Origin of the sequence: Streptomyces sp. NPDC000594 (assembly GCF_040299965.1) — a bacterium.
Lineage (GTDB): Bacteria > Actinomycetota > Actinomycetes > Streptomycetales > Streptomycetaceae > Streptomyces.
On the sequence record NZ_JBEPCY010000003.1, the window covers coordinates 400684 to 516026 of the forward strand.

Sequence of the window (115343 nt, forward strand, 5' to 3'; positions counted from 1 at the left end):
GGTACCGGCGGGAGGGGTCCCGGAAGCTCAGCGGGGGAAACGGGGAAGAGCTGAGGCTCCCGGGAGTCATGGGGCCGGGGGGTCCGGGGGGCGGGGCAGGGGATCAGACGCGGGCCGTGGTGGCGGGGGTATCCGGCGGGGTCGCACAGCCGCACCGCTGGTGCCGGTCGCCGGAGTGCACCCCGGTGAACGCCGCCGGACGCGCCGCGCTCAGCGGGGAGACGGCCATCTCCGACCGGGTGCGCCGGCCCTCCTCGGACTCGGCGTCGTACACCGCCTTCCCGTTCACCAGGGTCAGCCGGACCGCCGTGTCGCTCAGCTCCCGTACCGGGATTCGCAGCACATCCCGGTCCAGGACCACCAGATCGGCGGCGCGGCCCGGGAGCAGTGCCCCGGCACGGCGGTCCAGCCGCAGCAGATGGGCGGAGCCGAGGGTGTGCATCCGCAGCGCGGAGGCCCGTACCAGCCCCTCCAGCTCGGGATGGAGCGCGCCTTGGCGGGCGGCGGCGCCCTCACGGTCGACGGCGGTGCGGATCTGGTTCCAGACCCCGAGCGGGTCCACCGGCCAGTCCGAACCACCGGCCAGGACGGCCCCGTTCCGCTCCAGCGCGCGGGCCGGGTAGAGCCGGCGGTGGCGCTTCTCGCCGATGTACGGGAGCAGGGATTCCATCGTCCAGATGTCCCGCATCGCCCACTGGAGCTGCATACAGGCGACCACCCCGAGCCGGCCGAAGCGCGGCAGGTCGTCGGGGTGGACCAGCTGGAGATGGGCGATGGCGTGCCGGGCGGGGCCGGGGCCGTTGGCGCGGCGGGCGGCCTCGTACCCGTCGAGCGCGGTCCGTACCGCGCGGTCCCCGACGGCATGGGCGTGGAGCTGGAAGCCGTGCCGGTCGAGCAGGGTCGCCAGCCGTCCGAACTCGGTGGCGGTGGCGAAGAGATCGCCCCGGTTCTCCGTGGGGCGGCCGTCGGCGTCCCGGTACGGTTCGAGGAGGGCGGCGCTCTGCGCGGGGTGCTCGATCACCCCGTCGAGGAAGACCTTGGCGGTGTGCAGCCGGAGACCGGGGACGTCGCCGTACTTCTCGCGCACCTCCCGGAGCCAGCTCAGCGCCTTCGAGGCGTCCTTCACCTCGTCGGGGTCGAGCCGGAGCGCGGCGGAGATCCGCTGCGGCAGCCGGTCCGAGCCGGCGAGGTCGGCATAGGTCTTCACCTCCCAGTCGGTGCAGGCGGCGTCGAGGAAGGCGGTGATCCCCTGGGCGGCGGCCTGGCGGAAGGTCCGGCCGCAGGCGTCGTGCAGCTCCTTCCCGCCGGGCCCCGGGAGCAGCCGGGTGACCAGATACAGGGCGTCGTCCTTGAGGACCCCGGTGGGCTCCCCGCCGGGTCCCCGGACGATGGAGCCGCCCGCCGGGTCGGGGGTGTCCCGGGTGATCCCCGCCAGTTCCAGCGCGCGCCGGTTGACCCAGGCGACATGGCCGTCCGCGCCGATCAGCGCGACCGGGCGGCGGGTGGGCAGGGCGTCCAGCAGCCGGTGGTGGGCGGTGGTCCCGGTGGGCAGCAGTCCGACGGGGTTCCAGTCGACCACCTCCAGCCAGCCGTCGGGCTCCTCGCCGGAGGTCTCGTCCAGGAAGCCGCGCAGGCTCTGTTGAAGGGTCTCGACGGTGAACGAGCCGTGCTCCAGGCTCGGTTTGAGGGAGCGGACGGCCGCGCCGAGGGGGTGGGCGTGGGCGTCCACGATCCCGCTCATCACGGTGGCCCCACCGGCGTCGATCACCTCGGTGTCCCGGCCCGCGTGGCGGCGGACCACGGCCGACGATCCGGTCGCCAGCACCCTGCCGTCCCGGCCGACGGCGATGGCGTCCCGGGGGCGGGCGCGGCGCTCGCCGGTGAGGACCCGGGCGTTGTGCACGACCAGCGCGGCCGAGTCGCGCCGGTCCCGGGACCCGGCGACGGCGGCGCCGGCGAGCGTGGCGGCGGCGCCCACGGTCCCGGCGGTGAGCAGCATCCGCCGGCGGGTGACATCGGGTGGGGTCATGTCCCGCATCCTGTGTGGTTAATTCCTTAACCACCAGCGGTTTTTGACCACGGAAAGCGGTGTACGGGGGTGCCGGGGCGACGGATTCCGCAGCCGGGCGCCCGGGGTCGGACCGTTCGCCGGCCCGCCGGTCCCGGTCCGTCCGTTCGCCGATCCGCCGCGTCTCCCCGGGGCCGGTCCCGATCGCCTCCGGTACGCGCCATGCTCCGGCGGCCGGGCCCGCGCTGTCCAGACCCCGTGCGCCCGGCCCCGTACACCCATCGGTCCGGACAGGCCTTCACACGGCCCCGGGCCACGGCTTCCGTAGGCTGAGTCCGTGCCCCGCGTGACCATCGCCCATGTCGCCCGAGCCGCCGAGGTCTCCACCGCCACCGTCTCCCACGCCCTCAACGGCACCGGACGGCTGGGCGACTCGACCCGGCGGCGGGTCCGTGCCACCGCCGAGGCGCTGGGGTACGGGGGACGCGCCGCCTTCCCCCGTACCCTCGGGCTCGCCGTCACCACCTATGGCACCGAGCCGTGGAACTTCGCCGATGTGCCGTACTTCGCGCAGGCCATCGGCGCGGCGACGGCGGCGGCGCATGCGCGCGGCTATGCCCTCACCGCGCTGCCGTCGGCGCCCGCCGCCTCCGTATGGGCGGCCGTACCGCTCGCGGGGGTGCTGCTGATGGACAGCCCGGCGGACGACCCCGTCGTCGCGCTGCTGCGGGAACGGGGGGTGCCGCTCGCCTTCGACGGGCTGCCCGGGGCGCCCCGGCCCGGGGACATCCGGGTCGACAACGACCACCGCGCCACCACCCGTACCGTCCTCGGCCATCTCGCGGCGCGGGGGGCCACCAGGATCGCCCTGATGAGCGGCGCCGGTGACGACCACTACACCCGCAGCTGCCTGGCGGCGTACGACGCGTGGTGCGACGAGCACGGCCGTGCGCGGCGGCATCTGCGCCTCGGGTACGCCGACCCGGAGGGGCACTGTTTCGACGCGCCGCTCTCCGCCGCCGACCGGCCGGACGCGATCTTCGGGATCTACGACCCCTGCGGCCATCGCACCCTGGCGTCGGCGGCCCGGGTCGGGCTCCGGGTCCCCGGGGATCTGCTCCTCGTCTGCGCCAGTGAGGACCCGGCGTACGGGAGCACCGTGCCGCCGGTCTCCACGGTCTCCCTGGACCCCCGGCGCACGGCGGGCCTCGCGATCGACGCGCTGGTGGACGCGATCGAGTGCGGTGGGCCGGTACGGGAGCGTCCGCCGCTCACCGTCCCGTCCCGGCTCCATCCACGGGCCTCCTCGGCCGGTCTCCGCTCCCGCCCGGCCCCGGGGTGAGCGGGCCGGTGTTCAGGGGCGGGCGGGACCGTAGGCGTCATCCACGACCTGGAGGAAGCCGCCCGAGGACTCCACCCGGCGGGCGACCTCGTTGTACTCCTGCGGCAGCGGGGAGATCATCGACCGCCAGGGGGTGAGCACCGCCCCCGCGCGCTGCTCACGGACATGGACGAGGGCCTGGCGCAGCCCCAGCCGGATGTCCGGCGGGCCGAGTCCGTCGCGGTCCTCGATGACCGCGACGACATGCCAGCCCAGGGAGTCGATGTAGTCGGCGCAGGCCCGCCGGGGCGCGGAGAGGTCGGCGCCCGGGGCACCGCAGAGATAGACGACCACACGGAAGCGTTCGGTCCGGGCGGCCGGGCGGCCGGGTCCGTCGTCACCGACGGCCACACAACCGGCGGCGGCGTCCGCGAGGTTCCGCCTGCGCCGGCGGTCGCCGTCCGTGCGTACGGTCGGCGACGGCCCAGAGGTTCTCTCAGTACGGGACATATGCCCATCGTGACCACTTCATGACGGACCGTGAAGTGATGGGGCGTAGGCACCGGCCGGATGACGGACCCCCGACTCCTACGCTCCGTAGGAGTCATGCGATCAAGGGCGCCTCCGCGCCGGGGGATCGGGGCACCCCCGCGCCCGGCGGGGCTCCCGCGCACGGCGAGGGTCACGCACCCGGCGAGGGTCACGCACCCGGCGGGGATCATGCGATCAGGGGCACTCCGATCAGCTCGCTCAGATGCCGCACCCGCGCCGTCGACACCTTCGCCAGCCGGGCCGCGATGACCCCGGGGAGGGCCTGGTGCCGCACCCACTCCGGGGCGTCCAGCGCCACCTCGGTGAGGGTGCGTTCGGCCGCGTCGTAGAGCCCGGCGCCGACCTGGGCGAGGGCCACGTCCAGCCGGTAGCGGTTGCGCGCCACCTTGGACATGCCGGTCGGGAGGGTCCGCATGTCGGGGTGGCCGGCGAGCTTCAGCGCGCGCCCGTAGTTCTTCAGGGCCACATGGATGCCGACCGCCTCGGTCTTCGCCGCGGTGGGGCCGAAGGTCGTCCCGTACAGCTTCTCGTCGCTGCCGAGGCGGGCCGCCGCCGCATGGGCCTGGGAGATGTAGTCGTCGGCCGCGCTGCCGTCCTCCCGGCGGGCCGCCGCCACCGCCGCCGAGATCATCAGCCGTCCGTAGGCGAGCAGCCGGGGCCGGGAGGAGCGGCTGAAGCTCGGCTCGATGGCCAGCGCGGCCCGCTCGGCGACACCGACCGCGCGGGTGAGCTTGGCGCCCCGCAGATGGACCCAGGAGAGGGTGGAGTCGAGGAGCGCCCCCATCACGGGGTCGTCCGCCTCCCGGGCCAGCAGCTTCGCCGAGGTGATCGCGCTGAGCGCCAGGTCGCGCTGGCCGAAGCCATTGGCGCAGGAGGCCGCGACCCGGTAGGTGCTCGCCAGGATCAGTCCGACCCGGCGGCGTTCGGCGCCGCTGCTGCTCGCGTACCGCACCTGCCCCTCCAGCAGTACCTTCGCCGCCAGCTCGCTCATCCGGGCGGTGTCGCTGGCCCAGTAGGCGGCCCAGGCGAGATCGCGGGCGCGGGCCAGATCGTCCGCGCCGCTGGGGTCGTCGATCCCCTCCCACTCGCCGAGGGCGCTCTCATGGACCGCGTCGGAGAGCCGGCGCAGAGCGGCGCGGTCGCTCTGGCCCATGCCCCGGCGGGGCGCCTGCTGGCCGAGGAGGACGGCGACATCGGTATTGAGCGCGGCGGCGAGCTTGAGCAGGGACCCGATGGAGAGTTCGCCGCGATCCTGTTCGGCCTTCTGGATGGTCGCGTACGACAGGCCGGACGCCTCGGAGAGCCCCTGTTGTGTCAGATCGGAACCCCTGAGGTGTTTGATGCGCTCACCGTTGGTCAGGTTGGCCCACAGGTTGCTCACGTTCACCTCGGCGGGTCGTCTCGGGTGGGGAGTTCGGGTCTGCCCCACCGATGGTAGGCCGCCCCGGGACCACTCATGACCGACAAGTCCCGCTATCTGCCGCCCTGTTGACGCGTGTGCCCACTGGCGGAAGGGGACACGCCGTCACGCTTCACCCCCATGAAGGATTCCGTGGGGAATCCCTGAGGGCTTCCGGGGGAACGGCCGCCGCCCGGTGGGGACATGCGGCGGCACGACCGCCTCCGGGTGGGACGGTACGGGGGCGCGCCGCCGTGTGATGCCCACGGGGGCGGGGGGTTTCTGGAAGGCTCGGGGTCCGGAGGCCTGACGGCCCGGAAATTCGGGTCCGGCGGCCGGGAGGTTCGGCGGCTCGGAACCCGGAGGCCCGGGAGTCCGGGGAGTCCGGGCGGCTCGGGGGCCACCGGGGCCGGGGCCCGGTCCCGTACAGCCTCACATCATCATCCACAGGCTGTGGATATCTTTTCCCTCCAGCACGCTAGAACGACCGCTCTAGCCCCGTGCTACAGTCGGCCCCACGCTCTAAATAGAGCGCTCGTTCTACCGTACTGATGGCCTCAACCACGCCCCACCGCCCGGAGGTTCACGATGTCCCGCCCCGCGCCCCTCACCCTCATCGGTCTCGGCCCCATGGGACAGGCCATGGGCCATGCCCTGTTGGCGAAGGGCCACCCGCTGACCGTCTGGAACCGCACCCCGTCCCGGGCCGACGCCCTGGTCGAGCGGGGGGCGGTCCGCGCCGACGACATCCGTGCCGCGCTCGGCGCCCATGAGCTGGTGGTGCTGAGCCTGACCGACTACGACGCCATGTACGCGCTGCTGGAACCCGTCGCGGACGCCCTCGCCGGGCGGGTGGTCGTCAACCTCAGTTCGGACACCCCCGAGAGGACCCGCGAGGGCGCCGCCTGGGTCGCCCGGCACGGCGGCACCCTGATCGCGGGCGGGGTCACCGTGCCCCCGACCGGCATCGGCGAGCCCGGCTCCTCGACCTTCTACAGCGGTCCGTACGAGGTGTTCGAACGCCACCGGGAGACCCTGGAGACGCTGACGCGGACCGACTACCGGGGCGAGGACCCGGGGCTCGCGGCGCTGATGTACCAGCTCGGCATGATGATGTTCTGGACCTCGATGCTGAGCTTCTGGCAGGCCCTCGCCCTCGCCGACGCCCATGGCCTCACGGCGGCGGATGTCCTTCCGCACGCCGAGGACACCATGAACGCGATGCCCGGCTTCCTCTCCTTCTACGCGGGCCGGATCGACGCGGGCGAGCACGGCGGCGCGGTGGACCGGCTGGCCATGGGCACCGCGAGCGTGGAGCACGTCCGGCACACCATGGCCGACGCGGGCGTCGACACCGAGCTGCCCGACGCGGTGGTGGCGCTCTTCCGGCGGGGCATGGCGGCGGGCCACGGCGCGGACAGCTTCTCCAGCCTGGTGGAGCTGCTCAAGCGCCCGGCGGGTACGGGCGCCTGAGCCCCGCTCGGATCACCCGTACCCGGTGGCGCGGGCGCCCGAGCGGGGTCCGGCCGTCAGCTCCCGGAAGGGTCCGCCGGGCAGCTGGTGTCGCGGGCGGGGCGCTCGCCCGTGGTCAGGAAGCGGGTGACGGTCCGGTCCGCGCAGTCGTTGCCCAGATTGAGGTAGACCCCGTGACCGCCCTGGTCGACGGAGACCAGCCGGGCGCGCTGTCCCAGCGCCTCCCGCATCCGTACCCCGCCGATATGCGGTGTCGCCGGGTCCCGCAGGCTCTGGACCAGCAGGATGTTGGAGGGTCCCGCCGAGGTGATCCGGGTGGGCGGCTCCACCGGGGCGTCCTTCCAGAACGCGCAGGGGGAGATGTTCGCGGGCATCCCGGCGGTCAGCGGATAGCGGGCCCGGTCGGCGGCGACGGCCCGTTCGTACCGGGCGACATCGCCGGGCCAGCGGACATCGTTGCAGATCACCCCCAGGGTGACGGCGGCGTCATGGTCGGGCAGCGGCTCCGCGAGGGCCGGTGGCAGCACCGGCCGCGCCCCGGGGTCGCCGGCCTGCCGGATCAGCCGGGCGAGACCGGGGAAGGCGCTGTCGTGGTAGAGAGCCGAATGCAGGGCCTGCCGCAGGGTGTTGCCGTCGAGCGGGACACCCGGGGTGGTCGTCTCCCGGGGCTCGCGGTCCAGCCGTTCGGCGAGGGCCAGGAAGAGCGGGCGCACCTGGTCGGGCCGCTGGGCCAGCCGCAGCCCCTCCGCCGCACGGGCCGGATCGGCCGCCCAGGCGGCGAAGTCCGGGAAGCGCTCCTCGACGGCGCGGGCCGTGTTGGTCATCCAGACCCGCGAGACCTTGGCGGCATCGGGGTCCCCGCTGCTGTCCAGCACCCAGCGGTCGGTGCGGTGCGGGTACTTCTGCGCGTACACCGCGCCCACGTACGAGCCATAGGAGTTGCCCCAGGCGGAGAGCTTCTCCGCACCGAGGGCCCGGCGGAACCGTTCGATGTCCCGTACCTCGTTGGCCGTGGTGAGACCGCGCAGCCGGGCGCCGCCGTTGCGCTGACACGCCTCGGCCTGGCGGCGGGCGCGCTCCACGTTCTCGCCGATCCCCCCGCCGGGGGCGGGCCAGTACCGCAGCGACATCAGCCGCAGATCCTCCGGGCCGAGCCCACAGCCCACCGTGGAACTGCGGCCGACCCCCCGGGGGTCCAGGGAGACCAGCTCGTACATCCCCCGGGTCTCCTGCCGCAGCGCCTCCCCCCTCTGTGCCAGCCGCCGCACCCCCGAGCCGCCGGGGCCGCCCGCGAGCACCAGCAGGGTGCCCCGGCGGGCCTCGGGGCCCTCGGCACGCAGCCGGGAGACCCCCACGGTGACCTTCTCCCCGTGCGGATCCGTGTAGTCGAGCGGCACCTCCAGCTCGGCGCACTCCTGGTCGGCCGGCCCGCCCGGGTGGGCGCAGGGTGTCCAGGAGAGTGCCGGACGGTCCCGGGCCGCCGCCGGTGGCGCGGCCGGGCCGGTGTCCGCACGGGCGAACGAGCCCTCGAAACCGGCGAGTAAGGCGGCGAGCGCCACCGCTGTGATCTTGGTTGTGGTCATGACCCCAGCCTGCCGGGGGCCGGGGTGCCCGCACATCCGGGAAGCCGGTGGAGAAAGGTGGGGGCAGCACCCGGGTTTTCCCCTCGGGGTCGGGGTACGGGGCGCGGGCGTGCGGGAGGCCCGGTCCCGGACGCGCCGGAAACCGGGCCCCTCGCCGATCGGAAGGGTGTACCCCTGGGACTTCTAGATCAAGTCCCTGTTGTTGTCCGGGTGGTAGACCGCGAGCGCCCAGATGATGAAGACATCGATGGCGATCATGATCAGTGCCCAGACCGGCAGATACGGCAGGAACAGGAACTGCGCGATCAGGCTGATCGACGCGAAGAAGATGCCCGTGTACCGCGCCCAGGGCATGTTCTTGAGGATCCCGTAACCCGTGATCACCAGGCAGATGCCGATGATCAGATGGATCCAGCCCCAGCCGGTGAGGTTGATCCGGTAGACATAGTTGCCCACCCGGCCGTACACATTGTCCTCACCGATCGCGGCGATGCCCTGGAGGATCGCGAGCACCCCGTTGCAGAGCAGCAGGATTCCCGCGAAGATCACGCCGCCCACGGCCCAGTCGCTGTCCCGTTCCCGGGGCGGGGGAGCGCCGGGGGTGTGCTTGGGGGGCGGAGTCCCGGCCGACGGCTGTGATGCGTGGCTCATGGGACCTCCCTTCCTTGGCCCCGTACGCACGGCGCGGACGGGGATTCGAGCCTCAGCCCGGCGGCGGCCGCCCGCCATCCGGATTAGCCCGTTCGGGTGAGGCCGGGGTTTCCTCGGCGGCCGGGTCCGCCGCCAGGAAATCCACGATCGCGAGGACGAAGACAAAGGTCAGAGCGGTGCCGACGACCACCCAGGCGGTCGGGTGGCTCCACAGCAGATAGACCAGGACGGCGACGGCCAGCAGCGCCCACACCACCCAGCGCCGATAGCGGCGCAGCCAGGGGCCGACGGGGCCGGTCCGCAGCCCCGCATGGCCGGCGGCGGTGCGGACCGCCCCGATCCCGGTGTGCCAGAGGCGGCGGACCAGGACGGCGTGCCGGCCGGGGCCGGAGAGCCAGGCGGCCAGGGCGACGACGATCCCGAGGGCGATCACCATCCGTACCGCGTCCCGCAGAAAGCGGACCAGCGCGTCGTAGACGGAGGCGGCGGCGGGCTGGGAGATCCCGGCGGGCAGCCGGTCGAGATAGACGGCCCGGAAGGCGGAGAGGACCCCGCCGAGCACCAGCAGGGCGAAGGCGACGCCGAGCGCGGCGGCCACCAGGGCCCTGCGGCGGCGTACGGCGAGCAGGACACCCGCCACGACGAGGACCAGCGCCAGGACGGGGAGCCAGACCCCGGCGAGCTGGAGCAGCCGGAACCAGGTCTTCACCTTTCCGATCTCGTCCGACCGCAGCACGGTGAAATCGGTGTGGACCTCCGGGATCCGCCCGGCGGCGGTCAGACCGTCGGCGACCAGCCGCTGTTTGACCTGGTCGATGACGGGGGCGAGATCGATCTCGACGGTGTTCCCGGTGAGCTTGACCGCGCCGCCGCCGCTGCCGGTGAGGGCCTTGTCCACGGCGTCGTGGGCGACGCGGTTGGCGTTGGTCCAGAAGGTCCGGAAACGGTCGGACGAGACCACGTCCAGGGCCTTGTCGTGGACGAAGCCGCGCACCGCGCTCTCCAGGGTGCCGCCGAGGGCGCCGAGCGCCTGGGTGAGCCGGGGGCGGTCCTCGGGGGCGACGCCCTCCAGGAGGGAGGCGACGTCGATGTGGTCCATGACCGCGTCGGTGATCCGGTTCGCGGCGGCGGCGCGGACATCGGGGTCGGAGGCGAGGGGGGCGACGGTGGCGACATAGCGGTCGGTGTCGCCGACCTCCTCGGCGGCCCAGGAGGCGACGGCGCCGAGCGGGGCGAGGACACAGCCGAGGACGATGAGCAGCGCGGAGAAGAAGGCCCGGACCCGGTGATGGGCCGGCCGCGCGGGCCGCGCCTCCAGCGCGGCGACCCGCGCCCGGAGCAGCTCCAGCTCATCGCCGGGACCACCGGGGCCGCCGGGTGCGCCAGGTGCGCCGGGGCTCCCGGGTGCTCCGGACCCCCCGGGTGCTCGGGGTGCTCCGGGATGGGGGTACGGACCATCGCCGGGGCCGTTCCCGTCCGCCGCGTCCGAGGCCATCGCGTTTCCTCCCGTACCCCCGTGGCCCCCTGTCCAGGGAACGCGGCCCCACCCGCCCCGGCGACCCACACGACCCCGAACGAGTGGCCCCCGCCCGAACGGCCCACCCCCCGGGCCTCTTCGACCGCCCCGGGATCCCCGGGACACCCGGGACACCCGTCCCCCGGACCGGGAACCCTCCGCCCGGACGCCGGACCCGGCACAGCGGCGACCGGGGACCGCGCCGGGACCGGTCGTACCGGGGCAGTCCCTCGGGCGGGACCCGGAGGGCCGGAACCGGTACGTGGGCCGTGCCCCCACCACCGGCCACCGGGCGCCGGAGGCGAAGGGCCGGGGCACCCGCCGGGAGCCGACCGGCGCGGACGGCACCGGCAGGCACAGGACCCGGAGGGCCGGACCCACTCAGCCGCCCGAGGCCGACCCCTCACGCACCCGGAACCGGTCCACGGAGCCGGACACCGGGCACCGGCCCCGGGCGACGGGGGCCGAGGGCCGCGTCCACGCCGGGAAGACCCCGGGAACATGCCGGGAGCGCGGCGGACCAGGCACCAGCCTGGCGGGGGTCACGGGCACCCGGAACCGGTACGTGGGGCCGTGCCCCACCACAGACCACCGGGCGCCGGGGGCGGAGGGCACCGGCCGGGCGGGCGACCCCACCCGCACCCGGGCCCGTGCGCGGAGCCATGGACCGGGCGCCGGCCGAGGCGGGGTGGGCTCACCCGGACGGGTCGGTCGTGGGGCGGGGGCGGGGGTGGGGCCGTTGCATAGGGGCATGCGCAGAAATGGACCGGCCACCACCGCACCGCCCCGGTCCACCCGGCCCGTGCTCCCGTCCGCCCGTGCGGGACCCGGGCCCCGTCGGCGGGCCGGCGGCGCGGCCACCCGGCCGGGGAAGTGCCCGGCGGACCGGGCCGGACCGGAGAGCGGGGCCCGGCCGGGCAGACCTCCCGGGTGCGAGGAAGCGCCATGGGACCGAGGACAGGGGACCCTGTGGCTCCCCGGCCCCCGGGCCCGTGCGACACCACCGCCCCTGTCCCTGGGCACACCACCCGGACCCCGGGACCCAGCAGTGGGGGCACCTTCCGCGCCCTCAGGCACAGGAGTGAGCGCACCTCCCGGGTGCGCGGAAGCGGCACCGGACGGAGGACAGGGCCTTCTGCGGCTCCCCGGCGCCCCGGCCCGCGTGGGCCCGGTGGCTCCCCCGGGCCCAGGAGTACCACCCACGCCCCCCGGCGCAGCGGGAGGCGGCACGCGCCGCACGGCGCGACCCGGGTGCGGGTGCCGGTGAGCGCGCCGCACGGCGGACCCGTCTCCGTGCCCGCCGCCGGGACGCCCGCGCTGCGGGACATCCTCCGCAGCCGGGGCTATCTGCGCCTGCTCGCCCTCTCCGTCCTCCTCGGCGTCCCGATCGCCCTCGCCTGCTTCCTCTTCGTCAGCCTCCAGCACGCCTTCCAGCACGGGATCTGGCACAGCCTCCCCGAGGCCCTCGGCCACGACCGGGCCCCCTGGTGGTGGCCGCTGCCCGCGCTGCTGCTCGCGGGGTTGCTGATGGCGCCGATCGTCACCCGGGTGCCCGGCGGCGGCGGGCACCATCCGGTCCACGGGCTCGGCGGTACCCCCCTCGGCCCACGGGAGCTGCCCGGCGTGGTCGCCGCCGCGCTCACCACACTCCCGCTGGGCGTGGTCCTCGGCCCCGAGGCCCCGCTCATGGCCCTCGGCAGCGGCCTGGCGCTGCTCGCCGTACGGAAGTCGCGGCGCGCCGCCGACCCCAAGTCCGCGATGGTGATCGCCACCACCGGTTCGACCGCCGCGATCTCCACCATCCTCGGCGGACCGCTGGTCGCCGCCGTGATGGTGGTGGAGGCGGCGGGCCTCGCCGGCCCCCAACTGGTCGTCCTGCTGCTGCCGTGCCTGCTGGCCAGCGGGGTGGGCGCGCTGGTGTTCACCGGCTTCGGCCAGTGGACCGGGCTCACCATCGGGGCGCTGGAGCTGCCCTCCGTACCCCCGGACACCAACCCCGACGCCGGGGACTTCCTCTGGGGCGTGCCGCTCGCCGTGCTGATCGGGGTGGTCATCACGACGGCGCACCGGATCGGCTTCCTCAGCGAGGCGTGGACCGCCCGCCGCACCGCCGTCCGCACGGTCGCGGCGGCCGGTGCCGTGGGGCTGCTGTTGATGGCGTACGCGCTGATCACCGGCCGTTCCCCGGAGGAGGCGGCGCTCTCCGGCCAGGCGACCCTCGGCGCGCTCGCCGCCGATCCGCACGACTGGTCGGTCGCCGCGCTGCTGGTGCTGGTGGTCTGCAAGGCGCTGGCGTGGGGCATCTGTCTGGGCGCGCTGCGCGGCGGGCCGATCTTCCCCGCCGTGCTGCTGGGCGCGGCGCTCGGGGTGGCCTGCGCGGGGCTCCCGGGCCTGGGCGCGGCCCCCGCCCTCGCGCTGGGGATCGCCACCGCGTCGGCCGTGGTCACCCGGCTGCCGGTGACCAGCGCGGTGCTGGCCGTCCTGCTCCTCGGGGCGGACGCCGGGAACCAGATGCCGCTGATCGCCGTGTGCTCGGTGGTCGGCTTTGTCACCGCCCAACTGCTGGAGCGCGGCCCCGAGCCGCAGACCGCCCCCGCCCCCGGCCGTTAATCCCTCGCGCTCCGACCGCCCCGAGGTGATCATGTCGGCGTCCGTACGGCCCCTACCCGTACCCCCGTACAGATACGGGCCGTACCCCCGTACAGCGAGGAGCACCGTCGATGCCCCACCCGTCCCACGACTCCGCCCCTCCCGAGGTCATGCGGGGCGGTGTCCATGAGGTCCTGCGCGTCGGCGCGGTCGTCCGGCGGCCCACCGGCCCCTGGTCGCCGCTGGTCCACGGGCTCCTCCGGCATCTGCGGGAGCGCGGGTTCACCGCCGCCCCCGCCGTGCACGGCACCGACGACGACGGCCGGACGGAGATCCTGGACTTCCTCCCGGGCAGCGCGGGCACCGACCCCACCGTGCCCGCCGTGCGTTCCCCGGTGGCGCTGGAGAGCGCCGCCGCCCTGCTGCGGGCATACCACGACAGCACCCTGGGGTACGCGGAGGGCGTCCGCGAGGGCTGGATGCTGCCCGCGCGCGAGCCCGCCGAGGTCATCTGTCACGGCGACTTCGCCCCGTACAACTGCGTCCTGGACGGCGACCGGGTGGTGGGCGTCTTCGACTTCGACACCGCGCACCCCGCGCCCCGGCTGTGGGACATCGCGTACGCGGTCTACCGCTGGGCGCCGATGACCGCCCCGGGCAGCGGCGACGCCTGGGGGACCACCGCCGAACAGGCCGTACGGGTACGGGACTTCTGCGCGGCGTACGGGCTGCCGGCCGGGGAGCGGGCCCTGCTGATCGACACCGTGACCGCCCGGCTGCGGGAGCTGGTCGCCTTCATGCGGGAGCGGGCCGCCGCCGGGGACGCCGCCTTCGCCCGCCATCTCGCCGAGGGCCACCATGAGCAGTACCTCGGCGACGCCCGCTATCTGGAGCGGGTGCGCGGGGAGTTCGAACGCGTACTGTGCCCGGGGGACGGCGGCTGACCGGACCTCCGGGACGGGCACCGGGGCCGGGACCGGGACCTGGTCCCCGGGCCGGATCCACCGGCCGTACGGGCCCGTGCCGCCGGGCCGCCGGGGCGCGCATGAGCCACCGGCCGCCGGGGCATACCCCCCGAAAGCCGAAGGAGCCACCACCCGTGCCGATGATCCGCCGACTGCGGCGCGCGATGCGCCGTGCCCACCGACGACCGACCGTCGACCTGAGCCACCCGGCCCGTTCCCCGCTCGGTGGCTCGGTCGTCAACTGTGTGGTGTACGAGGACGGGCGGCGGCGCCCCGGCGACGACGACGCGCGGGAGGCCCTGCGCCGGGTCCGCAAGGAGGGCCGGGGCTTCGTCTGGATCGGGCTGCACGAGCCGGCCGAGGCCGAGTTCGCCGTACTCGCCGAGTTGTTCGGGCTGCATCCGCTGGCCGTGGAGGACGCCGTCCAGGCCCATCAGCGCCCCAAGACCCAGCGGTACGAGCTGCGCGGGGAGATCGGCGGGGCCCGTGCGGATGTGCTCTTCACCGTCCTCAAGACCTGCCGTTACGTCGGCCATGAGGACATCGCGAGCGAGATCGTGGACACCGGTGAGCTGATGGTCTTCACCGGTCCGGACTTCGTGATCACCGTACGGCACGGCCGGCACGGCTCCCTGGGCCCGCTGCGGGAGTCCCTGGAGAGCCGCCCCGAGCAGCTGGCCAAGGGCCCGGCGGCGGTGCTGCACGCCATCGCCGACCGGGTCGTGGACGACTATCTCGCGGTCGCCGACGCGGTGGAGCACGATGTGGACGCGGCCGAGACGGCGGTCTTCAGCGACAACCCCCGACGGGCCGACGCGAGCCGGATCTATCTGCTCAAGCGGGAGTTGCTGGAGCTGAAGCGGGCGGTGGGGCCGCTGGAGGCGCCGCTGCGCGCGCTCGCGGCCTCCCCGCTGCCGCCCGTGGGCCACCGGATCCGCCCGTACTTCCGCGATGTCGCCGACCATGTCGCCCGGCTGAACGAGCAGATCGGTACGTACGACGCGCTGCTGGACTCGATCCTCCAGGCGCATCTGGCACAGGTGACCGTCGCCCAGAACGAGGACATGCGCAGGATCACGGCCTGGGCGGCGATCATCGCCGTGCCGACCATGGTCTGCGGGGTGTACGGGATGAACTTCGACCATATGCCGGAGCTGCGCTGGACCTATGGCTATCCGCTGGTCATCGGGGTGATGGTGACGGCGTGTCTGGTGATCCACCGGAGCTTCCGGCGGAACGGCTGGCTCTGACGCACCCACCGGGGGAGGCGGTCAGGCGGTCAGGCGGTCAGAGGAGCGCGACCGCCAGCCCCAGGGTCAGCAGGGCGAGCACACAGCCGTAGAGCGCGAGGGTGAGGGAGCGGGCCTCGTCGGACGGGTCGGTACGGCCCGCGCTGGAGAGCCGCAGGGCGGCGACGGCGAGCAGGGCGAGGGTGAGGGCGCAGAGGGCGGCGACACCGGGCAACGGGGCGTCGGCGAGCAGGGATTCGATCACCTCGCGAACGTCTCATGGGTGCCCGGGGCCCGCACCCGGGCATACGCCGACCGGGCCCGGCGGGGCCCCTGTGGGGGCGTGGGCCGGGGCGCGCGGAAGGGAGCGGAAAGGGGGCGTGCGAGGGGCGCAGAAGGAGGAATCCTTTTTGCGCCGAGGGCAAGAGAGGGGGTCGAGAGTCGGCCAATTGTTCGGCCGCCGCGCCCGCCCGTCGCACCCCGGCCGAAGAGCCCGACTCCCTCCGCTTACCGTCCCGGCGCCCCGGCGGAAAACGTCCGGATCCTTGCGGACCACGGTATCCACGCGCCGGAATCGGTACGGTGCCTGCGGCGACGGGACCCCGAACGTCAGGCCGAAGGCGACTTCCGGTGCTCCCCGACGCCCCGTCACCCGTACCAGCACACGCTCCGGAACACGCACAGACACCCGCACCAACAAACGTCTTATTCACCTGTTCAGGTGAAAGTGCCCCCATCTGATGGGACTCCGTCCTACCGTGCAGATGTGGTGGGATTTGAGCAGTTGAGCGTACTGGGCATCGTCGCGGTCCTGGGCTCACCGGGGCCGGTGACAAGCAGTGGTCCGGGTGAGCCGGAGCCACCGCCGGACCGGGCCCCTTCGGTGTCGGCCCCGCCCGTGCCGGGTGCGATACCGACGGCCACGCCCCGGGCCGGAGAGCCGTTCCCGAGGACCGTCTCGGCCGGGGTCTCCGTTCCCGGTCTGGTCTGCGGCTGCGCCTCGGCGACGATCGGCGGGCCGCCCCGGCCGTCGGTGGCGGTGACGGTGTCGATGCGGATCCGGGTGGGGCTCCCCGGGCACTGCCCGTCCTGGACCACATGCACCTGCCCCACACCGACCCCCACACCCCCCTCACCAACGCCACCGACTCCCACACCCCCCTCGCCGACGCCACCGTCCCCGACCCCGCCGTCGCCGACGCCCCCCTCGCCCTCGCCGCCGTCCCCTTCTCCGCCGTCACCTTCTCCGCCCCGGCCGTCGCCGACCCCGCCCTCGCCGTCGCCGCCCGCACCCGGCCCGTCGTCGGCACCGGTGCCGCGACCGCCCGCACCCCCGTCCCCGCCCCGGGCCGCTCCCCCGGCGCCGCCGGCTCCCGTCACCACACCGGCGCGGCCGACCCGGAGCCGGGCGGCCGAGGCACCCCCGGCCCCGGCGCCTTCGGTGAGCCCGCCGCCCCGCTTCCGTGTCGCACAGGCCGAGCGGCCGATGGCTCCCCCGGAGAGCGAGGGCTTCCCGATGGTCTTCCGGGTGCTGGTGATCACCGTCCCCGCCGTGGTCGCCGCCGTGGTGCTGCGACCCCGCCGCCGCGCCTGAGCGCTCCCCCGTATCGATCGCGTCAGCCGCATCGACCGATCGCATCGACCGCACCGACCGCATCAACCCCATGGACACCTCTGTGGGCCACCTAGGGAGATCACCATGTCCGAGTGGCTGGTCCTGGCCATCGCGATGGCCGCCGCCTGCGCGGTCGTCCTCGCCGTCACCCTGCTGCGCACCCGCCGCCAGGAGGCCCTCGCCGCCGGGGACCCGGATCTGCAACGGGACGACGAGGCCGCGACCCCCGATGTGCTGGAGTACATGACGATGATGGTCGGCGTGGTGTACGCCATCGTCCTCGGACTGGCCATCGCCGGGGTCTGGGAGGCCCGGGGCTCGGCCCAGGCCGATGTCCAGCGCGAGGCGCAGGCCCTCCATGAGATCTCCCGGCGGGCCGAGGTGCTGCCCCGCGACGCACGGGCGGAGCTGCGCGAGGACATCGACGCCTATGTCTCCCATGTGGTGCGCACCGAGTGGCCCCACATGATCAAGCACCGGGAGCTGACCCAGCGGGGCGACGAACTGCTGACGGAGGTACGGGAGGACATCGCCCTGCGCACCCCGGCGAACGAGCTGGAGGCCCAGACGTACCAGCCCATGATGGAGCGGGTGGCCATCGTCCAGGACGCCCGGACCACCCGGGAGCAGAACGCCGCCTCCACCCTGCCCGGGGTGGTCTGGTTCGGCCTGATCATCGGGGCGGTGGTGACGGTGGGCCTGATCTTCACCATGCGGATGGGGCGCACCTATCGGGAGTTGCTGGTCGCGGGGGTCTTCAGTGCGCTGATCGCCTTTCTGCTCTTCCTGGTGTGGGACTTCGACGCGCCGTTCGGGCGGACACCGGGGACCAGTACGGCCGAGTCTTTCGAACAGCTGTTCCCCGGCTCCACCTGAGCCCCCTGTGACCCCCTGAGCCTCCGGACCTCCTCCCCGCCGGACCCCACCCCCTCGGCCCCGCCCTCCGCGATCACCGGAGTGCGGGGCCTCCGTCTGCCCGCACCCGCTCCCACCTGGGCTTTCACCCCGCGATCCGGGGGTGGAATAGCCAGAACGCCTCTCCCGTTGTAGGGTTTGTTCAACATTCAACCAATGGACTCCATCCCATGGACTTCGAGAGGTGAGCCTCATGCAGTTCGGCATCTTCACCGTCGGCGACGTCACCACCGACCCGACCAACGGGCGCACGCCGAGCGAGCACGAGCGGATCAAGGCGACTCTGGCCATCGCGCAGAAGGCCGAGGAGGTCGGACTGGACGTCTTCGCGACCGGTGAGCACCACAACCCGCCGTTCGTGCCCTCGTCCCCGACCACCCTGCTCGGCTATATAGCGGCCCGGACCGAGAACCTGATCCTGTCCACCTCCACCACCCTGATCACCACCAACGACCCGGTGAAGATCGCTGAGGACTACGCCTACCTCCAGCACATCGCCGACGGCCGGGTGGACCTGATGATGGGCCGGGGCAACACCGGACCGGTCTATCCGTGGTTCGGCCAGGACATCCGCCAGGGCATCCCGCTGGCGATCGAGAACTACGCCCTGCTGCACAAGCTGTGGCGGGAGGACGTGGTCGACTGGGAGGGCAAGTTCCGTACCGCGCTCCAGTCGTTCACCTCGACGCCGCGCCCGCTCGACGGCGTCCCGCCGTTCGTCTGGCACGGCTCGATCCGCTCGCCCGAGATCGCGGAGCAGGCCGCGTACTACGGGGACGGGTTCTTCCACAACAACATCTTCTGGCCCATGTCCCACACCAAGAAGATGGTCGAGCTGTACCGGAAGCGGTACGCCCACTACGGCCACGGCACCCCCGAGCAGGCCATCGTGGGTCTCGGCGGCCATGTGTTCATGCGCCGCAACTCGCAGGACGCGGTACGGGAGTTCCGTCCGTACTTCGACAACGCGCCGGTCTACGGCCACGGCCCGTCGCTGGAGGACTTCAGCGCCCAGACGCCGCTGACCGTGGGCACCCCGGAGCAGGTGATCGAACGGACGCTGACCTTCCGTGAGGCGATCGGCGACTACCAGCGCCAGCTGTTCCTGGTCGACCACGCGGGGCTGCCGCTGAAGACCGTGCTGGAGCAGATCGAACTCCTCGGCGAGGAGGTCGTCCCGGTGCTGCGCAAGGAGTTCGAGAGCCTGCGGCCCGCCGGGGTCCCGGCGACCGCTCCGCTCCACCCGGCCGTCGCCGCCCGCACGGCCGGTGCCCTCACCACCCCGGCCACCCCGAAGGAGGCATGACGATGACCGCGCTGAAGCTGGTGGTGGTCTCGGCGGGGCTGAGCGTCCCCTCGTCCAGCCGGCTGCTGGCCGACCGGCTGACCGAGTCCGTACGGACCGCGCTCACCGGGCGCGACCCGGCCACCGAGGTCGAGGTCCGGGTGGTCGAACTGCGCGAACTGGCCGTGCCGATCGCCAACCACCTGGTCACCGGCTTCCCCTCGCCGGAACTCGGCGAGGCGCTCGACGCGGTCACCGAGGCCGACGGGCTGATCGCGGTCACCCCGGTCTTCGCCGCCTCGTACAGCGGGCTGTTCAAGTCCTTCTTCGACCTGGTCGACCCGGACGCGCTCACCGGCAAGCCGGTGCTCGTCGGGGCGACCGGCGGCACCGCCCGGCACTCGCTGGTGCTGGAGCACGCGCTGCGCCCGCTCTTCGCCTATCTGCGGGCCGTGGTGGCGCCGACGGCGGTGTACGCGGCCTCGGAGGACTGGGGCGGCACGGGCGATCCGCTCACCGACACCCTGCCGACCCGGATCGACCGGGCGGGGCGCCAGCTGGCCGGGCTGATGGAAAGCTCGGAGCGCGCGCCGGTGGACGCGGTACCGGTCCTGGCCTTCCCCTCCTGAGCGGACGGGCCGGGCGGGGCCGGTGGCCAAGTGCCCGGCGGGCCGGGGAAGTCGGTCCGCTCCCGTGACCGCGATGGCCTGTGGACAACCGAACCCTGTGGATATCGGGCCCTCCGCTTTCTCGCGGAGGGCCCGCCGCAGGTCATAGGGGGGTGCGGTGGCAGGAACCGCGTCCGCCGGGGTTCCGGGCGGCGCCGGGGGCCCAGAACCCATAGGCGCGTTGTCAGTGCCACCTTCTAGGGTGCGGGGCATGGACCCTGCACTCATCGGCCGCGACCACCCCGCCGGTCTCCTGCGCGCGGAGATCGACCGGGTCATGACGCGCCACGGGGGTCTGGTCCTGGTCACCGGTGAGGCGGGCATCGGCAAGACCACCCTGGTCACCGACGCCGCCGACGAGGCCCGGCGGGGCGGCGCCCTGGTCGTGGGCGGCTCCTGCTGGGACTCCGACAGCGCCCCCGGCTACTGGCCCTGGGTCCAGGTGATACGGGGGCTGCGCCGTGCCGTCGGCGAGGCGGAGTGGGCCGAGGTGGAGCGGGCCTCGGGCGAGCGGCTCACCGTCCTGCTGGGCGAGGCCGGAACACCGGCCACCACCACCGACACCGCAGGCGCCGGCGGGCATGCCGGGCGGGAGACAGCGGGCCGGGAGAGCCCCCGGGACGGCGCCGAGAGCTTCGCCCTCTACGACGCGGTGACCACCGCCCTGGTCACCGCCGCCCAGCGGCGCCCCCTGGTCGTCGTCCTGGACGATCTGCACTGGGCCGACCCCGCGTCGCTGCGGCTGCTGGAATTCGCCGCCCAGCACGCCTGGTTCGAGCGGCTGCTGCTGATCGGCGTCTACCGCGATGTCGAGGTCGAGTCCGAGGGACACCCGCTGCGCCCCCTGGTCCTCTCGCTGACGGCGCGCGCCGGGACCGCCCTGACCCTCACCGGACTCGGGCGGGACGAGGTGGGCGATCTGATCGCCCTGACCGGCGGCGTCGACCCCGACCCCGAGCTGGTCGACGAGGTGCACCGGCGCACCGGGGGCAACCCCTTCTTCGTGGAACAGACCGTGCGCATCTGGCGCGGCGGCTCCCCGGTGACCACGGTCGCCCCAGGCGTCGGCGAGGCCGTCCGGCGGCGGCTGGCCCTGCTGCCCCCGGAGGTGAGCCGACTCCTGGAGACCGCCGCCGTACTGGGCCGCGAGTTCCACCGGCAGCTGCTCGCGGCGGCAGTGGCCGCACCCGTGCCCCATGTCGAGCGGCTGCTGGCGCGGGCGGTCGCCGCCCGGCTGGTCACGGTCGGCACCGGCGGGGTCTTCGCCTTCGTCCACGACCTCGTCCGGGAGACCCTCTACGGCACCCTGGCGGAACAGCGCCGCCGGGCCCTGCACACCGCCGTGGTGCACACCCTCGACCGGACACCCGCCCTGCGGGACCGGGTCCTCCCCGCCGACCTCGCCCGCCACGCCTATCTCGCCGGTGACGGTCTGGAGCGGGGGCGCCGGGTCGAACTGCTGACCGCCGCCGCGCGGTACGCCGCCGGGCGGCTCGCGGGCGAGGAGTCCGAGGCGCACTTCCGGCGGGCGATGGAGGTGGCGGGCGACGATCTCCACCGCGCCGCGCTGATCTGCCTCGACCTCGCCGGAACCCTCTGGCATGTGAACCACGTGGAGAGCGCCTGGCACGCCTTCGGACAGGCGCTGGAACTGGCCCGCCGGGCCCATGACCCCGCCCTGTTCGCCCAGGTCGCCATCAGGATCCACCAGTACGAGCACGAGTACAGCACCACGGCCGACGCCCGCAGCACGGATCTGTTGCGGGACGCCCACCGCGGCCTGATCGGCGCCGGGGACGACAGCGGCAAGCTCAGCCCGCAGCGGATGGCCCAGGAGCTGGCGGAGCGCACCACCGCCCTCGCCCGCGACGACAGCGACGACGAGGCGCTGGCCTTCTCCCTGTGGACACGGCACGACACCATCTGGGGACTCGGCACCGCCGAGGAGCGCCTGGAGCTGACCACCGAGATGATCGCGGTGGGGCGGCGCACCGGCAACACCCAGCTGGAGCTGCACGCCTCCAGCATGCGCTGGGTCACCCTGCTGGAGCTGGGCGACCCGCGCTACCACGACCAGCTGCGCGCCTTCACCGCCCGCTCCGACCAGTCGGGGCTGCGCTTCCACGAGATGTCCGTCCTCATCGACAACGCGCTGGTCGGCGCCCTCCAGGGCCGGTTCGACGAAGCCGCGGAGTTGATGCGGCAGGTCATGGCGGCGACACCGCCGGAGTCCCCGTACACCTTTGTCCAGGCCCATATGGAGTGGACACTGCCGCTGCTCCGGGGCCGGTTCGAGGAGGCATGGGCGCGGCTGGAGCGGCTGGAGGCGGTGGCGCACCCCTTCCCCGAGCTGCTCACGGCGCTCACGGCGGTGGAGAGCGGCGACACCGAGGGGGCGCTGACCCATCTCCGGAAGCTGCCCGCGACCCTGCCCCGGGTCTTCGAGCCGCTGTTGCTGCGGACCCGGGCCCAGATCGCCGCCGCCCAGGGCGACCGGGAGCTGATCGACGCCTCGCTCGCGGCGCTCTCGCCGTACACCGGCCAGTGGGTCGTGTCGATGTACGGCTGTGACATCGGCGGCCCCGTCGACCTCTGGCTGGGGGTGCTGCACGCGGCGCGCGGCGACCGGGAGGCGGCGGTGGCCGTGCTGCGGTCGGCGGTGCGCTCGGCGGACTGGCTGCGGGCCCGTCCCTGGTCGGTACGGGCCCGTGCCGAGCTGGTGCGCCTCGGGGACACGGCCGGCACCCCGGCGGAGGGCGGGAGCCCCGGTGTGTCGGTGGCGGAGCTGCGCCGGGAGGCGGAGCGGCTGGGGCTGACCCATCTGCTCGACCGTCCCGCCCCCGCGCCGCCCGGCCCAGCCCTGGTGCCTGTCCCCGTCCTGGCTCAGGCCCGTGTTCCGGCTCGGGCTCCGGCCCCGGAGGCGCCCGAGGCGGCGCGGGAGCCCTCGGGGCCCGTCTTCCGGCGGGAGGGCGGCGTCTGGTCGCTGGTCTTCGAGGACCGGACGGCCCATATGCCCGACACCAAGGGGCTGCGGGATCTGCACACCCTGCTCTCCCGCCCCGGGGACGATCTGCCCGCGGTGGAGCTGCTCGCCCCCGAGGGCGGCGCGGCCGTCCGGGCCGCCCGCGCCCTCGGCGGCGACCCGGTCCTCGACGACGAGGCCCGCTCCCGGTACCGCGCCCGGCTGGAGCAGCTGGACGAGGAGCTGGACCGCGCCGCCCTCCGGGGCGACACCGACCGCGGCACGGAACTCGCCCGGGAACGCTCCGCCCTGCTGGAGGAGTTGCGCACGGCGGCGGGTCTCGGCGGCCGTCCCCGCCGGCTGGGCGACGAGGCCGAGCGCGCCCGGAAGACGGTGACCGCCCGCATCCGCGACACCCTCCGCAAGCTGGACCGCCTCCACCCCGAACTGGCCGCCCATCTCCGCACCTCGGTGACGACCGGCGCCCACTGCGCCTACCGCCCCACGGCCCCGGTGCCCTGGCGGCTCTGACCCGGGGGCCCGGTGCGCTAGGAGACCGTGTCGGGGTCCGCCGGGATCACATCGGCGACGACGCAGGCGATGTTGTCGGGCGCGCCGGCCTCCTGGGCGAGGGCCATCAGGGCGTCGGCGGCCCCGTCGGGATCGGCGGTGCCGGTGAGGACCCGCCGGACCGTGCCCTCGGGGACGGTGGTGAAGAGCCCGTCCGAGCAGAGCAGATAGCGGTCACCGGCGCGGGCCTCATGAAGCCTGAGGTCCGGGCGGGCCGCCTCCGCCGTACCGTCCAGGGCCCGCAGCAGGATCGCCCGCTGGGGATGGGAGGCGGCCTCCTCCTCCGTCAGGGTGCCCGCGTCGATCATCGACTGGACCACGGTGTGGTCATGGGTGATCCGGAAGAGGCCGCCGCCACGGAGCAGATACGCCCGGCTGTCCCCGATATGGACCAGGGCCAGCCGCCCTCCCGTCCAGACCATGGCGGTCAGGGTCGTCCCGGAATCCTCCAGGCCGCCGATGGTGGTGTTGGCGCGCTGGACGGCGTCCTCCAGGGCGTTGAGCAGATCACCGGCGCGCGGCCCGGCGCCGGGGGCGGTGTCCAGCTCCTTCAGCGCGGCGATGGCGGCGGCACCGGCGGGGGCGCCCTCCGTGCCGTAGCCATCGGCGACGGCGAGCAGTCCGTCGGTGGCGCAGGCGCTGTCCTGGTGGGTGTCGCGGACGCGCCCCTGATCGGTACGGGCGGCATGGCGGATGGTCAGCGCGGGCAGGGCGGTCATGGTCGTCTCCTCGGGTCGTGCCAGCTGATCGGCGAGGAAGAGTGCCAGGTCCCGGCGGGTGGCGGTCTCGGTCTCCACCCGGTCCCAGTAGGCCCGCACGGCCCGTGCGGCGGCGGCCGGTTCGGTGGCGTACAGATCGCAGACCTCCCGGACCCCGGCCAGCGGCATCCCGATCCGGCGCAGCCAGGCCACCAGACGGGCCCGTTCCACCTGGGACCCGTCGTAGTAGCGGTAGCCGCTGAACGGATCCACCCGCGCCGGGGGCAGCAGTCCCAGCTCGTCGTAGCGGCGCAGGGCCTTCGCCGAGAGCCGGGACAGCCGGGAGAACGCCCCGATGGTGAGCCGGGTCATGTCTCTCCTCCTCGCGCCGGGTGTCCGACCCGGCACGACCGATGCTGGTCCTTCCCCGCACGGGAAGGTCAACCGGGCAGCACAGCCACCGTCACCACCGGTACACCGCAACAGGGGCCGGACCCGGTTACGGCGGCGGGCCTCCTGGTCATCACCGTGAAGGCCCGCCGCTGTCCCGTACCCCCGTGACGGGACATCACTTGCGGTTGTAGAGCCGCATGGTCAGAGCGCCGAAGACGACCAGGAAGAAAGCGGACCACCCGATTGACCAGGCGATGTCCTCCGCCGGCCACTCACCCGCCATCAGTTCCCGCACCGCCGAGGCGACATGGGTCACCGGGCTGTTGTTGACGAACGCCTGGAGCCACCCGGGCATGGTCTTCGGTTCGACGAAGACATTGCTGAGGAAGGTGAGGGGGAAGATCACCAGCATGCTCACGCCCATCACCGACTTCTCCGACCGGAGCAGCAGTCCGAACATGGTCCAGACCCAGGAGAAGGAGAAGGCGAACACCACCAGCAGCGCCACCCCGAGCAGCAGCCCCAGCGGGCCGCCGTCCGGCCGATAACCGATGATCATGCCGACGGTCAGCATCACGACCGAGGCCAGCAGATAGCGGAGCACGTCCCCGAGGAGATAGCCCACCATCGGCGCGGGCCGCCAGATCGGCAGTGTGCGGAAGCGGTCGAAGACTCCCTTGGATATATCGGTGTTGACCGCGACCCCGGTGTACATCGTGATCATCACAATGCTCATGGTGAGGATGCCGGGAAGCAGGAACTGGATGTACTCGGAGGTCGAGCCCGCCAGCGCCCCTCCGAAGAGGTAGGTGTACATCAGCACCAGCATGATCGGGAACGCCGTCACATCGAACAGCTGATCGGGCACATGCTTGATCTTCAGCATGGCCCGCCAGCCGAAGGTGATCGACGCGGAGAGCGCGCTGGGCGCCGGCGGCTGCTCCTTGCCGACCAGCAGGCTCGCCAGCCCGGCCGAGTCGGGCGCGGTGAGATCGGGATCGTCGGTGCCCTGGGCGGGCTGGGTGGTGGTCGCGGTGCTCACGCCGCGGCTCCCTTCGGGTCGGTGACGGCACCGGAGGCCGTGGCGGCAGGAGTGGCGGTGCGGTCGGTGAGGGCGAGGAAGACCTCGTCCAGGCTGGGCTGGCCCAGCGAGAAGTTGTCGACGACGATGCCGTCGCGGGCCAGCTCGGAGAGGGCTCGCGCGGCTTCCTCGGCCGCGCCCCGCTCGCTGCCGTGCCCGCTCACCCGGGCGGTCAGCGCGACCGGGTCGGCCTCCGGCTGCACCTCCGTCCCGAGGACCCGGGCCAGCACCCGCTGGGCCTCCGGGCGCTGTGCGGAGTCCCGCAGCCGCAGATGGACCGTGCCGGGCCCGACGGACGCCTTCAGCTCGCCCTTGGTGCCCTCGGCTATCACCCTGCCGTTGTCGATCACGGCGATCCGGGCGGCGAGCTGATCGGCCTCGTCCAGATACTGCGTGGTCAGCAGCACGGTGGTGCCATGGGCGACGACCGTGCGGACGATGTCCCAGACCTGGTTGCGGCTGCGCGGGTCGAGCCCGGTGGTCGGCTCGTCCAGGAAGAGCAGATCCGGGGTGTTGAGGATGGACGCGGCGATGTCGATACGGCGCCGCATGCCGCCCGAGTAGTTCTTCACCTGGCGGGAGGCGGCTTCGGCCAGCCCGAAGGCGTCCAGCATCGCCGCCGAGCGCTTCCGGGCGGCGGCCGGGGTGTATCCGAGCAGCCGGGCGAGGAGGACCAGATTCTCGGTGCCGGTGAGGTCCTCGTCCACCGAGGCGTACTGGCCGGTGAGGCTGACCCGGCGGCGCACCGCGTCGGCGTCGGTGCGCACGTCCTTGCCGAAGACCCGGGCCTCGCCGCCGTCCGGGCGCAGCAGGGTGGCGAGCATCTTCACGGTGGTGGTCTTCCCGGCGCCGTTCGGGCCGAGGACGCCATAGACCGTCCCGGCGGGAACGGCGAGGTCGACCCCGTCGACGGCCCGCTTCTCCCCGAAGACCTTGACCAGGCCCTGGGTCTCGATGGCGAGTTCCGCACTCATGAGCAACATTCCTTCGAACACGAATTCGATATGGGGGGCGGGGGACGGAGGGACAGGGACACGGGGCTGCGCGAGGACGCAGGAGGTGTAGGAGGGTGCAGAGACAGCAAAGGGGACATATCGAGGGTACGGGTCAGGAGAGATAGGGCCGCGCCCTGCGGGCCTCCCGCAGGGCGAGACCCCACCAGGCCAGCTGGCCGAGCATCATCTGGGCGGCGCGCTCGCCGTCCGCCCAGCTCTCCTCCAGAAGATCCAGACCGACACCATTGCGCAGGGTGACGGTGTGCAGCTCGGTGAAGACCGTCCGCAGCTGCTCGACCGCGTACAGCCCCCGTGAGCCATGGCCGTAGCTGACAAAGCCGACCGGCTTGGTCCGCCACTCCTCGTACGCGTAGTCGATCGCCTGCTTCAGGGACGCCGGAAAGGAGCGGTTGTACTCCGGGGTGACCACGACATACGCCTCGGCCCACTCGATCCGCCGGACGAACTCCCGTATCGGCGCGGTGGGGCGGTCCGGATGGCGGACCGGGAAGTCGAAGTCGACCAGGTCGACCACGGACAGCTCCAGATCGGTGCGGTGCCCGGAGCACTCGGTGAACCAGCGGCCCGCCGCTCCCCCGACCCGGCCCTCACGCGTGCTCCCTATGATCACCACGATCCGCAGCGGCGGCCCGGCCACCGGACAGCCCGCTTCCCGCTCCAGTTCCAGCGCCGGCTCCAGCGCCGGCTCCACTTCCAGCTCCTGCCGCATCCTCGCCTCCCTCCTCCCGCCCCGCCGGTCGACGGCCCTCACTGAAGAGGCGCGAGACACGGCCGCGCGGTCGCCAGATCGGATCTGGCGACCGCGCGGAGCGGGCCGTGCGAGGGCGCGTTCGCGTCTCGCGGGGGTGTCGGAACGCGTCACTCGTGGGTGTAGAAGACGTAGAAGGAGACCACCAGCATCGCCGCCGCGAACATCAGTCCCATGCCCACGGAGCGCAGGATGCTCTCCCCGGTCAGGCTGTGCAGAAAGCCGATGGCGACCCCGCAGAGGGCGGCGTACGCGAACGCCCGCAGCTCACGCGGGAGGCTGTGCTGGATCCGGCCCAGCCCGTACGCGAGGACCGTGAAGATCAGACCGGCGACCACCCCGTAGAGGACATCGCCCCAGCCGACGGCCTCGCCGGTCCGGCGGAGGAAACCGGCGTAGAAGCCGAAGAGCGCGCCGAGGGCGAGGGGGATCGCCCAGCTCCTCCTGGTGGTCGTGACGTGTCGGCGAACGGGCACCGTCGCATGTGTGGCCATGTCCGGGGCTCCTTCCCTCGGGCCCCCCCAGGTCTCCTCCCAGGGCACACCCGCACGACCGGCCCGGCAACTCGACGCCCCACCCACGACCGACCCGCGCCCCTGACCGACCCGCGCACCTGACCGTCCCATCCCCCTGACCGCCCCGCTGCCTCATGGACACCCCGTACACCCCGTACAACCCCATACGCCCTACTGGCTCCCCCCGCACCCCCGGCACGGGTGCTCGTACACCGCCGGTCGGCCGAGCAGCGGTCGCGTACCGCACCCGCGCCACCTTTCCTTGAGGGGTGCGGAGACTGGGCGGACTGCGACCGGCGGCGTCGGCGGTGCTCATCGCGCTCGTGGCGCTGCTGACACCACTGAGCGTGCTCGCCGTCTGGGCGGAGCGGGAGATCGGCGACACCGACGGCTATGTCACCGCCATGGCGCCGCTCGCCTCGGACCCCGCCGTCCGCCGCGCGGTGGCCGACCGGATCACCGAGGAGGTCGCGGGCCCCGGAGGGCTCGGACCGCTCTCCGCCGAGGCCCGTGCGCTGGTCCACGACGCGGTGCTGTCGTTCGCCGGCTCGCCCTCGTACCGCACCGCCTGGGACACCGTGAACCGTGCCGCCCACACCGCCGTCGAACAGGCCCTGACCAGCGGCGAGGGCGACACCGCGCGGATCGATCTGGCCCCGGTGAGCGAGCAGGTGAAACTGCTGCTCACCCGTGAGGGAGTGCCGTTCGCGGACCAGATCCCGGTGGTCGGGGCCCGGATCACGGTGGTGGAATCCGACGGTCCGGCGGCGGTACGGGAGAGCTTCGCCGCGCTCCAGACGGCGGGCGTCCGGCTGCCGCTGCTCACCCTCGTACCGGCGGGTGCGGTGCTGTTCCTGGCCCCCGGCGGGCGGCGCGGGCTGCTGGGGCTGGGGGTCGCGCTGGCCATCGGCGGGGCGCTGCTGCGCGGGGCCGTCTCCATCGGCCGCGCGCTGATCCTGGACGACCTTCCGGCGGAGGTCGACCGTACGGCGGCGGACGCGGTCTTCGACGCGCTGACGGCGACCCCGCGCACGGCGTCGTGGTGGCTGCTGGGGGTGGGGCTGACGGTGGCGGTGTACGCCTGGTGGAAGGGCCGGTCACGGCGTTCCCCGGCACCCGTGAGCACCCCGTACCCGTACCCGTACCCGCGCCCGGCGGTCGAACCGGCCTCGTACCCGGCGGTCGCCCGGCATCCGGAACCGGAATCGGAGCCGGAATCGGTACCGCGACCGGAACCACCACCGGACCCACGACCGGAGGCGGAGCCAGAACCGAAAGCGAAAGCGGAACCGAAAGCGGAAGCGGATCCGGCGGCCCTCCCGCGCGACTGATCACCGTACGCCCGTACCGGCACGGCACGGCACGGGATCCGGGGCGTCAGGCGCGGGCGGCCATCGCCTCGATGCCCGCGATCAGCAGTTCCAGCGCGTACTCGAAATCCCGCTCGCGCATCTCCGTCACCGTGTCACCGCCCCGCGCCTCCATGATCTTCGAAGAGGCGACCGCGTAATGCCTGAGCTGGGGATCCTTGTTCATGGCCCCCATGGCGTCCCGGAAGTACTCGTCCTGGCTCAGGCCCGCCGCGGCGCACCGCGCGGTGAACTGGCCCTCGATCGTGCCGAAGCCGTACACGAACTGGAAGACCGCGGAGAGCCCGCCCATCTGCCCACGCACCGGGAGGCCGGTGTTCCGCATGACCTGCTGAACGGCCAGCGAGAAGTCCAGCGACCGGGGGCCGATGTTGAGATAGGCGCCGACCAGTGCGGAGACCCAGGGGTGGCGCACCAGCATCGCGCGGTACTCGGCGGCCAGCGCGCGCAGCTGTTCGCGCCAGGCGCCGGGGGTGCCCACATCGGGGAGCCGGATGGTGCCGAAGGACGCGTCCAGGGCGAGTTCCAGCAGGTCGTCCTTGGTGTCCACGTACCAGTAGATGGACATGGCGGTGACATCCAGCTCCGCCGCCAGCCGCCGCATGGAGAACTTGGCGGTGCCGTCGGCGTCCAGCAGCCGGACGGTCGCGTCAATGATCTTGGCGCGGTCGAGTCCGGCGGGATGGGTGTCCCTGCGTCCCCGGCCCGTCCGCTCCTCCGTCCAGACGCTGGTCCGCGCGGGCCCCTTCGCACGGTCGGCCGCACTCACCATCGCACCATGCTCCTCGCTGGTTCCGCCGCACGGAGACCGTCCGCCTCCGTGCGTACCGTACGGCCGGTGGGTCGCTCCCGGCAGACCGCCCCGGCCGGCGGCTCCCGGCTTCGGACCCGGGGCCCGGGGTCGTCCGGCCGTTCCCGCTCTTCCTGCCGCCCCTGTCATCCCTGACATTCCTGACGAAAGAGCATCGGAACGGACCCGTCACCCGTTCCGATGCTATGTCGTCGGCGGTCCCGGTTACCCGGCGGGCCGTCCGGCCGTGTCCCCGGTCGGCTCGGGTGCCGCGGCCAGCCGCTCGATCTGTTCGGCGCGCCAGAGCAGGGTCGCCGCCAGCAGCCCCCCGGCGAGGACCGCGACCGCCCCCACCAGCTGACTGGTGGCGAGCCCGTCCGCGAACCCCTCGGAGATCGCCTCGGCCTCACCCGGGGAGTCGGCCGCCGCCAGCGCCGCCGGCAGCGAGGCCGCGCCCGCGACACCCGGCACCAGCACCGCGAAGCGCGAGTTGAGCACCGCGCCGAGGATGGCGACACCGAGGCCGTTGCCGAACTCCGCGAGGGTGCCGTTGACCCCGGCCCCCACGCCCGCCTTCTCCGGCGGGATCGCGCTCATGATCGCGTTCGCCATGGCGGGCATCGAGAGCGCGATACCCGCACCCATGACCACCAGACCGAAGAACATGCCGTTGTACGTGTCCCGGCCCAGCAGCGCGATGGCCGCGAGACCCCCGGCGACCAGCCCCATACCGATCGCTATGGTCAGCGGCGTCCCCAGCTTGGGCAGCAGCCGCGGCCCGAGGCCGGTGAGATTGAGGGCGACGATGGTCAGCGCGAGCGGCGCGGTGCGCAGACCCGCGTCCAGCGGCCCGTACCCGAGAACGAACTGAAGGTGCTGGGTGAGCAGGAAGAGCGAGCCGCCCATGCCGAACGCGACCAGGATCGCGCCCGCGACCGCTCCGATGAACTTCCGGTTCTGGAAGAAATGCATGTCCAGCATGGGGTACGGGATGCTCAGCTCCCAGAGCGCGAACCCGGTCAGCACGGCGACGCCGACCACCGCCGACGCCAGCACCTCGCGCGAGGTCCAGCCGTGCTCGGGGCCGGAGATGATCGCGTACACCACCGCGGTCATACCGACCGTGGAGAGCAGCGCTCCGAACAGGTCGGGCCGTTCGCCCTGGGGGTTCTTGGACTCCGGCACGAGGGCGATCACGGCGACCAGGCCGATCGCGGCCACCGGGATATTGATGAGGAAGATCGCGCCCCACCAGAAGTGGTCGAGCATGATTCCGCCGATGAGCGGCCCGGCGGCGAAGCCGAGGGAGCTGACCGTCGACCAGAGGGCGATGGCCTTGACCCGCTCGCTGTCGTCGAAGATCTGCACGACGACGGCGAGGATGGTGGTCATCAGCAGCGCTCCGCCGACGCCCATCCCCGCGCGGGCGGCGATCAGTTGCCCGGACGACTGGGCGAGCCCCGCCGCCAGGGAGCCGATGCCGAACAGGGCCAACCCGGCGACCAGCAGCTTCTTCCGTCCATAGCGGTCGGCGGCATTGCCCGCGGTGAGCAGCAGGCCCGACTGGACGAGCGAGTAGGCGTTGATCATCCACTGGATGTCGGTGGCGGAGGCGTCCAGCTCACGGTTGAGGGAGGGGATCGCCACGCTGAGGATCGTGTTGTCGAGCAGCACGGTGAGCTGGGCGAGACAGATGACGCCAAGGATCAGCCAGCGCTGTGGATGCGGGCCGATGGGGGCGGGTTGCTTCTCGGTGGTCGTCGCTGTCATGCCGGCTCCTGCGGAGGGGGTGGGGAGGTGTGGGGTGGCGTGAGTTATACACCGTACAGCGCCAGTCATACACCGTATAGTGATTATTCCCGTGCCGGAACGCACAAGGGCCGGCCCACCCGGAGGTGGACCGGCCCTTACCCGTGGAGACCGCTTCGCCGGCTACTCGCCCGGCTTGATCAGATACCCGGCCCCCCGCCGGGTGTGGATCATCGGCGCGCGGCCCACGTCGATCTTCTTCCGCAGATAGGAGACATACAGCTCGACCACGTTCGCCTGGCCGCCGAAGTCGTACGACCACACCCGGTCCAGGATCTGCGCCTTGCTCAGCACCCGCCGGGGGTTGCGCATCAGATAGCGCAACAGCTCGAACTCGGTGGCCGTCAGATGGATGGACTGACCGCCCCGGCTGACCTCATGACTGTCCTCGTCCAGGGTCAGATCGCCCACCGCGAGCAGCGACTCGCTGCGGGCGGCGGTGGCGGCGCCCGAGCGGCGGATCAGACCGCGCAGCCGGGCGACGACCTCCTCCAGCGAGAACGGCTTGGTGACATAGTCGTCGCCGCCCGCCGTGAGCCCGGCGATCCGGTCCTCCACACCGTCCCGCGCCGTGAGGAAGAGCACCGGGACCTCCGGCGCCTCCCGCCGCAGCCGGGCGAGGACCGCCAGTCCGTCCATGTCGGGGAGCATCACATCGAGGACCACGGCATCGGGGCGGAACTCCCGCGCCTCACGCACCGCACCGGCCCCGTCCCCGGCGCTGCGCACCTCCCAGCCCTCGTACCGCAGAGCCATCGACAGCAACTCGCTCAGCGCCGCCTCGTCGTCCACGACGAGCACCCGGACGGTGCTGCCGTCGGGCCTGAGCATCTCCGTACGCCCCTGGGGCGAGGTCGCGGTCATGGGCGCCACCCTCCGCCCCGGCCCTGAAAGCGACCTTGTGTCCACCTGTGAATTCCCTGAGAAAGCCCACCGGCGGACTCTTGGGCCCTTGAACTCTTGGGCCCTTGAACCCCTTGGATTTCAGCCCTCGGTACCCGTGTCCTCTTCCCCGTCCTCCCGGGTGAAGGAGTGGCTGCGTTCGACCCGGGCGATATGGACGCTGTAGTGGCGGTACCAGCGGTCACGGCCGCGTCGCTGGGCCGTCTGATGCTCCAGGTTCCGCCGCCAGGCGGCGATGGCCTCCTCGTCGCGGAAGTAGCCGACGGTGATGCCCAACCCGCCCGGGTCGGAGGCGTGCTCGTATCCGAGGAAGCCCGGCACCTCCCGGACCAGCGCGGCCATACGCTCGGCCGTCTCCCCGTACCCGGGGGTCTCATCGAGCCGTACGGAGGTGAAGACGACCGTGTAGTAGGGGGGTTCGAAGGCGGGAACGGGGCGGGGGGCCGGGCTGCTCATGACCCCTAGCGTGTGCGTCCGGCGGGCCGCTGTCCACGGAATATGGGGTACGGAGCAGACGCTCAGAAGAGCCCGTCCTGGGCGCCGCCGCCGGAGGTCCCCACCCCGAGGTCGGAGACCGGTACGGAGAGCCCGGCGGCGGTGTCGGCCCCGACCAGGGACCAGCCGGACATCAGCCGGGTGTCCAGGACGGCGATCTCGCCGTCGACGGTCCGCAGATGCAGATCGGGCCCCGCGACGGCGAGCAGGGTCCCGGAGACGGCCCCGCCGGGGACGAGTTCCCGTACGACACAGGTGGCGCGGTCCAGCCCGGCCAGCCCGAACACCCCGGCGTGGTCGACGGGGTCGCAGCCCAGCGGCTCCAGGGTCTCCGGCCAGCCGTCGAGCGCGCGGGCCCGCCGGTGCAGCTCGACGGTCTCCGCGGCCCGCTCGGCCTCGGTGCCGGGCAGCTCGGCCCGTACGGCGCGCTTCTCGGCGTACGGGACCCGGTCCGGCACCCCGAGGGAACGGCTGAGCAGCTCCTCGGTACGGCGGGCGGCCATCAGCGGGCCGCGCCCGAGCCAGCTGAAGACGACGGCGCCCTGTTCGAGGAGACGGGCGGGACCGCGCTCCTCGGCGGTGATCCCGACCTTGGTCATACCGGGGCCGAACCAGGCGAGATAGACACGGTAGGTACGGGGGTCGTCGGCGATGGTGTCGGCGGCGACCGAGTGGGCCCGGTCCAGCCGCGCGCACTCGGGGCAGCGCGCCTGGGTGGCCCGCCCGGACACGGTCGCGCCGAGCGGGCAGGGGTTGCCGCGCGCGCCGACACAGCTCCGCTCGCCCTCGGCGCGGAAGCCCAGCTCCCGGCCGGCCGTGAGCGGGCTGACCCGTCCGCCCTCCCACCGGAGAACGGCCATCCGCGTCCCCTGCGGCCACCCGATCCCGGAGCACCGCCATGTCATACGCACCTCCGGGCGCAATCACCGAAAGCGGCGACAGTACCCGAGCCGCCCGCTTCCGGCCGGACCCGTACACCGACTTCCGGCCGTTCCCACGCCGGGCTCTCCCGGACGTATCCGCACGCCGGACCGGAGAACCCCACGTTACGGCCCTGGCCGAATCTCTACCCTCACCCCCCGGCGCGCCGCCCCACTGGACCCGGCGCGCACCGGTCACGTCCCAGCACCCCCGAACGGGGCACCGGACCGCGGGCGATACTCACAGACCACCACCCCCTCCGCCCCCGCCCGCCCGGAGCCCCGATGCGAACCGACCTGATCGTCCTCCACACGATCCGGCTCGACGCCGGCTCCCTCCAGATGCTCGATAGCCCCTCACCGGGAGAGGTTCATGCTGCGACTCACCGTCTATATTTCCCTGGCGATTACCGCAGGAGTGGCCAGCTTTTTCATCACCGACGCCACCCTCGTCAACATGACAGCCGGTCTCAGCGTCGGCCTGCTCTTACCCGTGGTCGACGAGGTGGCAAGGAATTGGGGGAACCTCAGACACCTCTGGTACTCGCTGCGCTACCGCAATAAGTCCATCCGCGTCTCGACGTCATATCTGTTCAAGATCTACGTCGACGGGAAGTACCTGCTGATCCGTGGGTCACGGTACCGCAGCCACTTCCAACCAGTGGGCGGCGTCCACAAGGTTTCCCCCCAGGGAAAGGCCACCCTCTCGGCCTTGGGAGCAACGGATGACGATCTGGTCCCGCTGGACCCCGCGAGCTACGGAGATCTGCGCGTACGGGTCCCAGGGAAGAGGATATTCCAGTTCTTCCAGTGGTTCGACTCCCGGCAGGGCCGCGAGGATTCTCCATGGCGGGAGTTCCAGGAAGAATTGATTGCCGCGGATATTCTGCCGCCCGGCACCTTCCCGCACATCATGCACAACTATCTCGGACGGGAAGTCGATCCGATCCAGTACAGCCCCTGGGCCGAATCCCTGGAGATCCTGGTGGCGGACATCTACGAGCTCGTGCCGAACCAGGAGCAGGAGGACTCGCTCCGCCAACTGGCCGCGACCGGCCATCCGGACATCGTGTGGGTCTCCGCGCAACAGATCAAACGCCGTGGCGCGGTCCCGGGACAGCCGCAGACCGTGGACATCTCGACACACAGCCGCCGGATCCTCTGACGCCCGAGACGCGCCGCCAACCCAGCTGGACGTCGTCGTTCAGACCGTCGGCGGGACGTGCCGGAGCGGAGCGGCGTACCGCACCGGGCCTGGCCGGAGTGATCAGCCCTTCACCGCTCCCGGCCGGCCGGCGCCGTGGCGATCATCATCGGCCGGTGATGATCCGGAAACGCCAGAGGCCCCGGATCTCTCCGGGGCCTCTCGCCTGCTGTGCACTCGGCAGGATTCGAACCTGCAACCTTCTGATCCGTAGTCAGATGCTCTATCCGTTAAGCTACGAGTGCTTGTGCTTCCCGGGCTTTTCTGCCTGGTCGGCGTTGCGGGAACAACATTACATGACCTGCGCCGTCACGCGAAATCCATTCCCCTCACCCTGCCTGACCTGCGGAAACGCCGTTGGGCGGGCGCCCGGGGCGGGCCCTCCGGGCGGGGGTCCGGGCGGGGGTCCGGGGCGGGGTGGAGGGAACACGAAAGCCCCGGCCGGGTGGCCGGGGCTTTGGTGGTGGTGCTGGCGGAGGCGGAGGGATTTGAACCCTCGATGGGCTTTAAGGCCCAAACCGCATTAGCAGTGCGGCGCCATAGACCGGACTAGGCGACGCCTCCAGCACTCCGCGCGGGCGCGGTGTGTGCAGATGATGACACAGTCAGGCTCGGTGTCACCAATCGCCGCCCACGGTACTAGGGACCTGGGCCGCAGGGCAAAGGCCTGTTCCGGGGCGACACGCCCGGGGCGGGGCGCGGGTGGGGTGAATCGGGGCGGGGGCGGGCGCAACGGACGGGGGTGGGGGGCGTTAGACGCCATGGGCGGTGGCCGGAGTCCGGTGGGGAGCCGCCCGTGCCCGTCAGGATCCCGAGTCAGGAGCACCCGTGCCGCGTCGCAGCCTCGCCCTCGTCATGACCGTGTCCGCCGCCCTGCTGGCCGCCGTGGTGCCCGGAACCGCCGGGGCCGCCGCGCCGCCGCCGGCCGGGTGGCCGCCGCCCGTGGTGACCGTGCCGCTGCCGATCGCGCCCGTACCGATCGGGGAACAGGACCGGCTGACCGTGGTGGTCGACGGGACCGGGGACCCCCGGAGCGACGGGCGATACGAACTGGCGTGCGAACCCGTCGGCGGGACACACCCGGAGCGCGAGGCGGCCTGTGCCCGTCTGGCGGAGCTGGCGCGGGAGGGGCAGGACCCCTTCGCCCCCGTTCCCGAAGGACGGATGTGCACCCAGCAGGCGGGCGGCCCGGCCACCGCGCGGGTGACCGGAAACTGGCGGGGACGCCCGGTGGATGCCGTGTTCAGCCGTACCGACGGCTGCGAGATCTCCCGCTGGCAGATCCTGGAACCCGTGCTTCCGAGCACCCGTTCCCAGGGCGCCTGACAGGCCCCCGCCAGGGCCGTGGTCACCGTCCGTCCACACAACCCCGGTATGAGCTCCCCCTCATCCGCCGTTCCGACGACACCCACTGCCCTTAGAATCGCCTTCAGTGACAGCAGAGGACCCGAGGGGCAAGATGGGGCCCGCTGTCCGCACACGCAGTAGGCCAGGGAGGAACCGTCGTCGTGAGCAGTCGGCCGTCCCGAGGCGCTGCTCGCCTCGCAGCCATACTCGACGCCCTCCCTGACGGCCTCGTGCTCGTCAATTGCAACGGCACGGTCGTCAACGCCAACACCATCGCCCTGGAACTCTTCGAGACTCCGGGGACCGCCCTGGTCGGGCGCGGGCTGCTGGATCTGCTGCCCAGCTTCGACTCACGGCTGATCCCCGGCTCGATGCGGCGCCCCGAGGCGACCGACGAGCGCGGCCGGACCAAGCCGACCCGGATGATGGCGCGCCGTACGGATGGTGTCGAGTTCCCGGTCGAGGTGACCAGCGCGGGACTGGAGGACGGACGGGACGCCTATGCCTCCCGTCAGGGATACACCGGTGACGAGCTGCTGATGCTCGTCGTCCGGGATCTTTCGGGAACGCTGGACACCGAGGCCGAGCTGGCCCGTTCCCGGCGGCAGACGGAGATGATCCTGCGCGCCGCCGCCGAGGGTGTCGTCGGTACGGACACCGAGGGCCGGGTGGTGCTGGTCAATCCGGCCGCCGCCCAGATCCTCGGCTACCGCGCCAGCGACCTCGGCGGGCGGGAGCTGCACCCGCTGATCCTGCACTCGCGCGAGGACGGCAAGCCGTTCCCGTACGCCGAGTCGCCGCTCGCGGACACCCTCCGCTCCGGCCGCAAGCACCGGGTGCGCGGGCAGGTGCTGTGGTCGAAGGACGGCTCACGGGTGCCGGTCGATCTGACCACCGCCCCGGTACGGGACGGGGACCAGCTGGTCGGCGCGGTGATGACCTTCACCGACCGGCGGCCGGCCGAGGAGCTGGCCGAGCGTCACGCCGCCGAGCTGGCGGAGCTGACCGAGCGGCTCACCGCCGAACTGACCGGGACCACCGAGCGCTTGACCGCCGAGATCGAGCGGAACGAGGAGCGGTACGCGGCCGAGCTGGCGGACCGGTCCGAGCGGTACGCCACCGAGATCGAGCGGCGCGACGAGCACCAGCAGGAGCTGACCGCCCGGCATGAGCAGCTCACCGCCGTGCTCGGCGGTTCCCTGCGCGGGCCGCTGGAGGAGCTCCGTACGGAGCTGGGGACGCTCGCCGACGACCCCGCCGGGCAGCTCTGGCCCGAGGCCAACCAGATCCTGCACCACCTCGCCGCCGGGTACGCCCGGATGACCACCCTCATCGACAATGTCCTCGGCTATCAGCGGCTCGACACCGGCCAGGAGGCCCTCGCCAAGACGGCGGTGCCGCTGGACGCGGTCGTCGCGGCCGGGGTCGAGGGCGCGATCGAGCTGATCGGGCCCGGCCGGGCGCAGTTCGCGGTGCACGCCCCGGCCGTCGAGACCGAGGTGGACCCGCGACAGCTGGCGACCGCGCTGGCGCATCTGGCGGCGGATGTCGCCGGGGTCGACTCGACCGGCAAGGCCCGGCTGCTGCCGGACGGCGGCTATGTGGACTCCACGGTCGTCATCGCGGCGGCCCAGCGCGGTGAGGTCGTACGGATCGAGGTGCGCGGCCCGTTCGTCGGCGGCGACCCGGTGCACGAGCCGATCGTGCGCGGGATCGTCGAGGCGCACGGCGGGGTGCTCCAGACGCACGAGATGCCGGGGATGAGCGGCAGCGCGTACGTCCTGGAGGTACCGCTCGGGAAGGCGCCCGAGGAGACGGACGACGACGGGAACGGCAGCGGAAACGGGCACGGGGACGTGACCGGGGACGCGGCGGCGGAAGCCGACGGCGCGGTCCCGGCGGACGGCACCCCGGGTGCGCCGGAGCTGCCGAGCGGCGCCCCGGTGCCGCAGCCCGCAGCCGCCGGGGCGGAAACCCCGGAAACCCCCGCAGCGCCCGTGGTGCCCGCAGTGCCCGATGCGGATGTTCCGGTTGTTCCGGTCGGAGGGCCGGTCGACGGGCAGCCGCTGAGCGACCCCTCCGTGGCCCGCCCGCCCGTACCCCACCCGGCGGGAGCGATTCCGCCCGGCGTCGGCAGGTCGGGAGCCGGCCGGTCAGGAGTCGGTACGAGCGGTACGGCCGGTACGGCAGGAGTCGGTACGCAGTCGTCCGCCGAGACCATGCCCGAGCTGCTCCCGGAGCACCTCTCCGAGCAGGGCGAGCCCGTCGAGCCCGCCGAGGCCCTGACCCCGGCGGCGCCCCTGGACGCACCGACGGGCCCCGTGGAGACCGGCACCGGGCGGCGCCGGGCACGGCGCGGCTCGACCGACGCCTTCCTGGAGAGCCCCGTCTCGGCGGAGGGTTCCGCCTCCGGCGAGGACGCGTCCCCGCCCACGGGCCGCCGCAGGGCGGCCTCCGCCGACCCCGCCGACGGCTCCGCCCCGGGCGACGGAAGCGACCGCACGCCCACCGGTGGCACCGGCCGACGGCGCGGGCGCCCCAGCCCGGCGGAGGCCGAGGGAACCGGTTCGCCGGAGCATCCGGAGCACCCGGGTGCTCCGGAACACACGGCACACCCGGGGCACCCGGAGCCGGCCGAGGGAGCCGCGCGTCCCGAGCCGACCGAGTCGTCGGAGCCGTCCGATATCCCCGAGGAGAACCCCGGGGACTCCGTGGTGACGGCCGCCGAGGGCGCCTCCGGGCGACCCGCCCCGGGACACGCCGTCCCGCCGGGCGGAGTGCCCCCGCAGGCCGGACCGCCGCTGCCGGTGCCCCCGCAAGGCATGCCGCCGCAGCCCGGTACGCCTGGTACACCCGGTACGCCCCGTCTGCCCGGGGCGCTCAGCCTGCCCCAGCAGCGGCCCCAGCAGGACCCGCCGCAGGGCTCCGTGCCCCGGCCGCCCAGGCCCGTACCGCCGCAGGGCATGCCCGTACCCCCCGGGGCGCTGGGCCTGCCCCAGCAGCAGAGCCGACCGGTGCCCCCGCAGGGCATGCCGCCGCAGCCCGCCGCGATGGCCGAGCTGGCGCCGGTGCCCGGCACGGCCCCCGTACCCGGCGCGGTGCCGGGCGGCGAGGTCGAGGCGTACCCCGGTGGCCGGCGGACCCGCCGTGCGCTGGCGCCCGCCCCGGCCGAGCAGGAGCGACCGGGGGTCCCGGAGCGGGAGGCCGGTTCGCGCTTCGCGCTGCCGCCCGCCGCGGCCGACCGGCCCGTCCCGCCGACCGCCGGAGCGGCCGACGCCTCCCTGCCGGGGCGCCATGACGCCGTCCGCGTCCCGCCGGGCGCCGACCACACCCCGGCACAGCACCATCCGCTGCCCCACCCCTTGCCCACCGGCCGCCGCCGGGCGCGTCCGGCCGGGGCGCAGGACGACACCGACGGCGCGGGCCTCGCCGTACCGGGAGCGCGGGACGGCGCCCCGGTGATGGACCCGCACGGCACGGGTTCGCTCTCGCTGCCGCTGCCCGAAGCCGGGCCCACTGCCCCGGCACCCGCCCGGCAGCCGCTGCCCGCCGAGGCCCCCCGGCCCGGGGCGGGCGACACCCAGGGACGCGCGTTCAGCGTGCGCGCCCTCGGTCAGGGAGGCCAGGCGGTCCAGCCCGCGACCGGCGCACAGCCCGTACCGGGTGCCCAGCAGCCCGTACCCACGCGGCGACCGATCGCGGCCCCGGCCGCAGACCCCCAGAGGGCCCCGGAGAGGACCCCGGAGCGGGCATCGGATCCGCAGGCCGGGACGGACCCGCAGGCCGCGGGCGGACTGGGCTCCGGCCGGCGGCGCAGGCTCGCCGCGCCGCCCGAGGACGAGCGTCCCGAGCCGTCGGCCGCCCCCGCGCAGGCCGCCCCGGCGGTCCCCCCGCACGGGCCCCGGCTGCCGCTGGACCGTGCGGAGGGCCGGGCGTACGCGATCGGCGCGCCCGACGTGGACGCGGCGGAGGGTCCCGAGCCGCTGGACGGCCCCGGGGGCGCGGTGGAGGTGGCCAACCGGCCGCAGCCGCACCCCGTGGACGACGAGCTGCCCCCGGAGCCGCTGGACAACCCGCGCCGGCTGCTGGTCTGGCCCGCACCGGATGTCTCCACCCAGCAGGCGCTGAGCGACCGGGGCTACCGGCCCGTGGTCGTCCACTCCCGGGAGGAGGTCGACGCGCAGATCGCGGCCTTCCCGGCGGCACTCTTCGTCGACCCGCTGACCGGGCCGATCACCCGTACGGCCCTTCAGTCGCTGCGCCAGGCGGCCGTGGCGGCCGAGGTGCCGGTGCTGGTGACGGCGGGGCTGGGGCAGGCGACCCGGGAGGCGGCCTACGGCGCCGACCCGGCGGTGCTGCTGAAGGCCCTGGCGCCGCGCGACAGCGAGCAGCATCCCTCCCGGGTGCTGCTGATCGAGGAGCACGAGGAGATCGCGCTGGCGCTCACCTCGGCGCTGGAGCGGCGCGGTACGCAGGTCGCACGGGCGGGTACGGACGCGGAGGCGGTGGCGCTCGCCGCCCAGACCCGGCCGAACCTGGTGGTGATGGATCTGATGCAGGTCCGAAGGCGCCGGGCGGGGATCATCGACTGGCTGCGGGCGAACGGGCAGTTGAACCGTACGCCCCTGGTCGTCTACACCTCGGCCGGGCTCAACCGCGCCGAGCTGCCCCGGCTCTCCTCGGGCGAGACCGTGCTCTTCCTCGCGGAGCGCTCGACCAGCGCCGAGGTGCAGTCACGGATCGTGGATCTGCTGGCGAAGATCGGGACGAACTGATCGCGCGCTGAACCGAAGAGCGGTGGAGCCGGCCCGGGAGACCGGACCGACCCGGCTCCACCGCTTCCGACCGGACCGGGGTCCGACCGGACCGGGCCGGGCCGGATCAGACCGGGCCGGGCCGGGCCGGATCAGACCGGGCCGGGCCGGGCCGGATCAGACCGGGCCGGGCCGGGCCGGATCAGACCGGGCCGGGCCGGGCCGGATCAGATCAGCGTGACATCCAGCTCCCCGTCCGCGTACTGCCTCCGGATCAGCTTCTTGTCGAACTTCCCCACGCTGGTCTTCGGCACCGCCGGGACGACCGCCCACCGTTCCGGAAGCTGCCACTTGGCGACCCGTTCGGCGAGGAAGTCCCGCAGCGCCGGGTAGTCGGCGGCCGCGCCGTCCTTGAGGACGACGGTGGCCAGCGGGCGCTCGCCCCACTTCTCGTCGGGTACGGCGACGACCGCCGCCTCCGCGACATCCGGATGGGCCATCAGCTCGTTCTCCAGCGCCACACTGGAGATCCACTCACCGCCGGACTTGATCACGTCCTTCGCCCGGTCGGTGAGGGTGAGATAGCCGTCGTGTCCGATCACCCCGACATCGCCCGTCCGCAGCCAGCCGTCGGCGCTGAACTTGTCCTCGGGACGTACTTCCTCGTTCTCCGTACCGCCGTAGTACGCGGCGGCGATCCAGGGACCGCGCACCTCCAGCTCACCGGCGGAGGCGCCGTCCCAGGGCAGCAGGTCGCCGCCGGGCCCGACCAGCCGGGCCTCCACACCCGCCGGGAAACGCCCCTGGGTGATCCGGTACGGCCACTCCCCGTCGGGGGTGAGCCCGGCGGGCGGGTGGGCCATGGTGCCGAGCGGGGAGGTCTCCGTCATGCCCCACGCCTGACAGAGCCGGACCCCCAGCTTGTCGTACGCCGCCATCAGCGCGGGCGGACAGGCGGAGCCGCCGATGGTGACCATCCGCAGCGAGGAGAGATCACGGGGGCGGGCGGTGACCTCGGCGAGCAGCCCCTGCCAGATGGTGGGGACGGCGGCGGCGTAGGTGGGCCGTATCCGCTCGATCATCTCGGCGATCGGGGCCGGCTGGAGGAAACGATCCGGCATGAGGAGGTTGATGCCGGTCATAAAGGTGCCATGGGCCAGCCCCCAGGCGTTGACATGGAACTGGGGCACCACCACGAGGGCGGTGTCCTCGTCGTCCAGGCCCATCGACTCGCCCATGTTCACCTGCATACAGTGCAGATAGATCGAACGGTGGGAGTAGACCACGCCCTTGGGGTCCCCGGTGGTGCCGGAGGTGTAACACATGGCGGCGGCGGAGCGTTCGTCCAGCTCGGGCCAGTCGTAGACGGTGGGCCGTCCGGCGATCAGCTCCTCGTAGTCATGGATCTGCGCCTCGCTGTCGGCGAGCAGGGTGCGGTCGCCGGGGCCCGCGACCACGACATGTTCCACCGTGGGCAGATGCGGCAGCAGCGGGGCGAGCAGCGGCAGCAGCGAGCCGTTCACGATGACCGCGCGGTCGGCGGCGTGGTTGACGATCCACACCAGCTGTTCGGCGGGCAGCCGCAGGTTCAGGGTGTGCAGAACGGCGCCCATGGCGGGGACGGCGAAGTACGCCTCGACATGTTCGGCGTTGTTCCACATCAGGGTGGCGACCCGCTGGTCGCCGTCGATACCCAGCTCGTCGCGGAGGGCGTGGGCCAGCCGCGCGGACCGGTCGCCGATCTCGGCGAAGCTGCGGCGGTGCGGCTCCGCCTCCCCGGTCCAGGTGATGACCTGGGACTTTCCATGGATCTTGCGGCCGTGCTCCAGAATCCGGCTGATCAGCAGCGGTACATCCTGCATGGTGCTCCGCACGGCGTCCTCCCGATGAGCGCGAACGCTCTGTCGCTACATGGCAGTAGGGGTGTGCAGATTCTGCGCGCATACCACGCGGTATGTCACTACCCCTGGATGCTGTATGTCGCTACCCCTGGAGGGAGGTCTTGCGCACGCGTGCGAGAGCTGGACACCGATGCGGACACCCGGGGGCTCAGCAAACGGGCCGGGCTCAGCGATCCGGGCTCGGCGGTCCGGTGCTCAACAGGCCGAGGGTCAACAGGCCGAGGGTCAACAGGCCGGGCTCAAAGGGCCGGTGCTCAAAGGGCGGGGGTCGAAGGCCGGTACTCAAAGGCCGGTGCTCAAGGGCCGGTGCTCAAGGGCTGAGGCGGCTCAACAGGCCGGGGCCGGGGGGCGGGGCTCCGGACGGTCGGGCTTCAGCGCACCGGGGCCAGCTCCGGGTCCTCGCGGAGTTTGCCGAGCGCCCGGGAGACCGCGCTCTTGACCGTACCGACCGAAACCCCCAGCACCTCGGCGGTCTGGGCCTCGCTCAGATCCTCGTAGTACCGGAGCACGACCATCGCCCGCTGCCGGTCCGGCAGCTTCATCACGGCCCGCCACATGGCGTCGTGCAGCACCTGCCGCTCGGCCGGGTCGGGCGCGGGCACGGTCTCCGGCTCCGGCAGCTCGTCGCAGGCGAACTCGTCCACCTTGCGCTTGCGCCACTGCGAGGTGCGGGTGTTGAGCAGGGCCCGGCGCACATAGCCGTCGAGCGCCCGGTGGTCCTCGATCCGCTCCCACGCGACATAGGTCTTGGTGAGCGCGGTCTGCAGCAGATCCTCGGCGTCGCTCGGATTGGCGGTGAGCGAGCGGGCGGTCCGCAGCAGTACGGGCCCCCGTGCCCGTACGTACGAGGAGAACGACGTGTAGCGCGCGCGGGGCGCGTAACGGGTGTCGGAGCCGGGCGCGCCGGGCGCGGCGGGCGCCGGCCAAGCGGGCCAGGCGGGCCTCGAAGCTCTTGTGCAGACTGGCGTGGTCATGGGCCCCACGCTAGGAGCGAGGGGGCGGTCAGCGGATCGCCCGGAGGGCCTGAAGCCATGTCCGCCTCAGGTTGTACGGGTGGTGCCGGCCCCACCTCCTGAAGGTGGAGGAGACCCTCAGAGCCATGACCTGCTCCTCGGGGGTGGGAGCGGCGCGGAGAGGGCCGGGGCCACGGTGGGGAACCCGGCCCCGGCTCCCGTACGGGCCACCTCGCACAGGCCCCCGACATGGACCCGGCATGGACCCACCGGGGACCACCGGGGACCACCGCAGGCCGCGCCGCACGGTCCCGCCCCGGGCCTTCCGCCGCACGGCGGTCAGCGGCCGAAACGGGCCACCGGCGCGTCCGCGAGACTCCGGCCCACCGTCAGCCGGTGCCCGCCGTGCTCCTCGGTAACCTCCCCCGCGTACTGGTGGATCCGGCGTTTGACCCGCCAGGCGTACGGGTGGAGCGCGCGCTCGTCGTACAGCGACGGCCTGCGGTTCCACCGGGCGAACCACATCGCCGACGGCAGGTCCCCCGTGCCCGCCCGGCGGGCGTGCTCCATGTGCAGCACCCCGGCGTCCGCGTGGCTGCGCAGCCCGGGGACATAGCCGTGGCGGCGGATCTCCCTGTTCCAGGCGCGGACATAGTCGAGGGTGGCCCGGACGCAGGAGGAGTCGCGCAGATCGTACGACTTGAGACTGACATAGAGGGCGCTGCCGTGGATCATGCCCAGCGCCCGTGCCGCGCGGACGGCGTCCGTTCCGTCCCGGCCGCCCTGGGCGGCGGGGGTCCCGCCGTCACCGCCGATCGTCGCCCCGTCCTTCCCGACACCGTCCTTCCCGACACCGTCCTTCCCGACACCGTCTCTCCCGATGCCCTCACTCCCGACGCCTTCCCTCCCGGATCCCTCCCTCCCGGCTCCGGACCTGGCCCCGCTCTCCCCGGTCGCACTGTCGCCGGTCGCACTGTCGCCGGAGGCGGAACAGGGCGGGCGGGCCCCGGCGTACACCGGGAAGAGCCGCCAGCCCATCCGGTGCACCTCGGTGACCCAGGCCCGGGTGAGGCGCGGACCGCCCCGGGCCGGGCCGGGACACTCCCCGCCCCGGCCCGCGAAGGGGACGCCCACCGCCCCGTACGGCGACGACGTCCGCCAGGCCCTCATCACCGCCAGCGAGGGCGCCCGGCACAGATCGAACGCGAGCCCCCGGAAGGTCACCGCCGTATCGGCGGTGGTGTCCGGCACCCGGCCGGGCGGTCGGCGTTCGCCCGGTGACAAGCGGCCCCCGGTCGCCGACGTGGAGCTGTACGCGGCCCCCTCGGGCGGCCCCTGCGGCGCGAACAGCAGATCGGACGCGCCGAGCAGCGCCGTGAGGACCAGGGCGGCGGCGGTGGTGCTCCTCGGGGCCCGGCTTCGGGTGCGCATGCACCGAGTCAACGGCTCCCCCCGGCCCCCGGCCAGCGCTGGGGCCCCCGGCTCAGCCGTCCGCGCCCAGGATCAACCCGGATGTGGGAACCCCGGTCCCCGCCGTGACCAGGACCCGGGAGGCGCCGGGGACGCTGTTCACCGAGGTGCCCCGGATCTGCCGGACGGCCTCCGCCACCCCGTTCATCCCGTGGAGATACCCCTCACCGAGCTGTCCGCCATGGGTATTCAGCGGAAGCGCGCCCTCCGCGACAAATCCGGCCCCCTCGCCCCGTCCGCAGAAGCCGAACTCCTCCAGCTGCATCAGAACAAAAGGGGTGAAGTGGTCGTAGACGATGCCCACATCGATGTCGCCGGGGGTCAGCCCGGAGTTCCGCCAGAGCCGGCGGGCGACCACTCCCATCTCGGGGAGCCCGGTGAGATCCCCCCGGTAGAAGCCGGTCATCTGCTCCTGCCCCCTCGCCGCGCCCTGGGCGGCGGCGACGATCACCGCGGGCGGCCGGCGCAGCTCCCGGGCCCGTTCCACCCCGGTGACGACGATCGCCTGTCCGCCGTCGGTCTCCTGGCAGCAGTCCAGCAGCCGCAGCGGCTCGGCGATCCAGCGGGACGCGGCATGGTCGGCGAGGGTGATCGGCCGTCCGTGGAAGTACGCGGCCGGGTTACGGGCGGCATGGCGGCGGGCGGTGACGGCGACATGGCCGAGGACCTCGGGGGCCAGACCGTAGGTGTGGAGATAGCGCTGGGCCGCCATCGCCACCCAGGAGGCGGGGGTGAGCAGCCCGAACGGCATGCCCCAGCCGAGCGCGACCCCCTCCGCCGTCGGCGCCCGGTCCCGTACCCCGGCACCGAATCTGCGCCCCGAGCGTTCATTGAACGCGCGGTAGCAGACGACCACCTCGGCCACGCCGGTCGCCACGGCGAGGGCCGCCTGCTGGACGGTGGCGCAGGCCGCGCCGCCGCCGTAGTGCACCCGGGAGAAGAAGGACAGCTCACCGATGCCGACCGCCTGGGCGACGGTGATCTCGGGGCTGGTGTCCATGGTGAAGGTGACCAGGCCGTCGACATCGGCGGGGCGCAGCCCGGCGTCGTCGAGGGCGGCGCGCACCGCCTCGGCGGCGAGCCTCAGCTCGCTGCGGCCGGAGTCCTTGGAGAACTCGGTCGCCCCGATGCCCGCCACGGCGGCCCGTCCGCCGAGACCGTCCCTCATGGGGTGCCACCTCCGGGAGCCGGGGCCGGGGACAGGGAGTGCGATGCGGGTACGGGGGAGGGGGCGGGCGGCGCCGGGACCGTGACGGTGATCGTGCCTGTGACATGGGTGCCCCGGGTGTTCGTCCCGACGACCCGGACCTCGGCCGTGACTCCGGCCGTGACTCCGGCCATGGCCCCGTCCTCGGCCCCGGTCGTGGCCCCGGACCGCCCGGCGGCGCGGTCGGCAGCGCGGTCGGTGACGGAGACGACCGTGCCGCGCAGCACCATCGTGTCCCCCGGGTGATTCGGTGTCCCCAGCCGGATCGCGACCCTCCGGAGGACGGCGGCCTCCCCGAGGCGGTCGGTGATGTACCGCCCCACCAGGCCGTTGGTGGTCAGGATGTTCATGAAGATATCGGGGGAGCCCTTCGCCATCGCCGCCTCGTGGTCGTGGTGGACCTCCTGGTGGTCCCGGGAGGCGAGGGCGCCCGCGACGATCAGGGTGCGGGTGATCGGGATCTCCAGCGGCGCCAGTTCCGCGCCCGCGACCGGAGGGAGGCCCGTGGCCACCATCTCGACGTCCCGGGGTTCCGGTTCCGCCTCGGGCTCCGGTTCCGGCGCAGTGCAGGGCTCGGCGGAAGGCTCTGGGGAGAGATCTGCGGCGTGCTCCGTGGAGGGCTCTGCGGAGGGACCGCTTCCGGCGGCCCGGAAGACCGGGAGTTCCAGCTCCGCGTCCACCCGCAGGAACTCCAGCTCCACCGGCATCCCGATCCGTACCGCGTCGTACCGCACACCGATCACATTGCTGACGATCCGCACCCCCTCGGCCAGCTCGATCAACGCCACCGCGTAGGGCTCCGGCGCCCCGCCGCCGCCCCGGGGTGACGGCCCGGTGGCGAAGGCGGGGAAGGGCGGATGGTGCATCACCACATGGGAGTAGACGGTCCCCCGGCCGCCCGCCGCCACCGTGTCCCACTCCGGCGAGCCGCATCCGGAGCACCCGGGGAGCCAGGGGAAACGGAGCGCCCCGCACCCCCCGCAGCGCTGGATCAGCAGCCGGTGCCGGGCGACGCCCGCCCAGAACCCGGCGTTGTCGTCGTTGATCACCGGCCGGGGCCGCCGGGGTGGTTCCCCGGCCACGGGCCCCCCGGGGGAGCGCTTCGCCGGGGCGTACCGCAGGACACGGAAGCGATGGGTCCCGGCGAGGCGGCCGTCCGCCCGGACATCGGTCCGGGTGGTGATGAAGTGGCCCGTCCCCAGCCGGGTCGTCTTGCGCGGTGAGACGCTCTCGACCACCACGTCGTAGGTGATCCGTTCCCCCGGCCGCAGCGGCCTCCGGTACTCCTGCTCCGAGTCGGTCGCGACGACCGCCGTGCACCCCGCCGCGTCGAGCACGGCGAACAGCTCCGCGTGGACGGACGAACGGCCGGCGCGCCCGGCGAGCCCGCCCAGTGTCCACGCCTGGAGCATGGTGGGCGGGGCCAGGGCGTCCGGGCCCCGGTACGCGGGGTTCCGGTCCCCCATCGCCTCGCACCAGTGGCGGATCATCGGCTCGTTGACGGGGTCCGGGCCGGGGCGGCCGGTGACGAGCGGCAGCCCCTCGTACCCCTGGAGGCGTGCGTACAGGCCGCCGTCCCCGATGTCCGCGTCCGGGCCGTCCCCGGTGTCCGTGTCCGCGTCCGTGTCCGTGTCCGGGCCGCGCCCGGCGTCCGGCCCGCTCCTGTCCTCGGCTGTCCCGGTCAATCGCCACCCCCTCCCGAGTTTCTGACTGTCCGTCAGCTCCAGGCGCCTGTCAAGGTCGCCGCCGGTCGGCGAGGGCCGCCGCCGGACCGACCGACCCCGGTCCGAAACGCGCCCGGACCCGGTCCGCCGACGCCTCCACCCGCCGGGCCCGCTCGTCGTCCGGATCCAGGCTGAGCTGGGTGGTGGCCGACGCGTCGGAGAGGAGATCGTCGGCCCGCAGCGCGAGCCCCCGGACCCGGGCCCGTTGCAGGCCCAGCGACTCGTACAGGGCGTACGCGGTGGCGATCAGCACCGGCCCGTGCTGGGACGGCTCGGGCAGCGACCGGGTGCGGACCGTGGTGCTCCGGTCGGCGTACCGGACCGTCAGCGTCAGTCTGCGGGCCACCCTTCCCTCGCCCCGCAGCCGTACACCGATCCGCTCGGCGAGGGCGACCACGGTCCGGCGCCGGCGTTCCGGATCCAGCTCGTCGCGGTCGAAGGCGTACGCGGCCCCGTACGAGCGGTCCGGTTCCCCCGGGGTCACCGGACGGGGGTCGATCCCGTGGGCACGCTCGTACAGCCGCCGTCCCGGGGCCGCGCCCAGCAGGCGTTGCAGGGTGCCGGGCGGGGTGTCGGCGACCGCGCCGACGGTGTGGAGTCCATGGCGTACGAGCACCCGGGCGAGCGCCGGTCCGACACCCTGGAGCGCGGCGACGGGCCGGGGGCGGAGGAAGGCGGCGACCGCCTCCGGGTCGGCGGGCACATGGGTGACACCGCCCGGTGCGGTGGCGTCGGCCGCCATGGCGGCGAGCAGGCGGTTACCGGCGGACCCGATGGTGGTGTCCACCCCGTACAGCGCCAGGGAGCGCATCCGGATCAGCTGGGCGACCCCTTGGGGATCATGGCCGAAATAGCGGAGTGCGCCGGTGATGTCGCAGTCGGCGTCGGTGGGCGGGAGCGCCTGGACCCGGGGGGTGATGCCCTGGAGGAGGCCGACCAGCCGCTCGTACGGGTCGGGCCGATGGGGTCCGGAATCGTCTCGCTCCTCGCGCTCCGGGCCGAGGGACTCGTACAAGGGGTCGCCGTCGGGGGGCGGCCGGTCCCCGTACCCGTACCCGTGACCGCTCCCGCTCCCGTACTCGCTCCCGTACTCGCTCCCGTACCCGTACCCGTACAGATGGAAGTGGACGCGCAGCACATGCCGTTCGGCGGTGCGCGGCGGGTCGCCGGCACCCGGTGGGTCGGGGGAACGCGGTGTCATGGCGGCTCACCCCGCGCTTCCGGGGCTGGTGTACCCCAGGGAGACCAGGTCCAGGGCGGCCGGGTCGGCGGTGCGTTCCCCGGCGGGCCGGAGGTCGGCCCAGGGGTGGAGCCGCGCCCCGGTCTCCTGCGGGATGGTGCGCCGGGTCTCCCGCCGCTGCGGGGCACGGCCCGCCGGGGCGCTGCCGAGGAGCCGGTGGACCGCCTCCGGGCCGTCGTCGCGCCGGGCCACCGCCAGCGCCTCCAGGTCCCAGACCATGGTGCCGACGACGGTGGCCCGCCCGCCGCGCCGCTGCACCGTGCCCCGGACCAGCAGCAGCCCCGAGTGGAAGACGGTATGGGCGCAGGCGGCGTGGCTGTCCTCGAAGAAGGCGAGGTCGACCAGGCCGGTGCCGTCGTCCAGGGTGACGAAGATGATCCGCTTGCCCGAGGCGATGGGCGGGGTCTGGGTGGCCGCGCGCACCCCCGCGACCAGCACGGTCTCGCCGGTACGGAGGTCGCCGAGGCGCCGGGAGGGGGTGGCGTCCAGCTCCCGCAGCAGCCGGTGGTGGTAGTCCATGAGATGCCGGGTCACATCGATGCCCAGCACATGGAGTTCGGCGTTGAGGGCTTCGCGTCCGGTCATCTCCGGCAGCCCGTAGCCACCCCTGTCACCCCTGTCATCCTTCTTGCCCGTTCGTGAAGAAGGTTTCGAGCCACTCTCCTCCAGACCCTCGATCCGGAGCGGGAGCTGTCCGTCGCCGATGCCCCGCCCCCGGTACTGGCGGTGGAGTTCGGCGATCCCCAGCAGCAGATCGCGCCGGGTCCGGCCGGGCCCCGCGAGCGGTGCCAGCGCGCCGATGTCGGCGAGCCGCTCGGCGGTGGGGCGGCCGGGACGGGCGCGCTGCCAGAGGTCGGGGAGGGAGGTGTACGGCTGTCCGGCGGCGATCCGGGAGACCTCGGCGTCGGCGATGCCGCGCACACCGGCGAGGGCGAGCCGTACGCCCCAGGTGCCGTCCGGGGCCCGTTCGACGGTGTGGACGGCGCGCGAGCGGTTGATGTCGACGGGGAGGACGGCAATGCCATGGCGCCGGGCGTCGGCGACGACCACACGCTTCGGCCACATGCCGGGGTCGTGTTCGAGGAGTCCCGCGTAGAGGGCGGCCGGGTGGTGGGCCTTCAGCCACGCGGACTGGAGGGCGGGTACGGCGAAGGCGACGGCGTGGGCGCGGGAGAACCCGTACGCCCCGAACGCCTCCACGGTCTCCCAGACCTCGGCCCGGACGGCGGGCGGATACCCCTGGTCGGTGGCCAGCCGGTGGAACCACTCCCGGACCTTCGGCAGCCGCTCCCGGTCGCTCAGGGCGCGGCGGGCATAATCCCCGGTCCCTCGGTCGCAGCCGGTCATGACCCGCAGGATCTCGATGATCTGCTCATGCCAGATCACCACTCCATAGGTATCGGAGAGGACGGGTTCGAGATCGCGGTGGGGGTACGCGGGGGTGCCGCCGTGCCGGGCGGCGACATAGCGCTCCGGCATGCCGCCCGCGACCGGTCCCGGCCGGAAGAGGCTGATGTCGGCGATGACGTCCTGCGGGTCGCGCGGCTGCATCCGGCCGAGCAGGTCCATCTGGCCGGGGGACTCCAGCTGGAACATGCCGAGGGTGTCGGAGGCCTGGATGAGTTTGAACGCGAAGGGATCGTCCAGGGGGACCTGGCGCGGGTCGTCGAGGTCGACATGGCGGCCGGTGACCCGTTCGATCTCGGCGACGGCATGGGCCATGGCCGACTGCATCCGGACACCGAGGACATCCAGCTTGATCATCCCCAGGTCCTCGACGTCCTCCTTGTCGGCCTGGACCATCGGATAGCCGCCGGTGGGGGTGGGCTGGACAGGGAGCCGGTCGAGCAGGCCGGCGTCGCTGAGGATCACTCCGCAGGGGTGCATGGCGATGCCCCGGGGGAGCGCGTCGAGCCCTTCGGCCAGCTCGAAGAGGAGACGGTACGGGGCGGCGCGCGCGGCCAGGTCGCGCAGTTCGGGCAGTTCGGCGAGGGCGGCGGTGATGTCCGACGCACGGATGTGCGGGAACGATTTCGCGATCCGGTCGACCTCGGCGGGGGCGATCCCCAGGGCGAGACCGGTGTCCCGCAGGGCGTGCCGGGCCCGATAGGTCTCGGGCATACCGGTGATCGCGATCCGCTCCCGGCCGAACCGTTCGATGATCCGGTCGTAGACCTCCAGCCGGCGGGCGGACTCGACATCGAGGTCGATATCGGGCAGGTCGGTACGGCGCCGTGACAGAAAACGTTCGAACAGCAGCCGGTGGTCGAGGGGGTTGGCGGTGGCGATCCCGAGGACGTGGTTGACCATGCTGCCCGCGCCGGAGCCGCGTGCGGCCACCCTGATGCCCAGGTCACGGATGTCCTCGACCACCTGGGCGACGGTGAGGAAGTAGGTGTCGTACCCCAGCTCGGATATCAGGGCCAGCTCTTCCTCCAGCCGGTCGCGGGCGTCGCGGTCCCGGTCCAGGCCCCGGCGGACCAGCCCGTCGGCACAGCGCCGCCGGAGCACCCGGGCGGCGTCGGCGGCGCTGCGGGCGCCGACGGCCTGGGGCTCGGGCAGATGCCTGCGGCCCAGGCCGAGGCCGACGGCGGGGTCGAGGCGGCACAGCCGGGCGGTCTCCTCGGTGGTGGCCAGCAGCCGCAGCGCCCGCGCGGGGCCGAGGCCGGCCGCCCGGACGATCCGGTCGGCGACCGCCGCCATGGCCGCCGGGTCCTTCAGCCAGCGCTCGCCGGAGTCGAGCCGGCGGGGGTCGACGGGGCGCAGCAGCCGGGCCGCGTCCAGGACGTCGGCGATCCGGTGCCGGCGGGGGTCGGCGTACCGGACCGCGTTGGTCAGTACGGCGGGGACCCCGGCCCGGTCGGCGAGGAGCAGCGTCCGGGCGGCGAGCCGCAGCGAGCCGGGGCCGGTGCCGGGGCGGCCGTGCCAGACGGTCTCCAGCCGCAGCGCCCCGCCGAACAGCTCCGTCCAGGGGGCGAGCAGCCGCTCGGCGAGCCCGTCCCGACCTGCGGCGAGGGCCCGCGCGGGCTCGGAGAGGGGGCCGAGCAGGGCGATGAGACCGCTCAGGTCGCAGCGGCGCAGGGCGTGCCAGGGGACGACGGGGTGGCCGTCGACGGGGTGCGCGTGCGCGGCGGAGGTGAGCCGGCAGAGCGCGGCCCAGCCGGCCGGGTTCCGGGCGAGCAGGGTGAAGCGGAACGCGGGATCCCGGACATAGGCACCCCCGCGTACGGGCGTACGGGCCCCTGTTCCTGTTGTTGCTCTTGCTGCTGTTGCCCCTGCCGTTGCCGTTGCCATTACCGTTCCCGTTGCCCCGAAGGCTTCGACGGCGAGGTCCACCCCGAAGACGGGCCGTACCCCGGCCCCTCGCGCGGCCTTGGCGAACCGCACCACCCCGGTGACCCCGTCCCGGTCGGTCACCGCAAGGCTGCCCATCCCCTGCTCGGCGGCCCGTCGTACCAGGTCACGGGGGTGCGAGGCGCCATAGCGGGCGGAGTGGCCCGAGGCGACATGCAGATGCGTAAAGCCCTCCATGGCACACCTCCAGCCACTTTGCACCCCTTCAACCAGTTCACCCGATTAGTCGCTGAAAGTCTCTCGAACCTTCGTTCGATTACCTGGGAAGCGTAACCCCTCATTCCGGAACGGGTCGAACGGAATCTTCCGGAACGGCGGCAGGGCGGGCGGACGTGACAGTGTTGATCTCCCACCGGCTCTCCCCCCTGCCCCTCACCGGCTCCCCCACCGGGAGGATGAGGACATGGCACCCACCGACCTGTCCCGTCTGCAACTGCCGCACGCATGCCGTGAAGCCCTCGCCGAGCCCCGGGCGGAGCGCATGGACGCCCACACCATCCCGATCGCCACCGACTGGTGGAACACCGAGACAGCCGCCGCCCGTCTGCCCGGCACGCCGGTGACCGGGCCGGATGTCACACGACTGAGCCGCGGCGACCTGTTCGAGGACGCGGCCGGCCTCGACACGGACTCCGACGAGGAGCTGCTGCGGTTTCTGTGGCGGGTCCTCGCCTGGGGCAGCGGCATGAAGCTCCGCCTCAACCGCAAGCGCGTCCAGGCCGTGGCGAACGACCCGTCCTCCGCCCTCGCGGCTCTCCGCCAGGCTCTGCGCACGGCCCCCGAGGACCCCGCCCAGGCGTACGAGGCCCTCCGCCCCGGAGGCCGCAACGCCATCGCCTACCTGGGCCCGGCCTTCTCCACCAAGGTCCTGTACTTCGCCGGCGCCGGCTCCCCCGACCACCCGTGCGCGATCCTCGACTCCCAGGTGGCCGCCACCCTCAAGAACACCTGCGGCTGGGACTCCCTCGGCGCGTACGGATGGCCCACCGCCACCTACGTCCGGTACTGCGCCCTCCTGGACCGCTGGGCCCAGGAGGAGAGCGGCCGCCTCGGCCGCCGCATCGGCGCCGACGAGATCGAACGCTGGCTGTTCAGGCCCTGACCAACGACCCCACGATCAGTGGCCGATCACCGGGCGGGGGCGGGGGACCGGCAGACGAGGACGCCACCCCCGGCAGGTGATGTCGGTGCAGGCGGTGTGCCCGTCGGCCGAGGCCGCAGGTCACCGGCGACTCGCCCGCTCCTCAGGCGGTGGATCCACGACCAGCAGCGGCAGCGCCCAGCCTGCGCAAGCCACGAGTGCACTGCCGTCCTCGTTGAGAAAAAGCAGGGTGGTCCATGTCCGATCGGCAGAATCGATCAGACCTGTTCGCACGGGCCGGCCATGCTCGCGGACGAGCCGCACTGCTCGTTCCAGCCCAAGAGGCTCAAGTCCGTACATCCGCATGCGCTGAAGCCGACGGCTGAAGACTCCGGCATGCCAGCCCGCAGGTTGTGCCCGGTCTGCCACCCAGTAGGTGGCGCCGCCTCGGAGGGTGGCCAGAGCTGTCACGGATGCCTTGTCATCACCGGCCAACAGCAATTCCAGTACATGCCGTTCCATGGTCACCCCGTCTGGATCTTGCGGTACGGCAGTCAGGTACCGCAACCCCAGCAACCGCCCCGGCACGGCGGTGTCCCTCCTCACCCGTCCACCGGCCGGTACGGCCGTCGGCCGGTACGGCCGTCGCTGACCGATCCAGCCAGAGCTACGGCCAGAAGGCTCCATCCAACCGTTCCCGATCGGTCGGACACCACCAGGGAACGAGAGACTCGGGGACAACGCGCAACAGAACGGCCCCTGACCGTGGATCCCGGTCAGGGGCCGTTTCAGAGGGCGGTGGGTGTGGGATTTGAACCCACGGTGACTCGCGCCACGACGGTTTTCAAGACCGTTCCCTTAGGCCGCTCGGGCAACCCACCCCGCTCCGACGTCGAGCGGCGGCGGAGCGGGTCCAGCGTACCGGCTCGGGGGCGGGGGTGGGGGCGGTGGGGATCAGCTGTCGCCGGTGCGCTGGCCGAGGGTGACGTCGACGGTCTTCTCCTTGCCGTCGCGCTCGTAGGTGAGCTTCACCTTGTCGCCCGGCTTGTGGTTCCAGATCTCGCCGATCAGGGTCGGGCCGCTGTCGATCTGCCGGTCGTCGAGGCGGGTGATGACATCGCCCTCGCGGAGGCCGGCCTTGTCGGCCGGGCCGTTCGGGGAGAGGGCCGGGCCGTTGGTGCCCTGGTTGGTGATCTCCGCGCCGGCGCCCTGTTCGACCATGTTCACGGTGGCGCCGATGACGGGGTAGACCGGCTTGCCGGTCTTGATCAGCTGTTCGGCGACGTTCTTCGCCTGGTTGATCGGGATGGCGAAGCCGAGGCCGATGGAGCCCGCCTGGGCGCCGAGGCCGCCGCCCGTGGACTGGATGGCGGAGTTGATGCCGATCACCGCGCCGCGCGAGTCGAGCAGCGGGCCGCCGGAGTTGCCCGGGTTGATCGACGCGTCCGTCTGGAGGGCGCTCATGTACGAGTTCCGGGTGTTGGTTCCGTCGCCGGAGGCCACCGGGCGGTCCTTGGCGCTGATGATGCCGGTGGTGACCGTGTTGGAGAGGCCGAAGGGGGCGCCGATGGCGATCGTGGAGTCGCCGACGGCCACCCGGTCCGAGTTGCCGAGCGGCAGGGGAGTGAGCTTCTGGGGGGTGTCCTTCAGCTTGAGGACCGCCACGTCGTAACCCTGGGCGCGGCCCACGACCTCGGCCGCGTAGTCCTTGCCGTTGGAGAAGGTCACCGACAGATTGCCGCCGTCCGCCGCGGAGTCGACCACATGGTTGTTGGTGAGGATGTGGCCCTCCTTGTCGTACACGAAGCCCGTGCCGGTGCCGCCGCCCTGGCCCCGGCCGGGCGTACCGCCGAGATCGCCGGGGCCGCCGGAGTCGGCCTGGATGGTCACGACGCTGGGCAGGGCCGAGGAGGCGACCGACGCCACCGTGCCCGGGTCGCGCTTGAGGTCCTTGGGCAGCTCGTTCGCCGACACCGTCGTCGAGTTCGCGTCGTCGCTGCGGTTCGCCTGCCAGTAGCCGAGGCCGCCGCCGACACCGCCCGCCACCAGGGCGGAGATCAGCACGGCCGCGATCAGGGCACCGGAGCGACCGCGGCGCCGGGGCTCGGGCGTGGACGGCAGCGGCGCGCCCCAGGGCGCGGCGCCGTCACCGGCGTACGAGGGGACGGTGGGCGGGGGCGGGGGCCAGCCGCCCGCGGTCTGCTCGGCTCCGGGACCCGGGTGGGCGGCGGGGGGCGACGGGTGGGGGGCACTGTACTGCGGCTGGTACGGGGAGCCGGCCGGGGCCTCCGGCGCGGCCTGCGGGTAGGCGGCCGGGACGGGAGGAGCGTCGGCGGGCGTGCCGTGCTGCGGAAGCGGCTGCGCGGGCGGCTGCGCGGGCGGCTGCGCGGGCGGCGCGGCTGGAGGCTGCTGGTACGGCTGGTGCGGGGGCGGCGGAGGAGGAGTGGGGGAAGCATGGTCCGGAGCCGCCGGCGGCACGGGAGGTACGGACGGGGCGGCTGGCTGCGCGATCCCCTCAGTTCCCTCGTTCTCGGTGCTCACAGCTGTCTCCTCAGATTCCGCGTCGATGTCGGGCCCCGGGGTGTCCCGAGACGCCCCAAGCTGTCCCGGACAAGCATTTCCCATAGGTCGTCAGGCCACTGTAAGCGGGACCTGTGCTTATCCCGGCACCTCTTTACTTCATGAGATTTAGTACATATGGGATGGCGGGCGGGGAGGGTGCCCGCACCGGCCGCCTCGACGGGGTCAGGAAGGGCCGCACCGGCCCGGTCCGCCGCCACCGGGCACCCCGCGCCGGGCACCCACCGCACCGGAACCGCACCACCCGTACCGACCGGAATCGGACCCCTTCATCCCCTCCCGCCCCTCGCGGTGACACCATGTCGCGGTGACCCCAGCACGGCAGCACCACATCCAGGTCGTCGCCCACCGCGGAGCCTCCGAGGAGGCCCCCGAGCACACCCTCGCCGCCTATATGAAGGCGATCGAGGACGGAGCCGACGCCCTCGAATGCGATGTCCGTCTGACCGCCGACGGCCATCTCGTCTGTGTCCACGACCGACGGGTCAACCGCACCTCCAACGGCCGGGGCGCCGTCTCCACCCTGGAGCTGGCGGACCTCGCCGCCCTGGACTTCGGCACCTGGAAGGGCCACGAGGACTCCGCGGAGCTGCCGGACCGGGGGGACCCCTCCCTCACCTCCGTCCTCACCCTGGAACGGCTGCTGGAACTCGTCGCCGACTCCGGCCGCCGCATCGAGCTGGCCATCGAGACCAAGCACCCCACCCGCTGGGCGGGCCTGGTCGAGGAACGACTGATCGGGCTGCTGGACCGCTTCGGGCTGGCCGCGCCCGCCACCGCCGCGGAGTCATCCGTACGGATCATGAGCTTCTCCGCCCGCTCACTGCACCGGGTCGCCGCCGCGGCCCCGACCCTGCCCACGGTCTATCTGATGCAGTTCGTGAGCCCCCGGCTGCGGGACGGGCGGCTGCCCGCCGGGGCGCGCATCGCCGGACCGAGCATCCGCATCCTGCGGAACCAGCCCGGCTATATCGAACGGGTCCACCGGGCGGGCCATCAGGTCCATGTCTGGACCGTCAACGAACCCGAGGACGTCGAGCTCTGCGCCCGGCTGGGAGTCGAGGCCATCATCACCAATCGACCCCGGCAAGTCCTCTCCCAACTGGGCCGGGGGTAAACCCCAGCAGCAGGAGTCACTCGTCTCACCTGAAGTGCACCGGCGCGTTCGAACTGTGCCCGAACGCCAGGAGTGCGTCACAGTGCCGGGCTCGAACGGTTTCCGGTCCAGTCCATTGGGGCATTCACACCGTGGCGTGGGGCAAAGGAGGTCTCGGGGGTGGCGTTGGTGGTGGCACAAGAGGTGCCCACGTCGTCGAGCATGGCCGTACCCCATGGCCCTGCGGGCGTGGGCAAGGCACGGCACCGCATGCGCGCGGAACTGCGCGGCGGCGGAGTGCCCGACACAGTGGTGGACGATGCGGTCCTGGTCCTGTCCGAGCTGCTCAGCAATGCCTGCCGGCACGGCAGGCCGCTGGGGCACACGGAGCGGGGCGAGGGCGACATACGCGCGGCATGGCGCGTCGACAGGGCCGGTCGGCTGACGATCGAGGTGACGGACGGCGGGGGACCCACCCGGCCCGTTCCGTCCACGCCGTCGGTGACCGCGCGCGGCGGTCGCGGGCTGAACATCATCAGCGCGCTGACCCAGGCCTGGGGTGTACGGGACAGCACATCCGGCGAGGTCACCGTGTGGGCGGTCCTTCAGCAAGGACGCCGTCGCGACGATTTCGCTACGCGCGTCACACCGTCCGGGTTCGACCTTCTGGAGGCGTTCGACGAACCCGCCTGAGCCCGGACCGGCGGCAGAGAGCAGAAAGCAGAAACAGGAGCCGGAGCCGGAGCCGGAGCCGCAGCGGAAACAGAACGACGGCAAGAACAAGAGCGGCAGGGACCAAGGAGAACGGGAGCGGGAAGCCGAAGGGCCCGGGAGGCCCGGGGCGCGTGCCATCGCGCGAGCCGGGACCCCGGGTGGTCGGCATCACCCCGGGTGGTCGGCGTCCGCGGCCCCACCCGGCCCACCCGGCGGCCCACCCGGCCGCGCTCCGCTCCCCCGGCCGGGCCGGTGCGCCTCCCGCCCATGCGCGGATGCGCCTCCCTCCCGTGGCGGTACGCCCGCTCCGGGCCCGTACGGCGAAACGTCCGGCGGAACGTCCGGCGGAACGGCACCGGCCCCGCGCGGGCGGTGCCGGGCATGGTGGGTGCGTGGCGCCCCCGGCACCCCGGACGGCTAGGCTCGCCGACGGACAAGTACCGCCGACCCGAGCGGGCCGGGTGCACAGCTCCGGCGGCCCGTTCGGTACGCACGAAGCCCAGTACGCCGCACTCGGGAGAAGCCGCACCATGGCCAAGAAGCGCCCCCAGACCAAGGCATCGAACGCCCGACCCCAGGGCCGGGTCGCCGGTGCCCATGAGCCCGTGCCCGTGGTCGGGGCCCGGGAGCCCTGCCCCTGTGGTTCGGGCCGCCGCTACAAGGCGTGCCACGGGCGCGCCGCCGCGCACGCCGTGACCGAGCTGGTGCAGCGGCCGTTCGAGGGGCTGGCGGGAGAGTGCGACTGGGTCGCCCTGCGCGAGCTGGTGCCCGCCGCCACCGCGCGGCTGACGCTCAAGGGCGGGCTGCCCGAGGGGGTGCCGTCGGTGACCCTCGCGACGGTGCTGCCGATGGCCTGGCCCGCGCTCCGCCGCGAGGACGGCTCCGTCCTCCTCGGCCTCCAGAACGACACCGCCTCCGGCGACCTCAGCCGGGATCTCGCGGACACGCTGAGCCGTGCCCTGACGGCCGAGCCGGGCACCCCGGTGGCCGGCGAGCGGGTCTCCGGCGACGGGCCCCGGCTCCAGGACCTCCTCGACCCGGACGCCGCGTTCGCGCCGGAGGTCCACACGGGCTTCGAGTTCTGGCTCCCGGAGTCCGGTGACGACGCCTCCCCGGAGGTCACCGCCTCCCTGGAGCGGGCGAACTCCGCCGCCATCCCGACCGTGCGGCTCGCCTCCGTCGACGCCGCCTACTGGTGCGAGACCCCGGAGAAGAACCATCTGCGCTGGGTGATGCCGTACCCGGAGGAGAAGCTGCTCGACGCGCTCGCCCGGCTGCACGCCGCCGGGACCGCCTCGCTCGGTGAGGACACCCGGCTGGTCGGCTCCTTCCGCGCCCATGGGCTGACCGTCCCGGTCTGGGACCTGCCCAGCGGCATGGGGGCGGAGGAGTGCGAGAAGCCCGCCGCCGCGTTCGCCGAGAGGCTGGCCGGCGCGCTCGCCCAGGACGTTCCGCTTACGGCCGACGAGCGTCGGGCGCGCGGCGGCCTGACCAACCGTCAGATCACCCTGAGCTGATCCGGGCCCCGGTCCGGGGCCCCGCACCGCCGGACCGGGGGTGACGGGAGCCCCGCTGGAGGGGGATCGGAAAACCCGAGTGACTCCAGTCACAACTCACACAAAGAGAAGCTGAATCCCTGTCCGAATACCCGAGATCGAATTTGCGAACGGCCGATCTCTTGTTACGGTTCTAGAAGCCCGGTCGCTGGTGCATCCCCCGTCGCCAGCGATCGGGCGTCTCCATTTCCAGAGACCCTGGCGGAATGGATTCTTCCGCTAACACTCCGCTGACATCCTGTTGACAGATCGTCAGCGGCCATGCTCCTCGGGCGAGTTGCCCCAGGCCCCTCGGCGGCGGCCCGGCCGCGCACCCCCACCCCTGCGGCGATCCGCCGCACGCACTCCAGCATTCCCGGACATCTCCCAGGAATTCCATGGGCATGTCATCTTTGCGTGCCGGAAAAAGCCGGAGAGATCACCGAGGACAACGGCCTTCATCTCCTGTCACCGGTCTGTACCACGCTCACCCGCGCCTTCGTGCCGCTCTCCTGCGAGGACGGCTGCCGACGGAAGTCGACGCGGCAATTCCGTACATGCGTTCCCGCCTCTCATGCCCGTACCCGACGGGGTCGGCCCGGCCGCACCGGCGGGGCCGGCCCGGCTGCGGGGCGAGGAAGGACGGAGTCGGTCGGCGGGGCACGGTCGGCACGGGACGGAGCTGTCGGTACGGGACGGCTCGCCGGTACGGGAGAGGGCGCCGGGGAGGACGGCACCGGGCCGGTGGTCGTACCGCGCCCCGAACGGGCGGGCCGGAACGGTACGCGGAGCGCGGCCCCGTACGGCACACCGCCCCCTCGCACGGCACCCGGAACCAACCCGGACCGCCCGGAAGCATCCCGAACCGCCAGGAGCCACCGGGAGCCCTCGGGGTCCGCCACGCCGATGCCAAGGGCCGCCAATCGGACATCACGCGGTGGTCGGCCCGCTCGGTTTCGGCCGACTCTCGCGGCCTTGACCAGCCAGAGGTTTTCCCGTAGAGGCGCATCGGGCCCCGTGCGGGGGAAGACACACCCCCGGACCGGGTCGCCGCGCCGGCCACACGGACGGTAGCGGGCGGCGGTCACCACGGGAGGGGCGGCGGAACGGGTACCAACGGCACCGGCGAGGGATTCCGGAACGGCCCGGAGGAACCCTGTGGACGGCTCTGTGGCCCCTCCGCTCTCCGTCGGCCCCGGCCGTCACATTCGGCCCGTGATCCGGTCCCGGAGTCCATGCTTCCGCCGAAACGGGATCCGCACGGCGGGACCCGATGGCAAAGGCCCGGCGGGAAGCCCCGGCGGTAAGACCCGGAGACGGGGAAAGCGCAACGGCCGGTCCGTGGTCCGGACCGGCCGTCGACGCGGTGCGCCCGCCCCTCCGCCTGGCGCGGCAGGAAGAGCGAGCCCGGCGGGCTCCAGCGGACTCAGTAGGCGAGTCGGCTGCCGCCGTCGGGGGCGTTGATGCTCGCCTCCACCAGAACATCCATCACCGTCTCCACCCGGGGCAGCCACGGTGTCGCGGACCCCGGGAGCGGCGCACGCTCCCAGCGGACCTGTCCCGCCCCCGTCTCCGACGGCGGCAGCACCACATAACCGCCACCGCCGTGGAAGCGCAGCGAGCTGGGCACGCAATCCTTGGCGAAAAGCAGCTCACCCAGTTGTTCCAGGCTGTACGGGGCGACCAGCACCGACCACCGGGTCGGCGACGCGATCACCGGCCCCAGCCGCAGTTCCAGCCGGTCCAGCTCCGCCAGCGCGCGGGCGCCGGCCACCGCCGGGAGGCTCACCGCGCACGGCGCGGTCCCCCCGGTGGCCAGGACGACCGGTGCGGTGGGACGGTTCGCCCACCACCAGCGCAGCATCCGTTCGTCGGCGGTCGCCGCCAGGACGCCCGGGTCGAAGGGGTGCGCACCGGGCACCACACATTCGAGGTCCGGGCAGGCGCAGCCACGGCCCCGCTCATTGCCGGCACCGGCTCCGGTACCGACGGCCTTCCATCCCACGCCGGGGAGTACGGGCCATCCCCACTCGGTGGCGCAGGTAAGTGCCACGTCCAGCTGTGCCGGCTGCGCAGGCCCCTTGTTGCGCCAGAACCGGAGCCTGCGTCGCCTTCCGAGGATCTCGCGCATATGCGCTCGTTCCTTTCCGTTGAACGCCGAGGTCCACATCACACCATGTGTGCGAGTCTTTACTGTGCATACAGATAGGTACCGGACGTACGGGTACATACCGATCGGCGTATCACCGCCCGATCGCCTGCGGCGTGGGCGGACCCCCGCTTCGCCGGCGGCAGGGTCGCCGCCGATGGCAGAACGTGGGCTGTACTCCATCACACAGGACCAGTGGTGGCGTGCGCCCGGCGTCGATGGTCCGCGCCGACCCGCTCGCGTGATCGCCCCCGTCCACCGGGATCCGCCGGACGGGCTCCGACAGCTCCGGCAGCGGACTTCCGGCAGCGGCCTACAGCCTTAAGGACGCCGGACCCGATCCTCAGGTTCCCGGGGCGGCCCTCATAGGACCCTGGCCATCACTCTTCTCCGTACCCACCCTGTCCGGTGCGACGCTTTCCGCAGGGTCCCACCGGGGCGGGCGCCCCGGGGAGATCCACCGAGGGATCCTTCGCCGAACGCCTTCAGTCGACCTCAATTGGCCGCCCTCAACGGCATTTTTGAGCCAAGTTCAAGATTGTCCCAAGGAGCGTTCAAAGTCCCATAGACACCATCAATCCCACTGGTGCAATGCTGGACATCCCCTTCCTTCTGCGTGTAGATGTGGATCTGCTGACAGCGGCGCAGAATGACATGAATGACATGGGGGTTTGCCATGCTCTTGAGCGAATTGCGCCAGTCGGAAAGCCGGTTTCGATGAGCGTCCCTCATCTGCCGAAAGTGGCTGGAATCAACTCTTCGGTTCCTCAACCCGCCCAGACTCCTGCGGATCTTTCGCCCCGCGCCACCACGGCCGCCCCCTCCGACCGGCCGGACGGGCCCGGGGAGACGGGAAATCCCGGTGCCACCGGGGACACGGGAGACACCCGCACCACCCCGCCTCCCCCCGCGACCACCCCCGGACGGGTGGTCCAGGAACGACTCGCCGGGTGGGTGACCGATCTCGCCACCCTCCACGACCTGACCGACCGCCTCGCCGCCACCCGCTGTCTGGACTCCGCCCTCCAGGAGCTGCTGCGCTCCGGCGCCGCGCTGATCGGCGCGCGCCGGGGGCTGGTCATCCTCGAACCGCCCACGGGAACCGGTCACGGCGGGCACGGCGGGGCCGGCCACCGGGGCGAGGGGCGCCGCCCGGCGCTCACCCGGGGCCTCGGCCTCACCCACGCGGAACTGGGGCACATCGAGACCATCCCCCGGGACGCCACCGCCCACGGGCGGATCCTGGACGCCGCCGGTGACCATGAGTCCCGTGGCCGGGGCCAGGACCCCGGCCACGGGACCCTCAGGGGGTACGGGAACGGGGCGGCGGGCCCCCGTACCGCCGGAACGGCCCCACCACTCACCGGGGGCACCGGCACCACGGGCAGCACCACGGACACGGCGGACACCACGGACACAGGGGGCTCGGCAGGCTCGGGGGGCGCGGCGGGCCGGATCCCGCGGGCCGTCGCCCACCCCGACATCGTCGGCGACCTCACCCTCGACCCCCACGGCCGGGAGGTCGCCCACCGCCTCGGCTGCGCCGCCAGCTACACCCAGCCGCTCGCGACCGAGACCTCCGGCACCCTGGGCGCCGCCGTCTGGCTGTACGACGAACCCGGCGCCCCCACCGACCGGCGCCGCCACCTCGTCGCCCTGTACGCCCGGTACGCCACCGAGCACCTGGCCAGGCTGCTGGAGGTCGAGCGGGCGCGCGAGGCCGTGGCGGCCGTCACCGAGGAGCTGCTGCCCACCCGGCTCCCCCGGGTGCCCGGGGTCCTGCTCGCCGCCCGACACCGCGCCGGTGGACTCGGCGGCGGGGACTGGTACGACGCCCTCGCCCTCCCCGAGGGCGCGCTCGGTCTCGCCGTCGGCTCGGTCAACGGCTCGGGCCCCGGTATCCCCGCCGTGATGGGGCGGCTGCGGGCCTCGCTGCGCGCGTACGCCGTGATGGAGGGCGAGGACCCGGTCGCCGTCCTCTCCGATCTGGAGCTGCTGCTGCGGCTGACCGAACCGTCCCGGACCGCCACCGCGCTCTTCGCCCACGCCGAACCGGCGGCCCGCAGAATGGTGCTGGCCGGGGCCGGGCACACCCCGCCGCTGGTGATCGGCGAGCGGCGCACCGAGTACATCGAGACCTCGCTCTCCGCCCCGCTCGGGATGCTCGCCTGCTGGGAGGCGCCGAGCGTGGAGCTGTCCCCCGCGCCCGGCGAAACGGTGCTGCTCTACACCGACGGCCTGCTGCGGCAGACCGGCGACTCGATGGACCGCGCCTTCGCCCGGCTGCACACCGCCGCCTCGGGGGTGCCGACGGCGGCACGGGCGAACCCGGGGGCGGTCGCCGACCACATCCTGCGCGCGATGCTCCCGCCCGACGGGAGCGCGGGGGACGAGGACGTGGTCCTGCTGGCCGCCCGCTTCGACTGACGGTACGAGCGGGTACGCGGTGGCGGGGCGCGGGGGAGGGGCCGGGACGCGGTGCGCGGTGGCGGTGCATGAGGGAGGGGGAGGGCCGGGGCGCGAGGAAGGGGCCGGGGCGCGGGGCCGGTGTGCCCGCAGGCACCTGGAGGGTTTGGAGGTTTTTGTCTCGCTTCTCACACCTCGTGAACCCGTACCCGGCTCCCACATACGATGGACACCGGTCCAGTGTTGTATCGAGGAGGCAGACGTGGCCGAGGAGCTCAACCCGAGCACTCCGGAAGCAGCGGAAGAAGAAGAGCAGCAGATCAAGCCGCGTAAGAACGGTCTCTACGCGGGCGTGTCCGACGAACTCGCCGAGAACATGGCGGGCGGCTGGGCCGACACCGAGCGGCACGACCTCCAGCCCATAGCGCAGGCCCCGCACACGGCGGCCCGCCGCGCGGCCCTCTCCCGGCGCTTCCCGGGTGAGCGTCTGGTGATCCCCGCCGGTCATCTGAAGACGCGTTCCAATGACACGGAGTACTCCTTCCGCGCCTCCACGGAGTACGCGTACCTCACCGGCGACCAGACCGAGGACGGCGTCCTGGTCCTGGAGCCCACCGCCGACGGGCACCGCGCCACCATCTATCTGCTTCCCCGCTCCAACCGTGAGAACGGTGAGTTCTGGCTCTCCGGCCAGGGTGAGCTGTGGGTCGGCCGCCGGCACTCCCTCGTCGAGGCCGAGCAGCTGCTCGGCATCCCGGCGAAGGACGTCCGCGACCTGGCCGAGGCGCTGCGCGAGGCCACCGGCCCCGTCCGGGCGGTCCGCGGCCACGACGCCGGCATCGAGACGGCCCTCACCGACAAGGTCACCGCCGAGCGGGACGAGGAGCTGCGCGTCTACCTCTCCGAGGCCCGGCTGGTGAAGGACGCGTTCGAGATCGCCGAGCTCCAGAAGGCGTGCGACTCGACCGCCCGCGGCTTCGAGGACGTCGTCAAGGTCCTGGACCGTGCCGAGGCCACCAGCGAGCGGTACATCGAAGGAACGTTCTTCCTGCGCGCCCGCGTGGAAGGCAACGATGTCGGCTACGGCTCCATCTGCGCCGCCGGTGAGCACGCCACCACGCTGCACTGGGTCCGCAACGACGGCGCGGTCCGCTCCGGCGAGCTGCTGCTGCTCGACGCCGGTGTGGAGACCACCGAGCTGTACACCGCCGATGTCACCCGCACCCTGCCGATCAACGGCCGGTACAGCGAGCTTCAGCGGAAGATCTACGACGCGGTGTACGACGCCCAGGAGGCGGGCATCGCGGCGGTGCAGCCCGGCGGCAAGTTCCGTGACTTCCACGACGCGTCGCAGCGGGTGCTCGCCGAGCGCCTGGTCGAGTGGGGCCTGCTGGAGGGCCCGGTGGAGCGGGTGCTCGAACTCGGTCTCCAGCGCCGCTGGACCCTGCACGGCACCGGTCACATGCTCGGCATGGACGTCCACGACTGCGCCGCCGCGCGCACCGAGGCGTATGTCGACGCCACGCTGGAGCCGGGCATGTGCCTGACGGTCGAGCCGGGTCTCTACTTCCAGGTGGACGATCTGACCGTGCCCGAGGAGTACCGGGGCATCGGCGTCCGGATCGAGGACGACATCCTGGTGACCGAGGACGGCAACCGGAACCTCTCGGCCGCGCTGCCGCGCCGTGCCGACGAGGTCGAGAGCTGGATGGCCGCGCTGCGCGGCTGATCATCCGGCCTCACCGGGCGGCCCCGCGGCCCGGAGCCTTCGCGACCCCGCCGGTGATCCGGCGGGGTCGTCGGCGTGCGGGGCCGGGCCGGGCCGGGGCGGGGACGTGCCGGGGCGGAGCGTCGGCGTGTGGGCGGGGCGGGAGTGGGCGGGGCGGGCGGCCGTTCGGCGCCCCCTACCCGATATCGGCACCCGGGAAGCCTCGCTAGGAGACCCTGAGCAGCGCGCCCTCCTGCCACTTCAGCACCTTGTCGAAACTGACCACGGCGCCATGACCGGGCCGGTTGCCGAAGTGGACATGGTCGGCCAGCTGCTCGATCAGACAGAGTCCCCGCCCGCTCTCGGCGGTCACGGGCGGCTGCCACTCCCGGGTGTGGGCGCACCCCGGCCGGCGGGCGGGGAAGCCCGGCCCGGAGTCGGCCACCTCGATGCGGCACTTCTCGCCGTCCAGATACGCGGTGACGCGGTATGCCCCCGAGTGGTCCCCCGGGCCCCGGTCGCCACCGTGCTCCACGGCGTTGGCACACGCCTCGCTGAGCGCGACGGAGAGGTCGAAGGAGACATCGGGGTCGACCCCGGCCGTCTCCATCGTGCCGACCAGCAGACGCCGTGCGAGCGGGATGCTCGCGGCCTCACGCCGCAAATGGAGAGACCACCAGATGCTCATGCTCAGCCTCCTGGCCGCGGCTCGACATACCGATACGTATTGCCCCTGGGAGGTGAACCATAAGCGCGCGGTCGCGCCGATTGCGCTCATTCGGCCGACGGGGCGGCCGTGCCGTGGTCGTACGCGCCGGTCGCACCCGGGTACGGGTCGGGGGCGCGGCACCGGACATGGCCGAAGACGAACGGTGGGCGGGTCGGGGCGGGGGCGGACCTGCCGTACCGGCGCCGGAACCGCAGTGGGATGATGACCCGGCCATGTCGTCCCCGTCCTCGCCGTCCTCGGCACCGTCCGCACCGGGGGATCCGGGCCCGTCGGCCCGCTCCGGTGACGCACGCGTGCAGGCCGGTCCACGGCTGCTGAGGGCCGCGGTGTTCGCCGCGGTCTGTGTCGCGCTGTCCGCGACGGGACATGCGCTGGCCGCCTGTGCCACGGTCCCCTGGTGGACCCTGCCGACCGGTTTCCTCGGGGTGTTCGCCCTGGTCCTGCCCTTCGCGGGCCGGACGCGTTCCCTGGGCGCGGTCGCCGCGGCCCTGGGTACGGGGCAGCTCGCCCTGCATGTGCTCTTCGGTCTGGGGGGCAGGCTGGGGGCGGACCGGCCGCACGGCCCGGGAGGCGCGACGGGTGACGACGCGCTGATCCGGCTGGCGGCGGAGCTGGTCTGCGGGGCCGGTCCGGCCACGCTCAGCGCCGGCGAGGCCCGGCGGGTGGTGGACCTGGCCGGTCTGCGACCGCCGGCCCCGGCGGCCGGCGGGGCCCATGGCGCGCCGGTGCCCCCGGCGGAGCTGCTGCCGTCGCTGCCCATGCTGCTGGCCCATCTGCTGGCCGCCCTGGCCACCGGCTGGCTGCTGCGCCGAGGTGATCTGGCGCTGGCCCGGCTGGTCCGGCTCTCGGCGCATTCGGCCCGTACCGCGCGGGAGACCGCGGCCGGGGCCGCCCGGCTGCGTCCGCTCCGGGCGGCGCTGGCGCTGGTGGTCGCGTTCCGGGCGGGGCAGCTGCTCGACCCGGCGGGGCCCGCGGCGGCCCGGCACTCCCGCGACGAGCCCGTCCCGCCGGTACCGGGGGAGACACTCCAGCATCTGGTGATCAGGCGGGGTCCGCCCGCGCGCTGCGTTCTCGCCGCCTGATCCGAGGCCTCATCCGACATCCGACGCCTGTCCGACACGGGTTCCGACGCCGGTTCCCACGCCGGTTCCGCTTCGGCGCCGCCGTGGGTACCTCCCGCCGGTGCCGACGCACCCACCCGCGTCGGCGCCCTCGGACGTACACCCGTCAGCGGGTCCGTCGGTACGGCCGTCGCATCTGCGGAACACCCTCGCCCGCGGCTTTCCAGCCGCTCCTCCCAGTTTTCTCCTGCCTCTTCATGGAGTGTCATCAAAATGACAGTTATGCGCGCTTTCCGGGTTTCCCGTACCACCGGTGTCCGTACGGCGGTCACCGCCGCGGTCACCGCCTCCGCCGTACTGCTGCTGGCCGGGCCCGCCGCCGCCCATGTCAGCGTGCAGCCGCAGGGCGAGGCCGCCCAGGGCGGTTACGCCACGGTCAACTTCAAGGTCCCCAATGAGCGCGACGACTCCGCCACCGTGAAGCTGGAGATCAACCTCCCGGCCGACCGACCGATGGCCTCGGTGCTGCCGCAGCCCGTCCCGGGGTGGAAGGTCAAGGTCACCAAGTCCAAGCTGGACAAGCCGCTCACCGTGCACGGACGGCAGATCACCGAGACCGTCTCGAAGATCACCTGGACGGCGGACGGCTCGAAGATCGGTCCGGGCCAGTTCCAGCAGTTCCCCGTCTCGCTGGGCCAGCTGCCCGAGGACACCGACCGGGTCGTCTTCAAGGCGCTCCAGACGTACGACAACGACGAGGTCGTCCGCTGGATCGAGGTGCCGCAGGAGGGCGCCGAGGAGCCGGACTCCCCCGCACCGGTCCTCACCCTCACCGCCCCGACCGGCGACCACCACGGAACGAGCGCCAAGGACTCCAAGGATTCCAAGGGTTCCGAGAAGGCCGGGGAGAGCGCCGGGGACGACCGGGGCAACGGCCATGACGAGCACGGCAAGGCCTCCGCCGAGACCTCCGGCGACTCCGACGCGTCGGACCCGACCGCCCGGATCCTGGGCGTGGTCGGCATCCTGGCCGGTGCCGTCGGTGTCGCCTTCGGTGTGCTGGCCGGCCGCCGCCGCGCCTGATGACCCACCGCCCCCGTACCCCTGTTCCGTACACACTCTTGGGACGTCTCTCCATGCGCAACCCGCGTCAGCAGCCCCAGCAGCCCCAGCAGAGCGACCTCATCGACCCGGCCGGCCCGGTCCAGGACCTCGCCGGGCACGCCCCCAGGCCCCGCCGCGGCCGGCGGATCACCTTCCTGACCGCCCTCGCGATGGCGGGGTCGCTCACTCTCACGGCCTGCGGCGGCTCGAAGGACGACACTGACGACAGCGCCGTCGCCGAGGTCTCCGCGACCGAGAAGGCCGACCCCGGCACCGTCCTGGACCGCCCGTACACCAAGCCGGATCTGGTCCTCACGGACACCCGGGGCAAGAAGTTCGACCTCCGCGAGGAGACCAAGGGCAAGCCCACGCTGGTCTTCTTCGGCTACACCACCTGCCCGGATGTCTGCCCGATGACGATGAGCAATATCGCCATCGCCGAGAAGACCCTCCCCCAGGCCGACCAGGACAAGCTCCAGGTCGTCTTTGTCACCACCAACCCCGAGGTGGACACCCCGAAGATCCTGGGCGAGTGGCTGCCCAGCGCCGGTCACAAGTCCTTCATCGGGCTCAGCGGCGACTTCGCGACCATCCAGGCGGGCGCCCGGCAGATGGGCATCGGCATCGACCCGCCGAAGAAGGAGAAGGGCGGCACCGTCGTGTCCATGCACGGCGCGCAGGTCATCGCCTTCTCCCCCAAGACCGACGAGGGCTATGTCCTCTACGGCGAGGGCACCACGCCCGACGAGTTCGCCCAGGACCTGCCCAAGCTGGTACGGGGGGAGAAGCCGTGACGCCCCACACCACCTCCCGCGCCGAGCGGCGCCGGGGCCGACGCCGGGGCCGGGCCCTGACCGGGACGGTCCTCGCGCTCTGCGCCGGGCTGACCCTGGCGGGCTGCTCCACGGCCGGGACACCGGCGAAGGCGGACAGCGACGGCGGCGGCGACCGTCCCCGGCTCTCCGTGGCCGGGGCGTTCATGCCCCGGCCGGTCGGCGACGACATGGCGGCGGGCTTTCTGACCGTCCGCAACGACGGTGGCACGGCCGACCGGCTCACCTCCGTCACCAGCACCCTCGCCGACGAGGTGACCATGCACACCGCGAAGGACCAGCGGATGCACGAGGTGGACTCCTTCGCGGTGCCCGCCGAAGGCGAGCTGAGCCTGCGGCGCGGTGGTGACCACCTCATGTTCATGGGGCTCGGCAAGCGGCCCGCCGAGGGCGACACGGTCACCGTGGAGCTGCGGTTCGAGAAGTCGGAACCGGTCACGGTGGACCTGCCGGTGAAGTCCGCCTCGTACAACCCGGCCACCACCACCGGCGGCGACAGCAGCGGCCCGGGCGAGGGTGCGGGCAGCGGTGCGGCGACGCATCCGCCGTCGCACTCGGCCGGGCACTGAGGACGAGGGGACGGACCACACACCATGACCGCCACCACCGCCCCGCGCCTCGGACCGCACCCGGTCCGGCCCGCGGATCCACGACGACGGCGACCGGCCCGTGCGCCACGGGCCCTGCTCGCCCTGGCCGTGCTGCTCGGCACGGTCCTCGGCACGCTCTTCGCCACCGCCGGACCCGCCGCCGCGCATGCCGCGCTGACCGGGAGCGACCCCAAGGACGGGGCGGTGGTGGAGACCGCCCCGGGGAGAGTGAGCCTCACCTTCTCCGAACAGATCGCCATGGGCAAGGACTCGATCCGGGTCCTGGAGCCCAGCGCCAAGCGCGCCGACACCGGTGCCGTCCTCGATCTCTCCGAGGGCGGGACCGTCACCTACGGCGTCGAACTCCGCGACGGGCTGCCCGACGGCACGTACACCGTCGCCTGGCAGGGCGTCTCCGCCGACAGCCACCCCATCTCGGGGGCGTTCACCTTCTCCGTCGGGGCCCCCTCCAAGACGGCGGTGGCCTTGCCCGACCAGGAGCCGGGCGGCGGAGCCGTGGGGCTGCTCTACGACATCGCCCGCTATGCCGCGTACACGTCGTTCGCGCTGATGGTCGGCGCGGTGGCGTTCATCCTGCTGTGCTGGCGGCGAGGCGCGGGCGTACGGCCGCTGCAACGGCTGGTCGCCCGGTCCTGGGTCGCGCTGACCGCCTCCACGCTGGCGATGCTGCTGCTGCGCGGCCCGTACACCCTGAACGGTTCGCTCACGGATGTGTTCGATCTCGCCGGGCTCCAGCCGGTGCTGGAGAGCAAGACGGGCGCGGCGCTCGTCTCCCGGCTGCTGCTGCTCGGCGCGGCGGCGCTCTTCATCGCGGTGCTCTTCGGGGCGTACGCGAAGGAGACCGCACGCCGGGAAGCGGAGGGAGCGGACGACGACGGTGATGCCGGTGATGTCCATGACGCCGGTGGCTCCGGGGCCCCGGGGAACCGCGAGAAGGACCTGAGCTTCGGGCTCGCCGTGGGCGGAACGGTCGTCGCCGCCGGGATCGCCGCCACCTGGGCGCTCTCGGAGCACGCCTCGACCGGGATCCAGCCGGGGCTCGCGATGCCCCTGGATGTCATCCATCTGCTGGCCGTCGCCTGCTGGCTCGGCGGTCTCGCGGCGCTGCTGACGGCGCTCTACCGGGCGCCCTCCATCGAACCCGCCGCGGTGCGGGCCTTCTCCAGGGTCGCCTTCGTCTCCGTGATCGTGCTGACCGCCACCGGGCTCTATCAGTCCTGGCGGCAGGTGGGCTCATGGTCGGCGCTGACCGGTACGTCGTACGGACAGTGGCTGCTGGCCAAGGTGGCGCTGGTGGCGGTGATGGTGGGGATCGCCTGGTTCTCCCGGAAGTGGACCGCGCGACTGGCCACGACCGCCACGGACGCCCCGCAGCCCGGCGAAGCCGACGACACCGACGAAGGCGGCGAAGCTGAAGAAGCCGAGAGTGGGGACGAGCGGGGGGACGAGGGTGCCGGGAGTGGCGACGCCTCCGGTCTCGACCCCGCGCGCGCCGCCCAGCTGGCCCGGCAGCGCACCGCCGTCGCCACCGCCCTCCGCAAGAAGGAGCGGGACGCCGACCCCGACCGCGCCGGACTGCGCCGCTCCGTCCTGGCGGAGGCGGGGATCGCCGTCGTTCTGCTCGCCGTGACCACGGTGCTGACCACCACCGAACCGGGGCGTACGGCCGAGGCGGCGAAGGACTCCACCGCCCCCGGCGCGGCGGCCCCGACGGCACCCGGCGCCACGGTCGAGCTGAAGCTGCCCTTCGACACCGGTGGCCAGGGCGGCAGCGGCACCGTCCGCCTCACTCTGGACCCGGCCCGGCCCGGCGGCAACGAGCTGCATCTCTGGGTCAACGGGAAGGACGGCGCTCCCCTCGACGTGCCCGAGCTGAAGCTCTCGTTCACCCTGGAGGCCAAGCAGATCGGCCCGCTGCCGATCACCCCCGAGCGGCTGGCGGCGGGACACTGGAGCGCCGGTTCGGTCCAGATCCCGATGCCCGGCGACTGGAAGGTCCAGGTGACCGTACGGACCTCCGACATCGACCAGGCCACCGTCTCCAAGAACCTCACGATCGGCTGACGTTTCACGTGAAACATCTGAAGCCCGGGTCGTCGCCGGCCCCTGACCCGCAGAACACCGTTCCCGGCTCCCGAGGGGCGAGCACCACCCCGGAGACCGTGGAACGAGGGGCGGGCACCGCCCCCGGCTCCCCGGACACCGTGGGCGACCCCGTCGACGGCAGGGCGGGCGCCCCGGGGGCGGTCTCCCGGCGGAGGCTGCTCGGCACGGCGGGCGCCGCCGGGGCGGGCGGACTCGCCCTGGGCGCGGTGGGCGGCGCGGTGGCACGGGCCGTGACCACCGAGGAGGCCCCCACCGCGCTCTCCTCGGTCGGTTCCACCGCTGTCGCCTTCCACGGCGGCCACCAGCCCGGGATCACCACACCCCTTCAGGCCCATGGCCATCTGATCGCCTTCGACCTCGCCCGGGGCGCGGGGCGCAAGGAGGCCGCCGCCCTGATGCGCCGCTGGTCGGCGCTGGCGGCCGAGCTGATGGAGGGGCGGCCCGCCGAGGCGGGGAACCACCGGGACACCGGGGTCGCCCTGGACGCCGGGCCCTCCTCGCTGACCCTCACCTTCGGCTTCGGCCGCTCCTTCTTCGACCGCACCGGGCTGGCGGCACGGCGGCCCGCAGGTCTCGACCCGCTGCCGCCCTTCTCCGCCGACCGGCTGGACCCCCGGCGGTCGAACGGCGACCTCTGGGTACAGATCGGCGCCGACGACGGACTGGTCGCCTTCCACGCGCTCCGCGCCGTCCAGCGGGCGGCCGGGAACACGGCGAGCGTGCGCTGGCAGATGAACGGCTTCAACCGCTCGCCCGGCGCGACCGCCCGCCCGATGACCACACGCAATCTGATGGGCCAGGTGGACGGCACCAACAACCCGGCGCCCTCCGAACCCGACTTCGACCGGCGGATCTTCGTCCCGGCGTCATCACCGGACAGCGCCGATTCCTGGCTGGCCGGAGGCTCGTACGCGGTGGTGCGCCGCATCCGGATGCTGCTGGACGACTGGGACGGGCTCGGCCTCACCGAGCAGGAGCGGGTCATCGGGCGGCGCAAGGCGGACGGCGCGCCGCTCACCGGGGGCTCCGAGACCACCCAGCTCGACCTGGAACGGCTGGACCGGGACGGCAAGCCGGTGATCCCGGCCAACGCCCATGCCCGGATCTCCGCGCCGGAGCAGAACGGCGGGGCGGCGATGCTGCGGCGCCCGTTCTCGTACCACGACGGGATCGACACGGACGGCACACCGGACGCCGGGCTGCTCTTCATCTGCTGGCAGGCCGATCCGCTGCGGGGCTTTGTCCCGGTGCAGCGGAAGCTGGACCGGGGGGACGCGCTCTCGCCGTTCCTGCGCCATGAGGCGAGCGGCCTCTTCGCCGTACCGGGCGGGGCACGGCAGGGCGAGTACGTGGGCCAGCGGCTGCTGGAGTCCTGACACCGTCCCGGGCCCGGGTGCGGAACACCGCCCGGGGCCGGGTGGCACCGCCCGGGGCCGGTGCGGAACACCGCCGGGGCCGGTCCAGAACGCAGCCCCGGGATTCCGGTACGGGCCACCGCCCCGGGCCGGACCAAGACGGCACCCCGGGGTCCCGGTACGGGCGGGAGGACTCTCGCGGTCCCATTAGGGTGACCGTATGTCAGCCACGCGCTACACGTACCTGGGCCCCGAGGGCACGTTCACCGAAGCCGCTCTCCGTACGCTCCCGGAGGCCGCCACCCGGGAACTCATCCCGATGGTGTCCGTGCCGGCCGCACTCGACGCGGTGCGCAACGGGGACGCGGCGGCGGCCCTCGTACCGATCGAGAACTCGGTGGAGGGCGGGGTCACCGCGACCCTGGACGAGCTGGCCTCGGGCGGCCCGCTGATGATCTACCGCGAGGTGCTGCTGCCCATCGCGTTCGCGCTGCTGGTACGGCCCGGTACCCAGCTCTCCGAGATCCGTACGGTGACCGGGCACCCGGTGGCACAGCCGCAGGTCCGCAAGTGGCTGCGGGAACATCTGCCGGACGCCGTGTGGGAGTCGGCGGCTTCGAACGCGGACGGGGCGCGTCTGGTGCGGGAGGGCAAGTACGACGCGGCTTTCGCGGGGGAGTTCGCGGCGGCGACCTATGGCCTGGAGGCCCTGGTCACCGAGATCCATGACGCGGAGAACGCGGAGACCCGATTTGTCCTGGTGGGCCGTCCGGCCCGGCCCTCGGCCCCGACGGGGGCGGACCGTACCTCGGTGGTGGTCTGGCTGGGTGACGACCGGCCGGGCGCGCTGCTGGAGCTGCTCCAGGAGTTCGCGGTGCGGGGGGTCAATCTGATGCTGATCCAGTCCCGCCCCACGGGAGAGGGAATCGGAAATTACTGCTTCTCCGTGGACGCGGAGGGTCATATTTCCGAGCGCCGGGTCAGTGAGGCGCTGATGGGGCTGAGGCGGACGGCTCCGAAGGTGCGCTTCCTCGGTTCGTATCCGCGGGCGGGTGTGGACCCGGCGGAAGTGGGGACTCCGCGGCCGGGGACCTCGGACACGGATTTCACGGACGCGGCGGACTGGCTGACCCGCTGCCAGGACGGCCGGGCCTGAGGCCGGGGCACCTCGCGGTGCCTCCCGGTGCCTCCCGGTGCCTCCCGGGAAAGCGTGGGCATCCCGCATGCCTTCCGTGCCCTGCGAGGTAGCTCCAATCCGATGACCGGAACTGTCCTACCTGCTGACTTTTACTGTCCACAGAGTTATCCACAGGGGACGGGAAGAGGCTGGGGACAAGTCGACATCTTCACCGTCGGCGATGGGCTCCAGCCGCTTCGACACCTTGGGGGGCTCCCCCCTCCCCCCAAGCCCCCCACCCCCCGCCCGCCGCCTCCCCGTCACCCTCCTTTCATTGATCAACTCGTTGGAGCGAGCAATTCCCACCCGAATGACCGCATAAGAGTGGCCACGGAAGGGATTCCGGTGCTCGTTGACTGTCCCGGGAAGACCAGACTCGCACGATCCACAAGAGTTCCGCACAGCCTGTGGATAACTTTCCGGGATTCCACCGCTCCTGTGGACAAGGCGACCCAAGTACCGCGTCGCACAACGGACATGGGTCAAATTCCGGCCTCACCCCTGCCCCGTACCGGGGAGGGGCCGCGCCATCCGCTTGACGCACGGGCGCCGTCGCGCACAGCCTTTCGACGCCCCTCCGAGCGGTCGGCGGAAGGGGCGGAATGGATCGGATCCGATCCGGTCGGGGCGACCGGAGGCGGGCCGTGGCGCGGGCGCGGGCATGCGGGGGCGGGGCATGCGCGTGGCGGACGGCGGGAGCAGCGCAGACATCACAAGGGCCCATTTCACAAAATGCACCAATGAGCCAAAATCTATCAATTTAGGCAAAAAGCCGTGCGGGCCGGTAAAGGAGTGGCCGGGCCACGAGTGCGCCCGGGTAGCCTGGTGGGGTGATTGACCTTCGCCTGCTTCGTGAGGACCCCGACCGAGTTCGCGCCTCCCAGCGCGCCCGTGGAGAGGACGTCGATCTTGTCGACGCCCTGCTCTCCGCCGATGAGCGGCGCAGGTCGTCCGGCGTGCGCTTCGATGAGCTGCGATCCGAGCAGAAGCAGCTCGGCAAGCTCGTCCCCAAGGCCTCCCCCGAGGAGCGGGCGGAGCTGCTGAAGCGGGCCGAGCAGCTCAAGACCGAGGTCAAGGCCGCCGAGGCGGCGCAGCACGAGGCCGATGACGAGACCCGTGCGCTGCTGCTCAGGCTGGGCAACCTCGTCCACCCCGACGTTCCGGTCGGTGGCGAGGACGACTTCGTCGTGCTGGAGACCCAGGGCACGATCCGTGACTTCGCCGCCGAGGGCTTCGAGCCCAAGGACCATCTGGAGCTGGGCGAGGCGCTCGGCGCCATTGATGTCGAGCGCGGCGCCAAGGTCTCCGGTTCGCGCTTCTACTATCTGACCGGTGTCGGCGCCCTGCTGGAGCTGGCCCTGGTGAACGCCGCCATCGCGCAGGCCACCGAGGCCGGTTTCACCCCGATGCTCACCCCGGCGCTGGTCCGTCCGCGCGCCATGGAGGGCACCGGTTTCCTCGGCCAGGCCGCCGAGAACGTCTACCAGCTGGAGAAGGACGAGCTGTATCTGGTGGGCACCTCCGAGGTGCCGCTCGCCGCGTACCACATGGACGAGATCCTCGACGCGGAGCAGCTGCCGCTGCGGTACGCGGGGTTCTCGCCCTGTTTCCGCCGTGAGGCCGGGACCTATGGCAAGGACACCCGGGGCATCTTCCGTGTGCACCAGTTCGACAAGGTCGAGATGTTCTCGTATGTCGCTCCGGAGGACGCCGCGGCCGAGCACCTGCGGCTGCTGGAGTGGGAGAAGCAGTGGCTGACCTCGCTGGAGCTGCCGTTCCAGGTGATCGATGTGGCCACCGGTGATCTGGGCGCCTCCGCCTCCCGCAAGTTCGACTGCGAGGCGTGGATCCCCACCCAGGGCAAGTACCGCGAGCTGACCTCCGCGTCCAACTGCGACAGCTTCCAGGCCCGCCGGCTGTCGATCCGGATGCGGGACGGCAAGAAGACCCAGCCGCTGGCGACGCTCAACGGCACGCTGTGCGCCGTCCCGCGCACCATCGTGGCGATCCTGGAGAACCACCAGCTGGCCGACGGCTCCGTCCGGGTGCCGGAGGTGCTCCGTCCGTACCTCGGTGGCCGGGAGCTGCTGGAGCCGGTCGCCCGGTGAGCGAGTCCCCTTCCCCGTCCTTCCCGTACGGTCTGATCGCCACCGACCTGGACGGCACCCTGCTGCGTTCGGACGAGTCCGTCTCCCGGCGGACCCGTACCGCGCTGGCCGCCGCCACCAAGGCGGGCGCGGCCCATATCGTCGTCACTGGCCGTTCGGTGCCGTGGACCCGGCACATACTGGACGGGCTCGGCTATCGGGGTCTGGCGGTCTGCGGGCAGGGCGCCCAGCTCTACCACGCGGGTGAGCACCGGCTGCTGACCTCGCTCACCCTGGACCGGCGGCTCGCCGGGCTGGCCCTGGCGAGGCTGGAGGCCGAGGTCGGTCCGCTGGCGGTGGCGGCGAGCCGGGACGGGCTGGACGGCGAGGTGCTGGTGAGCCCGGATTACGCGCTTCATGACGGGCCGCTTCCGGTGGTGCCGCTGGCCGACCCGGCCGATCTGTGGGCGGCTCCGCTGAACAAGATCTATATCCAGCATCCGACCCTCGGCGACGACGAGCTGACCGAGGCGGGCCGCCGGACCATCGGCGATCTGGTGGATGTGGTCATGGCGGGCGCCGGGATCGTGGAGATCCTTCCGCTGGGGCTCAACAAGGCCACCGGGCTGTCGCTGGCCGCCCGGCGGCTGGGGCTGCGCGCGGCGGACACCATCGCCTTCGGTGACATGCCCAATGACATCCCGATGTTCGGCTGGGCGGCGCGCGGGGTGGCGATGGCGAACGCCCATCCCGAGCTGAAGGCGGTGGCCACCGAGGTCACCGCCTCCAATGAGGACGACGGCATCGCGGTGGTGCTGGAGAGCCTGCTCGCGGCCTGACCGCCGCACCGGCCGCCCCGTCCCGGCCCGGAACACTCCCTGTATGCGTCGGCCCCCGTCCTCTTCCGGACGGGGGCCGACGCATGTTCGCGGGTTCAGGACCCGGCGGAGCCCCAGGGGCCGGCCGGGTCCGGGTGTCCCTGGTGCTCCGGGGGGCCCTGGGTCACTCCTCGCCCGCGAGCTTGAGGACCCGCAGGCGCTGTCCGGCGTACCAGGTCGCGGCCACCGTCACCCCGACGAGCAGGATCACGGCCATCGGCAGCCCGACCTCGGAGCCGATCATTCCCTCGGTGGCGATCCGCTCCGCCGGGGCCAGGGCCCACTGCTGGACGCTGAGGGCGCGCGCCCCCGGCACCAGGCTGCCGAAGAGGGACTCCCAGATCAGGGCGTAGATCAGTCCGATGACCACCGCATTGCGGTTGACCGTGCCGATGAGCAGGAAGAGCGCGCTGTACGCGATCGAGGCGATCAGCGCGGCCACGGTGTAGGCGACGGCTATCTGCTGGCCGTTTCCGTTGAGGATCAGCCCGGCGATCATGGTGGGTACGGCGGAGAAGACCATGGTCACGGCGATGGCGACGGTCAGCTTGGTCATGATGATCGTCGACCGCTTCACCGGCTTGGCGAGGAGATAGACGATCGAACCGTCGTCGATCTCCGGGCCGATCGCCCCGGTGCCCGCGATCACACCGATCAGCGGCACCATGGTGGCGAGGGCGAACTGTCCGAGGACCGTCTGGGCGATCTCGTCATCGGCCCCGTTGAAGATCCGTACCGCGGTGGCGATGAGCAGCAGCAGGGCGGGCAGGACGAAGAGGATGGCCGCCCGGCGCCGGCCGAGCACGGCCCGGTAGGTGAGCCGGGCGACTGTGGGGTTGTACATGAGACGTCACAGCTCCTTTCAGGCCGTTACGAGGTACGAGAAGACGGATTCGAGGGACTCGTCGGCGGGTGAGACCGTCAGCAGCCGGATGCCGTTGGCCTGGGCGACCCGGGGCAGCAGCTGGGTGAACCGGCCGAAGTCGACGGCCTGGATCCGCAGTCCGCCCTCGGCCAGGTCGACCTCGATCCCGGCGGTGGAGGCGTCGGCGATCAGGGCGGCGGCGAGCGCGCGGTCGTCGCTGGAGCGGACCTCGTACCGGTGCGGGCGGTCCTTCATCAGCCTGCGGATCCGGCGGAAGTCACCGGAGGCGGCGTGGCGGCCCGCGACGATCACCTCGATGTGCGAGGCGAGCTGTTCGACCTCCTCCAGGATGTGCGAGGAGAAGAGGACCGTACGGCCCATGGATCCCATCCGCCGCAGCAGCTCCATCAGCTGCATCCGCTGGCGCGGGTCCATGCCGTTGAACGGCTCGTCGAGCAGCAGTACGGCGGGGTCGTGCACCAGCGCGGAGGCCATCTTGACCCGCTGGCGCATGCCCTTGCTGTACGTGGAGATCTTGCGGTCCTGCGCGTACTCCATCTCCACCGTGGCCAGGGCGTGCTGGGCCGCCTTGGCGCCGAGTCCGTGCAGCTCCGCGTTGGCGACGACGAACTCACGGCCGGTGAGGAAGTCGTACATCGCCTCCCGCTCGGGGACCACGCCGATCTTGCGGTAGACGGACTCGTTGCGCCAGATCGCCTCCCCGTCGAGGGTGACGCTGCCGTTGGAGGGGGCGAGGAAGCCGCCCATCATATTGATGAGGGTCGACTTCCCGGCGCCGTTGGGACCGAGCAGCCCGGTGACCCCCGGGCCGATGGTCATGGTCACGTCGTTGACGGCCACGACATTGCCGAACCACCGGGAGGTGTGGTCGATCGAGAGAGTGCTCATGGGCGCTGCCCGTTCCTTGAAAGGCTGATGGCGGTCTGCGGGCTGTCCGGGGGTGTCACAGTCCCGCCTTCCCGTAGCGGCGCATCAGGACGGCGTACGAGCCGGCGCTGAGACCGAGGATGACCAGCAGATACACCAGCCCGGGGCCGGTGCCGACCGCCACTTGGCCGACGAAGTCCGAGTCGGCGCCGAGGAACGCGTTCTGCGCGCCGGCGATCAGGGTCGTCGGCGAGAAGAGCCCGAACCACGGGATCACGTCCAGGGAGTCCGACGAGTAGGCGATCTCCTGGACCACGGTGACCGACATCGCGGTGGTGATCAGCGTGGCGATGATCGCGGCGACGCCGAAGCCGCGGCGCGGGGTGAGGGCGGCCAGCACCAGCGAGAGCCCGCCGAAGAGCAGGGAGAGCAGCGCCGCCCCGACGAGGCCCTGGGCGAGTCCGGTGGTGTGGTCGGCGAAGTCCATCTTGGCGAGCAGCGCTCCGATGTAGAGCACGAGCAGCGGTACGGCGGTGAAGACGAAGAGCGCCGAGACCATGGCGCCGTACTTGGCGAGCACATAGTCGGACCGCTCGATCGGGCGGGAGAAGTACAGGGGTATGGTCCGGAAGCGCAGGTCCCGGGAGACCGACTGGGGTGCCTGGGAGGCGACGTACAGCCAGATCACCGGCTGGAGCGCCATCACATAGCCGGTGTACTCGATGGGCAGGTCCTTGACCTTGGTGCTGACCGCGACCGCGACCACGATGGCGGCGGGCAGCACCATGAAGGCGGCCAGCAGCAGGGGCATGATCTTGGACTTGGTGGAGCGGCCGAGGCCGTAGGAGCCGCGCAGGGACTGGACGAAGAGCGAGCGGCGCGCATAGGCGCGGCCGAGCCGCCGTCCCTCGTAGTTGCGGTATCCGATGTTGTGGATACGGGTGGTCTCGGGGACCGCCCCGGGAATGTGGCCGCTCATCGGCTCTGTACCTCCGTCGACTGGTGCGCGCCCTGGTCCGCCGGGTCGGTGCGGAACACCTCGGCTATCCGGTGCCGTCGCTGTTCCATGCGGACCAGGCCGAGGCCGAGGCCGGCGACGGTGTCCCGGACCAGGTCGTAGGTCTCGTCTCCGGCGGCCTCCAGGAGAAGGATGTGTCCGGCGCCGGGCAGTCCCTCCTCGGTGGCGGCGTGGAGGGTGACTCCGGCGGCGGTGAGGCGGTCGCGGAGGACGGCGGTGCCGTCGGGGTGCTCGTCGCTGTCGGTGACCTCCACCGCGAGGGTGGTGGTGGTGCGGGTGAAGTCGCTGGTGGAGCTGGAGCGCAGCAGGGAGCCGCCGTCGATGACGACGACATGGTCACAGGTGCGTTCGAGTTCGCCGAGGAGGTGCGAGGTGACGAGGACGGAGATGCCGAAGTCGGTGTGGATCCGGCGGATCAGACCGAGCATCTCGTCCCGGCCGACGGGGTCGAGGCCGTTGGTGGGTTCGTCGAGGAGGACCAGCTGGGGGTCGTGGACCAGGGCCTGGGCGAGCTTCACCCGCTGCTTCATGCCGGTCGAGTAGCCGCCGATGGGGCGGTACCGCTCCTCGTAGAGGCCGACGTGGCGCAGGGTGTCGGCGGTGCGCTCGCGGGCGGCGGTGGGCGGGAGTCCGGACATGCGGGCCATATGGACGACGAACTCGGTGGCCGAGACATCGGGCGGCAGGCAGTCGTGTTCGGGCATATAGCCGACGCGCTCGCGGATCTGGCCGCCGCTGGTGGCGACGTCGAGTCCGAGGACGGCGGCCCGGCCCTCGGTGGCGGGGGCGAGGCCCAGGAGGATCTTGATCAGGGTGGACTTGCCGGCCCCGTTGGATCCCACGAGTCCGGTCACTCCCGGGCCGATGTCCAGGGTGAGCCGGTCCAGCGCGGTCACCCGCGGGTACCGCTTACTGAGGCTTTCGGTCACGATCACAGTCACGATCCGACCGTAGTGGTGCCGGGCGGGACGGGCGTCAGCCCTGATGGTTGGTTCGGTGTCAGCCTCTGGGGGGACCCTCCCCCAGGGGATGCGACCAAAGAGGACAGGATCCGTCAGGGGTGCGCGACGAAAGGCGCGTGCTCTGTCCATCCTCCGGCCCCCTCCTCTTCCCGTTCCCTACGGCGAGATTACGGGTCCGGGGACGGTCGCGGCCGGTTGTCCACAGGCCGTTGTCCACAGGCGGAGCGGGCATGTTGACGCGGTCGGCGGGCATGGTCACTCTCGTTGGTGTCACCGTGGCCGCGCGCCGCGCGCGGTACGCAAGGAGGTCGGGCGGGCGTGAGTGGACAGGACACCCGAGAGCGCTGGGTCCGTACGGGAGGGGTGGAGCTGTGCGTCGCCGAGACGGGTGATCCGGCACGGCCCACGATCGTGCTGGTGCACGGCTACCCCGACAGCAAGGAGGTCTGGTCGGGGATCGCCGAGCGGCTGGCCGACCGGTTCCATGTGGTGACGTACGACGTGCGGGGCCATGGCCGCTCGTCCGCGCCGAAGCCGCTGCGCGGGGGTTTCACCCTGGAGAAGCTCACGGACGACTTCCTGGCGGTCGCGGACGCGGTCAGTCCGGACCGGCCGGTCCATCTGGTGGGCCATGACTGGGGTGCCGTCCAGGCCTGGGAGTTCGTGACGGTGGAGCGGGCGGCGTCCAGGGTCGCCTCCTTCACCTCGATCTCCGGGATATCCCTGGACCATCTGGGCCTGTGGGCGCGGGGGCGGGTGAAGCGGCCCACGCCCCGGGCGCTCGCGCACCTGCTGCGGCAGGGCGCGATGTCGTGGTACATCGGGCTGTTCCACACCCCGGTCCTGCCCGAGCTGCTGTGGCGGGGCCCGGTGGGCGCGCGCTGGCCCGCGGCGCTGCGGCGGGTGGAGAAGGTGCCCGCCGACGGCTATCCGACGGCGTCGCTGGTCCAGGACGCGGTGCACGGTCTCTGGCTCTACCGGGACAATGTGCGCGCCCGGCTGCGGCGGCCCCGCACGGACGCCGTCACCGAGGTCCCGGTGCAGCTGGTCACGCCGACCGGGGACATCTATCTCTCCGGTCCCATCCATGACGATCTGGAGCGCTGGGCGCCCCGGCTGACCCGGCGCACCCTGCGGGCCCGGCACTGGTGTCCGAGGACCAGGCCCGACCAGCTGGCCACGTGGATCGACGGTTTCGTCCGGGCGCAGGAGGAGCCGGGCGGTTCGCTGCCGGCCGCGACCGCCGGGCGGCGGGCCGGGGCGGCCGGGAGACCGGGCGGCGGCGGGCGTCGGGAGGTCGGTGCCGGGCGGGCGGGGCGCCGGACGTACGCCGAGTGGTTCGGCGGCCGGCTGGTCCTGGTCACGGGCGCGGCGAGCGGTATCGGCCGGGCCACGGCCCTCGCCTTCGCCGCCGCGGGGGCACGGATCGTGGCCGTGGACCGCGACGGCGAGGGGGTCGCCGCGGTCGTGGCGGAGGCCCGGGAGGCGGGCGCCGCGGGGGCCTGGGCGGAGACCGTGGATGTGGCCGACGCGGAGGCGATGGAGAAGCTCGCCGAGCGGGTCGCCCGTGAGCACGGGGTGGTGGACATCCTGGTGAACAATGCGGGCATCGGTGTCACCGGCCCCTTCCTGGAGACCGGGACCGAGGAGTGGAAGCGGATCCTCGGCGTCAATCTCTGGGGTGTGGTCCATGGCTGCCGGCTCTTCGGGCGGCAGATGGCCGAGCGCGGGCAGGGTGGACATATCGTCAATATCGCTTCTGCGGCGGCGTATCAGCCGTCCCGGACGCTGCCCGCCTACAGCACCACCAAGGCGGCGGTGCTGATGCTCAGCCAGAGCCTCCGTGCCGAGCTGGCCGGGAAGGGCATCGGGGTCTCGGCGGTGTGTCCCGGGTTCATCCATACGGGCATCACCTCCACCGCCCGGTTCACCGGGGTGGACGAGGCCGCGCAGGAGCGGCTGCGGAAGCGGACCACCCGGCTGTACCGGCTGCGTGGCTACCCGCCGGAGAAGGTGGCGGACGCGGTGCTCCGGACGGTGCTGGACAACCGTGCGGTGGTCCCGGTCACCGTGGAGGCCCGCACCATGCTGGCCATCTCCCGCCTGGCCCCGCCGCTGAGCCGGGCACTGGCCCGGCTGAACCCGCTCCGCCGGAGCTGATCCCCGGCGCCCCGGGGCGGGTTGCTCCGGGGCGCTTTTCCCGGGGGTATCCGAGGCGGGCCGAACCCGGGGCGGCTGCGGAGGTGTTGACCGTACGGCCGTCAGAGCCCTTTCTGGCGGGGGTGATTGGGCAACACCTCCGGTCGGCACGGTCGTTATCCACAAAATGGCGCTCCAGGCTGTGGATAACTCGCCTTTGCTGTGGATCAAACCTGGTGAGCAGGATTTTTTCCGATCCCCCGGCCTTCGGGCGGCCGGGGGACGGACCGCAGCAGGGCCGGTCCACCAGGGACGAAGCGGCCCAGAGGGCGACCCGGGCGGTGACTCAGGAGGTGACCCGGCAGCGCGGGCGGTGTCTCAGACGGTGACGCGGGCCGTCGCGAGCTGTGCCGGGGCCTCGGTCGCGATCCGCTCGAAGACCGCCCGGTCCGCGGCGAACTCCGAATCCGGGATGGGGGCATGGACGACGATCTCGGTGAAGCCCAGCTCGCTGTGGCGGCCCGCGAAGTCGACAAAGGCGTCCAGCGACTCCAGCGGGGCGCCCCGGTCCGGGGTGAAGCCGGTGAGCAGCACCTTCTCCAGCTCGTCCGTGTCCCGACCGATCTCGGCGCAGGCCTTGCCGAGCCCGTCGAGCTGGCGCCGCAGCGCCTCCCGGGAGTCCTCGGGCGTCCCCGTCTCGAAGATCGCCGGATCGCCGGTGGTCACCCATGCCTGACCGTGGCGGGCCGCCAGCCGCATCCCGCGCGGACCGGTCGCGGCGACCGCGAAGGGCAGCCGGGGCCGCTGGACACAGCCGGGGAGGGTACGTGCCTCGACCGCCGTGTAGTAGGTCCCGTCCTGGCTCACGGCCTCCTCGGTGAGCAGCCGGTCCAGCAGCGGGAGGAACTCCTCGAACCGGTCGGCCCGCTCCCTGGGGGTCCATGCCGTCTGTCCCAGCGCCACCGCGTCGAAGCCCTTGCCGCCCGCGCCGACCCCCAGGGTGAACCGTCCGCCCGAGAGATCGTCCAGCGACATCAGCTCCTTGGCGAGGGGCACCGGATGCCGGAAGTTCGGGGAGGTCACCAGGGTGCCCAGACGCAGCCGTGCGGTCACCCCCGCGGCGGCGGCCAGCGTGGGCAGGGCCCCGTACCAGGGGCCGTCGCGGAAGGTGCGCCACGTCAGATGGTCATAGGTGTAGGCGGTGTGGAACCCCAGCTCTTCGGCGCGCAGCCACTCATCGCGGCCACCGCTGTGCCAGGGACGGACGGGGAGGATCACGGTGCTCAGACGCATACCGCGAGCGTACGTTCCCCAGGGGTCCCGCGGGCCCCCGGAGCACAGCGGCCCCTCGCCCGCCGGACCGCGCGCCCGTGCCCCCCTGGGCCGTACCCCCGTGGCCATGTGCCCGGGTCACGGCCCGGGTGGACCGCCGGGCCGCTCCCGCCCGTGGTCCCGTCCGAGGGGTACGGGACAATGGACCGGTGACCTCAGCTACCGACCCCCAGGCCGTGGCCCCAGTCCCCCGGCTGATCGCCACCGATCTGGACGGCACCCTGTTGCGCGACGACACATCGGTCTCGGAGCGCACGGTCGCGGCGCTGGCCGCCGCCGAGGAGGCCGGGATAGAGGTCTTCTATGTCACCGGCCGCCCGGCCCGCTGGATGCATGTCGTCAGCGCCTATGTCCACGGCCATGGGCTGGCGATCTGCGCCAATGGGGCGGCCGTGGTGGATCTCCGGAACGGGGGCCGGCTGGTGACCGTCCACCCGCTGGAGCGGCGGACGGCCCTCGATGTCGTCCTGGCCCTGCGCGCGGCCACCCCCGGGGTGGTCTTCGGGGTGGAGACGACGGAGGGCTTCCACCATGAGCCCGCCTACCCCCGGATACACGCCCATGACCCGGGAATGATCGTCGCGGTCGCCGAGAAGCTCCTCGAATGCCCGCCCGGGGCGGGTCCGGGCAGCGGCGCGCAGGTGGTCAAGCTGCTCGCCCACCATCCCTCGCTCGCCCCCGACGCCTTTCTCTCCCTCGCCCGCGACGCCGCCGGTGGGCTGGCCTCGCTCACCCGGTCCAGCCCGTCCGCCCTGGTGGAGATCAGCGCCCCGGGGGTGAGCAAGGCGAGCACCCTCGCCCGCTGCTGTGCCGAGCGCGGGATCTCCGCCGCCGAGGTGGTCGCCTTCGGTGACATGCCCAACGATGTGGAGATGCTGACCTGGGCGGGCACCTCGTACGCCATGGGCAACGCCCACCCCGACGTGGTGGCCGCCGCCTCCGGGCGTACCGTCGCCAACAACGAGGACGGGGTGGCGGTCGTCATCGAGCGCATCCTGCGCGAGCGGGCCGAGGGCGCCCGCTGACCCGTGCCCGCCGGATGCCCGCCGGGAACACAGAACCCGGTCAGAGCAGGACGCCCCGGGCCCGCAGCCAGGCCACCGGGTCGACCGCCGAACCGGGGGCCGGGGTGGTGCGGGCCTCGAAGTGGAGGTGGGGGCCGGTGGAGTTGCCGGTGGTGCCCGCCAGGCCGATCCGCTGGCCGGTACGGACCTCCGCGCCCGGTGCCACCGTCGCGGACGCCAGATGCGCGTACTGCGTCCGGAAACCGTCCGGGTGGCGGACCACGATCTCCAGTCCGAACGGGCCGCCGCAGGAGACCGTGAGCACCCGGCCCGTACCCACCGAGTGCACCGGGGTGCCGACGGGGACCGCGAAGTCCTGCCCGGTGTGCCGGCCGGCCCAGTAGGTGCCCCGGCGGCCGTACCCCGCCGACAGCAGGTATCCCCGCACCGGGGCCACCCAGCGCGCCGGTGCCGGTGCTTCCGGTGCTTCCGGTGGCTCCGGTGGTTCCGGCGCGGTTCCGGCGGGCGGGGTGGTACCCGTACAGCCGCTGCCCGTGCCGGTCCCTTCCGCCCTGAGCAGCACCTCCCGGGCCCGCGCCAGTTTCTCCTCGATCTCCCGGCGGACCTCCGACAGCCTCTCCCCGCGGTCCTCCAGGTCCCGCCAGGCGGCGCGGGCGCGGCGTTCGGCCGCCGTGTACCGGCGCTCGGCGAGCCGGGCCCGTACCAGCAGGCCCTGGGCGGCCGTCTCCGCCTGGTGGGCGTATCTCCGGCCGCGCAGCAGATCGTCCGGGTCCCGGGCGTTCAGCAGCCGGGCGGTGACGGCGAGCGGTCCGCCGGTCCGGTACTGGGCGCGCGCGTAGGCGCCCATGGCCTCCTGGAGGCCCTGGAGTTCGCGGCGCTGCCGTTCGAGCCGCCGCTGGAGGCCGTCCGCGCGCAGCCGCAGGCTCCGGGCGGCGTACCGGCCCCGCGCGTGGGCGGCGACGGCCCGGTCGACCTCCTCGTGGAGCCGGGTGACCTCGGCCGCCCCGGCGGACCCGGTTCCCGGGCCGGTCATGCCCCCGGTCGTGGCTTCGGCCGAAGCCACGGGCGCAGGCACGGGTACGGGCGTGCTCCGGGACGCGGGCGCCGACACGGTCACGGTCACCGCCGAGGGCGCGGGCGCCGGCATGGTCACGGACGCGGTCGCCGTACCCGTGTCCGGTCCGGCGGCGGTGCCCGCGTGGCCGGTGACCGGTGTCAGCAGCAGCGCGCAGAGCGCCGCCCCGGCGGCCAGGGGGAGCCGGGCGCGATATCGGAGACCCATGGCCTGATCGTGTCGTGGCGGGGCGGGGAATCCGGGGACCTCGGGGTGTCGTACCGCCACTTGGCCGAGCATCCGGGAGCGGGCGGCGGCCCCGGCTCCCGGCCCCGTCCCGGCCGCCTCTACAGGGGCGCCTCCCAGTGCACCGTGGTCCCCCGTCCCGCCGGGCCGAGCCCCGGCCCGCAGCGGCTGGACCCGCCCAGGGACTCGGCCCGGCGGGCGAGGTTGCGCAGCCCGCTGCGGCGCCCCCCGGCGGGGATGCCGACCCCGTCGTCGGCGACGGTGAGCCGGACCCCGGCGGTGCCGTCCGGCAGCTGTGCCCCGGCGTCCACGACGACCTCGATCCGGGACGCGCGGGCATGGCGGAAGGCGTTGGAGAGGGCCTCCCGTACGGCGGCGATCAGATTCTTCCCGGTCAGTTCGGTGACGGCGGAGTCCACCGGTCCCAGGAAGCGGTGACCCGGGGTGAACCCCAGCGGTACGGCGGCCATATTGATCTCCCGCAGGACCCGGGTGCGCAGCCCGGACGGGGCCTCGGCGGGGCCCTGTTGCAGGGCGAAGATGGCCGTACGGATCTCCTGGATCGTCACATCGAGTTCGTCGACGGCCTTGCCGACCCCGTCCTGGAGGGCGGGCACCACCGACTTCCGCTGGGCGCCCTCCAGCATCATCCCGGTGGCGAACAGCCGCTGGATCACCAGGTCGTGCAGATCGCGGGCGATGCGGTCGCGGTCCTCGTACACCGCCAGCCGTTCCCGGTCGCGCTGGGCCTCCGCCATCACCAGGGCGAGGGCCGCCTGGGCGGCGAACTGGGTGGCGAGGGTCCGTTCGGCGGCGCTGAACTGCCGTGCCCCGCGCGGCCGGGGGGTGGCGAGCGCGCCCAGGACCCGGCCCTCGCTGTGCAGGGGCAGCAGCATGCCGGGGCCGTAGGCGGCGGCCTGCGGGACACCGATCCGGGGGTCGGTGGCGGTGTCGGTCACGAAGAGCGGTTCCCCGGCGAGCAGGGTGGCGACCACGGGGCTCTCGGGGCCGATCACCAGCCCCAGCGGGGGAGCCGGGCCGTCGGCGGCGACCGCGACGATCTCCAGTCCGCCCTCGGCGGCGGGGAGCATCACGATCCCGGCGGCGGCGTCGGCGAGCCGGCGGGCCTGTTCGGCGACGACGGTGAGGGCGTCCTCGGCGTCGCCGCCGGAGAGCAGTGCGGTGGTGACGGCGACCGAGCCGTCGATCCACCGTTCCCGCTGGCGGGCGGCTTCGTAGAGACGGGCGTTGCCGATGGCGATCCCGGCCTCGGTGGCGAGTACCCGCACCATGTGGAGGTCGTCCTCGTTGAACTCCTCCCCGCCGTTCTTCTCGGCCAGATAGAGATTGCCGAAGATCTCGCCCTGGACCCGGATGGGGACGCCGAGGAAGCTCCGCATCGGGGGGTGGCCCGGCGGGAATCCGGCGAAGCGGGGGTCCTCGGTGAGATCGCGGAGCAGCAGCGGTGCCGGGTCGTGGATCAGCGCGCCGAGCAGTCCGCGCCGGCCGCTCGGGCGGTGGCCGATCCGGTCGGCCACCTCCGCGCCGACGCCATGGGTGACGAAGTCGGAGAGTCCCCGGCCCTCCTCGTCCACGACGCCGATGGCCGCGTAGCGGGCGTCGGCGAGTTCGGCGGCGGTCTCGCAGATCCGGTCGAGGGTGGAGTGCAGCTCCAGTCCGGTGCCGACGGAGCGCATGGCCTCCAGCAGTTGGGGGACCCGGGCGGTCAGCTCGGAGGAGAGTCCCTGGAGGCCTCGGGGGGCGGCGGTCGCGGTGTCGAGCGGGTCCCGGCCCGCGTCGTCCCGGTCCGCGTCACCCCCGGCCGGGTTGTCGGAGGGCTCCGGTTCCCCGGGCTCCCCGGGCTCCTGTGCGTCCTGCGGTGCGGGCACGATCATGAGCTTGAGCCTAGTAATTCCCTTTTAGGGAGGAAAGTCAGCGGCTCCTGTCCCGCCGGGCCGCGGAGGCGTGGCCGGGGGGCGGGGGTGGTCAGCCCGCCACCAGCTCCGCGCCGAGCCGGTCCGCCGACCGCTCCCGCTCCCGCATCCGCCGCAGCGGCCCGTCCACCGCGCTCAGCTCCTCGTACCGACCGCGCTGCACCACCCGGCCGTCCTTCAGGACCACGATCTCGTCCACCGCCTCCAGCCCGTGCAGCCGGTGCGTGATCAGTACGGTCGCCCCGCCCCGTGCCGTCCTTCCCTCGCTCGCCGCCAGCAGATCGGCGGTCAGCGCGTCGGCGGTGGCCAGATCCAGATGCTCGGCGGGCTCGTCCAGGACCAGCACCGGGAAGTCGGCGAGGAGCGCGCGGGCCAGGGCCAGCCGCTGCCGCTGCCCGCCCGAGAGCCGGGCGCCGTGCTCGCCGACCAGGGTGTCCAGCCCGTCCGGCAGCCCATCGGCCCACTCCAGGAGCCGTGCCTGTGCCAGCGCCCGCCGCAGTTCCTCCTCGTCGGCGCCGGGGCGGGCGATGCGCAGGTTCTCCCGGAGGGAGCTGTCGAAGATATGGGCGTCCTGGGCGCAGAGCCCGACCAGCGCCCGCAGCTCGTCCCCGTCGAGGGAGCCCGCGGGTACACCGTCGAGGGTGTACGTGCCCTCGCGCGCGGCCAGGAAGCCCACCAGCAGCTGCGCCAGGGTGGTCTTCCCCGAACCGGACGCCCCGACGACGGCGATCCGGGCCCCGGCCGTCAGGGTCAGATCCATCCCGGCGAGGGCGTCGCGCCCGGCCTCCGGATAGCGGGCGGCGATCCCCCGCAGCTCCAGGGGGAAGGGCGCGGCGGGTGCGGCGACCGGCGTCTCGGGCTCCGGTACGGGGACGGGGGCGTCCAGCACCTCGTACACCCGCTCGGCACTGCGCTTGACCCGCTGCCGGTAACGCACGGCCGTCGGCAGCCCGGTGACGGCCTCGAAGGCGGCGAGCGGGGTGAGGACCACCACGGCGAGCGCCACCCCGTCGAGCCGTCCGTCGCCGACCGCCCGGACTCCGGCGAAGGTGGTGAGGACGACGGTCACTCCGCAGATCAGGGTGGTGAGCCCGGCGCCGAGCGCGCTGGCGGCGGCGCCCCGGGCGGCGATCCGGGTCAGTCCCCGGTCGGCCTCGCGGGCGCCGGCCCGGCGGTCGGGCATCGCGCCCGCGACGGTCAGTTCGGCGATCCCGCGCAGCAGATCGACCAGCCGGGTGGCGAGTTCGCCCCGGGCCGGGGCGAGCCGGAGTTCGGCCCGGCGCGCGATCATCCCGCTGAGCAGCGGGACGGCGACGCCCGCGAGCAGCAGTCCGGCGGCGAGCAGCGCGCCGGCCTCGGGGAGCAGCCAGGTGGTGAAGCCGATGGAGGCGGCGCCCACCGCGAGGGCCGCGCCGACGGGGAGCAGCCAGCGGAGCCAGTAGTCCTGGAGCGCGTCGACATCGGTGACCAGGCGGGAGAGGAGGTCGCCGCGCCTGCTGCGGCGGAGTCCGGCGGGGGTGATCCGCTCCAGCCGTCGGTAGACGGCGACCCGGAGTTCGGCGAGGGTGCGCAGGACCGCGTCGTGGGAGACCAGCCGCTCGGCGTAGCGGAAGACGGCCCGGCCGATGCCGAAGGCGCGGGTCGCGGTGACGGCCATCATCAGATAGAGGACGGGGGGCTGTTCGGAGGCGCGGGAGATGAGATAGCCGGAGACGGCCATGAGGCCGACGGCGGAGCCGAGGGCGAGGGTGCCGAGGAGCAGGGCCAGGCCGTACCGTCCGCGCTGGGCGCGGGCGGCCTCGCGGGCCCGGGTGAGCGCCGGTGCCGGGCGCCCCTCTCCCGCGGTGTCCTCGGGGTGGTCCGCTTCCTCGGCTTCCCCGGCTGCTTGGGGGTCCCGGTCGTCGTCATGGTCGTCGTCGCGGTACCCCAGCGGGAGGACGGCCGCCCACAGCTCCTCGTCCAGGAGGTCGCCGTCGCGGGAGCCGGCCCGGTGGTGGGGTACCGCCCCGGCGGCTGCCGGAGCGTCCTTCGGTACGGGAAGGGCTTCACCCGGTGCGGTGGTACGGGTCAGGGTGACGACGCGGTCGGCGACGGCGAGCAGCGCGGGCCGGTGGACCACCAGCAGAACGGTGCGGCCCGCCGTCAGCCGTCGTACGGTCTCGACCAGGCCGGCCTCGGTCTCCCCGTCGAGTGCGGCGGTCGGTTCGTCGAGGAGGAGGAGCGGCCGGTCGGCGAGGAAGGCGCGGGCGAGGGCGAGGCGCTGCCGCTGCCCGGCCGAGAGTCCGGCGCCGTCCTCGCCGAGGACGGTGTCGGCGCCCCGGGGGAGCGCGGCGACGAATTCCTCCGCTCCGGCGTCCCGCAGGGCGGCCCCCACGGCCCGGTCGTCGGCGTCGGGGCGGGCGAGCCGTACGTTGTCGGCGACGGTGCCCGCGAAGAGATAGGGGCGCTGGGGGACCCAGGCGATGTCCTGGTGCCAGGCGGTGCGGTCGAGCTGTCCGAGGTCGGTGCCGCCGATCAGGATCCGGCCCTCGTCCGGTGCGGTGAAGCCGAGGACGGTGTCGAGCAGGGTGGACTTGCCGATGCCGCTGGGGCCGACGAGGGCGACGGTCTCGCCGGGTTCGACGGTGAGGGAGACGGCGTCCAGGGAGGGTTCGGAGCGTCCGGGGTGGCGGACGGTGACGCCGTCCAGCTCCAGCCGGGCGCGGGCGGGTACGGGCGCGGTGCCCCGGGCGGGTGCCGGGGTCTCCAGCACGGTGAAGATCTCCTCGGCGGCGGCCAGTCCCTCGGCCGCCGCGTGGTACTGCGTCCCCACCATGCGGAGCGGCAGATAGGCCTCGGGGGCCAGGATCAGGATGACCAGCCCGGTGTAGAGGTCGAGATCACCGTGGACCAGCCGCATGCCGATGGTGACGGCGACCAGGGCGACGGAGAGCGTGGCGAGGAGTTCCAGCGCGAAGGAGGAGATGAAGGCGATCCGCAGGGTGCGCAGGGTGGCGCGCCGGTACTCCGAGGTGATGGAGCGGATCGACGCGGCCTGGGCCTTGGCCCGGCCGAAGATCTTGAGGGTGGGGAGTCCGGCGACCACATCCAGGAAGTGGCCGGAGAGCCGGGAGAGCAGCTGCCACTGACGGTCCATCCGGTTCTGGGTGGCCCAGCCGATGAGGACCATGAAGAGGGGGATGAGCGGCAGGGTGACCACGATGATCGCGGCGGAGACCCAGTCCTCGGTGACGATCCGGGCGAGGACCGCCACGGGGACGACCACCGCGAGCCCCAGCTGGGGCAGATAGCGGGCGAAGTAGTCGTCCAGGGCGTCGATTCCCCGGGTGGCGAGGGCGACCAGGGAGCCGGTGCGCTGTCCGCTGAGATGGCCGGGGCCGAGGTCGGCGGTATGGGCCAGCAGTTTCTCGCGCAGTTCGGACTTGACCGCCGCGCTGGCCCGGTGGGCGGCCAGTTCGGTCAGCCAGGAGACCAGGGCCCGGCCCACCGCCACGGCGGCCAGCAGGGCGAGCGGGGTCATGAGGTCGTCGGTGGAGCGCCCCTGCTGGAACGCCCCGACCACCGCCTCGGCGATCAGCATCGCCTGGGCGACGACCAGCGCCGCCCCGATCAGTCCGAGGAGCACCACCGCGAGCAGGAAGCCACGGGTGGCACGGGCGTAGCGGAGCAGCCGCGGGTCGATCGGTTTCACGTGAAACATCCCCTGCCGGTGGGCCGATGGGCCCTGCTGGGCGGTGGTGGTGGCCGGTGTCGCCGCCGAAGCGATGACACCGGCCGGGTCGGACGAGGGGGAGCGGGCGCTCCCTAGTGGGCGTCGGCGATGTGCTGGGTGCCGATCCGCTTGCGGAAGACCCAGTACGTCCAGCCCTGGTAGAGCAGGACCACGGGGGTCGCGATCCCCGCGCACCAGGTCATGATCTTGAGCGTGTACGGGGTGGACGACGCGTTGGTGACCGTGAGGCTCCAGGCGTCGTCGAGCGAGGACGGCATGACATTCGGGAAGAGGGTCAGGAAGAGCATCGCCACCGCGGCGACGATCGTGACCCCGGAGAAGGCGAACGCCCAGCCCTCCCGTCCGGCCTGGTTGGCGGCGAGCGCCGCCACCAGGGTGACCACCGCGACGACCATCGCGACCAGGCTGGCGCCGTCGCCCCGCATCGCCTGGGTCCAGATCAGGAAGACCAGGGCGAGGACGGCGGTGACCAGTCCCAGCTTGAGCGCCAGGGCGCGGGCCCGGGTGCGGATGTCACCGACGGTCTTCAGCGCCACGAAGACCGTGCCGTGGAAGGTGAAGAGGGTGAGGGTGACCAGTCCACCGAGGATGGAGTAGACGTTCACCAGGTCGAGGACATTGCCCACGTACTCCTTCTGCGCGTCGATCTTCACCCCGCGGACGATGTTGCCGAAGACCACACCCCAGAGGAACGCGGGGAGGAGCGAGGTCCAGAAGATCGCGTTCTCCCAGTTCCGCTGCCAGCTCTCCTCGGGCCGCTTGTGGCGGTACTCGAAGGACACCCCGCGCACGATCAGGGAGATGAGGATCAGCAGCAGCGGCAGATAGAAGCCGGAGAAGAGGGTGGCGTACCACTCCGGGAAGGCGGCGAAGGTGGCACCGGCGGCGGAGAGCAGCCAGACCTCGTTGCCGTCCCAGACGGGTCCGATGGTGTTGATCAGGACCCGCCGTTCCTTGCGGTTCCGGGCGAGCAGTTTGGTCAGGACGCCGACCCCGAAGTCAAAGCCTTCGAGGAAGAAGTAGCCGGTCCACAGGACCGCGATCAGGACGAACCAGACGTCGTGGAGTTCCATGCCTCAGCTCCTCGGGGCCTCAGTAGGAGAAGGCCATCGGACGGTCGGCGTCACGGTCGTCGCCGCCGATCTTGGTGGGCGGGTTGAGGTCGGCCTCGGTCAGCTCGGGCGGCCCCGCCTTGGCGTACTTGACCATCAGCTTGAACTCGATCACGGCGAGGATCGCGTAGAGCCCGGTGAAGATGATCATCGAGGTGAGGACCTCGCCCTGGGAGACCCCGGGGGAGACGGCGTCCTCGGTGCGCAGCACCCCGTACACCACCCAGGGCTGTCGGCCCATCTCGGTGAAGATCCAGCCCCAGGAGGTCGCGATCAGCGGGAAGGTCATGGTCCAGAGCGCGACGATCCAGTACCAGCGGCTGAAGCGGGCGCCCAGCGGCTTGCGGAAGAGCACCAGATGGGGCACCTCGTCCTCACCGGTGCGCAGTGTCGCGGGCAGCAGGAACCGCTTGCGGGTGAGCCAGAGACCGATCATGCCGATGGTCAGCGACGCCATACCGAAGCCGATCATCCACCGGAAGCCCCAGTAGGCGACGGGGATGTTGGGCCGGTAGTCGCCCGGTCCGTACTTCTCCTGCTCGGCCTTGTTGACGTCGTTGATTCCGGGGACATACGAGTCGAAGTCGCCGTTGGCGAGGAAGGACAGTATCCCGGGGATCTCCAGGGCGACGGTGTTGTGCCCCTTGTCCACGTCGCCGTAGGCGAAGAGCGAGAACGGCGCGGGTGCCTCGCCGTCCCAGAGGGCCTCGGCGGCGGCCATCTTCATCGGCTGCTGCCGGAACATGACCTTGCCGAGCACATCGCCGCTGACGGCGGTGAGCAGCCCGGAGACGATCACGGTGACCAGGCCGAGCCGGAGCGAGCTGCGCATCACGGGGATGTGCTTCTTGCGGGCCAGGTGGTACGCGGCGATGCCGACCATGAACGCGCCACCGACCAGGAAGGCGGCGGTGATGGTGTGGAAGAACTGGGCGACCGCGGTGTCCTGGGTGAGGACCCGCCAGAAGTCGGTCAGCTCCGCCCGTCCGCGCTCCTCGTTGATGCGGTAGCCGACGGGGTGCTGCATCCAGGAGTTGGCGGCCAGGATGAAGTACGCGGAGAGGATGGTGCCGATGGAGACCATCCAGATGCAGGCCAGATGGATCCGCTGCGGCAGCTTGTCCCAGCCGAAGATCCACAGGCCGATGAAGGTCGACTCGAAGAAGAACGCGATCAGGGCCTCGAAGGCGAGGGGCGCCCCGAAGATGTCCCCGACGAACCGGGAGTAGTCGGACCAGTTCATTCCGAACTGGAACTCCTGCACGATGCCGGTGACGACACCCATGGCGATGTTGATCAGGAAGAGCTTGCCCCAGAACTTCGTCGCCTTGAGGTACTTCTCCTTCCCCGTTCGGACCCATGCGGTCTGGAGCCCCGCGGTGAGGGCCGCGAGGGAGATCGTCAGGGGGACGAAGAGAAAGTGGTAGACGGTGGTGATGCCGAACTGCCATCGCGCCAAGGTCTCCGGCGCCAGAGCCAAGTCCACGTCGTCATCTCCTTACATCGACGAGGTCGAGCGGCAGTTTGCCCGATTAATCCCAGTGATCACGGGACGAACAGGGACACGCTTGTGAACGCGTTCACATTCACAAGCAATTATGTCTCATCCCCGATCGACCGGTATGACCGGGGGGTGCCTCTTTCCGGGCCGGTCCCGGCAGGGACAATGTCCCGTTCGTGCCGCCGGTCGGTGCCGCGCCGCGCCGGGTCCGTGCCGGGTCCCGCACCGCCGGGAGCCGGAGCGGTGAGCAGCGAGTCGGGAGCCGTGCCGCCGGGGGCCGGGGGGCTGTGAGCCGTACCGCCGGGAACCGGGGCCGGGGCCGGGGCCGGGGTGAACGCGGCGCTGCCCCGGTCCGATGATCCGGACCGGGGCAGCGCCGTCTTCTCGCCGGGCAGGCGGCTACGGCTGCCGGCTACAACTCCTTGTGGAACGCGGCGGCCGTACGCAGCAGGAGGTCATTGGCCTCCTCCTCGCCGATGGTGATCCGCACACCCTCGCCCGGGAACGGCCGCACCGTCACCCCCGCCGCCTCGCACGCGGCGGCGAACTCCACCGACCGCGCGCCGAGCCGCAGCCAGACGAAGTTCGCCTGGGTCTCCGGCACCGTCCACCCCTGGGCGACCAGCCCCTCGTACACCCGGGCCCGCTCACAGACCAGCGAACCGACCCGGCCGAGCAGCTCGTCCTCGGCGCGCAGCGAGGCCACCGCCGCGTCCTGTGCCAGCTGGCTCACCCCGAAGGGCACCGCCGTCTTGCGCAGCGCCGCCGCCACCGGGGCGTGGGCGACGGCGAAGCCGATCCGCAGCCCCGCCAGCCCGTACGCCTTGGAGAAGGTGCGGAGCACGGCGACATTGGGCCGCTCCCGGTAGATCTCGATGCCGTCCGGGACCTCGGGGTCGCGGATGAACTCCCGGTACGCCTCGTCCAGCACCACCAGGACGTCGGAGGGCACCCGGTCGAGGAAGCGCTCCAGTTCGGCCCGGCGGACCACGGTGCCGGTGGGGTTGTTGGGGTTGCAGACGAAGATCAGCCGGGTTCGCTCGGTGATCGCGCCGGCCATCGCGTCCAGATCGTGGGTCTCGGTCGCCGTCAGCGGGACCTGGACCGACCGGGCCCCGCTGATCTGGGCGATGATCGGGTACGCCTCGAAGGACCGCCAGGCGTACAGGACCTCGTCCCCCGGGCCGGAGGTGGCCTGTACCAGCTGCTGGGCGACGCCGACCGATCCCGTACCCGTGGCCAGATGGTCCACCGGCACGCCGAAACGGTCCGCCAGCTCCTCCATCAGACCGCTGCACGCCATATCGGGGTAGCGGTTGAAGGTGTGGGCCGCGGCGAGCGCGCTCTCCATCACCCCCGGCAGCGGGGGATAGGGGTTCTCGTTGGACGAGAGCTTGTACGCGACCGGACCGCCCGCCGCCGCGGCCCTGCCGGGCTTGTAGGTGGGGATGCCGTCCAGCTCGGCGCGGAGCTTGGGGCTCGTCTCGCTCACCGCGGGTCCTCCTCGACCGTTGACCTGTTGTCCAGCTTTTCGTAGAGCTTCGTAGCGCGTGGTCGTACAGCGCCGCCGTCCGGTTCCGAACGGCCTGTCCGGCTCCGTCCGGCTGACGTACGGCTGGCGCGCGGCCCGGGACATCGCGGAATCCGGGATTCGGAATGCCGCTCCCCGCGCCAATACTGCTCACCTTAAAAGGATTCCCGCGCGCCGCGTATGGGGCCGATCAGAAATACAGGGGCGCTCGTCACCATGGCGCACGCCGGTGGCTCACTCCGTGGCGCGCATCCCCCGTAGAGGTGAGTTGAGACCTCTCCGAGACATCCATCAGCCTGTACCTACAAGCCGCCGAACACCCCACTCACTATAGATGTACGGGTCAACTCCTTTATTTTCCAAGGCAGTTAGTGGGTTATGATCATGGAGAAACGTGCCTGTCAACGAGTGAATATGCGACCGGCCCAACCCCCCACGCGAGCCCTACTATCGGCTCGCCATGACAGCAGCAGGGAAGCACCAGGTGAGCCGGACGGATACATCCCGCCGGGGCAGCCGGCAAGGTCGGGCGGGCATCCGAGACGTCGCCGCCGCAGCCGGTGTCTCCATCACGACTGTCTCCGACGCGCTCAACGGGAAAGGCCGGCTCCCGGACGCCACACGCCGGCATGTCCGCGAGGTCGCCGACCGGCTGGGCTACCGCCCGTCCGCGGCGGCCCGCACCCTCCGTACGGGGAAATCGGGGCTCATCGGCCTGACCGTGACCACGTACGGGGATGAACCTTTCACCTTCACCGAATTCGCCTACTTCGCCGAGATGGCCAGGGCCGCCACATCGGCCGCGCTCGCCCGCGGCTATGCGCTGGTGATCCTTCCGGCCACCTCGCGCCACGATGTCTGGTCCAACGTCGCCCTCGACGGCACCATCGTCATCGACCCCTCCGACCACGACCCCGTCGTCACCGAGCTGGTGCGCCAGGGCCTTCCCGTGGTCTCGGACGGGCGGCCGGCCGGCACCCTGCCGGTGACCGCCTGGGTCGACAACGACCACGAGGCCGCCGTCCTGGGCCTGCTGGACCATCTCGCCGACGCCGGGGCCCGCAGGATCGGGTTGCTCACCGGCACCACCACCGACACCTATACCCGACTCTCCACAACCGCCTATCTCCGCTGGTGCGAGCGGGTGGGTCAGGACCCGGTCTACGAGTCCTACCCCGCCCACGACCCCTGCGCGGGGGCCGTGGCCGCCGATCGGCTGCTGGCCCGTCCGGACCGGCCCGACGCCGTGTACGGACTCTTCGACCCCAACGGCACCGATCTGCTGGCCGCCGCCCGGCGGTACGGACTGCGCGTCCCCGACGATCTGCTGCTCGTCTGTTGCAGCGAATCGACGGTGTACGCGACCACCGAGCCGCCGATCACCACTCTCTCGCTCAAGCCGCGCCGGATCGGCACGGCCGTGGTCCAGCTCCTCATCGACGCGATCGAGGGGATCGACGAGAACCGTCCGGTCGAGCAGGTGATACCGACAGAACTGATCGTCCGGACCTCGTCCCAGCGCCGGTCGCCCCGGACGACGGTGAGCGCTCCGCGATCACCGGCACCGGACTAGACCTCCCAAACGGGACGAAACAGCCGACGCATCAGGGGTACGGACCGATTCACCACCCCTGGTGCGTCACAGAGCGCGGACCTCGTTCCTATGATGGGCGCACGACACCGCGGACCACCCCGACCAGGCTGGGCCGAGAGGTGAACGGCGGCGCGACGGTGGTGGAGGGGTCGATGACTCAGGGGGCCGGTCAGGGACCCGCGGTGCGGACGGCGACAGGGCGCGACTTCCGCGTACCGCCGTACGCTCAGGTGCCCGTGCAGTCGGAGACGGCCCAGGATCGGACCCCCGAGGAACAGACGCACCTCCAGGCTCCTCCCGCACTGGTGGCGAGCCCACCGGTTCCCGGGGCGGCGGCGGGGTATCCGGACGCGGGAATTCCGCCCGTGGCTCCTCCCCCGTATCCGCACGAAGCACCCCAGACCCATCACGCGCACCCGCCGCACCCGCACCAGGTTCCACCGCAGCAGACGCAGCAGGCGCCGGAGCATCCCGGAGCGCATCCGCACGACCGGCCTCAGCACCATCACCCGGTGACACACCAGCCCGAGCAGCACCCCGCGCACCCGGTCCATCCGGCCGATCATCTGGGCGATCACCTGGCCGACCCGCGCGCCGTCGCCGCGCCCGCCGTGGCTGCCGTTCCCGCCGCGCACACCGCGCACCCGGGAAACGCCCTGCCCGACCATGAGCCGCCCGAGGGCTACACCCCCACCGAGCGGGATCTGCCCGTGATCGGCCGCGGCCTGGCCGGCGATCTCCACACCCGGCTCGCCCCCGAGGGCACCGACGTCCCCGACGGACTCGGCCCGCTCTTCGTCGTCGGCGATGTCCATGGCTATCTCGATGAGCTGATCGACGCCCTCACCGTCCAGGGGCTGATCGACGCCGATGGCCACTGGGCCGCCGGCAACGCCCGTCTCTGGTTCCTCGGTGACTTCACCGACCGCGGTCCCGACGGCATCGGCGTCATCGACCTGGTGATGCGGCTCTCCGCCGAGGCCGCCGCCGCCGGGGGCTACTGCAAGGCCCTCATGGGCAACCACGAACTGCTGCTGCTCGGCGCCAAGCGGTTCGGCGACACCCCGATCAACTCCGGCGCCGGAACGGCCACCTTCCAGGCCGCCTGGCTGCTCAACGGCGGCCAGAAGTACGACATGGACCGGCTCCAGGATGTGCACCTCCAGTGGATGTCCCGGCTGGACGCCATCGTGGAGGAGGACCGGCATCTGCTGCTCCACTCCGACACCACGGCGTATCTGGAGTACGGCGACACCATCGAGGACGTCAACGAGACCGTCCACGAGATCCTCACCCGCAATGACGCCGACGAGTGCTGGGACCTCTTCCGCAAGTTCACCAAGCGCTTCGCCTTCCGCGACGAGACGGGGCCGCTGGCCGTCCGGGAACTCCTCTCCGCGTACGGGGGCGAGCGCGTCGTCCACGGTCACAGCCCCATCCCGTATCTGACGGGTGAGGTCGGCACCGAGGACGGCGAGGACGGCGACCGCCCGGTGGTCGAGGGTCCGCATGTCTACGCCGACGGTCTGGCCATCGCGATGGACGGTGGCGTGACCATGGCCGGAAAGCTTCTCGTCCGGCAGCTGCCCCTCCCGCACTGACCCCCGACCGGTGGCCCGACCCAATGGGCCGGGCCACCAGGTCAGGGCCGTCGGATCAGGGCCACTGGCTCAGGACCATCGGGTCGGGACCGCCGGATCCGGGCCGTGGGGTCAGAGGCACCAGGCCAGGACCACCGGCGGAGCAGGCGGCGGACAGGCGGCCGGTCAGTCCGCGATCGGCAGATACACCCGGTTCCCCGCCGCCGCGAACTCCTCGGACTTCTCCGCCATCCCCCGCTCGATCTCCTCCGCCGTCCCGCCGTGCTGCCTGCGGATGTCCTGCGAGATCTTCATGCTGCAGAACTTCGGTCCGCACATCGAGCAGAAGTGCGCCGTCTTCGCGGGCTCGGCCGGCAGCGTCTCGTCATGGAACTCCCGCGCGGTGTCCGGGTCGAGCGCCAGATTGAACTGGTCCTCCCAGCGGAACTCGAAGCGCGCGTCGGAGAGGGCGTCGTCCCACTCCTGCGCCCCCGGATGCCCCTTCGCCAGATCGGCCGCATGCGCCGCGATCTTGTAGGTGATCACGCCGGTCTTCACATCGTCGCGGTTGGGGAGCCCCAGATGCTCCTTGGGCGTGACGTAGCAGAGCATCGCCGTGCCCCACCAGGCGATCATCGCCGCGCCGATGCCCGAGGTGATGTGGTCGTAGGCGGGCGCCACATCCGTGGTCAGCGGGCCGAGGGTATAGAACGGCGCCTCCTCGCAGATCTCCTGCTGAAGGTCGATGTTCTCCTTGATCTTGTGCATCGGGACATGTCCCGGCCCCTCGATCATCGTCTGCACCTGGAAGCCCTTGGCGATCCGGTTCAGCTCACCGAGCGTCCGCAACTCCGCGAACTGCGCCTCGTCATTGGCGTCCGCGATCGAACCGGGCCGCAGCCCGTCCCCGAGCGAGTAGGTCACGTCGTAGGCGGCGAGGATCTCGCACAGCTCCTCGAAGTTCTCGTAGAGGAACGACTCCCGGTGATGGGCCAGACACCAGGCCGCCATGATGGACCCGCCACGCGAGACGATCCCGGTCTTGCGACGGGCAGTGAGCGGGACGTAGGGCAGCCGGACCCCGGCGTGCACGGTCATGTAGTCCACGCCCTGCTCGGCCTGTTCGATGACGGTGTCCTTGTAGATCTCCCAGGTCAGCTCCTCCGCCCGGCCGTCGACCTTCTCCAGCGCCTGATAGAGCGGCACGGTCCCGATCGGGACGGGCGAGTTGCGGAGCACCCACTCACGGGTGGTGTGGATATTGCGGCCGGTGGAGAGGTCCATGACGGTGTCCGCGCCCCAGCGCGTCGCCCAGGTCATCTTCTCGACCTCCTCCTCGATGGAGGAGGTGACCGCCGAGTTGCCGATGTTGGCGTTGACCTTCACCAGGAAGCGCTTCCCGATGATCATCGGCTCGATCTCGGGGTGGTTGACATTGGCGGGCAGCACCGCGCGACCGGCCGCGATCTCCTCCCGCACCACCTCGGGGGAGACGTTCTCCCGTACGGCGACGTACTCCATCTCGGGAGTGATCTCACCCTGCCGGGCATACGCCAGCTGGGTCACCGCCCGCCCGGAGCGGCCCCGGCGCGGCTGACGGGGCCGGCCGGGGAAGACGGCGTCGAGGTTGCGCAGCCCACCGCGGGGCGAGGTGTGCTTGATGCCGTCGTCCTCGGGGCGCACCGGGCGGCCGGTGTACTCCTCCGTGTCGCCCCGGGAGATGATCCAGTTCTCCCGCAGCGGCGGCAGGCCCCGCCGTACATCGGTCTCGATCGCGGGGTCGGTGTACGGGCCGGATGTGTCGTACAGCGTCACATCCCGGCCATTGGTGAGGTGCACCTGCCGTACCGGCACCCGGAGGTCGGGGCGGGAGCCCTCGACATACCCCTTGTGCCAGCCCGGCGTGCGCTCGGCACCGTCGGACGGCCGATCGGCGGCAGGCGTGCGTGCATCCTGAACGGTCATGAGACCTACTCCCTACGCCGGCATTACCCGGTAACAGGTTCGGCGGTCGACGCAGCGATGTCCGCGGCCGGTTCCTGGCTCGGGCCAGTTTCGGCGGATACGGAGGTCAGCGCCCTCTCAGCCCGGTGCTCCGAGCTCCCGCGTGTGCAAAGGTGCCACCACGCTAGCGTCCCCGCTGGCGCGCTGAACAGAGGCCCCCTCGCGTTCTTGCGATGATCGGTCGGTGACCTCTTCGCCGCACGACCCCCAGCAGGAGCCCGCTCCCCCCTGGCCGCCGGGGCCACCGGAGCCCCAGATTCCAGGGGCTCTGCCTCCCGGCTATGAGCATGGTCCGGTGCCCGGGGCCGGTCATGCCCCCGCGCCGGTGCCGGGCCCCGCGCCGACTCCCGCCGCCCCACGCCCCGATGCGCACCCCGACCCCCGACACGGACATGGACACGGGCACGGACACGGGCCCGAGGTCAGAGCCGGGCATGGGTCCGGGGCCGGGGACATGGGGCAGCAGAAGCATGGCGGCCATGGTCATGGTCACGGGGGACATGGGGGACACGGGCACAGCCACAGCCATGGCCCCGCCGCGCCCGTCTCCCGGCATCTCCGCCGGGTGATCGCCGCCGTGCTGATCCCCTTCGCCGCGGCGGTCGTCGTGGGACTGGCCGTGCTCTGGCCGGGCTCGGCTCCCGACCATGAACGCACCGGAGTGGGCTTCGACCGCCAGACCGAGAGCGCGGTGGTGACCGGGGTCGAACGGATCGACTGCGAGAAGGCGAACGCGGGACAGGTCCCGCCCACCGGGGACACCAGCACCCCCCTGGGCCGCAAGGAGGTCGCCGAGCAGAAGGGCCTCTGCGGCAAGGCCCGGATCGAGGTCACCACCGGGAAGAACAAGGGCCGGACCTTCACCGAGATCGTCCATCCCGACGCACCGCGGCAGTTGTCCCAGGACCAGGAGGTGATCGTCGCCTATGCGCCGGACGCCCCCCGCGAACTCCAGTACGCCGTCATCGACGTCAAGCGGACCCTGCCCATGGCGCTGCTCGCCGGGATCTTCGCACTGGCGGTGGTCCTGGTGGGCCGGATGCGCGGAGTGATGGCGCTGATCGCCCTGGTCGCCTCCTTCGCCGTACTGACACTCTTCATCCTCCCCGCGATACTGGAGGGCTCCAACCCGCTGATCGTGGCCGTGGTCGGGGCGAGCGCGATCATGCTGATCGCCCTCTATCTCTGCCATGGCCTGACCGCGCGGACCTCGGTGGCGGTCCTGGGCACCCTGATCTCGCTGCTGCTGATCGGACTGCTGGGCTCGGTCTTCATCGGCTGGGCCGCGCTGTCCGGGAACACCGATGACAACACCGGTCTGATCCATGGCCTCTACCCCAATATCGATATGAGCGGGCTCCTCCTCGCGGGCGTGATCATCGGCTCGCTCGGAGTCCTCGACGATGTGACGGTGACCCAGACCTCGGCCGTCTGGGAGCTGCACCAGGCCGATCCCCGGATGGGCCCACGGGCCCTGTACCGCGCGGGCATCCGGATCGGCCGGGACCATATCGCCTCCGTGGTCAACACCCTTGTCCTGGCCTACGCGGGCGCCGCCCTCCCGCTGCTTCTCCTCTTCTCGATCGCCCAGAGCAGCGTCGGCGCGGTCGCGGGCAGCGAGGTGGTGGCGACCGAGATCGTCCGGACCCTCATCGGCTCGATCGGGCTGGTCGCCTCGGTGCCGGTGACCACCGCGCTGGCCGCTCTGGTGGTCTCCGCCGACCGGCCGGCGGCCGGCGGACCGGGCTCCCCCGCACCGGCCCCCACCGCCGTTCCGGGCCCCGGCGGCGGCCCCGTCCCGGGAGCCACTGCCGGAACCGCTCCCGGAGCCACGGCCGGGACCGGCGCCTGGGCCGGGGCGGCCTCGCCCACCGGAGGCTTCCCGCCGGGCCGTCCCCCGATGGGGGATGTACCCGGCCAGCAGCCGCCCCCGGCCCGGAGCGGGCTCCGGCCGGGACTCGGCGGCAAGGGGCGCCGCCGCAAGCGGTAGCGACTGTCCCCGGGGCGCTCCCGGCCGCCCCGGCTCAGCCCGCGTTCTCCTCCGCCTCGGCGAGGATGCCGCTGAGCGCGGAGTCGAGATCGCCCTCGCAGTCCCCGTACTCCTGCTCCCGTCCCAGCGGCACCAGACGGTCGGTGCGGTCGAGGAAGGTGACCACCGGTACCGCGCCCACCACGAAGCAGGCGCTCTCCCGGCCCACTTGGAGCCGGATGCCGAGGTCGGCCCGTCGGCCCCTCCCGGTGGGGGCGATGCGCACATCGCCGTCACCGGTGGGCCCGGTCACTCCCCCCGCCAGGAGATCGCGGCTGAACGCCCAGGTCACCGGGGCATCGCCGGGCAAGTGAAAGGTCATACGCACCGCATAGGGATCATCCCTCTCGTAGCGCAGCTCCACCGGGATCCGGAAGGACAGCTCCTCCGAGACGAGGAAGTTCATCAGGACCTCGGCCTGGACCGACTCGCGCATCGTGTACCCCGCGGTGGATGAAGACTGCTGAAAGTCTGTCGAAAAAGGGCCAGGAACGATCCGCCCGACCTCGTCCCGCCATCGTGCTGCAACCAACCGGGGACTACAAGGAGTGATTTTTCAGATACTGATAGAGAAAATTCCTGGCGTTCCGTGACCGACTGTAGGCATTGCTTGGCGCCGGACCGTTTCGACAGCGGTCGTTCGATCAGAGGTCGTTCGATCGGCGTCAGTTCGATCGCGTCCTCATCCGCCGAGCCGCCCGACGGCGCCACCGAGGACGAAGACACCGTTCTCCCGTCGCAGATATCCCTCATGGGTCAGGGTGCGCAGCAGGTGGTACGCGGTGGGCAGCGGGATCCCCGCCTCCCGCGCGAGCTGCTTGGCAGGGGCTCCGTCCGGATGCGAGGCGGCGGCCTCCAGCAGCCTCAGGGCGCGCTGTACGGACCCGATCAGTGTCGGGGCGGCGGCGCTTCCGTCTGCGGCCAAAGGGCACCCCCGGGCGTGGTGACGGGCGAGCGGCCCGCCCGCGGGGGCCTCCCCCGCGTACCCGTCGCCGACCGCCCGGAACGCCCCGGAGGACGGGACGGCGGTCGCGGCGGCGGCCTGTCACTGTAACGGCCCCGGTCCCGGTCGGCCCGGCCCGGTCAAGGGGCGTCCCCCGGCCGGGTTAACACCTGCACTCCGGCGGTTACCAGTCCTTCCTGGTTTTCGAGGAGGAGGTGAACTTCCGTACGAAATAGACCAGTCCGGCTATGAGCCCGATGAACAGCAGCACCTTGAAGAGCAGCAGGATCATCAAGCCGACCACGCTCACGATCATGCCGCCGAAGACGGCGAGGGCGAGGGCGGGCACGGCCACCCAGGTCACCCACCACGGCATCCCCGCGAAGATCTTCCCAACCGCCATGTGCCCTGCCCCTTCCGCCCGGCCGGCCCCGGCCCTGTGATCCCTCGGCTCTGTGATCCCCGGCGCTCCCCTGTGGCCCCGGCGCTCCAGCTCCTGCGTCCACTGTCGATGCTAGGCGGGCGGGGTGGCGAACAGGCCGGTCGTGGCCCCTTGAACTCCCCTGAGCGACCCCCTAGGGAGAACGGGCCGCCCGGCGGCCCCCTCTCAGGGATGCCCCGGACGTCCGGCGCCCCGGGCCGGGCCGTGTTGTCAGTCCTCGGGGGGCGAGAAGACCACCATCACCCGCAGGTCCTCGGTGATGTGGTGGAACTTGTGCGGCACCCCGGCGGGGACATAGACCACACTTCCCCGCCCCACCTGCGTGGTCTCCATGCCGACCGTGAGGGACGCCCGTCCGCTCACCACGAGGTAGACCTCGTCCTGATCGTGCGGAAGCTGAGGGTCCAGCTCGCCCGCGTTGAGCGCGTAGAGACCGACGGACATATTCCGCTCCCGCAGGAACCGCAGATAGGCACCGTCGTTCGCGGCCCGCTCCGCTTCCAGTTCGTCCAGTCGGAACGCTTTCATCCGCTTTATACCCCTGCCCTGGTGACCATCGCGTCTGTCACGATCAGACACATGATGAATTTTCTCGTCAAGACGATCGCCAACGCGTCGGCCTTGGCGGTGGCCATCTGGCTGGTCGGCGGTCTCACCCTCACCGGCGGAAACGCCGGCGACAAGACGCTGACCCTGCTGGGCGTGGCACTGCTCTTCGGTCTGGTGAACTGGGTCGTCAAGCCGGTCGTGAGCCTGCTGGCGCTGCCGCTGTTCATCCTCACCCTGGGGCTGATCACGCTGGTCATCAACGCGCTGATGCTGCTGTTGACCTCATGGCTGGCCGATTCGCTGGATCTGAGCTTCCATGTCGACGGCTTCTGGGCCGCCCTCCTCGGAGGACTGATCGTCTCCGTGGTCTCCTGGGCCCTGAATGTCGTCATACCCGACCGGGACTGAAGCCGGATCCGCCCGACAGAAGCCCGGCGGGAGCCCGATGGAAGCCCGCCAGAGACCCCGCAGAGGCCCCACCCAGGCCTCGCGGATGCCCCACCCAGGCCCCACAGGGACCCGACAGAACCCGAACGACCAGAGAACCGAGCGACCCCTATGAACAGCGCCCTCACCCCCGGGGACGGTACACGAGCGGTACGGGCGGGACTGCCCGCGCCGGTGAAGCACGAGCCGACCCTGCCGGGCCCGGTCTTCGCCGCCCACTTCCATCTGCCGGGCGAGCCGACCGGCCCGTACACCTACGGCCGGGACTCCAACCCCACCTGGACCCTGCTGGAACGGGCGATCGGGGAGCTGGAGCACCCCGGCGGCCCGGTGGAGACCGTCTGCTTCGCCTCCGGCATGGCCGCGATCTCCGCGGTGCTCTTCTCCCAGCTCCGGGCGGGGGACGCGGTGGTCCTGCCGGACGACGGGTATCAGGCGCTGCCGCTGATCGCCGAGCGGCTGCGCGCCTACGGCATCGAGGTGCGGACCGCCCCGACCGCCGGGGACGCCCAGCTGGAGCTCCTGGAGGGGGCCCGGCTGCTGTGGATCGAGTCGCCGTCCAATCCGGGTCTCGATGTCTGTGACATCCGGCGCCTGGTGGCCGCGGCCCATGCCGCCGGGGTGCTGGTCGCCGTCGACAACACCCTCGCCACCCCGCTGGGCCAGCGGCCCCTGGAGCTGGGTGCCGACTTCTCCGTGGCCAGCGACACCAAGGGGACGACCGGGCACGGAGATCTGCTGCTCGGCCATGTGACCTGCCGGGACGGGGCGCGTGCGGAGGAGATACGCGGCTGGCGCAAGGTCGCGGGCGCGATCCCGGGGCCGATGGAGGCATGGCTGGCCCACCGTTCCCTCGCCACGCTCCAGCTGAGGATCGACCGGCAGTGCGCCAACGCGCTGGCGCTGGCAGAGGCGCTGGGCGAGCGCCGTGAGGTGTCGGGGCTCCGTTATCCGGGACTGCCGGACGACCCCTCGTACCCCCTGGCCACCCGGCAGATGCGGCGGTACGGCGGGGTGGTCTCCTTCGTCCTGCCGGACCGGGCGTACGCCGAGCGGTTCCTGGAGTCGCTGCGACTGGTGGACGACGCGACCAGCTTCGGCGGGGTCCGGTCCTCGGCGGAGCGGCGCGGGCGCTGGGGCGGTGACGCGGTGCCGGACGGCTTCATCCGTCTCTCGGCGGGTGTGGAGGATCCGGACGACCTGGTGGCGGATGTTCTGCGGGCGCTGGACGAGGCGGCGGAGCGGCGGGTTACGGGGTAGCGCGCGGCGGACCGCCCGGTCGCGGACATGGCGGCGAGCGGTCCGAGCCTCCCCCCTCGTGGCTCGGACCGCCCCGGTTCATCCCCCCGAAGAACCGCGCCCACTAGGCTAATTGACTCTGCGTCAGTGTCCAATCACGGTAGCGACAGAGACCTATCGACTTATTTATAGTTGTCCGGTCCGTGGTGATAGTCGGCCGAGAGGGGCTCGGTATGGATCTGGCCCTGTTACGCACGTTCGTCACGGTGCACCGGGCCGGCTCCTTCACCCGGGCGGCGGCTCTTCTCGGACTCTCCCAGCCGGCGGTGACCGGCCAGATCCGTACGCTGGAACGCCAGCTGGGCCGCCCGCTCTTCCTCCGCCAGGCCCGTGGGGTGACCCCCACCACCATCGGGGACGAGCTGGCCCAGCGGGCCGCACCCCATCTGGACGCCCTGGTCGAGATCGCCGAGGCCGGTCTGGACGAGGAGTCGGGCGTCCGTACCCTGCATCTCGCCGGTCTGCCGGAGTTCACCACCCTGCGGGCGCTGCCCGCGCTGACCCCGCTGATCGCCCAGGGGGTGGCGCTGCGCGCCTCCTTCGGGACCGCCGAGGAGACCCTGGAGGGCCTGGCCGCCGGCCACCACGACCTGGCGATCACCACCGCCCGTCCACGGGGCGGTCTGCTCGCCGCCACCCCGCTCTGCGACGAGGAGCATGTCCTGGTCGCCTCGCCCCGCTGGGCGGCCCGGCTCGGCCCCGAGGTGCTGCGCGGCGGCCATGTCCTGCTGGAACAGCTCCCCGTCGTCGATGTCCACGAGTCCCTGCCCCTGGTCTCGCGCTACTGGGCCGCGGTCTTCGAGTCCCGTCCCGCCGCGGCGGGTGCCGCCATCGCCCCCGATCTGCGGGCGGTCCTGGAGGCCACCGCCTCGGGTGCCGGGCTGGCCGTGCTGCCGCGCTACCTCTGCGAGGACGCCCTGGAGCGCGGACGTCTGGTTGCGCTGCTGGACCCCCCGGTCCCCCCGCTGCGGACCTACTTCCTCGTCATCCGCACCGGAACGCTCTCCCTGCCCCATATCGCGCGGGCGCACGAGTGGCTGATGCGCGCCGCCGTCGACTGGTGAGCGTCCGGCCCAGAAGAGTTTCAGAACGCCCGGTACGGGCCATTTTTCAGACATGACCGAACGACCCGTGGTCAAGCGCACCGCCCGTGCCGTTCTGCTCGACGGCGACGATCTCATCCTGATCAAGCGCACCAAGCCCGGGGTCGATCCCTACTGGGTGACACCGGGCGGCGGGGTGGAGACGGAGGACGCCACCGTGGTCGCCGCCCTCCACCGCGAGCTGGACGAGGAGCTGGGCGCCAAGGTCACCGATGTGGTGCCGTGCTTTGTGGACACGGTGGAACACATCGCCGGGGGCGGGGTCGCCGGAGTGAAGGTCCAGCACTTCTTTGTCTGCCGACTGGAGTCGATGGACCCCGGCCGGCGCCATGGCCCCGAGATCGAGGCCCCCCTGGGGGAGTACGAGATCGTACGGGTGCCCTTCAGCCGCATGGGGATCGCCGCCGTCCATCTCGTCCCGCTGTCCCTGCGGCACTATCTGGACGGCAATATCGAGGGAGTCCGTGCCATGCATGCCCCCGACCTGGGCTGACTCCTCGCCCCGGCGCCCGTGCTGCCGAGGGGGAACCACCGCCCGGAGCGGCGTTTCACGTGAAACACCGTCATGCCCGCGGTCCGCGCTCCACCCGGCGGTTCACCCTGTGGTCCGAGTCGCTCACTTCCTGGAAAGCACTGGACGAGCGATCACTGTGTCAGCGAGCCTGATCCCTATGCCGACACCCCTCCTCGATCTGCCCATCCGTCGCCTCACCATGGGCGATCTCGTGTCCTGTGTCGATCTCTCCGAGAACCGGGGCTGGCCACGCGAGGAACACAAGTGGGGGTTGCTGCTCACCGCCGGTACCGGCTACGGCATCGACGATCCCTCGGGCAAAGGGCTGGCGGCGACCTATGTGGTGACCCCGTACGGGCCCCACTTCTCGGCTGTTGGCATGGTGCTGGTCGCCGAGGAGCACGCCCGGCAGGGGATCGGCCGCCGACTGATGCGGCATGCCCTGACGGAGTCCGGGGACATCCCGCTCACCCTGTACGCCACCCCCTCCGGTCAGCCGCTCTACCAGGAGCTGGGCTTCGGCCTCGCCGGACGGGCCGAGATGGTCCAGGGTCGTTTCACGCCCGACGCGATGGAGACGTTCAAGGTCGCCACCCGTCCCGCGACCGCCGAGGATCTGACCGCGATCATCCGGCTGGACACCGAGGTCTTCGGGGTGGACCGGACCCATATGATCACGCGGCTGCCCGCCTTCTCCGACCAGATCCGGGTCGCCGAGGAGAACGGCCGGCTCACCGGGTACGCGGCGGCCTGGCCCAATGTGGAGACCCACGTCATCGGCCCGCTGATCGCCGCGGACACCGGGACCGCCCAGGCTCTGATCGCCTCGCTCGCCCCCGCCACGGACCGCCCCTTCCGGACCGATATCGATGTCCGGCACGGCGAACTCCTCAGCTGGCTGAAGGAACGCGGGCTGGAGACGGTCGCCTTCAACAGCGTGATGCACCATGGGCTCGACGCCCTTCCCGGCGACTGGACCCGACGTTTCGCGCCGTTGTCCCTGGCGATCGGCTGACCTCCCGTCCGACGCCCGCCCGGGAGGCATTCCGAAAGTACATGCACGCGCGGGCTATTGCATCGGTCGTCTACCCTGGGTGTACGCCGCTCGGGCGTGGAGGAGGACTGACATGGCTGCGACCGACCCCTCGCTCACCGGACTCGCCCAGGGGTGGTGCGCCCTGTCCCTGCTGCACGGAAAGATCGAGAGCAGGATCGGACGGGCCCTGGAGAGCAGCCATGAGCTGAGCGTCCGCGAGTTCTCCCTGCTGGACGTGCTCAGCCGCCAGCACGACGGTCCGGGCGGGCATCTCCAGATGAAGGAGGTCGCCGAGGCCGTCGCCCTCAGCCAGAGCGCCACCACCCGGCTGGTCACCCGACTGGAGGACCGCGGTCTGCTGCGGCGCTATCTCTGCGACACCGACCGCCGGGGCATCTACACCGAGGTGACCGAGGCCGGCCTCACCCTGCTCGGGGAGGCCCGCCCCACCCATGACGCCGCACTCCGGGACGCCTTCGAGGAGGCGTCCGGGAACCCGCTGCTGGCCCCCCTGGTCCGTACGGTCCAGGAGCTGCCCGCCGCCGTCTAGGTCGTCTCTTTCGAATCTTGCTGGGCTCGCGTGCCCTGGCACCGCACCTCGCCGCGTTGTCATCAATCACCAATGCTCCGCAGTGGCTCAATCCTCCGCCTTGCGATGCACGTCACCAGACCCCGCTCCCTGATCCAGCCTGATCCGTAAGAAACTCCCTAGTCCTGTGACCGGCGCGCCCGGCCGACCCGTACCGTCCCGGGGCGCGCCGCCCGTTCCACGTGAAACATCAGGACGGATCCGGGAGAGCGCGCCATCCCTCCGGGTCGACTCCGCCGGGGACGCCCGCGTCGGGCTCATAGGGCTCCCGGGTGAACACAAAGGACCCCACATCGAGGTGGCGGACCGATCCGTCCTCCCGGCGCACCACCCGCAGGGTCTCCCCCGCGTGGTATCCGTTCCGTCCCGTCCAGCTCCCGTCCGGCTCGGCGGTGAAGACGGCGCCACGACCGGCTCCCCGCAGCGGCTGGAGCTCCATCGCGCGGTCCGGCAGCAGCCGCAGGACGTACGCATAGGTCCCCCAGTACCAGGGACCGGTCAGCGCCAGCAGCTCCTGGTCGACCTCGGGGAGCGGCTTCCAGGGCGCCGGAAGCACGGGCTCGGCCGCCGCGACGATCTCCAGTAGTTCGGCCCCGAGCACCCCGGTCGACGGCCCCGAGGTGGCATTGGCGAGCACGACCGAGGCGATCCGGTCCTCCACACTGAACCAGAGCGCCGCGAGAAAGCCCGGCAGGGAACCGCCGTGGCCCACCAGGGTGCGCTCCCCGCTCCGGACGATCTGGAGCCCCAGGCCGTAGGTGGCGCCCCATTCACCGCTCTCCGCCGGGACGGAGGGGGTCCTCATCTCCCGTACGGAGGCCGCGCCCAGTACCCGGTCGTCGCCCTCCGCCAGGAAGACAGCGAACCGGCCGAGGTCGTCCACGGTGGACCAGAGCCCTCCGGCCGGGGTCATCAGCCCCAGGTCCTCGGCGGGTTCGGGCAGCAGGACATCGGCCCAGGGGTGCACCGCCCAGCCCTGGACGGCCGGGGGCCGGGGCAGCACGCTGGTCCGAGTCATCCCCAGAGGCTCCAGGATCTCGGTGTGCAGAGCCTCCTCCCAGGTCCGGCCGCGGACGGCGGCCACCAGCGAACCGAGCACGGTGTACCCGGTGTTGGAGTAGTGGTGCACCCGGCCCACGGGGTGCGTCCCCGCGCCGTCGCCGAGGACATCGGCCAGCTCAGGACGGAGCGTTCCCGGGGTCCGCTCCCACCAGGGGCCGGGGCTCTCCGCGCTGAGCCCGGCGCTGTGTCCCAGCAGCTGGGCGATGGTCGCCCGGCCCAGGCCCGACCCCGGAAGGTACTTCTCCACCGGGTCCTCCAGGTCGAGCAGCCCCTCGTCACGGAGGCGCAGCACCAGGACCGCGGTGAAGGTCTTGCTGATCGAACCGATCCGGTACTGCGCCGCCACGGATCCGGCGCCCTCCGTGCCCGTCCGGGCCGCGCTCCACACCCGTTCACCGTCCCTGACGACCCCCGCCACCAGGGAGGGGCACCGACCCTCTGTCTGGGCGGTGGCGAGTCGGCCGAGCAGGGCCCGTTCGGTCGTGGGCAGAAGGGGTGTCATCGAAGAGGGGGAAAAGGTCATGGAACAGGTCTATCCGAGCACCCCGCGCCGAGTCGACGGGGTTTGCCCCGGGGGTGCCGTGCCCGGGTACCTCCGCAGCCGCCGGCCGGGGGTACTCAGCCCGAAGTGAGTAGGCGTACCGAGGCCGGGCGGCTCCCGGCGGAACCACCATGGGGCCATCGAGGTCCCTCAGCGGACATGACCGAGCAAGGAGATCCACCGTGAGCATGGCCATCCAGGGACGCTCCCCCTACCGGAACGGACGCGTCGCGGTGTGGGTCGCGGGAGCCTATGCCGCCGCCGTCGTCGGGCTGGTCCTCTGGATCACCTGGCTGGCCGTCTTCGACGACCCGGGGTTCTCGGGCGTCTGGCTCATCGGGGCGACCCTGCCGCTCTCCGTACCGGTCGCGTCCCTGCCGGTTTCGGGGCCGGTCTTCCTCGCCCTCCTGACCGGCGCCGGCCTGGTCCAGGCCTGGGCCCTCTGGCGCGTCCTGCGCGGCAAGCGCCTGGACTGAGGCGAGGGACCACCCGCACGGAGGCGGGTCCCCGCCCGGCGCCGGATCAGGTCTGGGCCATGTCCACGAAGCGGGAGTAGTGGCCCTGGAAGGCCACCGTGATCGTGGCGGTCGGGCCGTTACGGTGCTTCGCCACGATCAGGTCGGCCTCGCCCGCGCGGGGGGACTCCTTCTCATAGGCGTCCTCACGGTGGAGCAGGATGACCATGTCGGCGTCCTGCTCGATGGAGCCCGACTCACGCAGGTCGGAGACCATCGGCTTCTTGTCCGTGCGCTGTTCCGGGCCACGGTTCAGCTGGGAGAGGGCGATCACCGGGAGCTCCAGCTCCTTGGCGAGCAGCTTGAGGTTACGGGACATGTCCGAGACCTCCTGCTGACGGCTCTCGGCCCGCTTGGAGCCTCCGGACTGCATCAGCTGGAGGTAGTCGATCACCACGAGCTTCAGATTGTTGCGCTGCTTCAGCCGGCGGCACTTCGCCCGGATCTCCATCATCGAGAGATTGGGCGAGTCGTCGATGTAGAGGGGCGCCTGCGAGACATCCGGCATCCGGCGGGCCAGCCGGGTCCAGTCGTCGTCGGTCATGGTGCCCGAGCGCATGTGGTGGAGGGCGACCCGTGCCTCCGCCGACAGCAGACGCATCGCGATCTCGTTGCGGCCCATCTCCAGGGAGAAGATGACGCTGGGGAGGTTGTTCTTGATCGAGCAGGCGCGGGCGAAGTCCAGGGCGAGGGTGGACTTGCCCATCGCGGGACGGGCCGCGATGACGATCATCTGGCCGGGGTGGAGGCCGTTGGTCAGCGAGTCGAAGTCGGTGAAGCCGGTGGGGACGCCGGTCATCTCTCCGCTGCGGGAGCCGATCGCCTCGATCTCGTCGAGCGCGCCCTCCATGATCTCCCCGAGGGGGAGGTAGTCCTCGCTGGTGCGCTGCTCGGTGACGGCGTAGATCTCGGCCTGGGCGGAGTTGACGATCTCGTCGACATCGCCGTCCGCCGCGTATCCCATCTGGGTGATCTTGGTGCCCGCCTCCACCAGCCGGCGGAGTACGGCCCGCTCGTGGACGATCTCCGCGTAGTACGAGGCGTTGGCCGCGGTGGGGACCGACTGGACGAGGGTGTGCACATAGGAGGCGCCGCCGACGCGGGTGATCTCGCCCCGCTTGACCAGCTCCGCCGCGACGGTGATCGGGTCGGCGGGCTCGCCCTTGGCGTAGAGGTCGAGGATGGCCGTGTAGATCGTCTCGTGGGCCGGCCGGTAGAAGTCGTGGCCCTTGAGGACCTCCACGACATCCGCGATGGCGTCCTTCGAGAGCAGCATGCCGCCGAGGACCGACTGCTCGGCGTCGAGATCCTGGGGCGGTACCCGCTCGAACCCGGGGGAGCCGCCCTCCCAG

At 72.5% G+C, this 115343-nt stretch carries 87 protein-coding genes, 3 tRNA genes and 2 pseudogenes (2 of these 92 only partly in view); 41 read left to right on the forward strand and 51 right to left on the reverse strand.

The window, feature by feature from the left end:
* A protein-coding gene (locus ABT354_RS06765; RefSeq protein ID WP_351489922.1) for an MMPL family transporter crosses the window boundary here: on the forward strand, positions 1-54 show its end. Its footprint begins 2271 nt before the window's first position; only the last 54 of its 2325 coding nucleotides appear in the window; the start codon falls outside the window, past its left edge; its stop codon occupies positions 52-54.
* Between the two features lie 49 nt (positions 55-103).
* On the opposite strand, the gene ABT354_RS06770 is transcribed toward ABT354_RS06765, so the two are convergent.
* Positions 104-2029, reverse strand: a complete 1926-nt coding sequence (locus ABT354_RS06770) for an amidohydrolase (RefSeq protein WP_351489924.1) — start codon at positions 2027-2029, stop codon at positions 104-106.
* A 316-nt stretch (positions 2030-2345) separates the two neighbouring features.
* Here ABT354_RS06770 and ABT354_RS06775 point away from each other — a divergent pair, with 316 nt between their 5' ends.
* Entirely contained in the window at positions 2346-3350 is a 1005-nt protein-coding gene (locus ABT354_RS06775; protein WP_351489926.1) for a LacI family DNA-binding transcriptional regulator, read from the forward strand.
* 12 nt (positions 3351-3362) lie between these two features.
* Here ABT354_RS06775 and ABT354_RS06780 read toward each other — a convergent pair whose 3' ends face one another.
* Both ABT354_RS06780 and ABT354_RS06785 read right to left on the reverse strand, forming a co-directional pair.
* Positions 3363-3839: a hypothetical protein gene (locus ABT354_RS06780; protein ID WP_351489929.1), complete on the reverse strand. Its 477-nt coding sequence runs from the start codon at positions 3837-3839 to the stop codon at positions 3363-3365.
* 208 nt (positions 3840-4047) lie between these two features.
* On the reverse strand, positions 4048-5262 hold the full coding sequence (locus tag ABT354_RS06785) for a helix-turn-helix domain-containing protein (RefSeq protein WP_351489931.1): 1215 nt from the start codon (positions 5260-5262) through the stop codon (positions 4048-4050).
* Between the two features lie 606 nt (positions 5263-5868).
* Between ABT354_RS06785 and ABT354_RS06790 the strand changes: the two genes are divergently transcribed.
* Complete coding sequence (locus ABT354_RS06790) at positions 5869-6753, forward strand: NAD(P)-dependent oxidoreductase (RefSeq protein WP_351489933.1); 885 nt, start codon at positions 5869-5871, stop codon at positions 6751-6753.
* A gap of 56 nt (positions 6754-6809) precedes the next feature.
* Here the strand turns inward: ABT354_RS06790 and ABT354_RS06795 are convergent, their stop codons facing one another.
* From ABT354_RS06795 to ABT354_RS06805, 3 genes are all read right to left on the reverse strand, one after another.
* Positions 6810-8336 carry an alpha/beta hydrolase gene (locus ABT354_RS06795; protein WP_351489936.1) on the reverse strand — a complete coding sequence of 509 codons (1527 nt, stop codon included), beginning with the start codon at positions 8334-8336 and terminating at the stop codon, positions 6810-6812.
* Between the two features lie 183 nt (positions 8337-8519).
* Entirely contained in the window at positions 8520-8987 is a 468-nt protein-coding gene (locus tag ABT354_RS06800; RefSeq protein WP_351489939.1) for a DUF7144 family membrane protein, read from the reverse strand.
* 52 nt (positions 8988-9039) lie between these two features.
* The gene (locus ABT354_RS06805) at positions 9040-10482 is read right to left on the reverse strand and encodes a hypothetical protein (protein ID WP_351489941.1); all 1443 of its coding nucleotides are present in this window, start codon (positions 10480-10482) and stop codon (positions 9040-9042) included.
* A gap of 1284 nt (positions 10483-11766) precedes the next feature.
* Here ABT354_RS06805 and ABT354_RS06810 point away from each other — a divergent pair.
* The 3 genes from ABT354_RS06810 (at position 11767) to ABT354_RS06820 (ending at position 15307) form a co-directional block, all read left to right on the forward strand.
* Complete coding sequence (locus ABT354_RS06810; RefSeq protein ID WP_351489943.1) at positions 11767-13113, forward strand: chloride channel protein; 1347 nt, start codon at positions 11767-11769, stop codon at positions 13111-13113.
* 110 nt (positions 13114-13223) lie between these two features.
* Positions 13224-14036, forward strand: a complete 813-nt coding sequence (locus ABT354_RS06815) for a phosphotransferase enzyme family protein (RefSeq protein ID WP_351489945.1) — start codon at positions 13224-13226, stop codon at positions 14034-14036.
* Between the two features lie 161 nt (positions 14037-14197).
* Positions 14198-15307 carry a magnesium and cobalt transport protein CorA gene (locus tag ABT354_RS06820; protein ID WP_351490181.1) on the forward strand — a complete coding sequence of 370 codons (1110 nt, stop codon included), beginning with the start codon at positions 14198-14200 and terminating at the stop codon, positions 15305-15307.
* Positions 15308-15344: 37 nt separating this feature from the next.
* Here the strand turns inward: ABT354_RS06820 and ABT354_RS06825 are convergent, their stop codons facing one another.
* Together ABT354_RS06825 and ABT354_RS06830 are read right to left on the reverse strand one after the other, a co-directional pair.
* On the reverse strand, positions 15345-15551 hold the full coding sequence (locus ABT354_RS06825; RefSeq protein ID WP_351489948.1) for a hypothetical protein: 207 nt from the start codon (positions 15549-15551) through the stop codon (positions 15345-15347).
* A gap of 488 nt (positions 15552-16039) precedes the next feature.
* Positions 16040-16912, reverse strand: a complete 873-nt coding sequence (locus ABT354_RS06830; RefSeq protein WP_351489950.1) for a hypothetical protein — start codon at positions 16910-16912, stop codon at positions 16040-16042.
* Positions 16913-16985: 73 nt separating this feature from the next.
* Here ABT354_RS06830 and ABT354_RS06835 point away from each other — a divergent pair, with 73 nt between their 5' ends.
* From ABT354_RS06835 to ABT354_RS06850, 4 genes are all read left to right on the forward strand, one after another.
* Positions 16986-17777, forward strand: a complete 792-nt coding sequence (locus tag ABT354_RS06835) for a bestrophin-like domain (RefSeq protein ID WP_351489952.1) — start codon at positions 16986-16988, stop codon at positions 17775-17777.
* 232 nt (positions 17778-18009) lie between these two features.
* Positions 18010-19122 carry an LLM class flavin-dependent oxidoreductase gene (locus tag ABT354_RS06840; protein ID WP_351489955.1) on the forward strand — a complete coding sequence of 371 codons (1113 nt, stop codon included), beginning with the start codon at positions 18010-18012 and terminating at the stop codon, positions 19120-19122.
* A 2-nt stretch (positions 19123-19124) separates the two neighbouring features.
* The gene (locus ABT354_RS06845; protein WP_351489957.1) at positions 19125-19730 is read left to right on the forward strand and encodes an FMN reductase; all 606 of its coding nucleotides are present in this window, start codon (positions 19125-19127) and stop codon (positions 19728-19730) included.
* A 250-nt stretch (positions 19731-19980) separates the two neighbouring features.
* Entirely contained in the window at positions 19981-23262 is a 3282-nt protein-coding gene (locus tag ABT354_RS06850) for an ATP-binding protein (RefSeq protein ID WP_351489960.1), read from the forward strand.
* 17 nt (positions 23263-23279) lie between these two features.
* On the opposite strand, the gene ABT354_RS06855 is transcribed toward ABT354_RS06850, so the two are convergent.
* The 5 genes from ABT354_RS06855 to ABT354_RS06875 form a co-directional block, all read right to left on the reverse strand.
* Positions 23280-24371 carry a MerR family transcriptional regulator gene (locus ABT354_RS06855; protein ID WP_351489962.1) on the reverse strand — a complete coding sequence of 364 codons (1092 nt, stop codon included), beginning with the start codon at positions 24369-24371 and terminating at the stop codon, positions 23280-23282.
* Positions 24372-24567: 196 nt separating this feature from the next.
* Complete coding sequence (locus ABT354_RS06860; RefSeq protein WP_502983339.1) at positions 24568-25434, reverse strand: ABC transporter permease; 867 nt, start codon at positions 25432-25434, stop codon at positions 24568-24570.
* A complete protein-coding gene (locus ABT354_RS06865) occupies positions 25431-26447 on the reverse strand; it encodes an ATP-binding cassette domain-containing protein (RefSeq protein WP_351489964.1) in 1017 nt (338 codons plus the stop codon). The genes ABT354_RS06860 and ABT354_RS06865 overlap by 4 nt, the downstream gene beginning before the upstream one ends.
* A 133-nt stretch (positions 26448-26580) precedes the next feature.
* A complete protein-coding gene (locus tag ABT354_RS06870) occupies positions 26581-27198 on the reverse strand; it encodes an NADPH-dependent FMN reductase (RefSeq protein WP_351489966.1) in 618 nt (205 codons plus the stop codon).
* 149 nt (positions 27199-27347) lie between these two features.
* Positions 27348-27731: a hypothetical protein gene (locus ABT354_RS06875; protein ID WP_351489968.1), complete on the reverse strand. Its 384-nt coding sequence runs from the start codon at positions 27729-27731 to the stop codon at positions 27348-27350.
* Positions 27732-28021: 290 nt separating this feature from the next.
* On the opposite strand from ABT354_RS06875, the gene ABT354_RS06880 reads away from it, so the two are divergent.
* Positions 28022-29083 carry a hypothetical protein gene (locus ABT354_RS06880; RefSeq protein WP_351489971.1) on the forward strand — a complete coding sequence of 354 codons (1062 nt, stop codon included), beginning with the start codon at positions 28022-28024 and terminating at the stop codon, positions 29081-29083.
* A gap of 46 nt (positions 29084-29129) precedes the next feature.
* On the opposite strand, the gene ABT354_RS06885 is transcribed toward ABT354_RS06880, so the two are convergent.
* The 5 genes from ABT354_RS06885 to ABT354_RS06905 form a co-directional block, all read right to left on the reverse strand.
* A complete protein-coding gene (locus ABT354_RS06885) occupies positions 29130-29894 on the reverse strand; it encodes a TetR/AcrR family transcriptional regulator (protein ID WP_351489973.1) in 765 nt (254 codons plus the stop codon).
* Between the two features lie 243 nt (positions 29895-30137).
* Positions 30138-31682 (reverse strand): MFS transporter, encoded by a 1545-nt coding sequence (locus ABT354_RS06890; protein WP_351489976.1) that lies wholly within the window; start codon positions 31680-31682, stop codon positions 30138-30140.
* 162 nt (positions 31683-31844) lie between these two features.
* Entirely contained in the window at positions 31845-32585 is a 741-nt protein-coding gene (locus tag ABT354_RS06895; RefSeq protein WP_351489978.1) for a response regulator transcription factor, read from the reverse strand.
* A 120-nt stretch (positions 32586-32705) separates the two neighbouring features.
* Entirely contained in the window at positions 32706-33080 is a 375-nt protein-coding gene (locus ABT354_RS06900) for an antibiotic biosynthesis monooxygenase family protein (RefSeq protein ID WP_351489980.1), read from the reverse strand.
* A gap of 62 nt (positions 33081-33142) precedes the next feature.
* Positions 33143-34024 carry a DUF2797 domain-containing protein gene (locus ABT354_RS06905; protein ID WP_502983340.1) on the reverse strand — a complete coding sequence of 294 codons (882 nt, stop codon included), beginning with the start codon at positions 34022-34024 and terminating at the stop codon, positions 33143-33145.
* 388 nt (positions 34025-34412) lie between these two features.
* On the opposite strand from ABT354_RS06905, the gene ABT354_RS06910 reads away from it, so the two are divergent.
* Positions 34413-35204, forward strand: a complete 792-nt coding sequence (locus ABT354_RS06910; RefSeq protein WP_351489985.1) for an SMODS-associated NUDIX domain-containing protein — start codon at positions 34413-34415, stop codon at positions 35202-35204.
* Positions 35205-35415: 211 nt separating this feature from the next.
* Here ABT354_RS06910 and ABT354_RS06915 read toward each other — a convergent pair.
* A tRNA-Arg gene (locus tag ABT354_RS06915) sits at positions 35416-35488 on the reverse strand.
* A gap of 225 nt (positions 35489-35713) precedes the next feature.
* A tRNA-Ser gene (locus tag ABT354_RS06920) sits at positions 35714-35807 on the reverse strand.
* Between the two features lie 291 nt (positions 35808-36098).
* Here ABT354_RS06920 and ABT354_RS06925 point away from each other — a divergent pair.
* Positions 36099-36569, forward strand: a complete 471-nt coding sequence (locus ABT354_RS06925; protein WP_351490186.1) for an SSI family serine proteinase inhibitor — start codon at positions 36099-36101, stop codon at positions 36567-36569.
* 182 nt (positions 36570-36751) lie between these two features.
* Complete coding sequence (locus ABT354_RS06930; protein WP_351489987.1) at positions 36752-41365, forward strand: PAS domain-containing protein; 4614 nt, start codon at positions 36752-36754, stop codon at positions 41363-41365.
* 206 nt (positions 41366-41571) lie between these two features.
* On the opposite strand, the gene ABT354_RS06935 is transcribed toward ABT354_RS06930, so the two are convergent.
* From ABT354_RS06935 to ABT354_RS06970, 7 genes are all read right to left on the reverse strand, one after another.
* Entirely contained in the window at positions 41572-43218 is a 1647-nt protein-coding gene (locus tag ABT354_RS06935) for a long-chain fatty acid--CoA ligase (protein ID WP_351489990.1), read from the reverse strand.
* A gap of 398 nt (positions 43219-43616) precedes the next feature.
* Positions 43617-44219, reverse strand: a complete 603-nt coding sequence (locus ABT354_RS06940; RefSeq protein WP_351489992.1) for a SigE family RNA polymerase sigma factor — start codon at positions 44217-44219, stop codon at positions 43617-43619.
* 318 nt (positions 44220-44537) lie between these two features.
* Positions 44538-45629, reverse strand: coding sequence for a DUF1906 domain-containing protein (locus ABT354_RS06945; RefSeq protein ID WP_351489995.1), 1092 nt, complete (start codon positions 45627-45629; stop codon positions 44538-44540).
* Positions 45630-45681: 52 nt separating this feature from the next.
* Positions 45682-46836, reverse strand: a complete 1155-nt coding sequence (locus tag ABT354_RS06950; protein ID WP_351489998.1) for a lipid-transfer protein — start codon at positions 46834-46836, stop codon at positions 45682-45684.
* Entirely contained in the window at positions 46833-48560 is a 1728-nt protein-coding gene (locus ABT354_RS38035; RefSeq protein WP_502983341.1) for an OB-fold domain-containing protein, read from the reverse strand. Before ABT354_RS38035 ends, ABT354_RS06950 begins: the two co-directional genes overlap by 4 nt.
* 49 nt (positions 48561-48609) lie before the next feature.
* Entirely contained in the window at positions 48610-49800 is a 1191-nt protein-coding gene (locus ABT354_RS06965; protein WP_351490000.1) for a DNA polymerase Y family protein, read from the reverse strand.
* A 6-nt stretch (positions 49801-49806) separates the two neighbouring features.
* Complete coding sequence (locus ABT354_RS06970; protein WP_351490002.1) at positions 49807-53370, reverse strand: DNA polymerase III subunit alpha; 3564 nt, start codon at positions 53368-53370, stop codon at positions 49807-49809.
* A gap of 226 nt (positions 53371-53596) precedes the next feature.
* On the opposite strand from ABT354_RS06970, the gene ABT354_RS06975 reads away from it, so the two are divergent.
* The gene (locus ABT354_RS06975) at positions 53597-54295 is read left to right on the forward strand and encodes an 8-oxoguanine DNA glycosylase OGG fold protein (RefSeq protein ID WP_351490004.1); all 699 of its coding nucleotides are present in this window, start codon (positions 53597-53599) and stop codon (positions 54293-54295) included.
* Positions 54296-54415: 120 nt separating this feature from the next.
* On the opposite strand, the gene ABT354_RS06980 is transcribed toward ABT354_RS06975, so the two are convergent.
* The 3 genes from ABT354_RS06980 to ABT354_RS06990 all read right to left on the reverse strand — a co-directional run bounded on the left by ABT354_RS06980 (position 54416) and on the right by ABT354_RS06990 (position 56815).
* Complete coding sequence (locus ABT354_RS06980; RefSeq protein ID WP_351490192.1) at positions 54416-54796, reverse strand: hypothetical protein; 381 nt, start codon at positions 54794-54796, stop codon at positions 54416-54418.
* A 274-nt stretch (positions 54797-55070) separates the two neighbouring features.
* Positions 55071-55155 (reverse strand) — tRNA-Ser (locus ABT354_RS06985).
* Positions 55156-55228: 73 nt separating this feature from the next.
* Entirely contained in the window at positions 55229-56815 is a 1587-nt protein-coding gene (locus ABT354_RS06990; RefSeq protein WP_351490007.1) for a S1C family serine protease, read from the reverse strand.
* Between the two features lie 346 nt (positions 56816-57161).
* On the opposite strand from ABT354_RS06990, the gene ABT354_RS06995 reads away from it, so the two are divergent.
* The 3 genes from ABT354_RS06995 to ABT354_RS07005 all read left to right on the forward strand — a co-directional run bounded on the left by ABT354_RS06995 (position 57162) and on the right by ABT354_RS07005 (position 60181).
* A complete protein-coding gene (locus ABT354_RS06995; RefSeq protein WP_351490009.1) occupies positions 57162-57971 on the forward strand; it encodes a glycerophosphodiester phosphodiesterase in 810 nt (269 codons plus the stop codon).
* Between the two features lie 72 nt (positions 57972-58043).
* On the forward strand, positions 58044-58643 hold the full coding sequence (locus ABT354_RS07000) for an ATP-binding protein (RefSeq protein WP_351490011.1): 600 nt from the start codon (positions 58044-58046) through the stop codon (positions 58641-58643).
* A gap of 551 nt (positions 58644-59194) precedes the next feature.
* On the forward strand, positions 59195-60181 hold the full coding sequence (locus ABT354_RS07005; RefSeq protein ID WP_351490014.1) for a DUF5926 family protein: 987 nt from the start codon (positions 59195-59197) through the stop codon (positions 60179-60181).
* Between the two features lie 1444 nt (positions 60182-61625).
* Here the strand turns inward: ABT354_RS07005 and ABT354_RS07010 are convergent.
* Entirely contained in the window at positions 61626-62330 is a 705-nt protein-coding gene (locus tag ABT354_RS07010; RefSeq protein WP_351490017.1) for a bifunctional DNA primase/polymerase, read from the reverse strand.
* Positions 62331-62843: 513 nt separating this feature from the next.
* Entirely contained in the window at positions 62844-63080 is a 237-nt protein-coding gene (locus tag ABT354_RS07015; protein WP_351490208.1) for a hypothetical protein, read from the reverse strand.
* Here ABT354_RS07015 and ABT354_RS07020 point away from each other — a divergent pair.
* Entirely contained in the window at positions 63066-64775 is a 1710-nt protein-coding gene (locus ABT354_RS07020) for a PP2C family protein-serine/threonine phosphatase (protein WP_351490019.1), read from the forward strand. The genes ABT354_RS07015 and ABT354_RS07020 overlap by 15 nt on opposite strands.
* Before the next feature lie 241 nt (positions 64776-65016).
* A complete protein-coding gene (locus tag ABT354_RS07025) occupies positions 65017-66483 on the forward strand; it encodes an aminopeptidase P family protein (protein WP_351490022.1) in 1467 nt (488 codons plus the stop codon).
* A 205-nt stretch (positions 66484-66688) separates the two neighbouring features.
* Here ABT354_RS07025 and ABT354_RS07030 read toward each other — a convergent pair whose 3' ends face one another.
* Positions 66689-67150, reverse strand: a complete 462-nt coding sequence (locus ABT354_RS07030; protein WP_351490024.1) for an ATP-binding protein — start codon at positions 67148-67150, stop codon at positions 66689-66691.
* A 335-nt stretch (positions 67151-67485) separates the two neighbouring features.
* On the opposite strand from ABT354_RS07030, the gene ABT354_RS07035 reads away from it, so the two are divergent.
* The 9 genes and pseudogenes from ABT354_RS07035 (at position 67486) to ABT354_RS07075 (ending at position 78365) form a co-directional block, all read left to right on the forward strand.
* Entirely contained in the window at positions 67486-68274 is a 789-nt protein-coding gene (locus ABT354_RS07035; RefSeq protein WP_351490026.1) for a hypothetical protein, read from the forward strand.
* A 261-nt stretch (positions 68275-68535) separates the two neighbouring features.
* On the forward strand, positions 68536-69336 hold the full coding sequence (locus tag ABT354_RS07040; RefSeq protein WP_351490029.1) for a YcnI family copper-binding membrane protein: 801 nt from the start codon (positions 68536-68538) through the stop codon (positions 69334-69336).
* Positions 69337-69527: 191 nt separating this feature from the next.
* A complete protein-coding gene (locus ABT354_RS07045) occupies positions 69528-70151 on the forward strand; it encodes an SCO family protein (protein WP_351490195.1) in 624 nt (207 codons plus the stop codon).
* Positions 70148-70666, forward strand: a pseudogene (locus tag ABT354_RS07050) (copper chaperone PCu(A)C); the annotation flags it as partial. The gene ABT354_RS07045 and the pseudogene ABT354_RS07050, both read left to right, overlap by 4 nt.
* A 117-nt stretch (positions 70667-70783) precedes the next feature.
* Positions 70784-72865, forward strand: coding sequence for a copper resistance CopC/CopD family protein (locus tag ABT354_RS07055; protein WP_351490031.1), 2082 nt, complete (start codon positions 70784-70786; stop codon positions 72863-72865).
* 140 nt (positions 72866-73005) lie between these two features.
* On the forward strand, positions 73006-74283 hold the full coding sequence (gene efeB / locus ABT354_RS07060; protein ID WP_351490200.1) for an iron uptake transporter deferrochelatase/peroxidase subunit: 1278 nt from the start codon (positions 73006-73008) through the stop codon (positions 74281-74283).
* A 199-nt stretch (positions 74284-74482) separates the two neighbouring features.
* Positions 74483-75418: a prephenate dehydratase gene (pheA, locus tag ABT354_RS07065; protein WP_351490033.1), complete on the forward strand. Its 936-nt coding sequence runs from the start codon at positions 74483-74485 to the stop codon at positions 75416-75418.
* 851 nt (positions 75419-76269) lie between these two features.
* Entirely contained in the window at positions 76270-77547 is a 1278-nt protein-coding gene (serS, locus tag ABT354_RS07070) for a serine--tRNA ligase (RefSeq protein WP_351490035.1), read from the forward strand.
* The gene (locus ABT354_RS07075; RefSeq protein ID WP_351490037.1) at positions 77544-78365 is read left to right on the forward strand and encodes an HAD hydrolase family protein; all 822 of its coding nucleotides are present in this window, start codon (positions 77544-77546) and stop codon (positions 78363-78365) included. Before serS ends, ABT354_RS07075 begins: the two co-directional genes overlap by 4 nt.
* A 163-nt stretch (positions 78366-78528) precedes the next feature.
* On the opposite strand, the gene ABT354_RS07080 is transcribed toward ABT354_RS07075, so the two are convergent.
* Genes ABT354_RS07080 through ABT354_RS07095 form a run of 4 tightly spaced genes read right to left on the reverse strand, consistent with a single transcriptional unit; the run spans position 78529 to position 82110 of the window.
* Positions 78529-79248, reverse strand: coding sequence for an ABC transporter permease (locus tag ABT354_RS07080; protein WP_351490039.1), 720 nt, complete (start codon positions 79246-79248; stop codon positions 78529-78531).
* A gap of 18 nt (positions 79249-79266) precedes the next feature.
* A complete protein-coding gene (locus ABT354_RS07085) occupies positions 79267-80178 on the reverse strand; it encodes an ABC transporter ATP-binding protein (protein ID WP_351490041.1) in 912 nt (303 codons plus the stop codon).
* 55 nt (positions 80179-80233) lie between these two features.
* Positions 80234-81136: an ABC transporter permease gene (locus tag ABT354_RS07090; RefSeq protein WP_351490043.1), complete on the reverse strand. Its 903-nt coding sequence runs from the start codon at positions 81134-81136 to the stop codon at positions 80234-80236.
* Positions 81133-82110 (reverse strand): ABC transporter ATP-binding protein, encoded by a 978-nt coding sequence (locus tag ABT354_RS07095; protein WP_351490202.1) that lies wholly within the window; start codon positions 82108-82110, stop codon positions 81133-81135. The genes ABT354_RS07090 and ABT354_RS07095 overlap by 4 nt, the downstream gene beginning before the upstream one ends.
* A gap of 345 nt (positions 82111-82455) precedes the next feature.
* Here ABT354_RS07095 and ABT354_RS07100 point away from each other — a divergent pair, with 345 nt between their 5' ends.
* Positions 82456-84297, forward strand: a complete 1842-nt coding sequence (locus ABT354_RS07100; RefSeq protein WP_351490045.1) for an SDR family oxidoreductase — start codon at positions 82456-82458, stop codon at positions 84295-84297.
* 357 nt (positions 84298-84654) lie between these two features.
* Here ABT354_RS07100 and ABT354_RS07105 read toward each other — a convergent pair whose 3' ends face one another.
* On the reverse strand, positions 84655-85569 hold the full coding sequence (locus tag ABT354_RS07105; protein ID WP_351490048.1) for an LLM class flavin-dependent oxidoreductase: 915 nt from the start codon (positions 85567-85569) through the stop codon (positions 84655-84657).
* A 188-nt stretch (positions 85570-85757) separates the two neighbouring features.
* On the opposite strand from ABT354_RS07105, the gene ABT354_RS07110 reads away from it, so the two are divergent.
* Positions 85758-86633: an HAD family hydrolase gene (locus ABT354_RS07110; protein WP_351490051.1), complete on the forward strand. Its 876-nt coding sequence runs from the start codon at positions 85758-85760 to the stop codon at positions 86631-86633.
* Between the two features lie 40 nt (positions 86634-86673).
* Here the strand turns inward: ABT354_RS07110 and ABT354_RS07115 are convergent, their stop codons facing one another.
* From ABT354_RS07115 to hisC, 6 genes are all read right to left on the reverse strand, one after another.
* On the reverse strand, positions 86674-87915 hold the full coding sequence (locus tag ABT354_RS07115; RefSeq protein ID WP_351490053.1) for a M23 family metallopeptidase: 1242 nt from the start codon (positions 87913-87915) through the stop codon (positions 86674-86676).
* A gap of 119 nt (positions 87916-88034) precedes the next feature.
* Positions 88035-89828 carry a GAF domain-containing sensor histidine kinase gene (locus ABT354_RS07120; protein WP_351490056.1) on the reverse strand — a complete coding sequence of 598 codons (1794 nt, stop codon included), beginning with the start codon at positions 89826-89828 and terminating at the stop codon, positions 88035-88037.
* A 91-nt stretch (positions 89829-89919) separates the two neighbouring features.
* On the reverse strand, positions 89920-93567 hold the full coding sequence (gene cydD, locus ABT354_RS07125) for a thiol reductant ABC exporter subunit CydD (protein ID WP_502983342.1): 3648 nt from the start codon (positions 93565-93567) through the stop codon (positions 89920-89922).
* Positions 93568-93671: 104 nt separating this feature from the next.
* Positions 93672-94673, reverse strand: a complete 1002-nt coding sequence (gene cydB / locus ABT354_RS07130) for a cytochrome d ubiquinol oxidase subunit II (protein ID WP_351490062.1) — start codon at positions 94671-94673, stop codon at positions 93672-93674.
* A gap of 19 nt (positions 94674-94692) precedes the next feature.
* Positions 94693-96198 (reverse strand): cytochrome ubiquinol oxidase subunit I, encoded by a 1506-nt coding sequence (locus ABT354_RS07135; protein WP_351490065.1) that lies wholly within the window; start codon positions 96196-96198, stop codon positions 94693-94695.
* 427 nt (positions 96199-96625) lie between these two features.
* Positions 96626-97705 (reverse strand): histidinol-phosphate transaminase, encoded by a 1080-nt coding sequence (gene hisC, locus ABT354_RS07140; RefSeq protein ID WP_351490068.1) that lies wholly within the window; start codon positions 97703-97705, stop codon positions 96626-96628.
* Positions 97706-98204: 499 nt separating this feature from the next.
* On the opposite strand from hisC, the gene ABT354_RS07145 reads away from it, so the two are divergent.
* Positions 98205-99317, forward strand: coding sequence for a LacI family DNA-binding transcriptional regulator (locus tag ABT354_RS07145; protein ID WP_351490071.1), 1113 nt, complete (start codon positions 98205-98207; stop codon positions 99315-99317).
* Between the two features lie 173 nt (positions 99318-99490).
* On the forward strand, positions 99491-100939 hold the full coding sequence (locus ABT354_RS07150; protein WP_502983343.1) for a metallophosphoesterase: 1449 nt from the start codon (positions 99491-99493) through the stop codon (positions 100937-100939).
* 165 nt (positions 100940-101104) lie between these two features.
* On the opposite strand, the gene thiC is transcribed toward ABT354_RS07150, so the two are convergent.
* Positions 101105-102883 (reverse strand): phosphomethylpyrimidine synthase ThiC, encoded by a 1779-nt coding sequence (thiC, locus tag ABT354_RS07155; protein WP_351490073.1) that lies wholly within the window; start codon positions 102881-102883, stop codon positions 101105-101107.
* A 493-nt stretch (positions 102884-103376) separates the two neighbouring features.
* Here thiC and ABT354_RS07160 point away from each other — a divergent pair, with 493 nt between their 5' ends.
* The gene (locus tag ABT354_RS07160; RefSeq protein ID WP_351490076.1) at positions 103377-104912 is read left to right on the forward strand and encodes a YibE/F family protein; all 1536 of its coding nucleotides are present in this window, start codon (positions 103377-103379) and stop codon (positions 104910-104912) included.
* A 34-nt stretch (positions 104913-104946) separates the two neighbouring features.
* Here the strand turns inward: ABT354_RS07160 and ABT354_RS07165 are convergent, their stop codons facing one another.
* The 4 genes and pseudogenes from ABT354_RS07165 to ABT354_RS07180 form a co-directional block, all read right to left on the reverse strand.
* Entirely contained in the window at positions 104947-105387 is a 441-nt protein-coding gene (locus ABT354_RS07165) for an SsgA family sporulation/cell division regulator (RefSeq protein ID WP_351490078.1), read from the reverse strand.
* Positions 105388-105642: 255 nt separating this feature from the next.
* Positions 105643-105876, reverse strand: a pseudogene (locus tag ABT354_RS07170) (helix-turn-helix domain-containing protein); the annotation flags it as partial.
* A gap of 202 nt (positions 105877-106078) precedes the next feature.
* On the reverse strand, positions 106079-106297 hold the full coding sequence (locus ABT354_RS07175; RefSeq protein WP_351490081.1) for a DUF5326 family protein: 219 nt from the start codon (positions 106295-106297) through the stop codon (positions 106079-106081).
* Between the two features lie 249 nt (positions 106298-106546).
* A complete protein-coding gene (locus tag ABT354_RS07180; protein WP_351490083.1) occupies positions 106547-106864 on the reverse strand; it encodes a cupin domain-containing protein in 318 nt (105 codons plus the stop codon).
* A 51-nt stretch (positions 106865-106915) separates the two neighbouring features.
* On the opposite strand from ABT354_RS07180, the gene ABT354_RS07185 reads away from it, so the two are divergent.
* From ABT354_RS07185 to ABT354_RS07210, 6 genes are all read left to right on the forward strand, one after another.
* Positions 106916-107293, forward strand: a complete 378-nt coding sequence (locus ABT354_RS07185; RefSeq protein ID WP_351490086.1) for a phage holin family protein — start codon at positions 106916-106918, stop codon at positions 107291-107293.
* A 150-nt stretch (positions 107294-107443) separates the two neighbouring features.
* A complete protein-coding gene (locus tag ABT354_RS07190) occupies positions 107444-108592 on the forward strand; it encodes a cystathionine gamma-lyase (protein WP_351490088.1) in 1149 nt (382 codons plus the stop codon).
* A gap of 212 nt (positions 108593-108804) precedes the next feature.
* Complete coding sequence (locus tag ABT354_RS07195; RefSeq protein WP_351490091.1) at positions 108805-109695, forward strand: LysR family transcriptional regulator; 891 nt, start codon at positions 108805-108807, stop codon at positions 109693-109695.
* Positions 109696-109747: 52 nt separating this feature from the next.
* Positions 109748-110227, forward strand: a complete 480-nt coding sequence (locus tag ABT354_RS07200; protein ID WP_351490093.1) for an NUDIX domain-containing protein — start codon at positions 109748-109750, stop codon at positions 110225-110227.
* Between the two features lie 178 nt (positions 110228-110405).
* A complete protein-coding gene (locus ABT354_RS07205) occupies positions 110406-111263 on the forward strand; it encodes a GNAT family N-acetyltransferase (RefSeq protein WP_351490095.1) in 858 nt (285 codons plus the stop codon).
* A 112-nt stretch (positions 111264-111375) separates the two neighbouring features.
* Entirely contained in the window at positions 111376-111834 is a 459-nt protein-coding gene (locus ABT354_RS07210; protein ID WP_351490098.1) for a MarR family winged helix-turn-helix transcriptional regulator, read from the forward strand.
* 229 nt (positions 111835-112063) lie between these two features.
* Here the strand turns inward: ABT354_RS07210 and ABT354_RS07215 are convergent, their stop codons facing one another.
* Positions 112064-113437, reverse strand: a complete 1374-nt coding sequence (locus ABT354_RS07215) for a serine hydrolase domain-containing protein (RefSeq protein WP_351490101.1) — start codon at positions 113435-113437, stop codon at positions 112064-112066.
* A gap of 227 nt (positions 113438-113664) precedes the next feature.
* Between ABT354_RS07215 and ABT354_RS07220 the strand changes: the two genes are divergently transcribed.
* Positions 113665-113952, forward strand: a complete 288-nt coding sequence (locus ABT354_RS07220) for an SCO4225 family membrane protein (protein ID WP_502983351.1) — start codon at positions 113665-113667, stop codon at positions 113950-113952.
* 46 nt (positions 113953-113998) lie between these two features.
* On the opposite strand, the gene dnaB is transcribed toward ABT354_RS07220, so the two are convergent.
* Positions 113999-115343: the 3' portion of a replicative DNA helicase gene (dnaB, locus tag ABT354_RS07225; RefSeq protein WP_351490106.1), read on the reverse strand. It continues 137 nt past the right edge of the window; only the last 1345 of its 1482 coding nucleotides appear in the window; its start codon lies off the right edge, out of view; it ends in the stop codon at positions 113999-114001.

Bases quoted from the DNA above. Each gene is read 5' to 3' on its own strand.
- ABT354_RS06770 (WP_351489924.1), bottom strand. From the start codon at position 2,029: ATGACCCCACCCGATGTCACCCGCCGGCGGATGCTGCTCACCGCCGGG.
- ABT354_RS06780 (WP_351489929.1), bottom strand. From the start codon at position 3,839: ATGTCCCGTACTGAGAGAACCTCTGGGCCGTCGCCGACCGTACGCACG.
- ABT354_RS06790 (WP_351489933.1), top strand. From the start codon at position 5,869: ATGTCCCGCCCCGCGCCCCTCACCCTCATCGGTCTCGGCCCCATGGGA.
- ABT354_RS06795 (WP_351489936.1), bottom strand. From the start codon at position 8,336: ATGACCACAACCAAGATCACAGCGGTGGCGCTCGCCGCCTTACTCGCC.
- ABT354_RS06800 (WP_351489939.1), bottom strand. From the start codon at position 8,987: ATGAGCCACGCATCACAGCCGTCGGCCGGGACTCCGCCCCCCAAGCAC.
- ABT354_RS06805 (WP_351489941.1), bottom strand. From the start codon at position 10,482: ATGGCCTCGGACGCGGCGGACGGGAACGGCCCCGGCGATGGTCCGTAC.
- ABT354_RS06815 (WP_351489945.1), top strand. From the start codon at position 13,224: ATGCCCCACCCGTCCCACGACTCCGCCCCTCCCGAGGTCATGCGGGGC.
- ABT354_RS06820 (WP_351490181.1), top strand. From the start codon at position 14,198: ATGATCCGCCGACTGCGGCGCGCGATGCGCCGTGCCCACCGACGACCG.
- ABT354_RS06830 (WP_351489950.1), bottom strand. From the start codon at position 16,912: ATGCGGCTGACGCGATCGATACGGGGGAGCGCTCAGGCGCGGCGGCGG.
- ABT354_RS06835 (WP_351489952.1), top strand. From the start codon at position 16,986: ATGTCCGAGTGGCTGGTCCTGGCCATCGCGATGGCCGCCGCCTGCGCG.
- ABT354_RS06840 (WP_351489955.1), top strand. From the start codon at position 18,010: ATGCAGTTCGGCATCTTCACCGTCGGCGACGTCACCACCGACCCGACC.
- ABT354_RS06845 (WP_351489957.1), top strand. From the start codon at position 19,125: ATGACCGCGCTGAAGCTGGTGGTGGTCTCGGCGGGGCTGAGCGTCCCC.
- ABT354_RS06850 (WP_351489960.1), top strand. From the start codon at position 19,981: ATGGACCCTGCACTCATCGGCCGCGACCACCCCGCCGGTCTCCTGCGC.
- ABT354_RS06855 (WP_351489962.1), bottom strand. From the start codon at position 24,371: ATGACCCGGCTCACCATCGGGGCGTTCTCCCGGCTGTCCCGGCTCTCG.
- ABT354_RS06865 (WP_351489964.1), bottom strand. From the start codon at position 26,447: ATGAGTGCGGAACTCGCCATCGAGACCCAGGGCCTGGTCAAGGTCTTC.
- ABT354_RS06870 (WP_351489966.1), bottom strand. From the start codon at position 27,198: ATGCGGCAGGAGCTGGAAGTGGAGCCGGCGCTGGAGCCGGCGCTGGAA.
- ABT354_RS06875 (WP_351489968.1), bottom strand. From the start codon at position 27,731: ATGGCCACACATGCGACGGTGCCCGTTCGCCGACACGTCACGACCACC.
- ABT354_RS06885 (WP_351489973.1), bottom strand. From the start codon at position 29,894: ATGGTGAGTGCGGCCGACCGTGCGAAGGGGCCCGCGCGGACCAGCGTC.
- ABT354_RS06890 (WP_351489976.1), bottom strand. From the start codon at position 31,682: ATGACAGCGACGACCACCGAGAAGCAACCCGCCCCCATCGGCCCGCAT.
- ABT354_RS06895 (WP_351489978.1), bottom strand. From the start codon at position 32,585: ATGACCGCGACCTCGCCCCAGGGGCGTACGGAGATGCTCAGGCCCGAC.
- ABT354_RS06900 (WP_351489980.1), bottom strand. From the start codon at position 33,080: ATGAGCAGCCCGGCCCCCCGCCCCGTTCCCGCCTTCGAACCCCCCTAC.
- ABT354_RS06905 (WP_502983340.1), bottom strand. From the start codon at position 34,024: ATGACATGGCGGTGCTCCGGGATCGGGTGGCCGCAGGGGACGCGGATG.
- ABT354_RS06910 (WP_351489985.1), top strand. From the start codon at position 34,413: ATGCTGCGACTCACCGTCTATATTTCCCTGGCGATTACCGCAGGAGTG.
- ABT354_RS06925 (WP_351490186.1), top strand. From the start codon at position 36,099: ATGACCGTGTCCGCCGCCCTGCTGGCCGCCGTGGTGCCCGGAACCGCC.
- ABT354_RS06940 (WP_351489992.1), bottom strand. From the start codon at position 44,219: ATGACCACGCCAGTCTGCACAAGAGCTTCGAGGCCCGCCTGGCCCGCT.
- ABT354_RS06945 (WP_351489995.1), bottom strand. From the start codon at position 45,629: ATGCGCACCCGAAGCCGGGCCCCGAGGAGCACCACCGCCGCCGCCCTG.
- ABT354_RS06950 (WP_351489998.1), bottom strand. From the start codon at position 46,836: ATGAGGGACGGTCTCGGCGGACGGGCCGCCGTGGCGGGCATCGGGGCG.
- ABT354_RS06965 (WP_351490000.1), bottom strand. From the start codon at position 49,800: ATGACACCGCGTTCCCCCGACCCACCGGGTGCCGGCGACCCGCCGCGC.
- ABT354_RS06970 (WP_351490002.1), bottom strand. From the start codon at position 53,370: ATGGAGGGCTTTACGCATCTGCATGTCGCCTCGGGCCACTCCGCCCGC.
- ABT354_RS06975 (WP_351490004.1), top strand. From the start codon at position 53,597: ATGGCACCCACCGACCTGTCCCGTCTGCAACTGCCGCACGCATGCCGT.
- ABT354_RS06980 (WP_351490192.1), bottom strand. From the start codon at position 54,796: ATGGAACGGCATGTACTGGAATTGCTGTTGGCCGGTGATGACAAGGCA.
- ABT354_RS07005 (WP_351490014.1), top strand. From the start codon at position 59,195: ATGGCCAAGAAGCGCCCCCAGACCAAGGCATCGAACGCCCGACCCCAG.
- ABT354_RS07010 (WP_351490017.1), bottom strand. From the start codon at position 62,330: ATGCGCGAGATCCTCGGAAGGCGACGCAGGCTCCGGTTCTGGCGCAAC.
- ABT354_RS07020 (WP_351490019.1), top strand. From the start codon at position 63,066: ATGAGCGTCCCTCATCTGCCGAAAGTGGCTGGAATCAACTCTTCGGTT.
- ABT354_RS07015 (WP_351490208.1), bottom strand. From the start codon at position 63,080: ATGAGGGACGCTCATCGAAACCGGCTTTCCGACTGGCGCAATTCGCTC.
- ABT354_RS07030 (WP_351490024.1), bottom strand. From the start codon at position 67,150: ATGAGCATCTGGTGGTCTCTCCATTTGCGGCGTGAGGCCGCGAGCATC.
- ABT354_RS07040 (WP_351490029.1), top strand. From the start codon at position 68,536: ATGCGCGCTTTCCGGGTTTCCCGTACCACCGGTGTCCGTACGGCGGTC.
- ABT354_RS07045 (WP_351490195.1), top strand. From the start codon at position 69,528: ATGGCGGGGTCGCTCACTCTCACGGCCTGCGGCGGCTCGAAGGACGAC.
- ABT354_RS07055 (WP_351490031.1), top strand. From the start codon at position 70,784: ATGACCGCCACCACCGCCCCGCGCCTCGGACCGCACCCGGTCCGGCCC.
- pheA (WP_351490033.1), top strand. From the start codon at position 74,483: ATGTCAGCCACGCGCTACACGTACCTGGGCCCCGAGGGCACGTTCACC.
- ABT354_RS07080 (WP_351490039.1), bottom strand. From the start codon at position 79,248: ATGTACAACCCCACAGTCGCCCGGCTCACCTACCGGGCCGTGCTCGGC.
- ABT354_RS07085 (WP_351490041.1), bottom strand. From the start codon at position 80,178: ATGAGCACTCTCTCGATCGACCACACCTCCCGGTGGTTCGGCAATGTC.
- ABT354_RS07090 (WP_351490043.1), bottom strand. From the start codon at position 81,136: ATGAGCGGCCACATTCCCGGGGCGGTCCCCGAGACCACCCGTATCCAC.
- ABT354_RS07105 (WP_351490048.1), bottom strand. From the start codon at position 85,569: ATGCGTCTGAGCACCGTGATCCTCCCCGTCCGTCCCTGGCACAGCGGT.
- ABT354_RS07115 (WP_351490053.1), bottom strand. From the start codon at position 87,915: ATGGGTCTCCGATATCGCGCCCGGCTCCCCCTGGCCGCCGGGGCGGCG.
- ABT354_RS07120 (WP_351490056.1), bottom strand. From the start codon at position 89,828: ATGATCGTGCCCGCACCGCAGGACGCACAGGAGCCCGGGGAGCCCGGG.
- cydD (WP_502983342.1), bottom strand. From the start codon at position 93,567: ATGTTTCACGTGAAACCGATCGACCCGCGGCTGCTCCGCTACGCCCGT.
- cydB (WP_351490062.1), bottom strand. From the start codon at position 94,673: ATGGAACTCCACGACGTCTGGTTCGTCCTGATCGCGGTCCTGTGGACC.
- ABT354_RS07145 (WP_351490071.1), top strand. From the start codon at position 98,205: ATGACAGCAGCAGGGAAGCACCAGGTGAGCCGGACGGATACATCCCGC.
- ABT354_RS07150 (WP_502983343.1), top strand. From the start codon at position 99,491: ATGACTCAGGGGGCCGGTCAGGGACCCGCGGTGCGGACGGCGACAGGG.
- thiC (WP_351490073.1), bottom strand. From the start codon at position 102,883: ATGACCGTTCAGGATGCACGCACGCCTGCCGCCGATCGGCCGTCCGAC.
- ABT354_RS07160 (WP_351490076.1), top strand. From the start codon at position 103,377: ATGGGGCAGCAGAAGCATGGCGGCCATGGTCATGGTCACGGGGGACAT.
- ABT354_RS07165 (WP_351490078.1), bottom strand. From the start codon at position 105,387: ATGCGCGAGTCGGTCCAGGCCGAGGTCCTGATGAACTTCCTCGTCTCG.
- ABT354_RS07175 (WP_351490081.1), bottom strand. From the start codon at position 106,297: ATGGCGGTTGGGAAGATCTTCGCGGGGATGCCGTGGTGGGTGACCTGG.
- ABT354_RS07180 (WP_351490083.1), bottom strand. From the start codon at position 106,864: ATGAAAGCGTTCCGACTGGACGAACTGGAAGCGGAGCGGGCCGCGAAC.
- ABT354_RS07185 (WP_351490086.1), top strand. From the start codon at position 106,916: ATGATGAATTTTCTCGTCAAGACGATCGCCAACGCGTCGGCCTTGGCG.
- ABT354_RS07190 (WP_351490088.1), top strand. From the start codon at position 107,444: ATGAACAGCGCCCTCACCCCCGGGGACGGTACACGAGCGGTACGGGCG.
- ABT354_RS07195 (WP_351490091.1), top strand. From the start codon at position 108,805: ATGGATCTGGCCCTGTTACGCACGTTCGTCACGGTGCACCGGGCCGGC.
- ABT354_RS07200 (WP_351490093.1), top strand. From the start codon at position 109,748: ATGACCGAACGACCCGTGGTCAAGCGCACCGCCCGTGCCGTTCTGCTC.
- ABT354_RS07205 (WP_351490095.1), top strand. From the start codon at position 110,406: ATGCCGACACCCCTCCTCGATCTGCCCATCCGTCGCCTCACCATGGGC.
- ABT354_RS07210 (WP_351490098.1), top strand. From the start codon at position 111,376: ATGGCTGCGACCGACCCCTCGCTCACCGGACTCGCCCAGGGGTGGTGC.
- ABT354_RS07215 (WP_351490101.1), bottom strand. From the start codon at position 113,437: ATGACACCCCTTCTGCCCACGACCGAACGGGCCCTGCTCGGCCGACTC.
- ABT354_RS07220 (WP_502983351.1), top strand. From the start codon at position 113,665: ATGGCCATCCAGGGACGCTCCCCCTACCGGAACGGACGCGTCGCGGTG.